Raw genomic sequence first — 115,343 nt, 5'->3', positions numbered from 1 at the left:
TGACGGAGATGACTATGTACTAAACGGCCAGAAAACTTGGATTTCACTTTGTGATGCGGCAGACAATTTTCTCGTTTTCGCCTACACGGATAAATCGAAGAAACATCACGGCATCAGCGCATTTATTGTGGAGCGTACAATGCCTGGATTTTCATCGAAGGCCATTAAAGGGAAGTATGGTATTCGTGCAGGTAACACGGGCGAGCTGTTTTTTGAAGACGTTCGCGTACCCGCTGCCAATTTACTGGGCGAAGAAGGCGAAGGGTTTAAAATTGCGATGGCAGCGTTAGATAATGGTCGTTTCACGGTGGCAGCAGGCGCAGTGGGCTTATTGTATGCCTGTCTCGAATCGAGTGTAGAATACGCCACAACGCGTGAAACGTTCGGTAAGAAAATAGGTGAACACCAGCTAGTTCAGCAAATGCTTGCAAAGATGGAAGCGGGTTATCAGATGAGCCGTCTCCTCGTTTATCGTGCGGGTGAATTGAAAAATAGTGGTGTTCGAAACACGCGTGAAACATCACTCGCGAAGTGGCAAGCTTGTGATTTTGCCAATCAAGCGGCAGATGACGCGGTGCAGATCCATGGGGCGTATGGCTATTCGGATGAGTATCCAGTTGCGCGGTATTTACGCAACTCGAAAGCGCCCGTCATTTATGAAGGCACGCGAGAAATCCATACAATTATGCAGGCGGAGTATGTGCTTGGGGAGCGTAGGGATAAGAAGTTGAATCGCATGTTGCCTAAGTGGCCGTTTGAGGAATGAAAATGATGCGGTAAGCCAATATGTATGGCTTACCGCATCATGTATTGTGTGTGAAATTTTTAGTTGTAAGGCAATAGTGCGGTCGCATTTCAACCGCCATTTATTCCAAGTTAAGAACCGACAAAGTCCCCACCATCCACGTGTATCGTCTGACCTGTCATATAGCTCGAGTCCGTTGAAGCTAAGAAAACATAAGCGGGTGCGTTCTCAGCAGGCTGTCCGCGGCGCTTCATCGGTGTATCGGCTCCATGTTCAGCGACAGTTTCCGCGTCGAACGTAGCAGGGATCAATGGTGTCCAGATCGGTCCTGGCGCTACTGCATTCACACGAATCCCTTTGTCCGATACATTTAAGGCTAATGAACGTGTAAAGCTTGTGATGGCTCCTTTCGTCGCGGAGTAATCAAGTAATCCAGGCGATCCGTTATAGGCTGTAATTGAAGAAGTGTTGATTATGCAGTCGCCTTTTTTCATATGTGTAATGGCTGCCTTTGACATAAAGAACAAGCCAAAGAAGTTCGTTTCAAACGTTTCTTTCAACTGTTCTTCAGTAATGTCTTCGATGGACTGCTGGGGAAATTGTTTTCCAGCATTGTTGACCAGTATATTTAGCTCACCAAAATCTTCAATAACTTGTCCAATCAGCTGTTTACAGTTTGTGTCACTGCTAATATCCGTTTGATATTTCTTCGCTTTACCACCATATTTCTTTATTAATTCAATCGTTTTATCCGCATCTTCATCTTCCTGATCAGCCAAATAGGCGATGGCCACATTCGCTCCTTCTTTCGCATAGGCAACCGCGACAGCACGACCGATTCCGCTATCGCCGCCTGTGATCAGTGCAGTTTTGCCTTTAAGTTTATCGGCACCCTTAAACGCTGGATCATCATAAATTGGAGTGGGATGCATCTCTGCCTCGACACCAGGCTGTGTAGATTGTGTCTGTCCCGCTATCTTCTCGTCGATTTTTTCGTATGAATCTTGACTCATGTGACATCCTCCTCAGTATGTAGTTATGAAAAGTATTCCCTGATTGCGGGCGAACAAACATCCAGATGTCCGAAAGAAAAGTAATCCAAGCGGTCTTTTCGCGTGTTATAATGAAGTCATTCCATACTATATAACAGCTAAGGAGCGTGTCTTCATGAACTTTCAACCTTCCAAAAAAATGTCCATATTCTCACCAGCGATCTTTGGCGACTTAAAAGCAGCTGCTGAATTAAAAAAAGCAACAGGTGCACAAGTCGTTGATTTAAGCCTCGGCAGCCCGGATCTTCCGCCTGACGAGCGTGTACGCCAAGCGTTGTCTGAGCAAAGTGCATTAGCATCTTCTTACGGTTACACACTCGGAGGGACGAAACGATTCCATGAAGCCGTCGCAGATTACTACAAGCGGCGGACAGGTGTCATCATCAATCCCCAGACAGAAATCTTGCAGACGATGGGTTCGCAGGAAGGCCTCGTTCATTTACCTTTCGCGTTTTGTGACGAAGGGGATTACGTATTGACAACGAATCCTGCTTACGTCGCCTATGATGCAGGAATTAAACTAGCGGGCGCTGTGCCTTATTACATGCCATTGCTTGCGGAGAACGGCTTCTTGCCCAATCTAAACGAAGTCCCGGAAGATGTGTTGAAAAAAACGAAACTACTTATTCTGAACTTGCCAGGAAATCCAGTACCCGCAATGCCGAATGAAGCCTTCTTCAAAGAAGTCGTAGCGTTTGCGAAGAAAAACGAAATTATCGTACTACATGACGCAGCCTACTCGGAATATTATTTCACAGGCAACCGTCCGGCAAGTTTCCTCACGACACCTGGCGCAATGGAAGTCGGTATGGAAATCAACTCGCTGTCGAAAAGCTTTAGCTTGGCAGGTGCACGAATCGCTTACTTTGTTGGGAATGCAGAAATGATCAAAGTGCTACGGGAACTGAAATCCAATCTCGACTATGGAACATTCGGGCCGATCCAAGAAGCCGCTATTGTGGCACTTGATAATGGTGAAGAGATCACAGATCGCCTACGCGCAGAGTTCTCCAAACGCCATCACGCGTTAATGGACGGACTCGCATCACTGGGTTGGGAAACAACGCCATCTGAAGGCGGTATGTTCGTTTGGGCAAAATATCCTTACGACCTGGACGACGTAGAATTCGTCTTCGAAGTGATCAAACAAGCGGGTGTCGTCATGGTACCTGGCAGCATCTTCGGCACCGCAGGGAAAGGGTACGTCCGCCTTGCACTCGTGCAAAAAGTGGAGTTGATTGAACAAGCGATTGAACAACTTAAAGAATTATCGATTGTGAGCGTGTAAATAACAGCGAGGAAGAGAGATTTTCTGCTCTTCTTTTTTTATGAAAGAAATGGGTCGGATTTAATTCGATACTAGATGCCTACTGCATACATTAGACTAGTACTGTACACTATCTGTAGATATGAAATGTAGAGAGGAGGGATACGATGGACAAACAAGAAAAAGACCGAGGCCGCAAGAAGGAAATCGGGATTCACCCCCGTAGAAAAAAGCAGAGCCTGGTAATCTGGGGCGTTGTCGCGACAGCCACCGTACTATTTCTATTACTCGTGCTCCCATTATTGCAAAAGTCAAACACTGAAACTGAAAAGATTGTACCAGCTGTAGGACTTTATGAAGATCTAGAAAATCTACAACTCAAGGTGTTACAAGAGAAAGCGTTGGAAGATGGAAAAATTGAATACTTAATTGAGATAAATAATGATACCAACAGAGTCATTCATCAGCCTACATTAACCTTCAGCTTCGAGGCGAAACTGGAGAAAGGTTGGACAGAGAACCCCTTCAAGTACTCGACTGATCTTGGATTGGAAATCGAACCGGGACAAAAAATGAAAGTCCCGCTGCCGGTTGATATCAGTCTATTCAATAAGGAGAAGATCGATACCGATCATGTCATGCTTGAACTCAGGGGATATCTGGACGAACTGGAGCTTGAAAATCTATTTCATATGGGACAATCAATCAGAAACATAGAAGGCGATGGAAAATGGAAAAAGCTATGACCAAGCTAAAATCACTCTATAAAAAGAGCGTTTTTAGCTTTTTTTAATAGGATGTAACGAAACCAACAGTTTGCAGTCTACTCTTATACATACTACACAAGAGGAGATGAACATGATGAATACAGGAAGATGGCTCATTGTATGGGGGATAGCTGGAACGATCGGAATCGTTGTATTGATCAGTTTCCTATTCTGGCCGAAAGTTGGTATCACATCCACGAAGTCCGTGCTCGCGGGTCAGTCGCTGAATGTCTACTTTACGGACCCGGTTAGTGAAAACTTGGATGCTTCGAAGTTCCATGTTATGAAAGGTAATAAGAAAACACCTGCCGAGCTTTCGTACGGAAATAACAACACGTCATTGCAAGTAGGAGGGCTACAGCCGGGGGATTATACATTGCATATCCCATCTACAAGTTTTGGAATATGGAAACGTGCTGAAGATAAAGTTCTTTCATTTACCGTCATCGAATCGGTACAGCCCGTTACTTCCATGAAGGAAATAGAGAACTTCTTTGAACGGGTGGAACGACAAGGGCATAGTGAAATCACGGTGGAGTCTTCCTCAGAAGATAAAGCTTCCGGTGCCAGTGTCGATCATTCCCAGACCAATCAGCAAGTGGCGGGCGTGGATGAGGCAGACACTGTCAAAACAGACGGTAATTACCTCTACGATGTGCTAAGTGGAGAAAGACTTCTGATCACGGATATTCGCAATCCAAACGATATGATTCATGCTAGTGAGGTGGACTTTTCGGATGGGTTTTATGCAAACCAACTATATGTAGATCAAGATAAAGTCGTATTAATTGGTGGCCGAAATCTGGACGCGCCGACATCCAATATGGATTCGAACAGGACGGAAGATCGCATAATGCCGATGCAACAAATGTCTGTCATTCGTGTCTATGATGTCACAGACCGCACGAATCCGAAACTCATTCGGGAAACAGGTGCTGAAGGCTATGTCATTGGAACACGCAAAATTGACCAATTCGTTTACATGATCACGAATAATCAGCCATTCCTATGGTATGATCATCCGATTTCGGTAGAAGATCAGCTAGTGCCGAAAGTGTATGATTCCGCGGCGGACCAAAAAGTGCAGCCGCTAGCACTCGGTAAAATCTCGATTTTGCCAGGCGCGATGGAACCCTCATACTCGGTCATCACGACACTCGACATCGAGTCGGGAGAAGGGGGAGAGGTCAATACAAAAGCTTATCTGGGCAGTGGTGAACAGCTCTATATGTCTCCAGATCATCTGTATCTGACGTCCACAAACTACCAAAACAATCAACAAAGTACTAGCGAAGTATTCAAATTCAGCCTTGACAAAACACAAGTGCATTTTCTACAAACAGCTCAACTGAAAGGAACAATTTTAAACCAGTTTTCGATGGATGAGCACAATGGCTACTTCCGTACAGTCACAACAGAAGGGAATCTCTGGGATGAACGTAATAAAGCGAAGAACCATTTATTCATTCTCGATGAAAATATGAAACAAGTTGGCTCAGTCGAGAATCTGGCGGTCAATGAACGCATTTATTCCGCGCGATTTATGGGGGATAAAGCGTATATGGTAACGTTTCGCGAAACGGACCCACTCTTCGTCATGGACGTGGCGGACCCAAATCACCCGAAAGTGCTTGGCGAGCTGAAGATTCCTGGCTTCAGCAACTACTTGCATCCGCTTGACGAAGGCCATTTGATCGGCTTTGGCTATGAAACAATCGCAAAGAAAAATCCGCAAGGCGGCGCCCCTATCATCCAAACAGGCGGCATGAAAATCTCAGTGTTCGACGTAACCGATTTTTCCAATCCAAAAGAAACCGCTTCTGAAGTGATTGGCGGGCAAGGCACCTATTCCTCTGTCCAGCACGATCATCACGCCTTGTTCATCCATCCAACACGCCACTTATTTGGCTTTCCAATTTCGGTGTACGAGCAATCCAAGCGTGAAAACATCCTAGATCTTCAAAGCTCTGGTGCAATGCTTTACGAAATTACAGCGCAACGCGGCATCGTCCAAACAGCCGATCTGACCAAACGCATGACGCATAAATACATGGACTGGGAAAAAGAAATTCAACGTCTAGTGTATAGCGGCAATGCCCTCTACACGATGTCCGTAAATGAAGTAAACAGCTACACATTAGACCATTTCACGCCTCTGGATACGTTGGAAAGAGCTGGGCAAACAACGAATAGTGTGCAACCTATCGAATCGATAGTAAAATAAGGCTTGAGCGCCCACTACAACTACGTGGGCGCTCTATCGCGTTCGAGATCCGCTCAATGAATTTGTTCGGGCGCTCTATCACGTTCGAATTCCGCTCAATGAACCCGTCCACGCGCTCTATCACGTTCGAGATCCGCTCAACAAACTCGTCCACGCGCTCTATCACGTTCGAATCATGCTCAACCCGTTCACGCGCTCTATCGCATTCGAGATCCGCTCAATGAACCCGTCCACGCGCTCTATCGCATTCGAGATCCGCTCAATGAACCCGTCCACGCGCTCTATCGCATTCGAGATCCGCTCAATGAACCCGTCCAAGCGCTCTATCGCGTTCGAGATCCGCTCAATAAACTCGTCCACGCGCTCAATCGCGTTCGAGATCCGCTCAATGAACTCGTCCACGCGCTCTATCGCATTCGAATTCCGCTCAATAAACCCAGCCTAGCGCTCTATCACGCGCGCGCAATCAAGCCATACACCCCCACCACCCAATCAAAAAAGGTTGTCTTTTCAACTCCCGTACAGTAAGCTGTAATCAAACGCACTGAGACCTACCACAACTGAATGAGATAGAAAAAATGGAGCCCTTTCTTTATGAAAGGAGCTCCATCTAATTTGATTGCGATAATTTAGTTGATTTCGATTTGCTCAGCGGGCATTGGCATTCCGATGAAATGACCTTGCATTGCATCGATACCCATTTCTTTTAGCAATTCAAATTGCTGTTCATTGCTGACGCCTTCTGCGACTGTATACAAGTTTAGTTTTTTTGAAAGTTGGATTAATCCTTCGACTAATTTCTGCGTTTTCGGATTGCTTAACAATGTTTCGGTAAAGACACGGTCAATTTTGACGCTAGTGATTGGCAAATGCTGCAAGTAGCGCAAAGACGCATATCCGGAGCCGAAATCATCGAGAGTGAACTGTAAACCCAGGTTTTGTAGTTCGGACATTTGCGCCAGTACGGATTGTTCTTCCTCCGCTTTAAGCGCGAACTTTTCCGTGAACTCAAGATGTACCTTATTTGCAGGGCAACCTGTTTCATTTATGATGGAGATCAATCGGTCTTTCCATTGTGGGTTCAAAGATTCACGAATAGAAGAGTTGATGGAGATCCTCATATCATTACCTGCCCGATGCCATTTCGTTACGAACGTCATTGCTTCTTCTGCGACGTAAGCACCGATTTCTTCAATCAAACCGTTTTCTTCTGCAATCGGTATCAATTCGTCAGGACTGATGACACCAAGATCTTCATCTTCCCAACGGACGAGCGCTTCGTAGCAAGTAATTTTCTCGCTCGCCACATCGAATTGCGGCAAATAGGCTACATGCAATGAATTCCGATCCAGTGCTGTTAGCATCTTGCGGTCAATTTCCAAACGGCGGTTTAGAATTTTATGAGACTGAGCAGTTAATGAAGCGATCCGTCCGCCACCTTGACTAATGACATCGGCCGCAGCAGTCAGCGCAACTTTGTATAGTTGCGTATAGGTTTGTTGATCTTCGGGGAAACGTACAATCCCGCCACTTATCGAAAGTGTTTGCGCGTTGTGGCTAAGGTAGATCGGCTGTTGTTTTAAGAATTCATAGAAGCCTTGAATATACCAATCACCGAAAGCTGTTAGCACGACGAAACTATTCGTATCGATACGCGCAATGGGACTATCTTGGAAGTAGCGCTTTAATCGGTTGGTGAATTCTTGAATCAGCTGCGTCTCAGATTCTTGAGATTGCAGCTCTTTCATAGTGTAGTAATGATCGATCGTTAAATAGACGAATGAAAAATGCGTGGCTTTTGCGATAGAGTCATTCACTACTTGTTCTAGCTTGTGACGACTCATCAGCCCGGTTTCTACGTCAATGAATGCAATTTCTCCTAAGCGTTCCTGCAAGCGAACGTCTTCTGTAATATCAAGTTCTAGAAAAAACACGGACTGTAGTTCTCCGGCATTGGATAGAGTAGGGACGGCAAGTGTATTCACGAAGAACGGTTCACCTATGCGGGTCACTTTTTCTATTTTACCCGCCCATGTTTTGCCGGACAGCAAACAATCCCAAATGGAGTTCGCTATTTCCTGACTGTGGGGTTGATCCGAAAACATTTGCCAAAACGATTTACCTAAGATGCGTTTCGGAGTCCAACCACTAACCGTTAGGTAATTTTGATTGGCATAGGTGATTAGACCTTCGCCATCAGTATGTGTCACTAATTGGTATTTATTTAGACTATCGACCAATGCTTGGTGTTCACTAATCTCGGGTAACGGAATTGTATGCATAATGGTACTCCTTTCCAATTCTACTATATGACTATTATAAATGAAGTTTCAGTGTTGTCTACATCTGACATGTGAATTTTATACTATACACGAATAAAAGCAACAATTTAGACAGGGGTGATAGATCATGTTGCGATTAAAAGGAATTGTGATGATCATTGTAGGTTCAATGTTATGGGGCGCCACTGGACCTATGATGGAGTGGATTTTAGACTATAGTGAGATGTCAGTTTCTATGATGTTAATCCTACGTTTGATCATTGCGGGCGCTGTAGTACTAGCATTATTAAAAGCAAAAGGCATACAAGTTGGTCGTCCTATGAGACAGAAGTTGTGGTTACGAAAAATGGTGATGTTTGGCATTATCGGAATGCTTGGGGTCCAGTTCGGATTTGTCCAAACCATTGCATATAGTGACGCGGTAGTTGCAACATTATTCCAGTTCGTTGCGCCAGTCTATATCATCATTCTACTTTCCATCCTACAAAAGTCCTTCCCACCAGGCAGTCAAGTAGTCGGTATGGTCGTGGCGTTATTCGGCTTGTTCTTGCTTTTGACCAATGGTTCATTCTCAAGCATTTCATTAGATACAACCGCGATTGTCTGGGGGGTAATTGTGGGATTTGCCTTCACTTTTTACACATTATATCCCGTAGTTCTAATGGCGGAGTGGGGTGTGTTACTCGTTGTCGGCTGGGGAATGTTCATTGGCGGCATTACTTTATTCATCCTTAACTTGCCGATGTTCTTCATGAATCTTGGTGTTTTGCTCGATGGTCCGTCAATGGGCATGTTGTTACTCGTCATCATAATGGGAACACTGGCATTCATCATGTTTTTGCAAAGCATGACGTATATTTCCCCCGTTGAAACGAGCGTTCTTTCCAGTTTCGAACCGCTCACCGCGATGATTATCTCTGTGTTTTGGCTCGGTCAGACGATGGGGGTCTGGCAACTAAGTGGTGCAGTCATCATGCTTGCGGGGGTTATCTGGTTATCGATCGGAGGGAATCGCAAGAAGGAAGATGCTCCATTCCCAGAATCCATCCAAGAATACGATCACAGCGAAGTATAGCTTTTCGCCTGTACACGCCATATTCCTATATGCCATAATGAAGGCAAAGACGGCACGTAAAGGGTGAATTAGATGAAGACGATTTTCCGCTATGCACTACCTTACAAGTGGCCAATGCTTATCGCCATTTTACTCATGTTACTTGAACTATCAGTCGAATTAATCCAGCCATTGCTGATCGGTAGAATTATAGATGAAGGAATTATGAAAGAGGATTTGAACACGGTGTTGATCTGGGGGAGTGTCATGATGGGACTTGCCTTCGTGGCGCTCTTTTCGGGCGTCGTCAATTCCTATTTCGCTGCACATGCTGCACAAAGTTTCGGCTATGATCTTAGGCAAGCATTATTTCAGCGTGTCCAAACGTTTTCGCTTGCGGCATTTTTGCGCTTTCCGACGTCGAGTCTTATTACACGTTTGACAAGTGACGTGACACTCGTCCAAAACGCTCTCTTCATGGGACTACGAATTATGGCACGTGCGCCGTTGATGGTGCTCGGCAGTCTGATTATGGCATTCGTCGTCAGTCCGAAGCTTGCGGTCTTTCTATTGATTGGTGCGCCGTTCTTGGCAGTATTCCTCGTGATTATGGCGCGCAAGGGAGTCCGATTATTTGGATTAGTCCAACGCCGTTTAGACGGTGTCAATCATCTCGTACAAGAAAACTTGCAAGCGGTTCGTCTGATTAAAGCCTATTTACGAGGTGTTTTTGAAACGAACCGTTTTTCCAAAGCGGCAAGTGCACTAAAAAAAGACAGTGTACATGCGATGCGTTTAATGGAATTAATTTTGCCAGTGTTATTGTTTATAATGAACGTCAGCTTCATGGCGGTACTTTGGTTCGGTGCAGATGAAGTCCGCAATTCAGATATGCCTGTCGGGGATATTGTGGCGATCGTCAACTACACGATGCGCATGACAAGTGCCTTCTCCATGTTTTCTTTTTTAATTGTCATCTTCTCTCGCGCAAAAGCGTCTTCCGATCGAATGGAAGAACTGCTAGTTGCGGATGCTGATCTCGAAAAGCTAGAGATAGTTGACAATCGCCACCAAGGAGCAGTTTCTGTTCGTTTTGAACATGTATCTTTCCGTTATCCAGGAACGACTGAAGACGTACTCAAAGATGTATCGTTTGAAGTCGCAGCGGGTGAGAAACTCGTCGTCATGGGCGCGACCGGTTCTGGTAAATCTACCATGCTACAACTACTCCCACGCATGTTCACTGCGACGGAAGGTACGGTGTGGATCAATGGCAAAAATATAACAGATTGGCCACTCGATACGTTACGGACCATGATCGGTTATGTACCGCAACACTCGATGCTCTTTACAGGTTCGATCATTGATAATCTGTTATGGGGTAAACCAAATGCTACTGCCGATGAAATGGAAGAAGCCGCTAAAAAGGCACAAATTCATTCGTCTATTATGAATTTTTCGGATGGTTATGAAACACGAGTGGGGCAGCGCGGTGTGAATTTATCGGGTGGACAAAAACAGCGCTTGTCGATTGCGCGCGCATTGATTCGTAAACCATCTTTACTGATTTTGGATGATAGCACCAGTGCGCTCGATGTTCAAACGGAGTCATCATTATGGGATTCATTGCAGGAAGAAGATACAACGATGCTGATTGTCACGCAAAAAATTCAAACTGCTAAAATTGCTGATACAATTTTATTATTATCAGAAGGCGAGATTGTAGGCTATGGTACGCATGAAGAGCTACTTCAAACGTCTAGCTTCTATCGGGAAATTGCGAAATCGCAACAGAGTGGGGGAGTGGCATGATGCGAAAACCATTTGGCTATGAACCTATTATCCAGAAAGCAGATATATCAAAAGTACAACGTAAAAAAGTTCAGAAAGCGGGTAACTGGAAGTCCGTGCTCGCACGTATTTGGCGCTTAGTGGATCGGCAACGAGGGTTACTGGCCACTGTGTTGGCACTTGTTTTAATCAGTTCAGCCCTAGCGCTAATCGGCCCTTTACTGATCGGAAACATTATTGATCACTTCATCATTCCGAAAAAAGTGGATGGGCTCAGTATGCAGATTGTTTTTTTACTGCTCGTGTATGCGGGCTTCTCGTTGTCTACGTATTTTCAAAACTACTGGATGGTCGGAATCGCACAACAAACTGTCTATCGTCTGCGCACGCAATTATTTGGCCATCTACAGAAGCTCCCTATCCGTTTCTTCGATAAACGCCAGCACGGCGAATTGATGAGCCGTGTGACGAATGATATCGAGAATGTCAGCCAGACGTTAAATTCCTCATTGATTCAAGTGTTTTCAAGCGTGCTGACACTTATCGGTATAGTATCCATCATGCTGTATCTCAGTCCGTTATTGACGTTGCTGACGATGATCATCATTCCGTTAATGTTCATTGCGATGCGCTGGATCACTCGGCGTACGGGTATTTTATTTAAAGAACAACAACGTGCAATCGGTGAATTAAACGGCATGATTGAAGAAACGATTTCAGGTCAACGAGTCGTCAAAGCATTCTCGCAGGAACAGAATGTCATGGAAGAGTTCGCACAAAAAAGCGAACGTCTACGTACAACAGGTTTCTGGGCACAGACGTATTCAGGTTTCATTCCGAAAGTGATGAACACGCTGAATAATCTATCGTTTGCGATTGTTGCGGGGGTAGGCGGACTGCTGGCGGTGACAGGGTATGGTGGCGTAACGGTTGGAACTATTGTGATCTTCAGTGAGTACGCACGGCAATTTACGCGTCCTCTAAATGACTTGGCTAATCAATTTAACACTGTACTCTCCGCCATCGCGGGTGCAGAGCGAGTGTTTGCGATTATGGACGAGCCTATTGAAAAAGACGAAGCAACGGCACAGGTTGAAACCTTACATGGTGATGTCGAGTTTCGCAATGTAACATTTGGTTATGAAGAAGAAGCGATTATTAAGAATCTTAGTTTCCACGTTCAATCAGGCGAAACAGCGGCCTTCGTTGGGGCAACAGGAGCAGGGAAGACGACGATCATGCAATTGCTGTCACGTTTTTACGAAGTAGACAGCGGCCAAATTCTACTCGACGGTATTCCAATTGATGAACTGCCACGCCAAACCGTGCGCAGCCAAATGGCTTTCGTCTTGCAAGATCCGTTCCTGTTCGAAGCGACCGTGCGCGAAAACATTCGCTACGGCCGACTTGACGCAACGGACGGGGAAGTCGAAGAAGCCGCTAAAAAAGCCAATGCCCATAGCTTTATCAACAAGTTACCGATGGGCTATGATACGGTGTTGACGGCTGGCGGCGAAGAGATATCGCAAGGGCAAAAACAACTTTTATCCATCGCCCGTGCGCTAGTGGCCGATCCGATCCTGCTATTGCTCGACGAAGCGACTAGCAGTATTGATACAGTGACAGAGCTTGCAATACAGGATGCGTTGGAGCGTCTTATGGAAGGTCGAACAAGCTTCGTCATCGCACATCGTCTGAACACGATTAAGCAAGCAGACAAAATCTTCGTACTGGCAGACGGCGAGCTACTCGAATCGGGAAGTCACGAAGAACTGATGGAACGTAAAGGTGTGTTTTATGGGATGTTGAATTATGATGGCTAAGTGAAGGGATCCGGAACGCGTCCGGCAACAGCGCGGTTCGTATGAATCATCCACTAATTAGGTTGGCATAACTTACCTAAATAGTGTAAAACAGTAAAAAGCATGTAAAAGACCGCTAATTCATAAACGAATTAGCGGTCTTTTACGTGCTTCATTTTGCACCGGTGAACAGAATGGATGACATAATCGGATAATTAGCCTGTTCCGCGTTATTACTTTTTCTCATCAATATGAAGAGACTTATTATCTGCAAACTGTACATCCAACTCGAACTCGTCATACGTATCGAGACCATACCACTGTAGAATGCGATCGATTGCTTCTTCTTTCGTAGTCCCGCTATCAATCAAAATTTCCATAAACATTTTATGCATATCGTCAATCGCCTCATTGCCTTCCAGATTTACGTCCTGGAATTCATTGACGTACTCTGCATCGTCAGGTTTTACATCTTCATAATCCGTTTCGATTTTCTTGTTGTCTTTCTTGATCGTTAAATCGAAATCCGTGAAGCCATAGCCGTCACCCGTATTTATGGTGCTACCTTCACCCTCATTTTCAATACTGACTGCGGCATCATTGTCCGGTGCTTCGTCTTTTGACGCGCAACCTCCGAGAAATAAAATAGATGAAACACCTGCAACAGATAATATTCGCATTAATGACATAAGCGCCACCCTTTCTAAAGTATATACTACTTGTATTATCACCTTAAAAGAGCGACCTTAAACCAAATATGATCTCTCAGTAGACGAGATAGCGGGAAAAAATTCTAATTACTGATACTTTCGCTCCATGATCGAACCGAGCATTTGCCGAATCGGTAAAACTTGTCCGCTTGGTAATCGAACCTTTCCATGATAATAGCCGACATATTGATTAATCGACATCTTCCGTACAATATAGTCATCAAGCGTTGGGCATTGGAAAAATGGTTTAAACGTCAACTGGATATCATTCGAAAACTTTGTTTGTATTTTCCATGCGTTTTTCGGGTCTTCTTTATCGCTTTCGAATACTACATCTTCATGAAATTTATGCATCGTACCTTCTACGAAGACAGCATTTTCCGTCAACCCCGTACCATCTGTCCAACTACCGCCGAAATTCAAGCCAATCCGTTTACCGCTTGTCCGCTGGGAAGCCATCGCCCAGTCCCAATTCGTTCGGGTATTCCACACGCCACGCCCATAATCGCAAATGGCAAAACTGTAATAGGGATTGAAATCAAAGCGTCGATCACCAAAACGAACATATCCACCGGTCGGCATAATCGAATGTTTGGAAGTGAAATGGAATGAGTCTCGACTCTTTGGAATGACGACATTTAATGATTCATCTTTCTCCGGATGAATAATATGTAAATCTGCATGCAATACTTCATTGTCAAAATCAGGAATGAGAATGGACAAATGCGTTTCGCCTTGCATATGAACGAATTGAACCGTCATATCGTCATGTACGAACTTGATACTATCGAGTGCCTCTTCAGGCATTTTAATACGTCTTCCAAAAGGAAGGGTTACATGTTTTTCGTAGAATCGCTGTGTTTCATAGTTGAGTATGTAAATTAGACAAGTCACTTTATGATCCAGGTGTACAATCGAGGCGGTTAATAAAATATCCTCCCCATAGATGCACCAATTGTTCCAGCGTTTCTTCTTCATGAACTGTCCTCTTAAATTGCTCCTCACTAAAGGGCTGCGTGCGTATCCTATTGATTCAGGATTCAGAAGCCCTTTGGAGTCACACAGAGAAACCATTTCAGATAACTCTCTTTCTTCATGCTGCATACCATTAACCACCTTTCTTGCCTATTGTCTTTTAAACGAACAATTGATATACTCTATATTGTATCAGATATGAGGGGCATTAGCTCAGCTGGGAGAGCGTTGCGCTGGCAGTGCAAAGGTCAGGGGTTCGAGCCCCCTATGCTCCATTAAAATATTGACGGCAGTTCATTAGAGAAATCTCTAAGAACTGTCGTTTTTTTATTTGAGATAATACTAGTAAACCGATCTTCTCCTTCGCCATGCGCAATAAAACTATTTACTATTGTATAATTATTCATTGTAATGTATATTGGAAGGTATAGAAAGTAATCGTTATAAGATCTTGTCCAATATATGGAGTATACAAGCAGACGTATACATATACTTGTAGACAGTTGGTAGGACGTATCTTATAATTGTATTAATTTAGAATATTTATACTAGCAAAGAGAGAAGGGGAAATGTATGAAGAAGATGTTTACAGCATTATTGCTAATCCTAGTATTGGTCGTTGCGGGATGTAGCAGTAACGATGGAGGGGCAGGCTCAACAGAGAAGTCCACGTTGAAGAATATTAAAGACAACAAAAAATTGGTGGTTGGAATTGCACCAGGTTATTTCCCTTTTGAAATGAAAAGCATTGAAGGCGGTTATGTCGGGTATGATATCGATCTAGCAAACGCAGTAGGTGAAGCGTTAAATACGGAAGTAGAGTTTAAACAATTCGTATTTGACGGCTTAGGACCGGCTTTGCAAATAGGTGAAGTAGATATGGTCATCGCAGGTATGACGATTCGTGGAGATCGTGCATTATCCATTAGCATGTCCAATCCTTACTATAAAACAGGTCAGGCGATCATGGTGCCAGCTGCAAATAAAGGGATCAAATCATGGGAAGAGCTTGACGTCAAGGGGAATAAAATCGCTGTAGGTATTGGGACTACGGGCGCATTGCTTGCGAAGTCTCAGTTCAAAAATGCGGAAGTAGTAGACTTCGAGGATTTCCCGTTAGCGGCTACGACAATGGGTTCAGGACAGGCTGATGCCGTTGTGTATGATGAACCCGCCATTGCTGTTTGGCGTTTGGAACATGAAGGAGAAGTTCATCAAGTAGAAGGTTTGATGTCTGCTGAGAATCTCGGAATTGCAGTGAAGAAAAATGATTTTGAAACGATTCAATGGTTGAATTCATTCTTGCATAGCTATGTGGACAGCCCGGAAGAACTAGCGTCAAGAAGTCGTTGGTTTGAAGAAAGCGACTGGCTAGATAAGGTTTCAGGAGAATAATATGGGCGGTTATGAATATGACTTCAGTGTAATTTCGCAAAATATGGGTATCTTTATTGAAGGGGCGCTGAAAACACTTGAAATTTCAGCGATCGCATTATTGCTGGCTATTCCGATGGGGATTATTATCGGAATGGGTAGGATTTCCCGCAATAGATTCATCCGTATACTTTCCTCAGCCTATGTAGAAGTCATGCGCGGCGTGCCGTTGCTTGTACTATTGATTTGGATTTTCTTTGTACTCGGTCAATTTTTAAAGCTCGGTTCCTATTGGGCATCAATTATTGGTTTGGCTGTTTTTACCGCAGCATTCATTGCAGAAATTGTTCGTTCAGGAATACAAGGTGTGCCTAGAGGTCAGATGGAGGCGGCTCGTTCGTCAGGTATGACCTACTGGCAGGCGATGCGCTTGATCGTTTTGCCACAAGCATTCCGAAGAGTTCTACCGCCACTTGCTTCACAATTCATCATGCTAATTAAAGACTCCTCTTTGATCTCGGTCATCGGTGCGACGGAATTGACGTTGAACGCAAAGAATCTCGTGGCTACTAGTATGCGTTCCATAGAAGTATGGACATTCATCGGTTTCGTTTACTTTGCCATGACGTTCACGTTATCCATGATCATTCGAGCGATCGAACAAAAGTTATTAGCGAGAGAAAATTCATAAAGCTTGATGTGAAGGAGTGCCAGATATGATTTCTATAAAACACGTAAATAAAACATTCGGTATGAACCAAGTACTGACAGATGTCTCGCTTGAAGTACCTAAATCACACGTTGTGGCCATTATAGGCCCAAGTGGAGCAGGGAAGTCTACACTAATTCGTACGATTAATGCGCTCGAACCTATTGATGACGGAGAAATTGTAGTAGACGGCGTTTCCATACACGATAGAAAAGTGAATATTAACAAAGCGCGTTCTGAAATCGGATTCGTGTTCCAAAGCTTTAATCTCTATCCTTTCCTTACGGCGTTGCAAAATGTCACGCTTGCGCCTATCAATGTAAAAGGGCTAAGCAAAAGCGCTGCGGAAACGCGAGGGAAGGAGTTGCTGACTTCACTCGGTCTTGGCGATAAATTTGATGCGTATCCGAACCGGTTATCTGGAGGTCAGCAACAGCGTGTCGCGATAGCGCGTGCGCTCGCAATGGATCCGCAAGTGATGCTATTCGATGAGCCGACTTCCGCACTTGATCCCGAGATGGTCACCGAAGTTCTCGATGCCATCCGTAAACTAGCTGAAAGTGGTATGACGATGGTCGTCGTGACACATGAAATGGGCTTCGCCAAAGAAATTTGTGACGAGATTATCTTCATGGCAGACGGCAAAGTCGTGGAACAGGCATCACCTGCCAAGTTCTTCACGAATCCCGATTCCGAACGCGCCCAGAATTTTTTATCGAAAGTATTACATCACTAATTGAACGTCCCTCGTTGTCATATGATATGGCAAGGAGGGATTTTTTTGTACAATCGACAAGCGGCAGTAGACTATGCAGACACTTGGTGGAATAGCAGAAATCCTGCTTTTCCCAGTTTTGAAGACGACTGTACGAATTTCATTTCACAATGTCTGTTGGCGGGTGGAGCACCGATGCATGGACAACCAAACCGTGAAAAGGGTTGGTGGATGCGAAAAGGTACATGGAGCTTCAGTTACACCGTCGCTCACTCAATGCGATGGTACTTAGCGACTTCTACAAAAGGACTGACTGCAACTCAAGTAAAAACTCCCCAAGAATTACAGCTAGGCGATATCATTTCGTATGACTTCCATGGGGACGGACGTTTCGACCATACGACGATTGTAACTGCCAAGGATGGAGATACACCACTCGTCAATGCCCATACGTATAACGCATATCACCGCACATGGGATTATAAGGACTCCTATGCATACTCGCCAAATGCGAAGTATATCTTTTTTAAAATCAATGATCATTTCTCATAATTACCCAGTACTGTATCAAAGTGTTTCTCAAATCCTCTAGCAACAGACTACTAAGTTAGGGTATAATGAGAAATAGATACTTATTGCAAAGGAGAAGGTTGAGTGTGAATGAACAAGCATTATCGGTAAGAGAGGCCATTGTTACACGGCGCTCTATTAAGAATTTTAACGGACAACCGATCGAACCAGAGATCATTCCAGAAATTATAGAAGATGCCGTTTGGGCTCCAAACCACGGAAACCGTAATCCTTGGCGATTGATCGCAGCGACAGGTGAACAGTACGAACAGCTTTTGGACGTCTTGAAGGAGTTCGGTGTAGCAAATTGGAAGCAACTTTCTGCTGAGGATCTTGAAAAACAAATGAAGAAGTTCTCGACTGCCGGTGCAGCTGTATTCGTCATCGTACCTGAAGATGTACGTCAAAAAGAACGGCTGGAAGATTACGCAGCAGCTAGTATACTCATTCAAAATATCCAATTGCTCGCTTGGGATAAAGGAATAGGAACTTGTTGGAAGACACCACCATTCATCGATCACCCGAAATTCCGCGAACGTTTAGGTGTAGAGGCAGGCGAGCGCATCATCAGTATGTTGCAGTTTGGCTATTTCGATACGTCACCGAAAGCAACACCACGTAAGTCGGTAGAAGAAATCATTACGTACTTTGGTAGTAGTGAGGACGAAGAAGAGGAATCTTGAAAGTGGTCACGTACCACTCTTCACGTAAATATACGATGAAATGCAAAACAGGCTACCCCATTTGTGGAGTAGCCTGTTTCTTGTATGTGAGAAGGGAGGAGCGCTCAATGGACTTATGTATCCGCTCTATGCAGCGTTACAAGCGCTCAATGGACTTACGTATCCGCTCTATGCTACGTCACAAGCGCTCAATAGATTCTCGTATCCGCTCTATGCCACGCCACAAGCGCTCAATGGATTCTCGCATCCGCTCTATGCAGCATCACGAGCGCTCAATGGACTTACGTATCCGCTCTATGCCACGCCACGAGCGCTCAATGGAATCGCGTATCCGCTCTATACCACGTCACGAGCGCTCAATGGATTCTCGCATCCGCTCTAGATCACAAGCACAAGCGCTCACTGGACTTACGTATCCGCTCTATCACCCCCCCCTACCCGCTCACAAATCACAAATCATAGCCCTAGTTTTTCAATCTCTCCATAATAATTACTGATGACACGCAGTCCTTTATCGAAATTCTCCAAATGGAAGTGTTCATTCGGTGCGTGGAAGTTTTCTGTATCCAGTCCGAAGCCCATCAAGACGACGGGTAAATTTAGAATTTCATCGAATGCTGCGACGATAGGTATGGAGCCGCCACCGCGTGTATAGACAGTAGGTACGCCGTATACTTGCTCGTACGCTCTGCCAGCCGCTTGGATGACTTCATGATCGTATGGAGTTAAATACGGTTTACCTTTATCGAATTCAGTAACCGTCACTTCACATCCGACAGGTTCGTGTTTCGAAATGTGCGCGCGTAGTTTTTCTATGATTTCATCGGGCTCTTGATCAGGGACTAAACGGCATGTGATTTTCGCTCCTGCTTCGGAAGGGAGGACAGTTTTGATACCTTCTCCTGAAAATCCGCCGAATACACCGTTAATTTCTAGTGTAGGACGAGCCCATGTACGTTCTGTGTATGTGTAGCCTGGCTCGCCTGTGAGTTCTTTGACACCGACTTCTTTTTTCACTGCTTCTTTATCGAAGTCGAGAGCAGCCCAACCCGCACGCTCTTCTTCCGTTAGATCGCGAACTTGATCATAGAATCCGTCGATTGCGATAGTTCCTTCGGCATCACGGAATGAAGCCAAGATTTCAACGAGTGCGTGGATTGGATTTTGAACGCCGCCACCATACAGTCCGGAGTGCAAGTCGCCTTTAGGGCCTTTTACATCAATTTGTACGCCGGCTAATCCACGCAGTCCGTAGCAAATGGCGGGCTGTCCAGGTCCGTACATGCCTGTATCTGAAATGACGATGAAGTCTGCCGCTAGCTTGTCTTGATTATTTTGGATATATTCTTCGAGGCTCGGGCTACCGATTTCTTCTTCACCTTCAATAATGAGTTTGACGTTAACAGGGAGTTTTCCTTCAACATTCATCAGCGCCTCGATTGCTTTACTGTGCATAAACACTTGCCCTTTATCATCGCTTGCTCCGCGTGCATATAATTTATTATCACGGATTGTTGCTTCAAATGGAGGTGTTTCCCATAAGTGAAGCGGATCAACAGGTTGCACATCGTAGTGGCCGTAGATCAGGATGGTTGGCTGACCTTCAGCATGTAACCAGTCCGCATAGACAACAGGTTGTCCAGCTGTTTTTTCAATTGACACGTTTTCCAAACCGATTGTTTCGAATTCATTCGACAGCCATTCCGCTGCTTTTTGCATATCTGCTTGATGTTCGGAAAGTGCACTGATGCTTGGAATAGCCAAGAAGCTTGTTAACTCTTCCAAGTGGCGGGCCCGGTTGGTTGTGAAATAGTGATCCAATGCTTGTGATGAAGTCATGGTAAACCCTCTTTTCTTTGGATATTTTCTATATCACAGTATAGCAGAAACTCGTGAGGTATTAAGGTTTAGGCACTTACGGGTAAGGGAACTGAGTGATAAAAGTATACGTCCTGCCTGTATGTTGCATTAACGATTCAGTTTATATATGTGATATACTTATAAAATAAGAAATGTTGGATTCATGGCAAAAAATATATGATGAATGATGACAAATAAATGGAGAAACGTTGGAGGAGACGCAATTGTTTATTGCACTGGGACTATGTTTATTTTTGTCCTTCTTTTTATCGGGAAGTGAAACAGCGTTGACCGCAGTCAATCGAATGAAAGTTCAATTGCGTGCGGATCAAGGAGACATTAAATCGATAAAATTACGAAAATTGATTTCCAAGCCGGACCGTATGATTACGGCCATATTAATCGGAAACAATGTTGCGAATATTTTGATGCCTACGATTGTGACGATGATTGCAATCGATAAAGGACTGAGTATTGGGTTACTGACAGGAATCTTAACGGTTATTTTGATTATATTCGGAGAGGTATTGCCGAAAACAATTGCTGCAACATTTGCGGATCGTATCGCATATTTTGTAGCACCACCCATTTCGGTACTCGTGAAGTTAATGGTTCCATTGACGTTGATTTTATCGTTGTTTACCAATTTTTTCGTTCGCTTAATTTCAAAAGGAACGGTGACGGAAGCTACTTTGACGAAAGAAGATGTGCGTTCGATGGTGGACATTGCATCTACAGAAGGTACATTCGGTCAGGATGAATCAATCCGTCTAAAAGGTATGCTAGATTTTCGCGATAAAGATGTTAGCGATGTAATGGAAACGCACCGTACGGATATTATTTCATTGTCGATGGATTCTACGTATGAAGAAGTACGTGACGTCGTATTGCAGTATTTCTACACCCGCTATCCAGTATATGAAGAGAGTATCGACAAAGTGGTCGGTATTTTTTATTCTAAAATGTTGATTGAGTGGTCCATGTTTCCCGAGCGAACGTTTGCGGAGGTAATTGATCGCCACCCTTTGTTCGTCGTGCAGACCGCAAGTGTAGAGCTTGTGTTTAAGCGTATGTTAACGCAAAAGAAACATATGGCGATTGTGCTAGATGAATATGGTGGGACACTTGGGATCGTCACACAGGAAGATATTATTGAAGAAATGATTGGACAGGATATAGAGGATGAAACGGACGTGGAGGAAGAGTCGATGGTCTTCGAAAAAGAAGAGAATCTTCTAGTCTGTCAAGGGCGTTTAGAGATTGAAGACGTGATTGAACTACTCGACATAGAGTTACCTACTGATCACGATACCATCGGTGGATTTGTTTTTCAGGAAGTAGGTCATATCCCTGAAGAAGGCGAGAAGTTTAGTTATAACTCGTTGTTGTTTGAAATTGAAGAAATGGACAGAACGCGCATTTTGCGTCTAAAGATTACTAAGCAGGAACCAAAAGAAGAGGTCGTTGAAGCGTAGAGTTTGTCAAGTAACCTTACACAATTGTAAGGTTACTGAAAGAGAAAGCGATGGCTCGTAATGTGTGTGTCGATGATAATAAGGGTACCAGTTATAAAACGGAGGCTACTTATTATGAAAAACGACTTAAACGCATTATACGAAGAATATGGGCGCTATATATATCATTTATGTCTTAAACTGACTCGCAATAAAGAAGAAGCAGAAGATCTCATGCAAGACGTATGGGTAAAAGTAGTGCGCTACAGCGGTGAAATGAGTGAAGTCAACCGCATGAAGGCTTGGTTGACGACGATTTGTATGAACACATTTCGCGACCGTTACAGAAAAAATGTACGTCAGAGTCAATACGTGATGAATCAACCTGATACATTAGACGTTCCGATCTTAGATTTGGTTCCAAGTACTGCGAAAACTCCTGCTGAATTGATGGAGCAGAATGATATTTCCGAGCTTGTGCAACAGAAAATCAGTGAGTTGGACGGTATTTACCGGAAAACGATTGAGTATTTCTACGTGAATCAATATTCGTTAGTGGAAATCGCAGGGTTGATGAGTGTGTCGATCGGAACAGTAAAGTCCCGCTTGTTCCGCGCGAAGAAGTACCTGAAAGAGTTGCTCGTACAAGACGAGGCAGCTGAAGAGTATGTTATGGCTTAAGCTCACACTTGCTGTGAGCTTTTTTTATGGGATAAGAGGGGATCAAGTTCAAGGTCCGGTACATTACATACGTAGAGAGTGAATTAGTGTGCACGAGGGGATGGAAGCTCCAGTTGGGGACGCTTTCCTGAGGGCGTGGCCCGAGCCGCTTCCCTCACTTCGTTCAGTCCAGGGTCTCGAACTCACGCTAATCCTCCAGGAGTCGCCCCAACTTCCGCTTCCATCCTACGTAGATAGTGGGTAGAAATAGATCACTCATTGCTAGTAGTGTGTGATTTCGTGTTGTTTTTGAACTTATTATAAATTCAAGTACAGTTCAAGTTCAGAACTACTTACTCGCTGAACTTCAAAGGTCTTCGGGAAGTATTACCTTCTCACTTTGCAAGGGATTGGCGCGTAGGAGGGGCGACTCCCGCGGGAATAGCAATTCCTTCTGCGATTAAAAGCGAAGCGTTATAAGCATGAGCCTTGAGATCCCGCAGGTAGCGAAAGCCGTAACGAAGAACGGCTTTTGCGAGTAAAAGCGAAGCGTTAGGAGCACATTTTTGCACTTAGCGGACGAGGAAGCTCAAGCCATGCCCGCAGGAAAGCGTCCCCTCCGTAGCGCCAATCCCCAACCCAAGCCGTTCTATATCCAAAACTTACAAAACAACCTCCATCAGCTATACACCCGATGGAGGTTGTTCGTGTTTATTTCGTCGCTTCAGCAAGCTGCTTATTTAAATCCGCGAGACGTTCTTCCATTTTAGCGAGACGCAACTCCGCATTTTCGATCATTTTCACATGACCTGTCGACTCTAACTTCTCCATATCGCCCTGCAGGCTGATGTAGTCCATCTTCAGCTCTGCTATCTGTTGTTCCAACTGATCCTTTGTCATAAGGGAAAACTCCTATCATCTGTTTTCCCTTAGTGTAACATATCCTGCCTTGTGCGTTTAGGGAACTCCAACAAATAACGGATCGCTTCAAGCACTTTTTCTTCACTATTCCCGATATCGATCTGTAACTGCTTTTTGATCGCGCGTTCCTTACGTGCATCATGTAGCAATGGTTCCATGATCGCGTTCAGTAAGTTCGACTGAGTGACTTTACGGCCGAGGCCGAGATGCGTAAAGCCGTTTCTCTCGGTTGGAAATCCGAGGTTTGATTCGAATTCGTTTTGGGCAAGTACAATACAAGGTACACCGATTACGGCTACTTCATATGGTGTATAGCCCGCATCACACAGAATCATATCGGCTTTTGAAAACAGTTCTGCACGGTTGTCTGGGGCTTGTACGACTTTGGTGTTCGGTCGGCTCAAGGCCATCATTTGGATTTCACCCACATCATGTTTATAATTCTTTCCAAGCAGTACCAGTACGGATAAAGGAATTTGCAATTGCTTTAAATGTCGCAAAGCACGGAATGTGAGATTGCCCGGATCTTCGTCACCGAATGAAATGACGAGTTGCGAAGAAGACGGGGATTTTCTTTTTAAACCGGCATGCCGAAAAGATTGTAGTGACGCGTCTGCCATGTATGTCTGCGGCCCCACGATATAGTGCTCAGCATAGAGTTCCTGAGTTTCCGGATACAACGTCTGGATCACCCAGTCTGCCAATTGTCCACCATCACCGAAATCGTCGAAATGTAAAATACTTGGTACTAGTTCATGAATTTTGGTCATTTCCTCTGTATAGCTTGGACCACTGTCACGAATCAAAAGATCAGGCTGAAGCTTACCTAGTAACTTAATTAATGAGGAAGGACCCGTTACTTTATGGCACGTGAAATGTTCGCTTGGAACTGGCGTTTCTTGGTCGTATAAAAAGATGACTTGTGCTTCGTTTTTTAGGGTATTTGCCAGTAGTAGTGCACGTCGTAAAGGATAACTTCCTTTGCCTTCTGTTATGGAAAGATAGATCGCGATTGTTTTTTTGACTTGTTTTTCGATTGGAACCACCCTTTCTGAAACTACTTGTTCCTCTAACCCTATGAAAAACGGGAATAGTTTATTACAATGAGTAGAAAGCGATTTAGAAAGGTTTCAAAGAGGGAAGGAGGCGGCCTACCTGATGTTCAATTCGTTGGTTATGGATTTAATGTTGGTCGTGTTAATTGGTGTAGCGTCACAATGGATAGCGTGGCGTACAAGGATGCCAGCGATTGTCGTGATGGCAATTGCGGGACTACTGGTTGGACCGATTTTCGGTTTGATTAATCCGCAACAATCAATGGGGGATCTATATTCACCTATCATTACATTCGCAGTGGCTATTATCTTATTTGAAGGCAGTTTGAATCTTGATTTTAAAGAAATTAAAGGATTTGGACGTCCCGTTGCAAGAATCGTAACGTTCGGTGCATTTATTGCGTGGATTGCTGGTTCACTCGCGGCCCACTATATCGCAGGATTGTCATGGGAAGTGGCATTCATTATTGGAGGACTATTTATCGTCACAGGTCCTACTGTAATCTTGCCTTTACTTAGGCAGGCGCGCTTAAAGCCCCGTGCGGCCGCGATATTAAAGTGGGAAGGAATCGTCGTTGATCCGTTCGGCGCACTTCTAGCGGTATTTGCATTTGAAGTCATCAAATTCGTCAATAGTGAAGTAACGGCCAAAGCAATGTTGCTGTTTTTTGGTGCTTCTTTGTTCTCCGTACTTCTTGGTTGGGGAACGAGCCGGATTCTAGGCACAGCATTTGAAAAGGGCTCGGTACCGGAATATTTAAAAGCGCCAATCTTATTCGGTCTCGTGTTATTTGTCTTCGTATTATCGGATGAAATCATGCATGAGACTGGCTTATTGGCTGTCACTGCGATGGGGATGACGATGGCGAATATGCATTTGACTACTTTAGAAGACATTCGCAATTTCAAAGAGAATATTTCAGTATTGCTCATATCGGGAATATTCGTCATGTTGACGGCATCATTAGATCCACATATTTTGATTGAAATATTGAATCCGAAAATTATTTTATATGTAGTCGCAATGCTATTTGTCGTCAGACCGCTATCGATATGGGTATCAACAATCGGCACGGATTTAACGAATCGTGAAAAAACACTCATCGGTTGGATTGCGCCACGGGGAATTGTGGCATTGACTGTCTCAGGCTATTTTGCGACCATATTACTTGAGAACGGCTATGAAGATGCGGAGCTCTTAACCGCGTTGACTTTCGCGCTCGTATTTGCGACTGTCATCTTACATGGCTTCTCGATTGGCTGGCTTGCGAAGAAACTGAATTTAACCACGCCGATTGAATCGGGTGTAGTACTAATCGGCAGTTCAAGATTTGTAGCGGAACTTGCGAAGAATATTAGTACCGCTGGTCACAAAGTGTTAGTTGTGGAAGACTCTTGGGGTGGCCTGTCCAACGCGCGAAAACTCAGCGTACCAACGTATAAGGGAGATATTTTATCCGAGCATACGGGCTATCATTTAGACTTAACACCATACCGTTATATTTTGGCCATGACTAAGACGGATACCTATAACTCACACGTTTGCGCCGATTTCACGCCAGATCTAGGAAGAGACTTACTGTTCCAAACAACCACACATAAACGAAGCGCAGATCAACAGTTCAACCTAGCTACAGGGCAATTCCTGTTCACACCCAACTTGACGATTCATGAACTGGATGAACGTATTAATCAAGGGCATGTATTCCGTAAGACGTTGTTGACGAAACAATATAGCTACACGCAGTACTTACGCGAGCGCGACGATCAATCGATATTGTTGTACATCATCCGTGAAAATGGAGACTTGGAGTTCTATACGGCAGAGAAAGAACTGCAAGCACAAACGGGGGATACAATCGTAGCGCTTTCGACGTTAAACAAAACGATCGAGCGGACAATTGACCGACTCGAAGAAAAGAACGGCAAAGCAAGTGTACCGAAAGAAATCGTAGAGACAAAGTTCTTGGAAGATACACCGCATGAAAAACCAGCGATTCCAGGCGAGACTCCACCGAAGATCATGAAAGATTGAGTGGATGGAAGTGAATTATGTTGCAATAGTGTTGGGGCTAGCGATTGCGCTTCGGAGGGAACGCTTTCCTAAGTCCCCATCCTACGCGTCAATCCCTCGTGATATGAGTAAGTGATGCGTATTGTTATACAGTAAAGTTAGGATTGAAATCGTTTCTATATATGAACCAAGCCCTTGAACCTAAACGAGTTCAAGGGCTTTACTAATTCAAATACTACCGACAGTAAGTGATTAGAAATTGTATTTGATCTGCACTTGAACTTAACTAAGTTCAATGCCTATAACAATTCACACACTATCTTCAGTGATGAATCTCCGTATCTCAACTATCAACGTAGGATTGAAGCGGAAGCTGGGGCGACTCCGGGAGGATCAGCGTGAGTTCGAGACCCTGGACTGAGCTGAAAGCGAGGGAAGCGGCTCGGGCCACGCCCTCCGGAAAGCGTCCCCAGCTGGAGCTTCAATCCCATGCGCTAACTAACTATTCATCAAACACCATTCGATCTTGAAATTCGGCACTTTCCACCACACACAACATTAACCGGCGTGCGGTGGTGTTTGGCCACATATGAAAAAGGGTACTCATACTACACATATTCCCATAACAAACACTAGTAAATACCGCCCGGCTCGCATATCCATCTAGTATGAAATGCGTACCTAGAGGATAAAATGGAAACACCAACCCGCGCGAATCCAATCTTTTGATGGATTGGCAGTTCACGCGCTACTGCGTAAACTAGTTATACTAGCTGTACATATCGAAAATTCCTATTCGGAGGTGGATACCATGAATGCTGTAATAGGGTTTGCAAGCGCCGCCGAACAACTACAGCGGTATGACGCAATCCGGAGAAAGAATGCCGAAAATGCTTATGAACGACAAACAGAATTTCGTGAACTAGCGCAAAAGACCAAAGATGAACTGGTCGCATTACTGCGCGGAAACCCGCAACCAATTGAAAAATCGGAAGACATGCAAAAAGACTTCCACAAGCTTGGTGCGGGACAGATGAAGAATATCTCGATTCCACTCGGTAATAACTTGGATGAAACGATTGATTTGTGGCGTAAAGTCCGCAAAGAGGCATACTCTGAATCACCACCAACAACAGCGGATTATCAGCTAGCGAGCAATGCATCTGCGAAAATCACACAAGCTGAACTCCAATTAGCGTTACATAATCGGGCCAAAACTATCCGTGATCTCATGAGTAGCGTCGACAGTACCGCAGCAACTACTAGACCGAATCGTATGCAACAACAATATAGTCATGCATTTACTCTCTATCAAGTACAAAATCAAGCCAGAATGAATCAGTACGACATGGATCAGCCACAACTACATATCAGCATTTGATCTGATTCGTTTGAAAACGAAGCCCGTTTTGCTGGAATCCAGTGAAATGGGCTTTTTCCACATTATATATTCTACTAGCTTTCTACTAAAGTAAAGAGAAGGGGAGTACTACTTATGTCAAAGAAAAAGCTGCCGAAAACCAACGCAATTCGCATCATCGAAAGCGAAAAGATTCCATACGAAATTCATAGCTATCAAACGAATGACGGTCAGAATGACGGGGTTTCCGTTGCGAATAAAACGAATGTATCGGTTTCTACCGTTTATAAAACGCTCGTTGCCATGGCAAGCAAAACAGACTTACTCGTCTTTATCATTCCCGTGTCGGATGAGCTAGACTTAAAAAAAGCAGCGAAAACGGCAGGCTTTAAAAAAGTCGAGATGCTACCTATGAAAGAATTGACGAAAGAAACGGGTTATGTCCGTGGCGGTTGTTCGCCAATCGGTATGAAACGTGAATTTCCGACATTCATTGACCAACAAGCTGAAACGCTCGATTATATGTATGTCAGTGCGGGCAAAGTCGGATTGCAAATGAAATTGTCACCGCAAGACTTGGCACGGGTTGCAAAAGCACAATTTAGTGATCTCGTGAAGTAAGTACATAGCAACTTGGTTGATTTCTGTTACAATGAATCCATGAGGACACTGATATTTAGAAGAAAGAAGAATGTATATGCGTAATTTATTAGCTTGGCGATGGATATTTTTCATCGCGGGAATGATGATCATGTCGCTTGGCATCTCGTTGATGATTAAAGGTCAGCGGCTTGGGATTGCTCCGTGGGACGTGCTCCATCTCGGGTTGTATCAAAACTTCGGATTAACGATAGGTTCATGGAGTATTATATCGGGTTTTGTTATCATTTCGGTGACATCGATTATTTTGAGAGAATGGCCGAGAATAGGTACATGGCTTAATATGTTGGTCATCGGATTATTTATCGACTTTTTCAATTGGCTTTTACCAGATGTGACTTCATTGACTGTGCAAATTATTTTTTTCATCGCTGGTGTATTCGTCTTATCTTATGGGGTAGGAATATATGTATCACCGAATCTGGGGGCTGGACCTCGGGATAGCTTGATGCTGTTGTTTGTTGAAAAGTTTGGTTGGAGTCTTCGATTGGTACGGACCGCGATTGAAGCGATTGCCACACTTATCGGTTTCTTGCTTGGTGGACCTGTAGGGATCGGTACATTGGTTGTCGTCCTTTTCTCTGGTCAAATCATTCAAATTGCCTTACCGCAATGTAAGAAAATATTATTGAAAATCACTCATCAAACGGACGAAAAAGTTTTATTACACTATTAAGGAGCATAAGCCTCCTCGTAACGGATACGGTACACGGTGCGAAAACATTAAATAACATAGTATTCAAGGACACGATTCGCAAATGAATTGGTGTCCCTTTTTTATTGCTATATTCATGTTTAAGGTGTTTTTTTCGAAGGGGTTCGCACTATAATTGGTATGTGAGTTAACAGCATCGCATAAATTTATGTGCTATTGCTAATTATCTTGTTAAAACACTCGTTAATGGTTTGGATAGAATAGTTACCGTAAAAAGAATGTATTCGAAGTAAATGAATACTTTGAAGGATAGAAAAGGTTGTTTGTTATAATAGATTATGAATAGATGGACTATTCGAAAAGCAGATCATTTAATCGAATAGTGGGGGTAGCGAAAGTTGATGAAGAGATAACAGACACTAAAATACAAACCATAATAAAGATTGCTTTAAAGGAGGTAGGATAGTTGGGCACAAGCGATTATATATCGACGGGGAAGAAGATATTGCATATCCAGGTTGGCTTGTTCCTGTTCTATACGTTTTCGATCACTTGGGCAATGTGGTCTGTAATTATTATAGGAAATATCTATTTTGATACACTTTGGTACGGTGAGCCTTTATTTTGGATTCCTATGTTACTGGGTGCTCTTGGTCCTCCCATCGCCACGTTTATCTTATGTAAGCAATTTAGAGGAGAATTTACTGATGTCCCTTTTTGGAAGTTTATTATAGGTCCAAAGCCAAGTAAAAGCGGATGGTGGATTTTCCTTTTTTATACAGCGTGGCGTTTAATCATGGTTTGGATTGCTTTTGGAGTGAATGAATCTATCGCATTTCTCTATATGCTAATTAATTTGCCACTCTTTATGATAGGTGGCGGATTGGAAGAAGTGGGGTGGCGCGGTTACTTGCAACCTCAGTTAGAAAAGATATTCACTTACATACCTTCTGTTTTCATAGTGGGGGTGATCTGGAGTCTTTGGCATATACCTTTGTGGTTTATTGAAGGAACAATACAAAGTGCCTTGTCATTCGGCACCTATACGCTATTAGCCATCATTTTAAGTTTTAGTTTGACGACTATCTATACCAAAACTAAAAATTTGTTTCTTACTATCTTTAGCCATGCTTGGTTCAACGGATGCATTGGATTAGTTGTATATATTGGAAGCGATGGGTATTTGGAGTTGGATATTCAGTGGGTGGTATTCGTTGTCTTTGCAATGGAGTTCTTTGTATCATTCCTGATGGTTTTTTTCAAAGCGCAAGGTCTCGGGAAAGTGAAACTAGAATGTCCAGAGGAACAGGTAAAACTGCGCGAAAGAAAATTAGATAATAAATAAATATTTTATCTTTTGTTCAATCATCGGGTGCAATGGCAGAGTGAATACTACGCGAATCCTATCAAGAATATATGACAAGTAAAACGCACAGACGAAATGCAGAACTGTGCTTTGTTATTTGCTTTTCCACTGTTAATTGTTGTTTAAATCATATGCTAATTGGTTAACTAATTCAGTTGCGTTTATGCGTTTTCTCCCCATTAACCGAACCCGTTAGCCTACCCGGCTGTGATTTTTTTATTTTCCTATACATATGATGAAAATGAAGAAAGAAAGGGTGATCAATATACGCGGACATATTACAGAATACATGGGGACGGCTTATACAGGACAAGGCGTGCAACATAAGTATGAAGAGTTGCTTACGGAGTCAAAAAAGACGATATTTTTGAAGTGTTTGCCTACGCATTCCTTATCGCAAGTGCTCAATGACTTGGCGGTCTATTTTGTCAACAAGGGCTATAGTGTGGATCGATTCATGAATCCTGGACATGTGGATAAAACCGATGCGCTTTTCGTTAAAGGTCTAGAACTTTTCATCTTGCAAGCATCCCATCCGATTTCCTTCGAGCCGACAGATCTTGGCAACCGCCATAAAGTCTTTTGTTTTTATGACGTCTATCATCAAGATCAGCTACTCGGACGGCATGATGAGGTGAGTGCTTTGTTGAAAGAAGAGAAAACACGTTTTGGTCAATCATTGAAAGAGTTAAAACGAGCAAAAGCGATTCATGACGAATGGGAAGCAGTGAATATCGCACGCATGGATTGGCCCCGCCACGAAGAGATTGCGGAAGAATTAAAGCGAGAATTATTTGGAACAATTGAATTAACAAAAACAGCTCATGTCTCGCATCGAATTGTCGGTTCATTATCAGCTGGCAGCGCACATGATTTCATCCCGTCTATCACGAAACGTACGAAACGTCGCTTTCTGATCAAGGGCTTACCGGGCACAGGCAAGTCGACGATGATGCGGGCGTTAGGAGACGAAGCGCAGCGACGTGGGCTCGATGTGTTATACGGTTGGTGTGGATTGGATCCCGCAAGTATCGACTTAGTACTGTTTCCTGAGATATCGGTGTGCCTGTTCGATGCGACGCAACCTCATGCCTACGACGCGGAAAGTCCTCGCGATGAATTAGTGGATATTGTGCCATTATGTGCGGAAGATGAAGAAGCTGAGAGACAAATCGATGATATACGACACCGTTATCAAACGGTAATTAAGGAAGCAGGAAGCCAGATGCAAATCGCTGTACAATCACAAAATAACGTAAGAATCCAAATGGATCGTGCATTAAACGTGGAAGTGTTTGAGAAGAAGTTGCAGGATGTTTATGCTTTTATTAAAGCTATTGAAGAGAAGTGACTTTGTATACGATACAAAAAAAACCGCAGATTTGCGGTTTTTTACGTGAAATCATGAATATAAAATGCTTCGTTATATAACCAGTCAAGTGCATCCTTATCGTTTGCAGCCCATCGTTTTTCCATGTCGGGTAGCATCCAAACCGTCTGGGAGGCATGTGCACGTAAAGCGGCAATCTTTTTATCTGCTACGTCAGGTGTATGATGCACAACATGCGGCTCACCGAGTTGGTTCAATGTATCATTATCGAAAGCTTTCGTGTACAGTACCGGTCGATTCGCTTCCGGCATACGACTCATCGCTTCAATCACAGCTACGCCCGTTGCGTTGTGGTCGGGGTGTACAGCAAGCGTTGGGTGGAAAGAGATGACCAATGAAGGATGTAATTCATCCATGAGGTCAGTCATCATTTTAACCAGTTTTTCTGGATCTTCAAATTCTATTGTTTTGTCGCGCAGTCCCATCATACGTAAATCTGTCAATCCCATCGCATCACACGCATCTAGCAACTCTTGTTTGCGGATTTGTGGTAGTGTTTCACGGTTTGCGAAAGGAGGATTTCCTAGATTTCGCCCCATTTCGCCAAGTGTCAAGCAAGCATACGTAACGGGTACGCCCATTTCAATATATTGTGCAATCGTTCCAGCGCTACCGAATGATTCATCATCAGGATGAGGGAAGACAACGAGTACGTGTCGTTCTTTTTGCAACATCAAAAAATCTCCTTTCTTAATAAGTAAATGGGGTTTCGCTAATTTCAAGCGCTACCGCTAGCTTTCCATCAGGTCCGAGTCCCGCCATCAGTAAACGATGATGTTCGTCAACTGTATAGTGCGTGATCCCTTGTGCGTAAATCCAACCACTCGGCAATTTTAAACCGATACGGTGTGGGGATTCGCCCGTCACCTTACCAAGTTCGTAACGGATAATGACATTACGAATAAATGCGCCGGCATTAAAAAATCCTTCTTGAAAATGAGAAGCATACGATCCATTTGTCGTTTCTAAATGTATGTAGACATCTTTATTGGCAAAGGAGTCCAGTAACTCCTGTAAATGTTTCACGTCAACCGTTTCCATACTCACCCTCCTAAATCTTGCAGGCATTTCGTTGCAATCTTTCTAGTTAGTATTATATAGATATTGCAGTTTGAATGCGATTAGACGGCTTATAAGTCAGGAATACATCTGACTTATAAGCATTCATCATACTTCCTGCAATCTTACTTGTGGCACGTCGAATTGATTTTTCGCGCCGTGCATAACAGGTCCTACATACTCATTGAGCTTCCAACCGTGCGCAATGGCTGCTGTGACAAACTGCTTTGCTTGAATGACTGCGTCTTTGATCGACAACCCGTTCGCCAAATTTGCTGTAATAGCAGCTGCAAATGTACAACCCGCTCCGTGATTATGATAGGTATCGGATCTTTCTGATTTCAGTAACGTAAACGTCGAACCGTCGTAAAACAAATCGACGGCTTCTTCATGATCGAGTTGTTTACCACCTTTAATCACGACATTACGAGCGCCGAGTTCATGAATTTTCTGTGCTGCCACTTTCATGTCATCTATTGTTTTCGGTGTTTTCATAGAAGCTAATTGTCCCGCTTCGAATAAATTTGGTGTGACGATTTCTGCTTTTGGTAGGAGATAGGTAATCATTGCATCCGTATTCCCAGGATTCAATACTTCATCCTCACCTTTACACACCATGACAGGGTCGATCACGACATGGTCCAAACCAGATTCATCAATTGCCTGGCCCGCTGTTTGAATAACTTCTTCCGTGCTCAGCATGCCGGTTTTGATCGCATCGATTCCAGTAGATAACGCTGTTTTCAATTGGGCTTTTACGACATCGATCGGCAATGAGTAGACATTATGTGACCAATTCTGATCGGGATCCATAGTGACAATCACTGTCACCGCGGTCATACCGTACGTACCATGCTCTTGAAATGTTTTTAAATCTGCTTGAATTCCTGCGCCACCTGATGTATCTGATCCTGCAATCGTCAACGTTTTCTTTAATGACATACTAACTCTCTCCTTCGTATACTATATTTTGTTGTTACGTATAGTATACAACGAATTGTCGAAATACAAACAATTCAGGTATGATGAAAGTCTAGAATGCTTGTAATACGTACAAATCTTGCCAATGAAACTTATTATTCGACAGAACGTATAAATAGAAACGGAGTGTTGGAACAAACGAGAGGATGTGAGCCATGAGTAAGCATGAATCGTCTAAAAGAGAGAAGAAGGAATGGACGGAAGCTAATGCCCAATCAGCTGTGACATTCGCTGGACGGAAAAAGACCCAACGTAAGCGAAGGGGAGGAATTCTCGAGCTCGCTTTTACTTTATGGACTTCGTGGAGAAAAGCATATATTTTAGTCATTCTACTAGTAGTCGCCGCACTTATTACCCTGCCAATCGCAGGCTTTTATTTAATTCAATTGGGTTCTACTTTTTCAGAACAAAAGACGGCATTTGTCGAGCGTGTCCAAGAGCTCCAGGAACTGACAACGGCAGAAGCTTACTCCAAAGTGCTTGTCAAACGCACCGACAATGAATTATTCGGTAAAAACATCGGTGTCAATTTTCCTGGGACGAAGCGGAATTTATTAGTAGTCATTCCAGGTTCCGTCAAAGCCGGGATTGATCTTAGTGAAATCACCGAGCAAGATATGCGAGTGGATGAAGACAAAAAACGTATTGAGCTGATGATACCGAAAGCTGAATTCCTCGGTGGTGCAGAACTGTACTTCGATAAAGTAGAAGTCTATTCTGTAGAAGGATTATTCCGTGGAAAAGCAGGTATTAAAGAAGGCTATGAGCTAGCGAATGAAGCCAAAACGTTAATAATGGAAGAGGCATCTGCACAAGGTGTCCTAGAATCCGCAGAGCAAAATGCAGTAAAAACGCTAAAAGACATGTTTTCATTTGCAGGCTATCAACTAGATATTGAGTTTAAGGAGTGATGCATATGGTAGCAGAATTTCGTAATGATTGGGATCACATACTAGAAGATGAATTCGACAAACCGTATTATCAGGAATTGCGTACTTTTCTTCGCGAAGAATATACAAATCACATCGTCTATCCGCAAATGTCTGATATGTGGACAGCTTTTAAATTGACGCCTTTTCGAGATGTCAAAGTCGTGATTTTAGGCCAGGATCCATATCATGGACCAAAACAGGCTCATGGTATGAGTTTTTCTGTCCAGCCTGGCGTGAAAGTGCCACCGAGTTTACGTAATATCTTCAAAGAACTATCGTCAGATGTTGGAATTGACGTCCCGACTGAAGGAACGTTGACAGGGTGGGCCGAACAAGGTGTATTATTATTGAATACTGTACTCACTGTACGCGAAGGGGCAGCCGCTTCGCACCGTGGGAAAGGTTGGGAACTCTTTACGGACGAAGTTATTCGTAAACTATCGATGCGCAGTGCACCAATCGTCTTCATTTTATGGGGAAGACATGCACAGGAAAAAACGGCATTGATCAACCGCAGACGCCATGCAATTATTGAATCGCCTCACCCAAGTCCATTTAGTGCATCTAGAGGATTCTTTGGCAGTAGGCCGTTTACTAAAACGAATGAGTATTTACGCGAGTGGGGAGAAGAGCCGATAGATTGGGCGAAAACGACCAAGTGAGGAATGAGAAAGGATGTGTAACGATGGCAGTCAATTGCTTCGACTGTATCTTCTTTTATACGACTTGGGATCCCGCAAGTCCGCGGGGCTGTAAGGCATATGGATTCAAGACGAAAATGTTACCATCGATAGTGGTAAAGCGCTCCTCTGGTATGGAGTGTATGAAATTTGAACCGAAAAAGGGGATGAAAATACGATGATCACAGCTGCACAAATGCTCGGAGAAATGGAGCGACAAGTCCGCTTGGCGAAACAAACACAGAATGAAGGAGCACGAAGAGAAGCGATCTATGCTGTGCGAACGTTATGTAATTTGATGCTCGGTGATGAAAGGCCATCTGTACCGTCCATCCCACAAGTTATACAAACGAGCGCTGTACATGCGACGCCAATTACGTCGCTGAACGAGCAACCATTGCGTGAAGAGGATGCCAATGGAGAGTCGCTGTTTGACTTCTGATAGCACCAAAAATCGTACAAACACCTGTCATTTTACATGTTTCGATATGGTAGACTGGAAACAGAATATACAACATTCGTTAGAAAGAAGGAATCAGTATGCCGTTTTTCATTATCGCAGGAGCTATTAATGCCGCGATCGCAGTTGGATTTGGAGCATTTGGTGCACATGCATTGAAAGATCGCCTTTCCGAACATTACTTAGCCGTCTGGGAAACCGCGGTACACTATCAAATGTTCCATGCGATTGCATTACTTGTAATTGGTATTTTGATGAGTAGCACATTGCTTGGACCATCGACGCAACTATCATGGGCTGGCTATTTAATTTTGGCAGGTATCGTTATTTTCTCTGGAAGCCTGTATGTACTCAGCTTATCTGGAATCGGAATACTTGGCGCCATCACACCGATTGGTGGCGTTGCATTCATCGTAGGGTGGATCATGTTGATCATTGCTGCAGTAAAATTTGGAAGGTAACATAGGAAAACCGCTCACGCATGAGCGGTTTTTTCTTATGGCGTTTGATTGAAGTAAGTTACTTCCTCTGGGAACTCGGCATAGTCGAAGTAGATCATAGGGAATAAATAACGTCGTCCTGTACCAGCTTCGCTGAGGATGACATGATCGCGTCCCGCAGCTTCTACCGTACCCGTGATCGCTTTTGTGTTCTTGCCTGCTTCTACCGCATGTTCGAATGAAAAATGAAAGACACCGGGTTTTCCTCTGTTAAGCCGTAAGATATTCTCGATGTACGACTGCTCTCTAAAAGGCGGTGTTGGTGCATTCCCCTGTACATTTGTTTGTGGTGGGACCATTTGTTGCTGGGCATAGCCGGGATTCCAATAATATTGAACCATTTCAACATCCTCTCCAGATCTGTTAGTTTTACTCGCGGGCAGTCTTGTAGGGCGAGGGAAGTGTGCGTTGCGTGTTGATGGAGTCTGTGTGAGACGGGCAAGCGCATTTATTCCCTTTTGTTTGTCGCAATGACAGCTAAAGCAAAACCCCCTTGGTTGTATCTTATGTTGGAGAGGGAGTGGGTATGAATGAAGTTTTTGGAAGGGGGGAAGTTCGAAGTTGGGGGAATGCATCGTTACGCTACGTTCCAGGCGGACGCGTTCGGAAGGGCTCGCGGTGAGCCAACCAGGTCGCTTCGCTTCCTTTTGGTTGTCTCACCAGTCGAGCTGATCCTTCCCGAGTCGCCGCCTTTAGTGCAAAGATATGCTCCTAACGCTTCGTTTTTACTCGCAAAAGCCGTCCTTCGTAACGGCTCTCACTTCGCTTCACTAATGTCTCTTTCTGGAGTTGGAGAGTGAAATTCAAGACCTTATGTTGCGCGTAAATTTAACTAAGTTAGAAGCCAACAATAATTCACTTTCTATAGACAGTGATACTTCTAATTTAAACCACTTTGCACGTAGGATTGAAGCGGAATTTGGGGGCGACTCCTGGGGAAGAGAGTGATCTTGGGACCCTGAACTGGTGCCTTAATTTCTGCAAAGTACACAGAAATACGGCAAAGCGAACCCTTCGCTGTTCGCTTGGCTCAAGGTTGCTCCCCTGGAGAGCGTCCCCAGCTGGAGCTTCAATCCCGAACCACTAGCCCTATTTCCCTCTTTCTTCGCAACAAAAAAGCCGCGAAGTGTTTCATTCGCGGCTTGGATCTAACCTATTATACTTCAAAAAATGCTTCGCGCTTGTCTGCGTCTAAAATTGTACCGACGAAGAATGAGCCGAATACGCCGTAGCGTGCGCTGACTTCGTCAAAACGCATTTCATAGATGAGTTTTTTGAACTGTAGCACGTCATCGGAGAACAGTGTGACGCCCCACTCGTAATCATCAAAGCCGACGGAGCCGGAAATGATTTGCTTCACTTTACCTGCATATCCGCGGCCGATCATGCCGTGGCTGCGCATTAAGCTTTTGCGGTGGTCCATGTCAAGCATGTACCAGTTATCTTCGCCTTCGCGCTTCTTATCCATTGGATAGAAACAAACGTATTGGCTGCGAGGTAATTCAGGGTACAGACGTCCGCGTATATATGGATTCTGGTATGGATCTTCGTCAGATTCACCTGCTAGATAGTTCGATAACTCTACTACCGATATATAGGAATACGCTGGGATTGTATAATCCGCAATGATTAACTTGTTGAATTCCGCTTCCAACTGCTGAAGTTCATCCATTGTAGGACGTAGTGTCATTAGCATAAAGTCTGCCTTTTGACCAACGACCGTATAAAATGCATGACTACCTGTTTTAGCATCATCTGCTTCTTGTATACGCTCCAAAAAAGTTAGGAATTCATTCACTGCTGCCTGACGCTCTTCTTTTGAAATCAATTTCCAAGAAGCCCAGTCCATTGTGCGAAAATCGTGAAGTACATACCAACCGTCTAATGTAATAGCTGCTTCGTTCACTTGAATTCAGTCTCCTTTTAAAATAAAGTAGTTTCTTTATCAAGTGTATCATAAACAATCTTTACTCGTTAAGGAATAAGGTTGAAATCACAACAGGCGTTACAAAAATGAATATCTCGTGAACAGCTATCTGAAAACGCCGGAATTATTAGTGTATTAATTGAGCTTTTCAGGTATGATGAATAGGAAAATATAACAAGGGTGGGATTTACACATGGCAGATCTTTTTGAAGGCATTCGTAAAACGTTGGAAGGTAAAGGAAAGACGATTGTATTACCTGAAGGGGAGGATGTCAGAATATTAGAAGCAGCTATACATCTTCAACAAGAAGGTATTATTACACCAGTTTTATTAGGTAATGAAGAAGCAGTAAAAAAAGTAGCAAAAGATGGTGGCTTCGATATTTCTGAAATTAAGTTGATTGATCCTGCAAACGTTTCCTATTTTGAAGAACTGGCGGAGAAATTCGTGGAGCGTCGCGGAGGAAAAGCTACAATCGAGCAAGCACGCGAGCAATTGAAAGATGTAAACTATTTCGGAACTATGCTAATCTATACAGGACGTGTAGACGGTTTGGTGAGTGGAGCTGCACATTCGACAGCGGATACAGTTCGTCCCGCATTGCAAATCATTAAGACGAAGCCTGGCGTTTCAAAAACGAGCGGTGCTTTCATTATGATGAAAGAAGAAGAGCGTTTAATTTTTGCGGACTGTGCCATTACTGTGAATCCTTCAGCCAAAGAATTAGCTGAAATTGCTGTGGAAAGTACGAAAACTGCAAAAGCATTCGGAATTGATCCACGCGTTGCGATGCTTTCATTCTCTACGAAAGGTTCTGCTGTGACCGAAGAGACGAAAAAAGTGGTGGAAGCGGCTAAAATAGCTAAAGAATTGGCACCTGACCTATTGATTGACGGAGAATTCCAATTTGACGCAGCGTATGTACCAAGTGTAGCAGCGAAAAAAGCTCCAGAATCTGTCATCAAAGGCGATGCAAATGTCTTTATTTTCCCGACATTGGACGCGGGAAACATCGGTTACAAAATGACAGAACGTCTAGGTGGATACGAAGCGATTGGTCCGATCCTTCAAGGCTTGAATGGACCCGTTAACGACTTGTCACGCGGCTGTTCTGCAGAAGATGTCTATAAACTATCTATCATCACAGCAGCCCAGAGCTTATAATGACAGGCTCGTAGTTTGTGAACCGTCTACATATAATCCAGATCAATTACTTTAGGAGAGCTAGACATGTCACAAGATAAACATTTACTGAATCAACCAGCTTGGCGTTTCATCGACGAATCGATTTCGGCACGCAATCGTTCTGCGCTCGAATCCTTCGCCATGGATGACACGTTATGCCAATTAGTTGGACAGCAACAAAGTGTACCGGTTGTCAGGACATGGGTACATGATAAAACGATTGTGTTAGGTATTCAAGATCATCGCATGCCGTTTATTCAACAAGCGATAGAAGGAATTGAGCAGCATGGCTATCAGTCGATCGTTCGTAATTCGGGAGGGCTTGCAGTCGTTTTAGATGAAGGGATAATAAATATTTCCTTAATCTTCTCTGAACAAAAGTCTTCGATTGATATTCCGATAGGCTACGAAGCGATGGTATCACTAGTTCAGCTATTATTTCCTGAGCTTGGCGAACGGATAGAAGCCTATGAAATTATCGGATCTTATTGTCCTGGATCATATGATTTAAGTGTCGATGGCAAGAAATTCGCAGGGGTTTCTCAGCGTCGTTTGCGTCAAGGAGTCGCTGTGCAAGTATATTTATGCGTTGAAGGCAGTGGTTCTGAACGTGCGGAGTTAATACGTGAAGTCTATGAGAAGGGCTTGCAGGGCCAACAGACGAAATTCAGTTATCCTGTAATCCAACCTGATACAATGGCATCGTTATCGGAAATTCTGGACACGCCTTTAACGGTCAATGAAGTTGTCATTCGTCTGCAGATAGTATTGCGCTCGTTGACGGAAGATGTGCGTCACAATGGGTTAACGGACGAGGAAATGGAATTGTACGGATTCTATTTGCGACGTGTCTTTGAACGCAATCAAAAGATGTTATCATAGTACGAAAAAAAGCTGCCAATCAGTTATTGATTGGCGGCTCTTTTGATGTGATTAGATTACCATTTGGCTCCATTTTAAATAATGGTGCAACGTGCTCGCTTTCTTCATTTAAAGCGATTAATCGACGTGCACGATTCATGATTTGGACGAATTGCTCATAGTCATCTTTCAACGTTTTATTCTCTTTTTTCAATTCTTCAATTTGCATTTCTAGCGATTTCATTTGTTCCGTCGCTGTTTTTGCTGTCTGTCTCCATCGAAGTGCATCCGTATCCGCACCACCGTTATGATGCATGCGAATCAAATAGGCAATGACTGTATCGAGGGATAGGGCTGATAATGGAACCTGGATTTTCTCCTGACCATCTGCGCCTGTCTCGGGGCTGTACATTTGCTGATTACGTCTTTTAAAATCTGTACCTAGCACACGTAACGTTTGTTTTCTCTCTTTCTTCGCTTCAGAGAGTTCACTCTCATAGTCTCTTCGCACGACTGCATTCCATCTGAACCCACAAGCTGCTGCTGTTCGATTCAGGGCGTCGCCTACTTCCTCAAATGCACCTAGCTGTGTACTTCCTTCTCTTACATGTCGTAGCACCGTCTCTGCCAATAATTCATCGTCTTGTTCTAACCAAGCGTCTTGTCTAACTTTCACCATCTCCATGCCTCCTGTCTTGTACTCTCTTTCTACTGCCATTATGACCACGGGATGAGTCTTTTATTCAGAGAGTTACAAAATTCTATGAAGATGGTAATAAAATGGGCGTTTTTTTAGGTGAGTGGGAGTTAAGTATGGTAGTTGGTAGAGGCTGGCGGTAGTGTTGGGGTGGGGATTTGCGCTACGGAGGGGACGCGTTCTGGAGGGCCCGCGGTGAGCCAACCAGGTCGCGGAGCTCCCTTTGGTTGTCTCACCTGATCGGGCTGATCCTCCCGGAGTCGCCCCTCCTACGCGCCAATCCCTTGCAAGGTAGGTGGGTGATACTTACAGAAGTTCATTAAAGTTAGGATTGTGATTAGCGTTGTGTAGGAACTTAAACAAGCTCAAAGACAACAAAAACTTACACACTACTTACAAAAGGTGAACCATGTTCTACCACTTACCATGTAGGATTGCTGCGGAAGCTGGGGCGACTCCGGGAGGATCAGCGAATGCCGTAGCGAAGGACGGCATTTGCGAGTAAAAGCGTAGCGTTAGGAGCATGCACTTTTATAAGTTGTATTTAAGCAAGCCACGCCCTCCGGAAAGCGTCCCCAGCTGGAGCAGCAATCCCCTTATAGATACTAAGTCGCTCTCCTAAATTTTAAGTTCCATACACAATACTTTCTAAAATCCGTCAAAGAGTACTATGTCACGTCACGTCGATTTTTGTTATACTAGAACGAATGAAGGATGAGGTGACGACATGGCGTACCAAAACGAAAAAATGCCTGAAGAGAAAGTGTTTAAAGACCCTGTACACAGCTACATACATGTCCGGGATCGCGTAATATGGGACCTAGTCAACACACGCGAATTCCAGCGCCTGCGCAGAATTCGCCAGCTTGGCACTACTTACCTAGTGTTCCACGGTGCAGAACACAGCCGCTTCCAGCACTCGCTTGGTGTCTATGAAATCGTCCGACGAATTCTCGACGACGGCTTCAGGGGGCGTGAAGAATGGAACGAAGAACAGCGACTCGTCGCCCTGTGTGCAGCATTATTGCATGATCTGGGACATGGTCCATTTTCCCACGCATTTGAAAAAGTATTCAATCTGGACCACGAACATTTCACCCAACAAATTTTATTGGAACAGACTGAAGTCCACGAAGTGCTGCGTCGTGTATCGCCAGATTTCCCACAAAAAGTGGCAGAAGTGATCGACAAAACGTATCCAGACAAATTGGTCGTCAGCTTGATCTCCAGCCAAATCGATGCAGACCGTATGGATTATCTTCAACGCGATGCATATTACACAGGCGTTTCCTACGGCCATTTCGACATGGAACGGATTTTGCGTGTCATGCGTCCTACGGAAGACCAAGTAGTCATCAAGCATAGCGGCATGCACGCAGTGGAAGACTATATCATGAGCCGCTATCAGATGTACTGGCAAGTGTATTTCCACCCAGTGTCTCGAAGTGCGGAAGTAATTCTTATTAAAATTTTACACAGAGCGAAATTTTTATTTGAAACAGGGTATGCATTTAAGCAAGAACCCACGCATTTCATTTCATTCTTCGCTCAAGAGTTCAAATTGAAAGAGTACATAGCCCTTGATGAGGGCGTATTATTAACGTATTTCCAACTATGGATGGAAGAAGATGACACGATTTTAGCAGATTTATGCGATCGCTTTGTTAACAGACGGTTGTTTCAATACGCCGAGTTTGATCCTGCAGTGCAATATATGAAATTCGGTGAACTGATTACATTGTTTAAAGAAGCAGGACTCGATCCTGAATATTATTTAGTGACGGATTCTTCATCTGACTTACCTTACGATTTTTATCGTCCAGGTGAAGAGAATGAACGAGTGCCGATTTATTTACAACTAGAAAATGGCGATTTGCGTGAACTGTCGCGGCTGTCCGATGTGGTTGAAGCGATATCTGGAAAACGCAGAACAGATCATAAAATTTATTATCCTGAAGACTTGTTAGTAGATGGAAACCCGTTGCATGAGAAGATTTTGGAATTGTTAAGAGGATAAGAGAGGGGTTGCGGGACTTGCTGCAAGAGCATGCAAAAATCGTTCAGTTTATATCGTTGGCAAATGAAGTTAATGGCCGTAAGAAAATGCAGAAAATGGTTTATATATTAAAGAAAATGAATTTCCCGTTTGCTGAGAAATATGAGCTCCATATGTATGGTCCTTATTCGGAAGAACTGACATTGCGAGTGGAAGAATTATGTGAAATGGGCTTTTTGGCTGAACGTTTTGAGGACAAGGGTTCGTATAAGCAATATTGCTATCAAGTAACGGATGAAGGATCGAAATTCCTTACGACAGCAGAAGCACCAAAAGAACAGTTGCCGAAATGTATCGAGCGATTGAATGAGAAGTCGTCACGCTTTTTGGAATTGGTCTCAACATTGCTATTTTTCGATCAGCTTGACAAAGAAGACCAAATTGCTAAAGTGCGTATCGTGAAAAACAAATTGAACTTTACTGATCAAGAAATGGATCAAGCTTTTGCCTTCATCGAAGAGATGCAAACAAGTTCAGTCAGCTAAATGGATCAAGTAAAAAGGATTCTCACGATGAGAATCCTTTTGCTGATTTTACTGATCACTCATGCGTTTCCCATTTTTAAAAAGATGATTTTTTGGCATTTCTTCAATGAAAACTGTTACGCTATCAGTAGTAGCACCAGTCGTTTCCACAACGGCTTGCGTAACTTTTTCACATAGTGCCCGTTTTTGGTCGTCAGTGCGTCCTTCAAGCATTTTTACTGTGACGTATGGCATTTAGTTTCCTCCTTTGCAGAAAATTCAGGTATAGTACATATAATAACAGAGACGGAGGTCGATTTATATGACAAGTGAGCAAAATTCAAAACCAAAGTTAGGATTTACGATAATAAAAAATGACCCAACAGATGGACATAAAGGTTTCGGCATAGGTTCGTTGTCGTTGGAAAATATTTCGCCTGTGATCATCGATGTGGAAGCGGGCACTGCACAAGTAGAAATGGGGGCTATGCATGCCCGTAGTGATACGGAACGGGGAATTAAATTTACCACAGACCGCAAAGATTCTGAAGGTGGCAAACCATACTGGCTCGTTTGGGTGACAATTGATTACCGTGAAGAAGGTCCGTATTACGCAGGAATCACAGCTTGTGAAATGATCGTCAACCGTGAGAAGAGACGTGGCTACAAGTTACTGGCAGACCACGTTAACCGTATGGACAAATCCATGAAGCGGCAAATTATCGTAGACGAAATGGATGATCGTTCGAAAAAAATTCTTAAGGACTTTTTGAAATCACATAACGCAGAACTTTGGGAACGTAGTACACCTGAATTACACGAAGGTTTGCGCACAGAGTAAGACGTCCAACGGGATACGTAAAAAGTACAATTTTCGTCAAATGCGTCAAAAATGTGACAATTTGCATTACGTCCTCTTTGAGGTTGAATGTCTGCAACAAACGAAGTAAACTAAACATACAGCTTTGCGCTGTAATCTAGGACACCCGCTATGTAGACGGTCGTTTGATGAAACCACAAACCCAAGCAGTGCAGATTCACTCGATTACTACATAACGGTCGAAAAAGCCTCGCTCTCCGCGGATACGGAGAACGAGGCTTTTTTCATGTGGATTCGTGGAATGAAATCTACTTCCGGTGCTCGTAGTTTGTGGATACTCGCTCTGTGTTGGCGTGCGGGGGCTCATAGTTTATCGCTACGCGCTCTATCGCCGCCGCTATCCGCTCAATCACGCACGTTTACCGCTCTATCTGGAGACCGATCCGCTCTATACGAACGTGCGAGCGCTCATAGTTTATCGCTACGCGCTCTATCGCCGCCGCTATCCGCTCAATCACGCACGCTTATCGCTCTATCTGGAGACCGATCCGCTCTATGCGAACGTCCAGGCGCTCATACCTTACCGCTACCCGCTCATAGACGTCCATCCGCTCAATCACACACGCTTACCGCTCTATGCAGAAGCCCAGCCGCTCAATCACTCAAAAAACGAAAACGGGAATAACTCCATTTTAGAATTTTCCTCTTCTCCCGAATGTTGTTCTCTTAACGAGCGATCCGTGCATAACTTCTTCGGTACATCTTTATCCTTCACATAGATCAATCGTTGCTTCGCGCAATCATTGACCGCAATTCCGCCAGTTTCTACATCCACAATGACGCCTTGTACGCCTGAAGGGGGGATAAATGGTTGTGGGGCTGTTCCTTCATGTGCTGCTTCCATAAAATCGATCCAAACTTTTTTTGAAACAGTTTTATCCTCCAAATTTTCTAGTTGCTTGCCACGGTCAAAGCCTGTCCAGATGCCTGCAGTTAATGTGGGCGAGAATCCAATCAAATACTGATCCGAAATTGTTGTGCCGGACTTCGCTGCATAAGGTCGTGTTTGTTTCGGTCGCATTGACAATCCTGTGGAAGTTAAATAATCATTGAAAACAGGGTCGAACATCCCAGTCATCAAATGCGTTAGCACAAATGCGTCTTGTTCTGACATGGCTTGCTTTGGTTTCTTCGATGGATGCTCATAGACCAGTTTTCCGTTCGCATCCGTAATCGAGAGAATCATTTGGGGTTCGACTTGTTTACCTTTTGACGCAATACGATTATACGCTGTCGTCATCTCGAATAATGTCACATCGGATGTTCCAAGAGCGACTGCCGGGGATTCGGTAAACGAGACATCGATGCCTAGTCGCTGCGCCATTTTTGTGTACGGTTTGTAACCGACTTGCTCAAGCGTTTTGACTGCATAAATATTATCTGAAATGGCAATCGCCTGTGCCAATGAAATCGGCTTCACCGCAAACTCCCCGTTAATATTGCTTGGCTCATATGTCGAACGACCGTCATCATACGTAAACACTGTCTTTTCGGCTGTCATGAATGTTAACGGATTCATACCTTTTTCTAGCGCTGCTGCATAGAGGATAGGCTTCATCGCAGACCCCGGTTGACGTTTCGCTTGAGTTACTCGATTGAAGGAGCTGTCGCCAAAATTCACTCCGCCTACCATCGACGTGACATACCCCGTGTCTGGAGCCATAGAAATAAAACCGACTTGCAGGTCATTTGCGGGCATGGCTTGTTTAATTGCCTGTTCCGCTGCTTGTTGGTGCTGTTGATTCAACGTCGTTCGAATTTGCCAGCCACCTTCTGCGGGTACACGTCCTTTTGAAGCGAGGATGTCTTCTGCCTCTTGCCATGCAGCATCCAAAAAGTACGGTGCCACTTGCTTCATATCTTTCCAACTCTCTGTCTTCAGTACGATCCTCTCTTCAACCGCGCGTTCCTTTTGCTCGGCTGAAATATACTCGTACTGCTCCATTTGATCGAGCACGAGTAGTTGGCGGTTGCGTGAATTCTCGGGATGATCTAGAGGTGAATAAATAGAAGGGCCTTTTGCAATCGCCGCAATCGTAGCCGCTTCTTCCAATGTCAGCTCTTTCGCCGCTTTTGAGAAATAAAATCGGCTCGCCGCTTCGACCCCGTACATTCCGTGACCGAAGTAGACGGTATTTAAATAACCTTCCAAAATCGTATCCTTGTCATAGAAAACTTCCAGTCGATAAGCAAACAATGCCTCATGCAGTTTCCGTGTCCAAGATTTTTCGTGCGTCAAATACAGATTCCGCGCATATTGCATGGTAATCGTACTCGCTCCTTGTGCCTTACTCATCGTTTTGACGTCTTTTAGAACTGCACCCGCAATCCGTTTATAATCAAATCCATTATGCGAATAAAATTGTTTATCTTCAGTTGCCACGAAAGCATCCGTAAGAAAAGGGGATATATCGGATAGCTTCATCCAATAACGTCTATGTTGCGAAAAGTGATCCCCGATCTGATGCCCGCTATGATCGAGGAACAATGAAGCCTTTGGTACGCTCAATGAAGGGGCACCAAGTACTTGAGCATATATTCGAAGGGCGATTAAGACCGTCACGATCGCGGCTATCGACGTGATCGACAAGGACAATACAATCATTTTCATTTTTTTACGATTGCTGGTTTTTATATAGTCGCTACGTTTCATTACGCATCACATCCCGTTCCATTCAGTATCTTTTGACAGTATGGGACGGTTATGGATGGATTAAACGGACTGTAGGAAAAGTTTAGACGTGTAACATTGAAACTGGTACCGGAAGAAGTGTATAATGAGTGAATCTATTTACTTAAGGCGGTGAACGAATGGAAGCGCCAAAATTGAAAGTTCAGCTCCGTTCCGTTATTCAACATCCAGACCAGCAAGCGGAAACGCATACGATGCAGGCGACTGGAGAGATCATTGAGAAAAAAGGGCAGGCCTACTTATTGTTTGAAGAACAGACGGAAGGAATGCCAGCAGTCCGAACGACCGTGAAATTACATGCCGAAGATGCCTTTATCATGCGTAAAGGCGGCGTGCAGATGCGCTTACCGTTTAGACAAGACGATGTTCGTTTTGGCACGTACGGTAATGGTCCCGCCGTTATGGACTTGGCGGTTTATACCAATCAACTGGAATGGGTACCTGGACGTTTTACGGTAGCGTACGACTTACATTCAGACGAAAGTTTATTAGGGAAATACCATTTGACAATAACCTACTCGGAGGTAACACAATGAATGCAGTAGAGCAGATCCAACATGAAATTAAAGAAGCATTGCACGAAGCGATTGAGAAAGCACAACTAGTCGAAGGTGCGGATATTCCGGAAATTAAACTGGAATCACCAAGAAGTAAAGAGAACGGCGATTATGCAGCGAATATCGCGATGCAGTTGACAAAACTAGCGAAAAAGCCACCGCGTGCAATCGCGGAAAGTATCTTGGAGCATCTTGATACGACGAACACAGCAATCGACTCCATTGAAATTGCGGGACCGGGTTTCCTCAATATTCGCTTGAAAACAGATAGTCTTGGAGATATCGTGAAATCTGTCCTTGATCAAGGGGCAGATTACGGACGTTCCGACAGCGGACAGCAACAGAAAATCCAAGTTGAATTCGTTTCAGCGAACCCAACAGGCGACTTGCACTTAGGACACGCACGCGGGGCATCACTTGGTGATTCATTATGTAACATTCTTGACAAAGCAGGCTATGATGTAGCGCGTGAATACTATATCAATGACGCGGGTAATCAAATAAATAACTTAGCGTTATCGATTGACGTTCGGTATTTCGAAGCACTTGGATTAGAAAAAGAAATGCCGGAAGACGGCTACCGTGGCGCAGATATCATCGCCATCGCAAAAGGCCTCGTTGAACAATATGGAGACAAGTATGTCCATGTTCCAGAAGAAGAGCGACTTGCATTTTTCCGTGAACACGGCTTGAATATCGAATTGGATAAACTTAAGAAAGACTTAACGGACTTCCGCGTTCATTTCGATAACTGGTTCTCGGAAACGTCCCTATATAACAACGGCAAGATCGAAATCGCACTCCAAAAACTTCGTGAAAATGGCCATGTCTATGAAGAAGATGGCGCGACTTGGTTCCGCTCTACTACGTTTGGCGACGATAAAGACCGTGTATTGATCAAGCAAGACGGTTCATTCACGTACTTAACACCGGACATTGCCTATCACCAGGACAAGCTGAGTCGTGGATTTGATAAACTGATTAATATTTGGGGAGCAGACCACCATGGATATATTCCACGTATGAAAGCAGCAATCCAGGCGCTAGGTTATGACCGCGATACGCTCGAAGTAGAAGTGGCGCAAATGGTTCAGCTTTATAAAGACGGAGAAAAATTCAAAATGAGCAAGCGCACAGGAAAAGCGGTCACATTGCGTGAACTCGTAGAAGAAGTCGGACTAGACGCTGTACGGTATTTCTTTGCGATGCGCTCAGGCGACGCACAAATGGACTTCGATTTAGATTTGGCGGTATCCAAATCCAATGAAAACCCTGTCTACTACGCACAATACGCGCACGCACGTATCTGTTCAATCCTACGTCAGGCAAAAGAACAGAACGTGGAAGCATCAACGAAGAACGTCACGCTATTGCAGGATGAGAAAGAATTGGAGCTACTGAAGAAGCTTGGAGATTTCCCGAAACTTGTCAGCGACTCAGCTCGCATGCGCGCACCGCACCGCGTGACAACGTATATTCAAGAACTCGCAGCTACATTCCATAGTTTCTACAACGCGAATAAAGTGCTCGACCCGGAAAATAAAGACCTGTCCGAGGCGCGTTTGGCTTTAATCACAGCCACTAAAACGACAATCGCGAACGCGTTGAAATTAGTTGGCGTTGAAGCACCGGAAAGAATGTAATTTATCAAAAGTGGCCAAGCAGATTAATTACTGCTTGGCTTTTTATGTCTTTGGAAGTATTGCATGTCAAAGTTTCATTTAATTAAACGAAATATCCCAATAGCGCGATCTTCAATCAGTTTGGCGCGGTTACACATCATAATAGCGCGGATCACTTAACGATAAGCGCGGTTACATAGAGTACTCGCGCGGTGTTAAACACGAAATGCGCGGTCTTATTCAGTTTTAGCGCGGTTCAACCTTCCACCACAAGAACAGGTAGGAAGTATGGATGACTTTTGAAAGATCAGCACCTCCCTGTACAACCCTCACTATTAACGCTATAATGAAGCATAATTACATATCTTCTAAAAGGTTCTCAATACTAGAGATGAAAAGTGAAATCGGTTCAAATCCGATGCGGTCCCGCCACTGTACGTGCTATGCACAAGCCAGGTCACCCTGCCTTTTTAGAAAATGAAGTTCCGCAGCAACCTACGAGGATAGGTGTACTGGAAGAAGTCGCGTCCTGATTTCATCCCACCTAATCCTTCGAATGATCGAAGGTTTTTTCATGTCTGCGACTTGCGTAATGCCACACACATATTAAAGGAGGAACACACATGAAGAAATTTTTACAACTACTGCTGACAGCTATGCTCGCGGTACTACTACTCGCAGCATGTGGAAGCGATAGTGCAAAAGAAGAAATACCAGCAGATGAAAATCAAGCTGGCAAAGAAACGAAAACAGAACAAGCATCAACGGATACAACGAGTTATCCATACACCCTGACAGATGCGATTGGCGAAGAAGTTACATTTGAAAAAGCGCCGGAAACTGTTATTTCATTACTTCCAAGCAACACGGAAATTTTATACGGAATTGGTGCAGGGGATAAAGTCATTGCAGTAACAGAAAACGATGATTATCCTGAAGAAGTAACGGAGCTTGATACAGTAGGGGACTTTACAGTCAACATAGAAAAAGTGATTTCATTGCAACCGGAAGCAGTATTCGCAAATGAAATGATGATGGGTTCGAATGAAGAAGGATTGAGTCAGATTCGTGACGCAGGCATCCCTGTGATTGTTATACAGAATGCAGGAACATTTGAAGAGACGTATGAAACAATTGAATTGATTGGTAAAGTTATGGACAAAAATGCGGAAGCGAATCAAATCGTTGAAGATATGAAAACGAAAGTCGCTGATATCGAAAAGAAAGCAGCGGACATTACGGACAAGAAGCGCGTGTTCATTGAAAACTCCGATGCACCTGAAATTTATACGCCAGGAAAAGGAACTTTCCCACAACAGTTTTTGGATATGATCAATGCTGAAAACATCGTGACAGAAGAAGGCTGGGTAATGATCAGTCCTGAAACGATTGTAGATGAAAATCCGGATGTGATTTTGGCAATCTATAGCTATATTCCAAATGTCGTGGAAAATATTAAAACGCGTGACGGGTTTGATGCAGTTACTGCGATCAAAGAAGATCAAGTCATTCAACTAGATGAAAATATTACGAGCCGTACAGGCCCACGTTTAGCTGACGGATTAGAATTGTTTGCGAAAGCAGTCTATCCTGAGGTATTCGGTGAATAAAACTGTGCTCGCCTATGTCGTGTCGATTGCCACACTCCTTGTGGCAATCTGGCTCGGCGTATCGATCGGTACAGTGAAAATACCAATAGAGACGCTATGGAATCAAGCGGACGCGACCGCAAGTAATATTTTGTGGAAGATCCGTATGCCGCGTGTGTTGCTGGCAGGAATTGTCGGTGCCTCACTGGCTATATCAGGAGCCGCGTTTCAAGGGCTTTTGAAAAACCCATTAGCTGATCCTTACACCCTCGGAGTGTCATCCGGTGCCTCTGTCGGCGCCGTGATTACACTCTTTTTTGGTATATCGCTACCGATTCTTGGCGCGTTCACCTTACCTGTATTTAGTATGATGGGTGCCGCAATCACGATGTTTTTAGTGATTGGTTTTGCTCGAATGGTAGACCGGTCAATGAAAATGGAGACGATCATTTTAACAGGAATTATTTTCGGTTCTTTTCTCGGCTCCGTGCTGTCGCTGATGATTGCATTAACGCAAGAAGAACTTCGTCAGATTGTCGGTTGGCTGCTTGGTAGTGTATCGATGCGCGGCTGGAACTATATTCTGATGGTCCTGCCATTTTTCTTCATCGGTACATGTATGCTGTGGCTTAATCGCCGTGAATTGAATGCTCTATTATTCGGTGAAGAACGTGCGCATCATCTTGGAGTCAATGTCAAACAACGTAAATTGATGATTTTGCTAGGGGGATCGGTATTAACTGGTTCCGCTGTTGCCGTGTCTGGAACCATCGGCTTTGTAGGCCTAGTTGTACCGCATATGACACGGATGTTATGGGGCTCCGATCACCGTCACGTATTGCCATTATCATTATGTAACGGTGCTTCATTATTGATCATTTGCGATCTCGTAGCACGAACGATTATTTCACCGGCGGAATTACCGGTCGGTGTCATTACCGCATTCATTGGCGCTCCGGTGTTTGCCTATATCTTTTACAAACAACGTAGAAAAGGAGCGATGTGAAGATGTTGCAAGTGGACAATTTGTCGGGAGGCTACGGGAGAGAACCGATTGTGCGAAATGTGTCGTTCCACGTGGAAAAAGGAGAAGTTCTCGGAATTTTAGGACCGAATGGTAGCGGGAAATCTACATTACTGAAAATTATATCGGGGATTTTGCCGAAACAAAGCGGGAAGGTCATGATTGCCGGAAAGCCTTCTGGTGCCTATACGCAGAAACAATTCGCACAGCAAGTAGCCGTCTTGCCGCAGCTTCATGCCCATGCCTTTTCCCATAGCGTCAAAGACACTGTCGCTCTAGGTCGTTATCCGTATCAGACCGGAATTTTTTCAAGTTGGTCGGAGTTTGACGAGCAGGCGGTACAAGAAGCGATGAATCATACAGGTGTCACGCGATACGAAAATACCGCCATTGAATTATTGTCAGGCGGCGAGCAACAACGCGTATTTGTTGCACAAGCACTTGCCCAGCAAGCACCTATTTTATTATTGGATGAACCGACAAATCACCTCGACATCGCGCATCAGCAACAATTGCTCGATACGATCCGTAATCAAGCGAGACAGAAGGGGATTACGGTTATTTCGGTATTCCATGATATCAATCTCGCTGCTCTGTATTGCGATCGTCTGTTGCTATTAAAGAATGGAGAAGTAGCATCAATCGGTGTGCCGCAAGACGTCGTACTGGAACCTGAAATTCATCACGTATACAATGCGCGCGTCAAAACACAGCCCCATCCTGAAATGCCGAAGCCTCAAATGACGCTGTTGCCGAACTTGCAAGAAAAGGTAGAGCTATTTTCTGTAAAGAAGGCAGACATAACGATTAAGGAAGATCACGTATTGTTGCAATCCAGCCAATCGCTGAAGACGATTTCTTCCGCTGTCCATAATGCGGGACTTGGCTGGTACAAGACATTCGTCAATCGAGGCGTACGTGCGGATTATATGATTGATGATGTTCAACGGGAGAACACGGACTATTTGCGTACGCTTGGCTATCATCTGACAGATACAGTCGCCATGATGACAGCGGTTAGTCCCGAGCATGTTGAAGTAGAAGAGTACGAAGGAGAGTTCGGCTCGATTGTCGTGGCGGTGACAGCAGGTGTTGGAAACGCGGTGGATGTTTCAAAGTCTTGGCAACGTGAAGATATTCCTTACATAGGCACGATCAATACATGGGTATTCGTTAATGGTGAATTAAGTGAAGAAGCTTTCGTCCAAGCGTTGATTACCGCAACAGAAGCGAAAGTGAAAGCACTACAAGACGAGCAAGTGAAAGATCCAGAATCTGGCACAGTCGCTACAGGTACTTCGACAGATAGCGTGTTGATCGCATCTACACAACAAGGAGAATACTTGCCGTACGCAGGGCCCATTACTCAACTCGGCAAGTTGATCGGTAAAGGGGTCTATGATTGTACGGTGCGAGCTATTCATTCGTATCGATTAGCAGTTGGTGAGCACGGATGATTCCTGCACATTTTATTGCGATCGCCATTGGCATGGTGCTCGACCGGCTCATTGGGGACCCGCCTAACTGGCCGCATCCAGTCAAGTGGCTAGGCACGATGATTAGTAACTTGACGAAGCTATTGAATAAAGGAAGCATGCGTACAATAAAAGGGGCGATCGTCTGGTTGTTTATATGTATGACGACGTTTCTACTCGTCATCTGGCTCGTCAGTATTGCGTATCGCCTGCATCTGTTGGCGGGGATCGCAATCGAAGCACTGCTTATTGCCGCCGGACTTGCACAAAAGAGTTTGCGAGACGCGGCGTTGCTAGTTTATGAGCCATTGAAGTCAGGAGATATGAACGAAGCCCGTGAAAAACTCAGTTGGATTGTCGGTAGGGATACGAAGGAGCTCGATGAAAGTGAGATAGCCCGCGCTACGATTGAAACGGTTTCAGAAAACACATCTGACGGAATCACGGCTCCATTATTTTGGGCATTCTTGCTCGGCGCACCTGGTCTATGGCTGTATAAAGCGATCAATACACTCGATTCCATGGTGGGGTACAACGATGAACGTTATCGTGAATTTGGAAAAGTTTCGGCCCGTATGGATGATCTCTTTAACTGGATACCTTCAAGAATGACAGGATTGCTCATTCTATTATTCACTCCAAATGAAGGCGGACATTCATTTGCAAAGCGAATTAGCGGCTGGCTGGGCGATGCCAAAAAGCATTTGAGCCCAAATAGCGGTTATCTTGAAGCAGCAACGGCTTGGCAACTCAATATTCAGTTAGGCGGACGTAGTACATATCGTGGAGTAGTGTCGGAGCGGGCGATACTGGGTCCAGCATTCATTGCGAATAAAGAACATATCCGCTCCGCTACTTACCAAATGCAAGTCGTGTCGTGGACATTCTGGTCACTAGGCACAGTAATAGGAGGAATTTTCTATGCAATTGCCTGAACACGGCGCAAACAGTAAACGACTGTACACATCAATGAATATTCCTATGCCTAATGAAGTGTTGGATTTCAGTGAGAACTGCAATCCAGCAGGTCCTCCGCCGTCTGTAATAGAAGCGTGGCCTACGTTGATATCAACACTCAACAGCTATCCTGATCCAGACGGTCAGCCATTTCGTTCGGCGGTTTCGGTTTTTCATCAAGTAGACGAACAACAAGTGCTCGTCGGCAATGGTGCGGCAGAAATACTCTCTTTACTGGCAGGGAATTACCGAGGCAAACGAGTAATATTGATTGACCCAACCTTTTCCGAATATCGCGCTACGCTTGAAGTGAACGGTGCAGAGGTCGTTTCGCTTCAAGCTAGTGAAGCAGAAGGTTTTGAATTGCCTATGCGTCAAATTTTAGAGGCATTACCTTTAGCGGATGCGATATATATATGCACGCCAAATAATCCGACAGGCTTGTTACCTTCAAAAAGCGAGCTAATAACGATTATAGAAGCGGCTAAAAGTAGTTCGACAGATGTTGTGCTAGACGAAGCATTTATTGATTTCATCGATGAATCCAAGTCCTTTATTCCACAAGTCGCCAACTATCCGAATTTGTTAATCGTGCGCTCGATGACGAAAATGTATGCGATACCTGGCATCCGTCTAGGGTATATCATTGCACATCCCAATCGAATCGAAACGCTGAAACAACGAGCTTCGCATTGGCATGTCAACGGACTTGCTGCTGAAATCGGGGTGTTCTGTTTACAGGAAGAAGCGTATCGTGAACAGGCGATTTTGCACGCGCAAACAGAACGCGTAAAGATGACGCAGTTCTTGCGCTCGCATAGTTGTGAAGTCCTCGACTCTTCCGCTAATTATCTCGTCATGAAGCCTGTGCAAGATGCGAAAAAGCTTTATAAAGATTTATTGAATCAAGGGATTGTCCTGCGGCATTCGGAAAACTTCCGCGGGATGGACGGGCGTTGGTTGCGGATTGGAATGAAATCCGAAACAATGATGGATACACTGCGGGAGGCGATGGATCAATGGTTCAAGCGACAGTAACATTCATCAGTGGCGGAGCGCGCAGCGGAAAAAGTGCGTATGCGGAACGTCTGCTTACGCATCAAACAACAGGTCGGCTTGTCTACATTGCATCTGGTGTAGCAGCCGATGAAGAGATGAAGCATCGGATTGACCAACATAAAGAAGATCGTCAACATGCAAATTGGCACACACTCGAGCAACCGAAACATCTCCATGAAGTGTTACCGTTTCTAAAACCGGATGATCTCGTCTTATGGGACTGCCTCACTACATGGCTCGCTAATGAAATGTATGAAGGATACGAAGAAGGGACACCTTGCGTCCATCGCGCGGGGTGTTTAGAACAAAAGCAGAATCAACTACTTCACACGATAAAGCAAATGACAGAAATCGTCTCACAGCTAGTCATTGTTTCAAATGAAGTCCTCGATGAGTGGCCGCAATACGAAGAAGAGACGGAAATCTACCGCCAAATCATCGGCATACTGCATCAACAAATCGTAAAGCAAGCAGACTATGCGATTGAAATGGATCACGGGTTGCCAATTGTTTGGAAAGGTGTGAATTCATGAACGGATTAATGATCGTGGGTACTGCTTCAGATGTCGGTAAAACGATGATTTGCACCGCGCTATGTCGACTGCTTTCGAATGAAGGCGTCCATGTAGCACCTTTCAAATCACAAAACATGTCGGGCTTCTCTGTAACGTTAGTGGACGGACGTGAAATCAGTCGGTCCCAATTCCAGCAGGCACAAGCAGCCCGCACACAACCGATTATTGAAATGAATCCGATTTTGATGAAGCCGCGAGACGCTATGCGGGCTGACGTTCTACTTATGGGCATACCGTTTGAGGCGATAGGCGGGCAATCTTTTCGTGAAGAGTGGTTCGAAAAAGGTCTTGAAACAATTCGAGGAGCGTTAGATTATTTGTCCGATCACTACGACATGCTGATCATCGAAGGGGCGGGCAGTACCGCAGAAGTAAATTTGATGGATCGTGAATTGACGAATATGCGCGTTGCGGAACTGGCAGATGTACCTGTCGTACTAGTTGCGGACATTTCCAAAGGCGGCGTATTTGCATCGATTGTTGGCACACTTCAACTACTTTCAGAAGAAAGACGTCAGCGTGTCAAAGGCATTATCATCAATAAATTTTACGGTAACGTGTCTAATTTCGAAGACGGCGTAAAATTTATTGAACAATACACTGGGATCCCGGTGGCGGGTGTCATTCCCGTCTTAGAAAACCATGGAATACTAGAAGAAGACATGGATCGTGCCACGCTTCCTGCAATGGAAGGTGTCGATGTCTACGAACAATGGGCTGATCACGTAAAGCAACATCTCGACTGGCCGTTGATTCAATCTATCTTGGCGTAAAGGAGCGAGAAGATGAATAGCATTTTACTAGCGCTCCAATTTTTTACGTCACTTCCTGTTCATAAAGAACTGCCGTTAGGGAAGAAAGAAGTATCCGGCATGTACATCGCGCTGCCGTTCATCGGGGGCGGTATAGGCGTACTGCTAGCAGGCGTTGCGTATGTTACAAGTGATTTCAATAGTTTCCTGACTGCGGTACTCATTTTGCTCGCGGGATTGGTTGCGACTGGCGGCTTACACGTAGACGGATTTGCGGATCTCGGTGATGCATTCTTTTCCTATCGGGATCGTGAAAAACGACTGACTATCATGGATGATCCACGGCTCGGCGCATTCGGCACATTGTCGTTACTCGTTTTACTCTGCTTGAAAATTGGCTTATTCATTGAAATATTGCAGCTCGTAAACGGTTGGACGTTGCTTGTCGCGGTGCCGATTCTCTCCCGTGCTGCATTAGTAGGGTATTACACACTAACGAAAACCGCGAAAACAAGCGGCATTGCGTACTTTTTCAAACAACAATTTCTACGCGGACGGATGCTTGTTGCATCGAGTGCGATCAGTGTAGTGACGATTGTTTTGTTAAGTATTCAATTCCGCTCCATTTTATTAATCCCCGTTATGCTACTCGTCATATGTTTGGCGATCTGGCTTTATCATCGCTGGACGATCAAACATTTCGGAGGCGTCACAGGGGATCTATGCGGAGCATTCATTGAAGGAATGGAGGTACTATTATGGCTCGTCCTTATCGTATATTTCTCGTCCGGCATTTAACGACGACTGCGAATGAACAGCGACTCTATTGTGGATGGACGGATAGCGAATTGGTGTCGCAAGAAGGCGAGGCCATTGAATTTCCAGTAGCCGTCCAACATGTAATGGGTAGTGATTTGATCAGAACCCGTCAAACTGCGGCCATTTATTTTCCACAAATAGACTTTACGGCTGATGTGCGCTGGCGGGAATGTCATTTCGGGGACTTTGAAGGGCAGTCGTATGATCAGTTGAAAAATGATCCTGACTACCGCAACTGGCTAGACGATGCCTGGAACACACCACCGCGCAATGGGGAAACATTGCAACAAGTAAAAGCACGCGTGTTGGATGCAATAGCTGAGTTGCCCAATGAAGCAGTCGTCGTGACGCATGGCGGCGTGATTCGCGTAGTGCTCGATACATTCACACAAGAGCAACGTTCATTTTGGGAATGGGATGTAACGAACGGATCCATTTGGCAACTCGAATGGGCTAGCGAGAATGAATTCAAGGAGGGGAAGCCATGCACGTCGTTATCGGAGGTGCCTATAACGGTAAAACAGACTATGTGAGACGTTGGATTGGCGATTCGGCGGCATGTTTCTGTACAATGGATACAACAGCAACCGCTAACCCCGGTGAAACACTCGTTATCTCGGGTTTGCATGAATGGCTGATGACTACAGATATAACAGAAATAGAGGCCAGCAGCGCAGTGCGCGAAATCAGCGGACCGAACACTGTCTTCATTTTAACGGAAATCGGGCGGGGCATTGTACCGCTTGATGCACAGCAACGGGAACTGCGTGATCGATGCGGCCGTTTGTATCAGCAATTATTCGCAGAAGCCACAACGGTTACAAGAATTTGGTATGGTATTGCTCAGACAATCAAAGGAGTGAAGTGAAATGAAAATCTATACGAAGACTGGCGACAAAGGTACGACAAGTTTAATTGGCGGACGCGTCGCAAAAGACGACTTGCGCGTTGAGGCATACGGCACGATTGACGAACTGAATTCATTCATCGGGAAAGCCATGACAGAACTGGACGGTAAGACGTTTGCGGATATCTTAACCGATCTCGAGACCATTCAAAATGAATTATTTGACGGTGGCGGAGACTTGGCAAACGTCATGAAAGAGCGTCATTACAAGCTTGACGAAGAACCTATCACAGTTCTTGAAAACCGAATCGATAAGCTAATGGAAGAAGCGCCTGAACTAGAACGTTTCATCCTACCAGGCGGTTCACCGGCAGCGGCGACATTGCATATCGCACGTACTGTAACACGCCGTGCAGAACGTGTAACCGTTACACTGATGAACGCAGCGGACGACGTATCACCTGTCGTGGGGCGCTATTTGAACCGTCTATCGGATTATCTATTCGTAGCAGCACGCATCGTCAACGCTCGACTCGGCATTCCAGACAATGAATACGTCCGCAGCGCAAAAGTATTCCGCACGAATGATAAAAAGGATAAGTAATCATGCGTAAACAGGGGTCTCTGGTAATGCCAGAGGTCCCTGTTTTTTTGTGTGGCGCTCAATGTATCCTTGTCTCCGCTCAATCGCGTAGCTTGAGCGCTCTATCAAGTTCCGCATCCGCTCAATCGCGATGCCAGAACGCTCTATCAATCTTTGTATCCGCTCTATCACGGGACCCGAGCGCTCTATCAAGTCCTGTATCCGCGCTATCACGGGGCCCGAGCGCTCTATCAAGTTCCGTATCCGCTCAATCGCGATGCCCAAGCGCTCTATCCATTCCCGTCTTCGCTCAACCAAGTCCCACATCCGCCCCCCCCCCATCAAATCAAACCCGAATCACATCATACAATTTCGTAAACTCTCGCTTACTTAAAATTTTCGGCACAGGATACAACGGATTTGCTTCCGCTGATGCGCGTTGTACCATTAGTGGAATATCTTCTACCATAATTCCATCTACATGTTCCGGAATATTCATCGCATGATTCAGCGCTCGAATTGCCTCGATGAACTTCTCTGCTTTTATTCGCTTCGAATCCGAACGATTTGTGATGCCAATTAAATCAGCTAACTCGGAAAGGGGATTATATACGCTTTTGCCATAATACTCGAGTACGTGCGGCAAAATAATCGCATTCGCTAATCCGTGTGGCATGTTGTAAAATCCACCGAGCGTGTGTGCAATGGCATGAACATTGCCGACGTACGCTCGAGTAAATGCTTTGCCGGCCAAATAAGAAGCCTGTTGCATATTCGTTCGGGCGGTTAGATTATCCCCATTGCGGTAGGCTTCATATAAATTTGAAAACACGAGTTGCACTACTGTACGGCTGTCTCTCCACGTATCATTCGTATTACTGTTGCCAATATACGCTTCGACTGCGTGCGTTAAGGCATCCATACCGGTAGTTGCCGTAATCGCGGGCGGCAACTCCATTGTCAACAGTGGATCGAGCACAGCGTAATGGGGAATCAGTGACGTATCATTGATCGCATACTTCTCATATGTCTCACTATTCGTCACTACCGCAGCGAGCGTTGCTTCACTTCCGGTTCCCGCGGTCGTAGGTACAGTGAACAACGTAGGGATTCGCTTGCGCACGTGGAATAAGCCTTTCAATTCGGGAATCTGTTTCTCGGGTCTTGCAATTCGTGCACCTACTGCTTTTGCGCAATCCATTGGAGAACCACCGCCGAACGCGATGAGTGCTTCGCATTCATTGGCTATGTACAATGCTCGCGCTTCTTCGATGTTGACGATCGTAGGATTTGCGACAGTTTGGTCATACACCAAGTATTTGATACCGAGTGAATTAAGACCGACTAGCATGACATCTAATAAGCCGAGCTTGGCGACGTCGCGATCCGTAATAATGAGCACGCTACGAATGCCGAGACTTTTCACTTTCCCCGCAAGGCTTTCCAAACTACCAGGTCCAACTAGCAACTCCGGCTCGCGCCAAGGTAAAAAATTCATTCCGACTTTGAGTCCTTTTTGAAATAGCCGTGCATATAATCGATACATAACAAAACTCCTTTCTAATGCTAGTAATGTATTATGAAAACGTTAGCATGAAGTAGGTGAATTTGCTATATTAAAATACGATAAGATAGAATATTCCAACTATTTTAGTGGTAATGTTATACTAGAGATGGAAAGCGCTCAATTTCTCTAATTAGGTTTAGTAATCAATTTAAGTAACGTAGCGATAAAGACTACCAGAGCGGGCTTTGAAGAAAGAATACTGGTAATAACTACATAATAACTTGACAAAAAGACCTCTCATACATAGTAAGAAAATAAAAAATAAACTTTTAAAAATAGTTGACTGAATGATCATTCATTATTACACTATACATAGAATCTAATTGAAAGCGGTTTCTCAAAGGGAATCACAAGTAGAAGAAATGGAAGGGGAATAAGGGATGAATATATTACTTATCGCGAACTGGATATTATTTGCAGCGGTCGTTATATACGGCTTTGGTTTATTCCTATACTTACTAAAAACTCGCTACGAATTCATCCGACTGGGGAGAAAAGAAGAATTCGATAATGATGTTAAAGCGCGTTTGAAGAAAATTTGGGTTTACGTATTTGGACAAAAGAAACTACTGAAAGATAAAAAGAGTGGGGCCATCCATGTGATGTTCTTTTATGGTTTCCTACTCGTTCAATTTGGGGCAATTGACCTGATCTGGAAAGGCTTGAAACCGGGATCACATCTGCCGCTTGGCCCGTTGTATCCGGCGTTTACATTCTTTCAAGAAATTGTCGTATTTGTTATCTTAGTAGCGGTCGTGTGGGCGTTCTACCGTCGTTACATGGAGAAGCTAGTTCGTCTAAAACGCGGCTGGAAGTCTGGTCTAGTTCTTATATTTATTGGACTACTTATGATTTCCACACTGGTCGCTAACGGCGCGAACATGGTTTGGCATAATGAAGGCACTACCTGGACAGAGCCCATGGCGTCGATCATCGCAACAGTATTCAGCGGTGTTCCGACAGGCGTAGCCGTCACCATATTCTTTATCGGCTGGTGGGTACACTTACTAACATTGCTGACGTTCCTAGTGTATGTTCCACAATCGAAGCACGCGCACTTGATTGCAGGTCCGGCAAACGTCTATTTCCACCGCTTAGATCACGCGGGACGTTTGAAGCCAATCGATTTTGAAGCACTTGAAGAAATCGAAGACGAGGATGAAATGCCGCCACTCGGTGTAGGTAAGATCACCGACTTCACACAAGCGCAAATGATAGACTTCTATGCATGTGTGGAATGTGGACGCTGTACGAATATGTGCCCAGCGACGGGTACTGGTAAAATGCTGTCGCCGATGGACTTGATCACGAAGCTACGTGACCACTTAACAAACACAGGTGCTGTCATGACGAAGCAACAACCGTGGGTACCTCAACTAATGTTTAAAAACACACAAGGAAATCAATTGGCATTTGCTGCTACGACGGAAGGTATGACAATCGATGAATTATATAGTCCTTCATTGATCGGAGACGTCATCACAGAAGAAGAAATTTGGGCATGTACGACGTGCCGTAACTGTGAAGACCAGTGTCCAGTAATGAATGAACACGTAGATAAAATTATCGATCTTCGCCGTTATCTGGTGATGACGGAAGGGAAGATGGATCCCGATGCTCAGCGCGCGATGACTAATATCGAACGTCAAGGCAATCCGTGGGGTCTTAACCGCAAAGAGAAAGAAAACTGGAGAGATGCACGTCCAGACTTACACATCCCGACAGTGAAGGAAGCGAAGAAAGCTGGGGAAGATTTCGAATACTTACTATGGGTTGGTTCGATGGGTGCGTTTGATAACCGCTCACAGAAAATCGCTCTATCTTTCGCACATTTATTGAATGAAGCAGGAGTAAGCTTCGCAATTCTTGGTAACAAAGAGAAGAACTCCGGAGACACACCACGTCGTCTCGGAAATGAATTCTTATTCCAAGAGCTCGCAACAGCGAATATCGCGGAATTCGAAAAAGCCAATGTTTCAAAAATTGTCACGATCGATCCGCACGCATACAATATCTTTAAAAATGAATATCCCGATTTCGGTCTGCAAGTCATCGTTAAACACCATACCGAGTTGCTTTATGAACTGGTCATGGCAGGCAAACTAGTACCGAAATATGCAATTGATGAAGTCATTACATTCCACGACTCTTGTTATCTAGGCCGCTATAACGACGTCTATGATCAGCCAAGAGAAATCCTTAAAGCGATTCCGGGCGTTCAGTTGGTCGAAATGGAACGTAACCGTGAAGAGGGCATGTGCTGTGGAGCAGGTGGCGGTATGATGTGGATGGAAGAAGATACAGGCCAGCGCGTTAACGTAGCACGTACTGAACAAGCGCTTGAAGTCAGCCCAGGAATCATTTCATCTGGCTGTCCGTATTGCTTGACAATGTTGTCTGACGGAACGAAAGCGGTTGAAGTTGAAGAACAAGTCGGCACATACGACATTGCTGAACTATTGGAGCGATCGATCTTTGGAGAATTCCAAACGGTGGCGGAGCCCGAAGAAGAAGTGGTAGAAGAAATAGTAGTTGTGGAAGAAGTAGTAGAATCGGAAGAACGGATTTCGGAGCCTGAGTTGGCTGTAACGGTTGAAACAGGGGATGAAACACCGAAAAACGACGACGGAAAACAGTATTAAAAGTATTGTGAATATCGTGTCAATACCGTACAATTAAGTTATCTAAAGCGCTAACAATTGAATGAACTATAATAAGAGGGGCTATGCACCCTCTTATTTAGTAGTCAAGTATCGAGCGAGCGTTCAGTCAGTACACAAATAGGGGGAATGGGAAGATGAGAACAGTTATTTTACAAGGTGCTAGAACACCATTTGGAAAACTAAGCGGTGCATTGCAATCACAAACAGCAAGTGATCTAGGCGGCATTGCGATCAAAGAAGCATTGGCACGTGCTGGCGTACAAGGCGATCAAGTGGATGAAGTAATCATGGGGACTGTATTACAAGCGGGGCAAGGTCAGATTCCATCACGTCAAGCAGCTGTCAAAGGTGGCATTCCATACGGCGTCAAAACGGAAACGATCAACAAAGTATGCGCTTCCGGAATGCGTAGTATCACACTTGCCGACCAGCTAATCCGACTCGGAGATGAGACAACGATCGTTGCTGGTGGTATGGAGTCGATGACCAATGCACCGTATTATGCAAATGTCCGCTCAGGTTTGAAAATGGGCGATAGCACATTAGTGGACGGCATGATATACGACGGACTAACTTGTGCATTCGCGCCGGGCAATGTTCATATGGGTACGTACGGAAATAGCACAGCAAATGACTTTTCAGTAAGCCGTGAAACACAGGACAAATGGTCATTACGTAGTCATGAACGTGCACTTGAAGCAATGGATAAAGGACTATTCGCAGAGGAGATCGTTGCGGTCAGCATTCCTCAACGTAAAGGTGATCCAGTCGTTGTGACGGAAGATGAAGGCCCACGTCGAGGCAGCTCACTTGAATCGTTGGCAAAACTACGCCCAGCGTTCGGTAAAGACGGTAGTATCACGGCTGGAAACGCACCTGGCATCAACGACGGTGCATGTGCTGTCGTGTTAATGAATGAAGATGAAGCGAAAAAACAAGGCAAGGAACCGCTTGCTGTGATTCTAGGTCACGCGGAAGTAGCGATCGAACCGGAGCGTTTCCCTGAAACACCAGGTCATGTCATCAAGGCGTTGCTTGAGAAAACAGGGAAAACTGCAGAAGACATTGATCTATACGAAATCAATGAAGCATTCGCAGTCGTTGCGCTCGCAAGCTCACAAATCGCTGGACTGGACGAAGAAAAAGTCAACGTCAATGGAGGCGCAGTCGCACTAGGACACCCAATTGGGGCAAGCGGAGCGCGTGTGGTCCTAACATTGGCGAATGAACTAAAACGTCGCGGTGGTGGAATCGGTATCGCAGCTATCTGTTCAGGTGGCGGCCAAGGAGATGCGATCATGATCGAAGTACCAAATACTAACTGACCGGGGGCATTGTAGATGACAATTGAAAAAGTATTTGTAATCGGCGCAGGACAAATGGGCGGTGGAATTGCTCAAGTCTGTGCACAGGCAGGCTATCAAGTCACTCTTCACGATCTAAAAGAAGAAGCATACGATCGAGGTTTTAAAGTCATCACGAAAAACTTAACACGCAACGTGGAAAAAGGACGTATGACGGAGGAAGAGAAAGATGCAGTCCTCGGTCGGTTCACACAATCACTAGATATGAAAAATGCGAGAGATGCCGATATCGTCATCGAAGCCGCAGTTGAAAATATGGCAATCAAAACGAAGATTTTCGCAGAGTTAGATGAAATCACACCGGAACATACCATCTTGGCAACGAACACATCTTCGTTACCTATCACGGAAATCGCTGCGGCTACAAAACGTCCAGGTAAAGTAATTGGCATGCATTTCATGAATCCGGTACCAGTCATGCAACTTGTTGAAGTCATTCGCGGACTCGCAACAGATGACGATGTCTACGAAGCGGTCGAAGATCTGACAAAAAAGCTCAACAAAACACCGGTTGAAGTGAACGACGCACCAGGATTTGTTGCGAACCGTGTATTGATGCCGATGATCAACGAAGCCATCTTCACATTGTACGAAGGTGTCGCGACAAAAGAAGCGATTGACGACGTCATGAAAATGGGGATGAATCATCCGATGGGGCCTCTGCAGCTAGCAGATTTCATTGGACTGGATACGTGCCTGTACATTATGGAAACATTGTATGAAGGATTTGGCGACTCAAAATACCGTCCATGCCCGTTGCTACGTAAATACGTCAAAGCAGGTTGGCACGGTAAAAAAACAGGGCGGGGTTTCTATTCATACGAATAAATGAATGAAATTGAAAGCAAGAGGTGAAAAGGATGGACTTTACATTAACAGAAGAACAACTAATGATGCGCCAAATGGTTCGTGATTTCGCGAAAAACGAGATCGAACCTTGGATTCCACGAATGGAAGATGGGGAATTTCCACGTGAACTACTTGAAAAAATGGGTGAACTCGGATTGATGGGAATTACAGCACCTGAACAGTATGGGGGTTCAGAGATGGACTTCTTGTCATATATCATCGCGATCCACGAACTATCAAAAGTCAGTGCTGTCATGGGAGTCGTATTGTCTGTCCATACTTCTGTTGGAATGAATCCGATCCTCTACTTTGGTACGGAAGAACAAAAGAATCGCTACTTGCCGAAAATGGCGTCCGGTAAATACCTCGGTGCATTTTGCCTGACAGAGGCATCGTCTGGATCAGATGCAGGTTCATTGAAAACAAGAGCGAAGCGAGTCGACGACCATTACATCGTTAATGGTTCCAAAATGTTCATCACAAACGGTGGGGAAGCGGACGTCTACATTGTGTTTGTTAACACTGCTCCTGAAAAAGGAACGTATGGTATCACTGCATTTATCGTCGACCGTGACACACCGGGATTATCTATAGGTAAAGATGAAAAGAAAATGGGCCTACACGGCTCGCGGACCGTCGCGCTGAGCTTCGACAATATGAAAGTGCCAGTAGAAAATAGACTAGGTGAAGAAGGTGGCGGCTTCAAAATCGCCATGGCCAACCTTGACGTCGGCCGAATCGGCATCGCCGCTCAAGCACTAGGCATAGCGGAAGCCTCACTAGAAGCTGCCGTTGCCTATGCAAAAGAACGCGAACAATTCGGGAAACCCATCGCAGTCAATCAAGGCATAGGATTCAAACTAGCCGACATGGCTACCGCAACAGAAGCGGCCCGACTACTAGTCTACCGCGCGGCTTGGTTACGCTCAGAAAACAAACCATGCGGCAAAGAAGCCTCCATAGCCAAACTATTCGCATCACAAGCAGCGGTAGATAACTCCATAGAAGCCGTCCAAGTATTCGGCGGCTACGGCTACACGAAGGATTATCCAGTCGAACGTTATTTCCGCGACGCGAAAGTATGCCAAATCTACGAAGGTACAAGCGAAATTCAAAAAGTAGTCATCGCCAAACATCTAACAAACTAAAGCTAGAAGCGCATAGGGGAGCGCATTGCGCGGTTCTGCCGTACTTTGGCGCGGTCGGACAGTAGATTGGAGCGGTTATTCCAATGAATCGCGCGGTTCTCGTAGACAATCGCGCGGTCTAGCTACAGAATGGCGCGGTTAGCAACATCTTTGGCGCGGTCAGCGCAAGCTGCAGCGCGTGATCCACAACAACTTACTAATTAATAATATCAGTTTGCTTCAACAAGTAAATAAGTAGGGATTGGAGCGGAAGAAGGGGCGACTCCTGGGGATCAGCGAGAGCCGTAGCGAAGGACGGCTTTTGCGAGTAAAAGCGAAGCGTTAGGAGCATGTGCCCTCATAGACTTCCTTTAGTAAGCCGCGCCCCCGGAAAGCGTCCCCTTCTGGAGCTCCAATCCCCTAACCGCAAACCAATTTCAAGCTATCCTTCTTCAAAACTAAAATTTCATTAACTAAACATACAAAAGGGTGGGAGAAAAATGGACTTTAAATTATCAGAAGAACATGAAATGATTAGAAAGATGGTACGCGACTTTGCACAAAATGAAGTAGCGCCAACTGCAGCACAACGGGACGAAGACGAAACATTCGACATGGACATATTCCACAAGATGGCCGAACTTGGACTCACGGGCATTCCATGGCCAGAAGAATACGGCGGCATTGGTAGCGACTACCTTGCCTACGTCATTGCTGTAGAAGAACTATCGCGTGTTTGCGCATCTACAGGCGTCGTCTTGTCTGCACACACATCTCTAGCAGGATGGCCGCTATTCAAATACGGTAACGAAGAACAGAAACAAAAATACTTACGCCCACTTGCGGAAGGTACGAAGATGGGTGCATACTGTCTAACAGAAGCGGGTTCAGGATCAGACGCGGGTGGCATGAAAACTACAGCGAAGCTTGACGGTGATGACTACGTGCTAAATGGCTCGAAAATCTTCATTACAAATGGCGGGATTGCTGACACGTACATTGTCTTTGCTGTAACCGATCCGGAATCTAAACATAAAGGAACAAGCGCATTCATTGTAGAAAGTACATTTGAAGGATTCTCTGTAGGGAAGAAAGAGAAGAAACTGGGAATTCGTTCTTCACCGACAACAGAAGTCGTATTAGATAACTGTCGCGTGCCGAAAGAAAATCTTCTTGGAGAAGAAGGTGAGGGGTTCATTATCGCAATGAAAACGCTTGATGGCGGACGTAACGGAATTGCTGCTCAAGCAGTAGGGATTGCACAAGGCGCGCTTGACGCTGCTGTCGATTACTCAAAAGAACGTACACAATTCGGCAAGCCCATCGTTGCCAACCAAGGCATTAGCTTTAAATTGGCGGATATGGCAACGGCAACAGAAGCATCTCGTCTGTTGACGTATCAAGCAGCGTGGCTCGAATCGAACGACCTACCGTACGGTAAAGCGTCTGCTATGGCGAAACTAATGGCTGGTGACACAGCGATGAAAGTCACAACAGAGGCCGTTCAAGTATTCGGCGGTTACGGTTATACAAAAGATTATCCCGTGGAGCGCTATATGCGTGACGCGAAAATTACGCAAATTTATGAAGGTACACAAGAAATTCAACGTCTCGTCATATCTCGTATGCTGACGAAATAACAGGAGGTCTAGGCAATGCCAAAACATGAAGTGAAATCTACCGTCAAAGATGAAGAACTTGTTCAGAAGCGACGTGCACAGATTAGCCGCGGCGCAGTTAAATTATTTATCGACAAAGGATTTCACCGAACGACTACACGTGAAATCGCCAAAGAGGCGGGCTTCAGTATTGGCACATTATACGAGTATATTCGGACAAAGGAAGATGTCCTGTATCTCGTCTGTGACAATATTTATGATGAAGTTAAAGTTCGTTTGTCTGAGCTCGATAACAATGACAACACGGTAGAAGGGCTACGTGTGGCGATTGCACGGTATTACGAAGTCATCGATCAAATGTCGGATGAGTTCCTCGTCATGTACCAAGAGTCAAAATCGTTACCGAGCGAAGCGCTTCGTTATGTACTCACTAAAGAACTCGAAATGGTCGAGCAATTTGAGACAATCATTCGTAAGTGCATGGAAGCTGGGAATCTACGCATCGGACCGGATGAAGTATCACTGATCGCACACCACATCCTCGTATCCGGCCAAATGTGGTCATTCAGAAGATGGGCTTTGCGCAAACCATATACGTTAGAACACTATACGAAAGTACAAACTGATCAAATTATCAAAGGTTTGGAGAAGTAAATAACTTGAGGACTCCGCCATGAAAATATTCGTGGCGGTGGTCAGCATGTACGGAAGGTGGAAGGCAAATGGTAACTGAAGAAATCTATAAACCGAAACACCATATTCGTTTCGTAACGGCATCTAGTTTATTCGACGGGCATGATGCATCGATCAATATCATGCGCAGAATATTACAAGCAACCGGAGCGGAAGTTATTCATCTCGGACATAATCGATCTGTTGAAGAAGTTGTAAACGCTGCCATTCAAGAAGATGTGCAAGGAATCGCGATGTCCTCCTACCAGGGTGGTCACGTGGAGTATTTCAAATACATGTATGACTTACTGAAGGAAAGAGGCGCTTCCCATATTAAAATATTCGGCGGTGGTGGAGGAGTCATCATCCCAAAAGAAATCAAAGAGTTGCATGAATACGGCATCGAATGGATTTTTTCACCGGAAGACGGTCGAAAACTAGGTCTACAAGGCATGATCAATAAAATCATGGAACTATCGGATTTCTCCACGACTCCCGAAAGCGAAGAGGCCAACCTTGAACAACTGACAGCAGAAACACCAGGTATTCTAGCAAATTTAATCACGTACGTAGAAGAAAATCATTTGAACAAAGACGAAGCGACGAAGCAATTACTCGATCGTGCACGGGCCATGTCCAAACAAACGCCAGTACTAGGGATTACAGGTACAGGTGGAGCAGGTAAAAGTTCATTGACGGATGAATTAATACGTCGTTTCTTGCGTGAGTTCCCTGACAAAAGAGTAGCCATCCTTTCCGTAGATCCAACGAAGCAAAAAACCGGCGGAGCGTTACTCGGTGACCGGATTCGTATGAATGCGATCTTTAATAATCGTGTCTACATGCGCAGTCTGGCAACACGCGGATCACGTTCAGAGCTAACAACGGCTATCCATGACGTGCTGGATATCACAAAAGCAGCTGGCTATGACTTGATTATTGTAGAGACGAGCGGAATTGGGCAAGGGGATGCACGTATTACGGATGTCTCTGATGTTTCGATGTACGTGATGACGAGTGAATTTGGCGCGCCGACACAGCTTGAGAAAATTGATATGATCGACTTTGCCGACTTAATTGTGATTAATAAATTTGAGCGAAAAGGTTCGGAAGATGCATTGATCCAAGTACGTAAACAATATCAACGTAGCCATTTGCTATTTGATCATGATCTTGAAACGATGCCTGTATATGGCACGATTGCAAGCCAGTTTAACGATAAAGGTACCAACACACTTTTTGCAGCGCTTGTTGAAAAACTCAACAACGCAACGGATTCTGATTGGACGACAAGTTACACAGACTTCGTGACGAATCAAAAGCAAACCGTGATTATTCCACCTGACCGTAGCCACTATTTACGAGAAATCGCGTCGACGATTCGTAATTATCATGCGAATTCGAAACAGCAAGCAGAACTGGCACGTCGCATGTTCCAACTAGAAGGTGCGATCGAAGCAGTGAAAGAAGCAGATTCTAACGAAGCATTACTAGAATCATTGAATAGCTTGAAAGAAGGCGTTGAAGAGCAATTAACAGGCGAATCGAAACGTGCTTTGAAAAACTGGGGGCCTTTGAAAGAATCTTACGAGCAGGATGAATATGTGGTGAAAATACGCGATAAAGAAATCCGTACGAAGCTCAATACTGTCAGTCTATCTGGCTTGAAAGTTCCGAAAGTAGTGTTGCCGCCATACAAAGACTATGGTGAAATCCTACGCTTTGTATATAGCGAGAACGTTCCGGGTTCATTCCCGTATACTGGAGGCGTCTTCCCATTCAAACGCGAAGGCGAGGATCCGCGCCGTCAGTTCGCTGGGGAAGGGACACCTGAACGTACGAATCGTCGCTTCCACTATGTATCAAAAGATGACGACGCAAAACGTTTATCCACAGCGTTTGACTCTGTAACATTATACGGAGAAGATCCCGATGAACGTCCTGACATCTACGGAAAAGTTGGCGAATCAGGCGTGAGTATTTGTACACTCGAAGATATGAAGAAGCTCTATGACGGCTTCGATCTCTGCTCGCCTTCGACTTCTGTGTCTATGACAATCAATGGACCGGCACCGATTATCCTAGCGATGTTCATGAATGCAGCAGTCGATCAGCAAGTACGTAAAAAAGAACAAGAACTTGGACGGACACTTTCTGTCGAAGAGTTCACTGAAGTACGGGAAATGACATTCCAAACGGTCCGTGGAACAGTACAAGCGGATATTTTGAAAGAAGACCAAGGGCAAAACACCTGTATTTTCTCTACAGAATTTGCATTACGTCTAATGGGTGATATCCAACAATACTTCATTGATAAAAAAGTTCGTAATTACTATTCCGTATCGATTTCTGGCTATCATATCGCAGAAGCGGGATCGAATCCGATTTCACAGCTTGCGTTCACACTCGCAAATGGCTTCACGTATGTGGAGTATTACTTGAGCCGGGGCATGCATATCGACGACTTTGCACCGAACTTATCGTTCTTCTTTTCCAATGGTCTTGATCCAGAGTATACGGTAATTGGTCGCGTGGCACGTCGAATTTGGGCGATTACGATGCGAGACAAATATGGAGCGAATGAACGCAGCCAAAAGTTGAAATACCATATCCAAACATCTGGCCGTAGTTTGCATGCTCAAGAAATTGATTTCAACGACATTCGCACAACTTTGCAGGCATTAATGGCGTTGCAAGATAACTGTAACTCGCTACACACAAATGCATACGACGAAGCCATTACGACACCAACAGAAGAATCTGTTCGCCGCGCGATGGCGATCCAGATGATTATCATGAAAGAACACGGCTTGTCAAAGAACGAAAATCCGCTTCAAGGGGCTTTCATTATAGAAGAAATGACAAGTCTCGTAGAAGAAGCGGTATTACAAGAATTCGACCGACTGAACGACCGTGGCGGTGTACTAGGCTCTATGGAGACGCAGTACCAACGTGGCAAGATCCAGGAAGAATCGATGTATTATGAAATGAAAAAGCACTCAGGGGAGCTACCGATCATCGGCGTCAATACCTACTTGAATCCGAATCCGCCATCTGAGGAAGATATCGATAATATGGAGTTGGCACGTGCGACACAACAAGAAAAAGAGTCCCAAATTACCAACTTGCGCGCATTCCAAGCCAAGCATGCTGACGAAGCAGGGCAAGCACTTGCTGATCTTCAGGAAGTAGCGATTACGGGAGGTAATGTATTCGCTGAGTTGATGAAGACTGTGCGAGTAGCGAGTCTCGGACAAATTACGAACGCACTGTACGAAGTAGGCGGGCAGTACCGCCGTAATATGTAACACATCCAAAGAGGGGATGTCACAGAAGCCATCACTTCTGGCGGCATCCTCTTTTTTGCATGGGGGTTAAGGTTGAAACGGAATTCCAATTCAAAATGGAGATACATGGGATTGCAACTCCAGCTGGGGACGCGTTACAAAGGAAGTCGCCCCAGTTTCCATTGCAAACCTGACACAGAAAGTGGTAAGACGTAGAATATTCACTAGCTATGGAGTGTGAATTATTGTTGTCTTTAGACATAGTTGAGGTCAAGTGCTGAATAGATTATGGAAATGACTCAAATGGGTAACAATATGTATCTTCATTAACAATGTAGAGATTGGAATGCAGAGCGGCGACTCCCGCGGGAATAGCATGAGCCTTGAGACCCCGCAAGTAGCGAAGCGGACGAGGAGGCTCAAGCCATGCCCGCAGGAAAGCGTCCGCTCGGAATGGAAATCTTCAACCCTTAACCTAATGTCAACCACTCTTTTCAAGTATCCTATAAATCCCACCTTGCATAAAATCTATTTCCCATCAAAGTGGATAATTTAGTAAGTTAGTCAGTATAATAAGAACAACAAAGAAAAGGGACGTGCTGAATGTGAGATGGTACTATCATGCAATCATAATAGCTCTCCTAATGACACTCACACTCATCCTCTACAGCAGCGGACTCGGCGTAATCCCTTTCACCTTTACGGCGGTCTACCTGGGGTATTTGACCATTACGGAGTATATAAATATAAAGAGAAGTAAAAGAATGTAGCATATTGGTAGAAATAACGTATATAATGTACACTATGCTTATATGCTACAAGATAATAAACGTCGATCGGCCAAATCAGTAACTGACTTGGTCGGTTCTGCGTGTGATTGATAGAAGAAAGGACGTGCCACACATTGAATATCCATGACATGACAAAAGAAGAACTTTTGGAAGAATCGTTAATCAACATCACTCACCAGGTGCTGACCGAACGACGTGAATCCCTCACGTTGGCGGAATTGATGGAAGAGTTCCGTAAACTTACAGGTATAACCGAGGACGAATTAAAAGCGAAACTCCTTCAATTCTATACAGACCTGAACATCGATGGCAGATTCCTAGCGATCCAGGACAACCGTTGGGGCTTACGCGAATGGTATCCAGTTGATCAGATCGAAGAAGAAACTGCACCTGTCGTGAAAGTGCGCAAGAAGAAAAAGAAGAAAAAAGATTATGACGAAGATGACATCGAAGAAGAAGATGATGACGAAGAAGAAATTTTCGATGAAGAATACGTTGAACTTGGCGAAGAAGATGACGCTGATGACGAAGACGAGGAAGAAGAGGAAGTAGTCGAAATCGATGAAGATTTAATTGATCCTGATGATGACCTAGAAGTTATTCCTGAAGTGGAACTCGATATCGATGAAGACGATGAAGAGGAAGACGATGAGGAAGAGTACGAAGAAGAGTAATAATTGTCTTGACTTTTAGTGCCCAAAAATATAAGATTTGGATGGGCTCCTGAAAAGGACACATTAATTCGTGTATACGCGCTCCTTATTGTAGTTACGCTACAAACGGGGCGCTTTTTTGATTTTATAACGACCCTAATCATTTGGAAAAAGAATAAATGGAGGCACTACACATGACAAAATATATTTTCATTACAGGCGGCGTCGTCTCTTCTTTAGGTAAAGGTATCAACGCGGCATCACTCGGACGTTTACTTAAGAACCGCGGTTTGAAAGTTACGAACCAGAAATTTGATCCATATATTAATATCGACCCACGCATGATGAGTCCGTATCAGCACGGGGAAGTTTTCGTAACGGAAGACGGAGCGGAAACGGATCTGGACATCGGTCACTACGAGCGTTTCATTGACATCGAATGTAACCATTACTCCAACGTCACGATGGGAAAAGTCTATGATCTTGTATTACGCAAAGAACGCGCTGGCGAATACAATGGGGCAACAGTTCAGGTAATCCCGCATATTACCAATGAAATTAAAGAATTGGTTAAACGTGCAGGTCAAACATTGAACGCGGATGTCGTAATTACAGAAATTGGTGGAAGTGTAGGAGATATCGAATCATTACCATATCTCGAAGCCATTCGTCAGTTGAAAACGGATCTGGCGAAAGATGACGTAATGTACATCCACAACACACTCATTCCATATTTGCATGCAGCTGGTGAAATGAAAACGAAGCCGACACAGCACAGTGTAAAAGAATTGCGTAGTCTAGGAATTCAGCCGAACATGATCGTCGTGCGAAGTGAGTATCCTGTACCACAAGAAATGAAAGACAAGATTGCTTTATTCTGTAACATCAAGCCAGAAGAAGTGATTGAAGCACTTGATGCAGAAACTCTATATGAAGTACCTCTTCGTTTACATGAACAAAACATGGATCAGCTAGTCGTCGATTACTTGGGTCTTGAAACACCTCAGCCTGAACTTTCGGAAGTGAAAGACCTAGTGGAGTTGGTTAAGTCTCTAAAAGAAAAAGTAACAATCGGTTTAGTTGGGAAGTATGTAGAATTACAAGATGCATACATTTCAGCGGTGGAAGCGATGCGTCATGCTGGATACGCGTTCGGTGCAGATATCGATATTAAGTGGATCAACTCGGCAGATGTGACTTCTGAAAACGTAGCAGAAGTTCTGAGTGACGTGGACGGTATTCTGGTACCAGGTGGCTTCGGAGATCGTGCAATTGACGGTAAAATTGAAGCAATCACGTATGCGCGTGAACAGAAGATTCCATTCTTCGGTATCAGTTTAGGTTTGCAGTTAGCAGCTACTGAAATTGCACGTAATGTCATCGGTCTGAAAACGGCTCATTCACTAGAGTTCGACACAGAGACTGAGCACCAAATTACGACTTTCCATCCGGATTGCCGTACAGCACAGGAAGCAGATAGTACGTTGCGTCTAGGTGCTTATCCGTGTAAAGTAGCTGAAAACACAAAGGCTTTCGCTGCATATGGCGAGGGGTTAGTGTACGAGCGTCATCGCCACCGTTATGAAATGAACTTGGCATATCGTGCGCAGTTGGAAGAGGCAGGGTTCATCGTTTCTGGAATTAGCCCGGACGGTCGCTTGATCGAAATTATGGAGATGCAAGATCATCCATATTTCGTTGCTTGTCAGTTCCACCCAGAATTTGCTTCCCGCCCAAATCGCCCATCTCCACTGATCCGCGACTTTATCCGCGCGGCGCTTGAGCATAAAAACTAAAAAACAATGCCCACAGAAGGTTTTTATTCTGTGGGCATTTTTGGCTATATATATGACTGGAGATAAGAAAATGGTGTGAGTGCATGGGATTTCCGCTTCAGAACGTGTCCGCCTAGAGCGTAAATTCCTATCCCGAAACTATTGCCAGCCTACCCTAAGTCACAGCACATCGTCTTCATCCGCCAGCATATCATCGATCGAAAGCTTTACTGCCTCATAGACAAACAATGCAGCAAGCGCGTGAGGTTGTACGATTCTTTCGCCCGTAGGACCTGGAATCAGGCCTTTTTTTAAACCTGTCGAAATATACGTATAGGCAAGAGAAGCGAGTTGATTGTCGTCATCTTCTTTATCTGCAGCCAACACAGCGAACGGAACGAATTGATCTGCTAGCTTCCGTGCCAACTCAAGCGCAACGGGATGATCTGCCTTTCGCGTAAGCACCCATACGCGATCCGCTGTCGTCAGCTCCAGCTCTTTTGTGTAACGAATAGCCCCATCTAACGGTTCGACACCGTCCAGTGCAGTCGCAGTAACAGCTTCTAATTCATCAAAAGCTGCTAAGATGATTCGTCCTTCGCCTACTAACGCTTGCGCCAATAAACGAGCAGTTTCTTCTATCGACTCTTCTTGTCCTTCAGCAATTCTCTCCAGAAGACCTCTAATTTGTGTCGTCAATATTTTCATATAAATCCCTCCAAAAGCTCAGTATAGGTGACAGAAGAAAGAAGTGCAAAAAAAGTTGACGAAAAAATAGAGGAATTGTTGGAATTTTCTTGAATAATATGACATAGACAAATAAATAGAGAAATAGATAGAGAAATAATTGAAGCTAGTTTATACTGATCAAAATAGTAGGATTAAATTGGCCACGTAAAGTCAAACGTGTAAAATTAGGGGATGGGAGTTGTATGGATGAATGAAGCATTTATTAATTGTAGATGACCAACCAGGAATTCGATTATTACTGGAGGAAATCTTCAAACCAACAGGAATAATGATAGCGCTTGCATCAAATGGAAAAGAAGCGTTAGAAATAGTTCAGAAACATAATCCAGACTGTATTTTACTTGATATGAAGATGCCGGGTATGAATGGCGTCGAAGTATTACGGGAAATCCGAACCCTCTCGCCTAACGCAATTGTCATGATGATGACGGCGTATAGTGAAATAGAATTACTTGAAGATGCCGATAAACTTGGTATTGATCAGCACTTTACCAAGCCGTTTGATATATTCGAAGTGCGTGATAGTATCTTAAAAAGGTTGGGATTACTAGACGTCTGATAGTAGTAATCAGCGCATGAATTTGATATGCTAGTGGATAGAAATTAATATAATGAAAACTCATAAAAATTCGTGGAAAACTCAAGGAGGAATTTTACATGCCACTGGTCTCGATGAAGGAAATGATGATTCAAGGTAAAGAGCAAGGATATGCAATCGGTCAATTTAACTTGAATAACCTGGAATATACGCAAGCGATCTTACAAGCCGCTGAAGAAGAGAAATCGCCTGTTATTTTAGGTGTTTCAGAAGGCGCTGCCCGTTATATGGGCGGATTCAAAACAGTCGTTATGATGGTCAAAGGATTAATGGAAGACTACGGTACAACTGTGCCGGTAGCGATTCATTTGGATCACGGTTCTAGCTTTGAGAAGTGTAAAGAAGCGATTGAAGCAGGATTTACGTCTGTTATGATTGATGCATCTTCTAAGCCACTTGAAGAAAACATTGAAATCACGAAGAAAGTGGTAGATTTCGCAAAGCAGCATAATGTATCAGTAGAAGCTGAACTTGGTGTAGTAGGCGGTCAGGAAGACGACGTGATTGCAGACGGCGTTATTTATGCTGATCCCGCTGAATGTAGAGAGCTTGTAGCTCAGACGGGTATCGATTGTCTAGCACCTGCACTTGGTTCTGTCCACGGTCCGTATAAAGGCGAACCGAATCTTGGATTTGAAGAAATGGAAGAAATCTCTAAGCAAGGAGATATTCCACTCGTGTTGCACGGCGGTACTGGAATCCCAACGAAGGATATTCAACGCGCTATTTCACTTGGCACATCCAAAATCAACGTCAATACAGAAAATCAGATTCAAGGTACAAAAGCTGTACGCGACATCTTAAACGAAGATTCCGAAGTCTATGATCCACGGAAGTATCTTGGACCAATGCGCGAAGCGATTAAAGCGACAGTAATCGGTAAAATGCGCGAGTTCGGTAGTTCACAGCAAGCGTAATTACAGAATTTCGATAGAACAAAGGAGGAGCGCACTATGTCTCCTTCTTTTGCTTTTTAGCTAAATGAATAAACCACAACTAGGAGGACAATACACGTGAAATTTTTTATCGATACAGCCAATTTTGAGGAAATTAAAGAAGCGCATAGCTGGGGGATCATCTCTGGTGTCACAACCAACCCATCGCTTGTTGCGAAAGAAAATATATCATTCCATGAGCGCTTGAAAGAAATTACGGCACTCGTACCCGGTTCTGTCAGTGCGGAAGTAATCGCGCTGGATGCAGAAGGTATGATTGCAGAAGGACGTAAACTTGCAGCACTTGCAGAAAACATCACGGTGAAATTACCGATGACACCTGAAGGGTTGAAAGCTTGTTCTGTATTTGCGGCAGAAGGTATCAAAACGAACGTCACGCTCATTTTCAATGCCAATCAAGCCTTGCTTGCAGCTCGCGCAGGGGCGACATACGTTTCACCATTTATCGGACGTTTAGATGATATTGGCCAAAATGGTGTCGAATTAATCGAAACAATCTCGGATATCTTTACAATTCACGACGTAGAGACACAAATCATCGCAGCCTCTATCAGACACCCGCAGCATATTACGGCTGCAGCACTTGCAGGAGCGCACATTGCAACGACTCCATTCAACGTACTGCAAAGTCTGTTTGCGCACCCATTGACAACTAAAGGAATCGACCAGTTTTTGAAGGATTGGGAAACTAGAGCGAATAAGTGATCGAACAAAAGGAGCTTGAAATGGACGTTTATAAAATCAAAGGGGGAAAACGACTGCAAGGAACGATCAGAGTGAGCGGAGCGAAGAACAGCGCAGTGGCACTTATTCCTGCTGCTATTCTAGCTGACTCACCTGTTACAATTGCAGGTCTTCCCGAAATTTCAGATGTCTATACATTGCAGGCGCTCGTCGAAGAAATCGGCGGCAAAGTGGAAATGAAAGATGGCACGATGATCATTGATCCAACTGAAATCATTTCTATGCCATTGCCTAACGGTAACGTAAAAAAACTTCGTGCATCCTACTATATGATGGGAGCGATGCTGGGTAAGTTTAAGCACGCAGTCATCGGGTTACCTGGAGGTTGTCACTTAGGTCCACGCCCGATAGATCAACATATAAAGGGCTTTGAAGCACTTGGCGCAAAAGTCGAAAATGAACATGGTGCTATTTATTTACGTGCAGATGAACTGCGTGGCGCGAAAATCTATTTAGATGTCGTCAGCGTGGGGGCTACGATTAATATCATGCTGGCCGCTGTTAAAGCAAAAGGCAAAACGATTATTGAAAACGCAGCGAAAGAACCTGAAATTATTGATGTAGCGACTTTGCTTTCCAATATGGGCGCGAATATTAAAGGTGCAGGAACGAATGTTATTCGTATCGAAGGCGTAGAAACATTGCATGGTACGAAACACACAATCATTCCGGATCGCATTGAAACAGGCACACATATGATCATGGCGGCTGCAATTGGTGATGGTGTCACAATCGATAACGTCATTCCGTTGCACGTTGAAGCTGTAACGGCAAAACTTCGTGAAATGGGCGTAAAAGTAGAAGTCGGTGAAGAACAGATCTACATTCCAAAAACCGAAACACTTCACGCTGTCGATGTGAAAACTCTCGTGTATCCAGGATTCCCAACAGACTTGCAGCAACCATTTGGTGTTTTGTCGACACAGGCAAAAGGTTCGTCCATTTTGACAGACACGATCTATCCAGCGCGCTTTAAGCAAATCGATGAGCTTCGTCGAATGAATGCGGACGGTAGAGTAGAGGGTCGATCAGCCATCATAACAGGACCAACGGAATTGCAAGCTGCAACGGTTGAAGCTACAGATTTACGAGCGGGAGCCGCACTATTGATCGCGGGATTATTAGCGAGCGGAGAAACAGTGATTCATGCAATTGAACATATTGAACGTGGCTACGGCGGTATTATTGAGAAGCTACAACATCTCGGCGCTGATATCAATAAAGTGAACGTGCTCGCTCCATCTTCAATTTCTGAGTGACGCTAATTGCCAAAACGTGTATAATGGACTCAAACGACACATCCATTACTTAGAAAGTAGCCGATGGATGCGGACGTAGGCAAATGAAAGGTAATACGCAAGTACGCGCTTACCGCAAACAGGAGGAACAAAACATTATGGAACGTAGTTTATCAATGGAATTAGTACGTGTAACAGAGGCGGCAGCCGTTGCGGCAGCTCGCTGGATGGGACGCGGTTTAAAGAACGAAGCAGATGACGCAGCGACAGAAGCGATGCGTACAGTATTCGATACAATTCCTATGGAAGGTGTAGTCGTTATCGGTGAAGGTGAAATGGACGAAGCGCCTATGCTATATATCGGTGAAGAGCTTGGAACGGGCCACGGACCTGCTGTAGATATCGCTGTTGATCCAGTTGAAGGTACAAATATTGTAGCAGCAGGTGGATGGAATGCGCTAGCTGTTCTGGCAGTGGCAGATAAAGGCAACTTGCTAAATGCACCGGATATGTACATGGACAAAATTGCAGTAGGACCTGAAGCTGTAGGTAAAATTGATATCGACGCAAGTGTTACAGATAACTTGAAGGCTGTAGCGGAAGCGAAAAATAAATCAGTATCTGACCTAGTAGCATCTGTTTTGAATCGCGAACGGCACGCAGCAATCATTGAAGAGATTCGTGAAGCGGGTGCGCGTATCAAATTGATCGAAGATGGCGACGTTGCAGCCGCTATAAACACAGCTTTCGATGATACAGGCGTGGATATTTTATTCGGTAGAGGCGGTGCTCCTGAAGGGGTAATCGCGGCGGTCGGATTGAAATGTCTAGGCGGAGAAATCCAAGGACGTCTCGTTCCTTCTAATGAAGAAGAGAGAGAACGTTGCATGAAAATGGGCATCGACGTGGACAAAGTTCTGATGATGGACGATTTGGTAAAAGGCGACGACTGTATTTTCGCAGCAACTGGCGTAACAGATGGTGAATTGATGGATGGTGTGCAGTTTAAAGGTGCATACTGCCGAACACAGTCAATCGTTATGCGCTCGAAATCAGGAACTATTCGTTTCGTAGAAGGTCGCCACAGCATGAAGAAAAAACCTCTTCTCGTAATGCAAAACTAACTCCCTCAATACCCGGTGTCGCAACCGGGTTCCTATTTCCTAAAACTATCTAGATCCATAATGTCCGGCTACTGAAGGAAAGGAAGTACATTACGTACTCTCCTTTCTATTTACTGTGCCAAATATTCTATACAATAAATGAAGAGTGGTGTACGCATAGATGACAATGATTACCCTCGCGGACCTCGAGAATATGACGCTCAAAGAGCTTTACTCTCTGGCGAAGCAGTTTAAGATTACCAACTATAGCAAACTGACAAAGAAAGAACTGGTCTTCGCTATATTAAAATCCCGCGCTGAACAAGAAGGTTTCTTCTTCATGGAAGGCGTCCTCGAAATTATTCAAACGGAAGGATACGGATTCCTACGTCCTATTAATTACTCATCCAGTTCGGAAGATATCTACATCTCCGCATCCCAAATCCGTCGCTTTGATCTACGTAACGGCGACAAGGTAACAGGTAAAGTCCGTCCACCAAAAGAAAACGAACGTTTCTATGGTTTACTACAAGTGGAAGCAGTCAACGGACAAAATCCAGAAGTCGCGCGCGAACGCGTTCATTTCCCGGCATTAACACCTTTGTATCCAGACCGTCAAATTAATTTGGAAACATCAAAGAACAATGTTTCCACACGTATCATGGACCTTGTTTCTCCAGTCGGATTTGGTCAGCGTGGATTAATCGTCGCTCCCCCGAAAGCCGGAAAAACGATGTTGTTGAAAGAAATCGCCAATTCAATCACAACAAACCATCCCGACGCGGAACTCATTGTACTACTGATCGACGAACGTCCAGAAGAAGTAACGGACATCGAACGTTCTGTTAAAGCAGACGTAGTCAGTTCTACATTCGATGAAGTGCCACAAAACCATGTTAAAGTAGCGGAACTCGTTCTCGAACGCGCAATGCGTCTTGTCGAAAGTAAACGTGATGTCATTATCTTAATGGACTCCATCACACGGCTGGCACGCGCATTCAACCTAGTCATCCCACCGAGCGGCCGAACACTGTCCGGGGGAATCGACCCAGCAGCCTTCCATCGACCAAAAAGATTCTTTGGTGCTGCACGTAACATCGAAGAAGGCGGGAGCTTAACCATCCTTGCCACAGCCCTAGTCGAAACCGGCTCGCGCATGGACGAAGTCATCTACGAGGAATTTAAAGGAACTGGTAACATGGAGCTACATCTAGACCGCAACCTAGCCGAACGTAGAATTTTCCCGGCACTCGACATCCGTCGCTCGGGCACGCGAAAAGAAGAACTACTCATTCCGAAAGCCAACTTGGAAAAATTGTGGGCCATTAGAAAAACATTTTCAGATTCCCACGATTTCACCGAACGCTTCATGAAGAAATTGAGCCAGTCCGAAACCAATGAAGAATTTTTCAATAAGCTTAACGAAGAAATGAAAGCGAAAAAAGGCAAAGGACTTATCTGATTAACTACGGTGTAGGGTGCAGATTTTCTTGTTTTGCTCATAAACAAATATAAATGTGTGATGTGCGTACTGACTAAGTGAAGATTGCAGCGAAAGCTGGGGGACGACTCCGGAAGGATCAGCCCGAGCGTTGAGACAACCAAAAGGGAGCTTCGCGACCTGGTTGGCTCAACGAGTGGCCATCCGGAAAGCATCCCCCAGCTGGGAAATCTAACCCATAACCAAGTCTAATAATCCCAATAAATATCCAAATCAAACAGTTGCACAACGTAGCGGATTTTGCTATACTAATCAAGTACAGTATTTCTGTACACCGCATATACGGCTGACAAACACGGGTCGTGTACGGCATCGATCGTTTTATTGACAACTGGTTAATAAAACATCCATAATTTCACACTCTGTTCCAGATGGTTCAGGGCGAAAGGAGAGATATCGATGAAAGCAGGAATTCATCCCAATTACAAACTTTCAACAGTAACTTGCTCATGTGGCAATACGTTTGAAACAGGTTCTGTAAAAGAAGATATTCGAGTGGAAGTTTGCTCAGAATGTCACCCATTCTATACTGGCCGTCAGAAGTTTGCTACTGCAGATGGACGAGTTGACCGTTTCAACAAAAAATACGGCATCAAGTCAGAAGGACAAGAGTAATAAAAGCCAGATACCCGTCAGGTGCAATCATGCCAGACGGGTATTTTTATTAATTTATTGTGTAAGTTGCTCTATCTGCGTGTGTATGCGCTCAATGCGCGTGTGTATCCGCTCAAAGTCGCGTGTTATGCGCTCTAATTGCGTGCGTATCCGCTCAAAGTCGTGCGTTATTCGCTCTAACTGCGTGCGTACCCGCTCATAGTTGCGCATGCGCTCAATGTGCGTGTGTACCCGCTCAAAGTCGTGCGTAATGCGCTCAATCCGCGTGCGTACCCGCTCAAAGTCACGCGTAACGCGCTCAATGCGCGCGTCCACCCGCTCATAATCACACGTTAACCGCTCTATCGCATCATCACCACATATACATAAACACAAACGCAACATCGAAAGGAGATTGACCATGTACGTTTCAATGCAAGGCGGCTGGATGGAAGTCATCTGCGGCAGTATGTTTTCGGGTAAATCGGAGGAGCTCATTCGCCGCATTCGTCGGGCAGAATTTGCCAAACAAAAGATTGCGGTATTCAAACCGGCAATTGATGATCGGTATAGCGAGGAAGCAATTGTCAGCCACGACGGTGCATCCACTATCGCCAATCCTATTTCCAAGGCGAGTGAAATACCGAACCTCGTATCAGATGATTTCGATGTGGTCGCCATTGATGAAGCTCAATTTTTTGACCAAGATATTATTGAGGTCGCGATCACACTCGCCGATCGCGGATTTCGCGTGATCATTGCGGGACTCGATCAAGACTTCAGAGGCGAACCGTTCGGACCGATGCCAGAATTAATGGCCGTGGCCGAACTGGTGACAAAACTCCAAGCGGTCTGTACCGTTTGTGGATCACCTTCGAGCCGAACGCAACGATTAATAGATGGACAACCTGCATGCCAAGACGATCCCATCATTCTTGTCGGTGCATCCGAAGCATACGAACCACGTTGCCGAAAGCACCACGAAGTGCCTGTTAATCGTGCGCAACATGTAAAATAAACATATTTCCGTCTATCCTTAAGCAACAAAGGATAGACGGTTCTGCTATATACTAGTATATATCCCATAATTTCAGAAGAGGTGAACCAACTATGTTCGATAGACTGCAGGCAGTGGAAGACCGTTATGATCGACTCAATGAATTACTTAGTGACCCGGAAATCGTCAATGATCTGGATAAATTACGAAACTATTCGAAAGAACAATCTGATTTACAAGACACGGTCGAAGTATACCGTGAATACAAAAATGTTTACACTCAATATAATGATGCGAAAGAAATGCAAAATGAGCCACTTGATGACGAAATGAAAGAATTAGTCAAAATGGAAATGGATGAACTCGAAGACCGTATCGAGTCACTTGAAGAACAACTAAAAGTATTGCTGATTCCGAAAGATCCAAATGACAATAAAAGTGTCATCATGGAAATCCGAGGCGCTGCAGGTGGAGACGAAGCAGCCTTATTTGCTAGTAGTTTATATCGTATGTATACACGCTACGCGGAAATGAATCATTGGAAAGTGGAAGTCATCGATTCTTCGCCAACTGAACTTGGCGGTTTTAAAGAAATTATTTTCATGATCGATGGCAAAGGGGCCTATTCCAAGTTGAAGTACGAAAATGGAGCGCATCGCGTGCAACGTGTACCGGAAACGGAATCAGGTGGGCGCACACATACGTCGACTGCTACCGTTGCGTGCTTGCCTGAAGCGGAAGAAGTAGAAATTGAGATTCATGATAAAGATATCCGTACCGATACATTCGCTTCATCGGGGCCGGGTGGACAATCCGTCAACACGACTATGTCTGCAGTGCGCCTTACGCATTTGCCGACGGGTACGACGGTATCGATTCAAGACGAAAAATCTCAAATTAAAAATAAAGAAAAAGCGATGAAAGTCTTGCGTGCGCGTGTCTACGATAAGTTTATGCAAGAAGTGCAAGCCGAATACGATGAAAAACGGAAATCTGCCGTTGGATCAGGGGATCGTTCAGAGCGTATTCGCACTTACAACTTCCCGCAAAACCGTGTGACTGACCATCGAATCGGTTTGACTATCCAAAAACTCGATCAGATTATTGAAGGGAAATTGGATGAAGTAATCGATGCGTTGATTATAGAAGAACAAGCACACCGCTTGGAAAGTTTGGATCGCAATGACTAAGACCGTTCTTGAGTCTGTGCAACAAGCGCAGCAATTATTGCAGGAACGCGAAATGGACACGCATGCAGCTGAAATGGCGATGCGTTTTGTCACAGGAATGAGTCAGGCTAATTATTTGGCCAGTTTTCGTGAACATATTTCGGACGAAACGTCTTCACGATTCTGGGCAATCATCACGGAATTATTAACCGGTAAGCCCATTCAATATATTCTCGGTGAAGAGTCATTTTACGGCTATTTATTTGAGGTCAATGAACACGTCCTGATTCCACGTCCTGAAACGGAAGAACTCGTACACTATGCATTGCAACGAGCGAACCAATTATTCGGAGATCGAGTCATTCAAGTGGCGGATATTGGTACGGGAAGTGGGGCGATTGCTGTCGCCTTCAAAAAAGAACGACCGACTGCAAAAGTAACTGCCACTGATTTCAGTGAAGCGGCGCTTGAAGTCGCAAAACGCAATGCCGAGCGTAATGAAGCAGATATAACGTTTATGCAAGGGGATATGGAAGAACCGTTGAAATCGCAAAAATGGGATATCATCCTATCCAATCCCCCGTACATCGCAGAACATGAAAAATCTGTTATGTCACCAACTGTTTACGATTTCGAACCGCAAACTGCGCTGTTCGCCGAAGAGGACGGTCTCTATTTTTATCGCAGACTAGCGGAAAACTTGTCGCCTCTGATGAATCATCCCTCGCTTATCGGTTTTGAAATCGGCTATCAGCAAGGAGCTATTGTGCAAGAATACTTACAAAAATCCTTTCCGAAAGCGACAGTGGAAATCGTTCAAGATATCAATAAAAAAGATCGAATGATATTTTGTGAGATTCGATGAATAAAATCTCCTCCTGCGGGTCAAGATAGAGTGCAGGAGGGGATGACATGTTACAAGATTATCCGATTAACCAACAAACGAATCAAACTTCGAAACTAGTAGCATTTATAGAATTTGTACTTATATTACTTACTATTCAAGCGGTGTTGCTTGTATTTGGACAGCAGGTAGCTACAAGTGAAGCGACGCAATTTCGTATTCTTGCAAACTCTAATACTGTAGCAGATCAACAAGTGAAACGAGATGTGCAAGAAAAAATTGCGCCATTACTTGAGCAGGCGATCAATCAATCAGCGAACGTGGAGCAAATCAATGATACACTTCAAAGGTTAGAGCCAACGCTTCTTGCAATCGCGAAAGCAGAAGTGAATGGCGCGCATGTAACGCTTGAGCACAGTGCTGCAGTGATTCCGCCAAAAAGGGTAGGGTATTTCGTTCAGCCACAAGATGTTTACGAAGCATATGTTGTGAAAATCGGAGCGGGTCGGGGCGATAATTGGTGGTGTTCATTGTTTCCGAATGTTTGCTTCCCTGAAGAAGCGACAGTGAGTGAAACAGAAGAACAAGAACCTGTTACATTCTTCGTTTGGGAGTGGATAAAATCGCTGTTCAAATGAACATATTCACATTTATTGTGGATAAGATAGATAAAATGTGTATAAAGAGGGGTTGAGCAAGTGGACACTATGCGGGAAATAGTGGATAACCTAGTGGATAATGATAGAATCTATGAACAAGCTGTGGATATCCTGAACTCCGGGGGGATTGTTGCCTTTCCGACTGAAACAGTTTACGGTTTGGGAGCCATTGCGACGGATGAGCAAGCAGTACAGCGGATCTTCGAAGCGAAAGGAAGACCTTCAGATAATCCGCTGATCGTACATATTGGGAACCAGGCAGACATTGAAAAATACGCAACCGATATCCCTGAAATTGCAGACATACTAATGAAAGCATTTTGGCCAGGACCATTGACGTTAATTATGGAGAAAAAGCCCGGAGTCATTGCAGATGTCGTCACAGCTAGACTTAGTACAGTAGCCATCCGTATGCCAGACCACCCGATAGCATTGGCGTTACTGCGCAAATTAGATCAGCCGTTAGCGGCGCCAAGTGCAAATCGTAGCGGCAAGCCAAGCCCGACGGAAGCGGATCATGTCTATCACGATTTAATCGGTAGAGTTCCGTTGATTTTGGATGGTGGAGAGACAGGGGTAGGCCTTGAATCCACCATTTTGGATATCACGGTTACACCGCCTGTCATTTTGCGACCGGGCGGTATTACGAAAGAGCAGTTGGAGGAGGTGATTGGCACAGTCCATATGGCTACGTTACCTACAGATCAAACGTCAACACCACGTGCGCCGGGGATGAAATATGTCCATTACGCACCTGAAGCGCCGTTGTTGATCATCGAGCCGAATGCGAATTCTATTGCCCAAGCGTTAAAGACCATTCATCAACAAAATAAACGTGTCGCCATCATCGGACCGGATGAGTTATACACAGAACAAGCCGATTGGTACTTTTCCACAGGCTCCATCCATAATCGTGAAGCGATGGCATCCAGTCTTTATAAAGCGATTCGTCAATGCGACAATACAGAGGCAGATATGATTCTCGCCGTTGAGACGGATCATGCTGGTATCGGTGCAGCGTTTATGAATCGTCTAGATAAAGCATCAGACGGCAAGCGTTTCACCGAATAACATTTCGCTAATGATGAATAGCCTCCTTCAGCAACCGCATAGGATGAGTAGATGCGAGACGTGCGAGGGGGCTTATTTTTTGATAGAAATCATAGCGGCTATCGTTACAACAATCGATATTCTAATCGTCTATACATTTCTCCAACTGCGGCGGGGTCGATTGATGATCTTGCTGTGGACTACTATACTGAATATGTTGCTGCCACTTATCGGTTTCTACGCAGGGGAATGGGCGATGATCTATTTCGCGGGATGGGGCCATGCGCTCTCGAGTGTACTGCTTTCACTCATCGGACTTCACATTCTTCTCTCGGACAGCGATGAACCGTCAGTGGTCAATAAAATCTCCCCGTTTTTCTTAGCGCTGATCGTCAGCGTGGATGCATTCGGGGTGAGTGTGACATTCGGTATGATGCAGCTGAATAAATGGCTGTTTATTTTCGTATCAGGCTTCTTTTCTTTTACGTTTTCGGCTATTGCTTTCTTGTCCGCAGGCCGTCTGCGTGTAATTAATGGTACATTTATTCGAAGATTGGCAGGTATCGTATTTATCTGTATGGGTGTATTGTCCTTTGTTTATTGAAAATAGTGTATCTTTTCTCTCATAAATCCGTTATTCTGTAAAGTAGGTGAAGAAAATGAATATTTATTTTATTTGTACAGGCAACACATGTAGAAGTCCTTTGGCAGAAGCGTTAGTCAATCATGCCAATGTGCCAGGTATTACCGCGAAATCAGCAGGTATTCATGCGATGGATGGCTTGCCGATTTCCGCGAACTCCGCACAGTTGCTGACGGAAGAAAAAATCCCTTTTACTCCATATTCTAATGAAGTCAAGTCTGCTGATATGGAGTGGGCAGATATTGTTTTAACGATGACAGCGAATCATCGAGATTTCCTGCACAGTCGTTATCCTGCAATGAAAGAAAAAGTGTTTACGTTAAAAGAATACGCGGGTACAATGACAGGTCTTGATGTGCATGATCCATATGGTGGTGATTTGGAAACCTACCGCACCACATTTCATGAGCTGACTACACTCATTAACTCCGTCATCCGACAACAAGCGGAGGGGAACTTATGAACGAACCGAAAAAAGTAGGACTACGGGCGAAACTCGTCTTATTTATTGTGATTCTTGCAATCATTACGTATACGACAAGTGCTGTATTCATTAACTGGGTACAGCCAACTTTCTTTCCAAATGTACGACCATTCGTATTTCAACTGCTTACATATGCGATGGGCATTATGTGGTCGGGAATTTTAGCGGCCATGTTCAGTACCATTTTGACCAAGCCATTGCAACGTTTGGAAACTGCCGCTATGAAGGTGGCGGATGGGAAAATCGGTGCGGACATTCAGTTGCCGAACTCATCGGATGAAATTCATTCCGTTTCCAAAGCATTCCAGCAAGTGGTCGTCAATTTACGTAACATAATTGAACAAATTGAATCCAACTTTCAAGCTACTGCCCAATCTGTCGATGAATTGACGAATGAGACAAGCGCTGCGTCCGGCCAATCTGATGCCATTGCGCGCACTATTGGAGAAATTTCCAATGGTGCAGAAAACACATCGGAGTCGATTCGAGAAACGGTCAATGCGATTGAAGATATTCGTCAACTGGCCGTGGAAGTCAATGATCGAGCGGGACAATCATCCGAGCAATCTAAAGTGATGTTAAAAGAATTACACGCGACAACGGAAATTTTCCAATCGGTATTAGCGGGAATTCATCAAATGAGCAATCAAAGCGAGCATTCATTGGAAACGATACAAGTACTAGATGAAAATGCGCATAAGATCAGCGAAATCGTGGAACTTGTCGGCAACATCGCGGGGCAGACAAACTTACTGGCGCTAAATGCTTCTATAGAAGCGGCGCGGGCGGGAGAGCATGGTAAAGGCTTCGCTGTCGTGGCAGAAGAAGTTCGTAACTTAGCAGATGAAAGTGCAAATGCCGTCCAGATGATTTCCGGACTTGTTCAAACGATCCAATCTGACGTCAAACAAGTCGTAGCGGAAATGAAGCAACAAGTAGAAACGGCATCCACTGAGGCTACACGTGCGACGAAAACAAATGAAAACGTTGAAACGATGACCGCCACCATCCAGACGATGGCGCATTATGTAGAAGAAATTGGCCAAATCGTCAGCAACCAAATGCAGACGATCGAGCTTACGGCCAAGCAGTCGTTAGAGGTAGCGACGATTGCAGAGCATACTTCAGCGGGAGCAGAAGAAGTTCGCGCGGCCACGGAAGAGCAGGTAGCGTCTATAGATCAAACGAAGAATAAGGCGTTAGAGCTGAAGGAGCAATCGGAAGAGTTGTATAAAGTGATCCGGAAGTTCGACCGAACGCCCGTGTAATAAATCATAACGATGCTGAGGTATTTTACACTCTGGATCGTTTTTTTTATTTGTGAAGCAGGGGTCAAGGTGCTTGCGCAGATCGGAAAGGTGGAAAATTCCGAATTAAGCGCCTGATTTTCTGCTTACAATGATGTGAATACGACTTCATAGACCTAAAACACGTACGATTATTTCACTTTATTCATAAAACATTCGTCTTTATGACAAAACTTCAACGTTTCAAAATGAAAATTTCAAAAAGAGTACAGTAAAACCGATGATTTTTTTATGGAACAATGATAGAATAAGCGATAAGTAAAAATAGAAATGAGGGTGCGCAGTGAAAGTTGCAATTTCTTCAGACCACGGAGGCAACCATCTCCGAAAAGAGATCACCAATCTATTAACCGAACTCGACATAGAATATATCGACTACGGACCGGATGCCGACACTTCCGTCGATTATCCAGACTATGCAGTACCCGTAGCGAATGACGTCGTAGCGGGGAAAGTAGACCGCGGAATCTTGATTTGTGGCACAGGAATCGGCATGTCCATTTCCGCCAATAAAATCAAAGGAATCCGTTGCGCGCTCGTTCATGATGTATTTAGCGCTAAGGCAACACGCGAACATAATGATTCCAACATGTTAGCAATGGGGGAACGCGTTATTGGACCAGGGCTGGCAAGAGAAATCGTTAGCGCTTGGCTTGAAACAGAATTTGAAGGCGGCCGTCACGAGCGCCGTATAAATAAAATGATGGAACTTGAAAAGAACTAAAGAAAGTAGGTGGAACAAGTGGATGCCATTCAATTATGGAAACTGCAGCTAGAACAAGCATTGACCGAGTTTGCCGAACAAGCACCACCTGCCGAAGGGACGATTTTCGTCATCGGCTGTTCTACTTCTGAAGTGGCAGGTGCGCGCATCGGCACGAACGGCGCACTGGAAATAGGGGAGGCTTTATTCGTACCGCTCCAAGCGTTCGCGGATAAATATCATGTACATTTAGCTTTCCAAGGCTGCGAGCATATCAACCGTGCAATCACATTGGAACGCAAGACGGCGCAGCAATTTCATTTGGAACCTGTATCCGTCGTGCCTGTTTTTAAGGCGGGTGGCTCGATGTCTACCTATGCATACAAGCAATTTAGCGATCCCGTCGTAGTAGAATCGGTGCAAGCAAATGCCGGTATCGACATCGGACAAACGTTAATTGGCATGCAAATGAAGCCGGTCGTAGTACCAATCCGCACATCGATTGATAAAATCGGTGAAGCGGTCATCACACTTGCGACCACTCGTCCGAAATTAATTGGCGGAAGTCGTGCGAAATACGAATAAACCGTGTACAATACAAGAAAATATAAAACTATCAGAAAAAAGGGGATACTATCCAATGGACTTAAGCAATGTACAACGCAATGATGAAGCAGTTTATGAAGCAATCATGGCTGAAAAGAACCGTCAAAACTCGAACATCGAATTAATCGCATCTGAAAACTTCGTAACGGAAGCAGTAATGGAAGCACAAGGATCCTACTTGACGAATAAATATGCTGAAGGATATCCGGGCAAGCGTTACTACGGCGGATGTGAGCACGTGGACGTAGTCGAAAACATCGCACGCGATCGCGTTAAAGAAATTTTTGGCGCGGCATATGCAAACGTACAACCACACTCTGGCGCACAAGCCAACATGGCTGTATACTTCACAGCGCTTGAGCCAGGCGACACAGTTCTTGGGATGAACCTTTCCCACGGTGGCCACTTAACACACGGTTCACCAGTTAACTTCTCCGGAAAGCTTTATAATTTCGTAGATTACGGTGTAACAAAAGAAGAAGAAGTAATCGACTATGAAGATGTGCGCCAAAAAGCGCTTGAGCACAAGCCGAAGATGATCGTTGCGGGTGCAAGTGCATACCCACGCGCAATCGACTTCGCAAAATTCCGTGAAATTGCGGATGAAGTCGGCGCATACTTGATGGTAGATATGGCACACATCGCGGGTCTAGTCGCAGTAGGCGAGCATCAAAATCCAGTTCCACACGCACACTTCGTGACATCCACAACGCATAAAACATTGCGCGGACCACGTGGCGGTATCATTCTATTAAATGAAGAAACAGCTGAAGAATTTGGCAAGAAAATTGACAAAACTGTATTCCCAGGCGTTCAAGGTGGTCCTTTAATGCACGTCATCGCTGCAAAAGCGGTAGCGTTCAAAGAAGTATTGGATCCTTCATTCAAAGAATATGCACAACAAGTAAAGAAAAACGCTGTAGCATTAGCTGAAAAACTACAATCAGAAGGTATCGACGTCGTTTCTGGCGGTACAGACAACCACATCGTGCTTGTGAAGCTAAAATCACTTGATCTAACAGGTAAAGTAGCAGAGCACGTATTGGACGAGATCGGTATTACAGTAAATAAAAACACGGTACCATTCGACACAGAAGGTCCATTCGTCACTTCTGGTATCCGCATCGGTACACCGGCTGTTACTACTCGTGGTTTCGTAGAAGAAGATATGGTGGAAGTGGGACGGATCATCGCAACATTATTGAAAAACCACGAAGACCCATCAGCAAAAGAAGAAGCACGCAAAGCTGTTACAGCTCTAACAGATCAGCACCCTCTATATAAGTAAGAAAACTAACGCCTTGACCTTGTGTCAGGCGTTTTTTTATATGGAGGCGGGTGTTTATGAGCGGATATTGGGGGTTATAGAGCGGGTGAGCGTGTGGATAGAGCGGTTAGACTGGTTGATTGAGCAGTTAAGCAGGAACATAGAGCGACTTGGCCGTCTTATAGAGCGTTTAAGCGGAAAGATAGAGCGGCCTGTCCAGTTTATAGAGTGCTTAAGTGGAATAGAGCGGTTTGACCGTCTTATAGAGCGTTTAAGCAGAAACATAGAGCGGCCCGGTCGTCTTATAGAGCGCTTAAGCAGGAAGATAGAGCGGTGCGACCAGCTTATAGAGCGCTCAAGCAGGAAGATAGAGCGACCAGACCAGTTTAAAGAGTGCTTAAGTGGAATAGAGCGGTTTGACCGTCTTATAGAGCGTTTAAGCAGAAACATAGAGCGGCCCGGCCGTCTTATAGAGCGCTCAAGCGGGAACATAGAGCGGTCCGACCAGCTTATAGAGCGCTCAAGCGAAAAGATAGAGCGGCCAGACCAGTTTATAGAGTGACTAAGTGGAATAGAGCGGTTTGACCGTCTTATAGAGCGTTTAAGCAGAAGCATAGAGCGACCCGGCCGTCTTATAGAGCGCCTAAGCAGAAACATAGAGCGGCCCGACGAACTTATAGAGCGCTCCCCAAAGAAATATGATTCTTCACAAAACTAAATATTCTTCTCGCATTATTTTCATTACGACAAATCACACAAGTTCACTGCGCTTGACGATCGATTTCTGTTATAATGTACAAGATATTCCGAAAAGGAGCGATACCAATGGGAAAAGTACATGTATTTGATCATCCATTAATTCAACACAAACTGACGTTTATACGAAAGGCCGATACAGGAACGAAAGAATTTCGCGAGCTTGTGAACGAATTAGCCACACTTATGGCATTTGAAATTACACGGGATCTTCCAACACAGGAAATTACGATTCAAACACCTGTTTGCGAAGCTAAATCTCGTATCTTGGCAGGGAAAAAATTGGGGATTGTTCCGATTTTACGTGCGGGCATTGGCATGGTAGACGGCATCATCGATTTAATTCCGGCAGCAAAAGTGGGACATGTTGGATTATTCCGCGACCCAGAAACGTTAAAGCCTGTTGAATACTTTGTAAAGTTACCTTCTGACGTGGCGGAGCGCGAATTCATCGTAGTGGATCCGATGCTTGCGACAGGGGGAACGGCGGTCGAAGCAATCAATTCGATGAAAAAGCGTGGCGCGGTGAACATTAAATTTATGTGTTTAGTCGCTGCTCCTGAAGGCGTCGAAGTGCTGACGGAAGCTCATCCGGACGTAGACGTGTATATTGCAGCACTTGACGAAAAGCTGGACGAACACGGCTATATCGTCCCTGGACTAGGTGACGCGGGTGACCGTTTGTTCGGCACGAAATAATGGAGGGATCATTCATTGACTAAGAAATGGAAAGTGATGACGATATTCGGTACGAGGCCGGAAGCTATCAAAATGGCGCCGCTTGTTCTTGAACTAGAAAAGCACCCCGATGAAATCGAATCCATCGTGACAGTCACTGCGCAGCATCGTCAAATGCTGGACCAAGTGCTGGAAACCTTTAACATCACGCCAGACTATGATTTGAATATTATGAAAGACCGTCAAACACTCATTGACGTGGCAACACGCGGCCTTGAAGGTTTGGATAAAGTTATGAAAGAAGCGCAACCGGATATCGTGCTTGTCCACGGCGATACATCGACGACGTTTATCGGGAGTCTCGCTGCGTTTTATAATCAAATTTCCGTTGGTCACGTTGAAGCAGGATTGCGTACGTGGAATAAGTTTTCGCCGTATCCTGAAGAAATGAATCGCCAACTGACAGGTGTTATTGCGGATCTTCATTTTTCGCCAACTGAAAAATCAGCGCAAAATTTACTAGATGAAGGTAAAAACAAAGAGCGCATCTATGTCACAGGCAACACGGCAATCGACGCGTTGAAAACGACGGTAGATCCTGAATACCATCATCCGATTTTCGATCAGCTTGGAGACGATCGTTTGGTGCTATTGACGGCACACCGACGTGAAAACCTCGGTGAACCAATGCGCAATATGTTCCGTGCAATCAATCGTTTGCTCGATAAACACGATGATATTCAAGTGATCTATCCGGTACACATGAATCCAGCTGTACGTGAAGTGGCGGATGAACTGCTAGGCGACAACGACCGCATTCATCTGATCGAGCCGCTAGAAGTGTTGGACTTCCATAACTTCGCAGCGCGTTCGCACATCATCCTTACAGATTCAGGCGGTATCCAAGAAGAAGCACCTTCACTTGGAAAACCTGTCATTGTTTTGCGGGATACAACCGAGCGCCCGGAAGGTATCGATGCGGGGACACTGCGCTTAGCGGGAACAGAAGAAGAAAACATCTTCCAACTATCCGACGCACTGTTATCCAATGATGCGGAATACGAAAAAATGTCCAAGGCCCACAACCCATATGGCGACGGCCACGCATCCGCACGAATAGTAGAATCTCTTCTCAACTATTTACATTCACTATAAGATTCAAAACAGCAGAGAACTTTCATCTGCTGTTTTTTCTTGTCTGCAAATAAAGTTGTTAAGAGAGGGAGGGGTTGTTACCTTCACCTTCCAACCACAAATCTTACTTCAATGAACTAAGAATAGTACCACCCACTTTCACTGCAAAGGATTGGCGCGAGCCCATGGGAAAGCGTCCCTCCGAAGCACCAATCCTCACCCCAACACTCTGCCGGCATCATATAGCAATAAAACAATGTCCCCCAGAACATTTCAATCTAAAAACACAAGCAAAATTCCACTCTAGAAAAAACGGTAAAACCACCATATAAAGTCAGAAAACAAATATGTCGAATGTTTGACAAAGAGAACACATTGTGAATTTATTCACCTGAATCAATTGACATAAAAAACCCTCTATTGTATGCTAACAAAGGGTAAGATTGATAAGGAACTCATACATAAATTGAGTACAGAAATCATGTTTCGTAGGTTTCAAGTCTTCACTCGGAAGCGCTAGTTCCTAACACATTGTCGACGTCGCACATAGCAACGTCACCTGGTGGACGGAAAAGGCGATTCACTTACAATTTCCAGATTTCTTCACAAGGAATCTATGTCGTTGAAAAATATCAAAACGACAAAGACTCAACACTCGACACAAGTCGGGAATTACTGAACACTTCAGACGCTGTAATCCAAAATACGAATTGGGAGAATAAACAATGCAAAGTATGCAGGAAATTTTCAAACAGCAGAAGAAGAGTTTCTTTTTTTTGCTTGCATTGTTCGTGCTCGGTTGGTTTTTCTTGGACTACCGGACAATCTTCGCTGGGCTCATCTTAGGTTCACTTTTCGGTATGTATAACTTTTGGATTCTCGTTCGACGGATGGAACGGTTTGACCGCTCTATCGATGAAGGGAAGCGAGCGAAGTCATTAGGTATGGGCTTACGTTTTGCATCAGGTGTAGGGGCTACGGCCATTGCACTCGTTATGCCGGAGGAGTTTGATCTGATCAGCACGGTAATCGGGTTAATGATACCCTATGCATTGCTGTTTACTGGTCATCTGCTGTTCCAATGGAAGCAATGACACTTTACTAGCAAGGGGAGGTGAACAAAAACGTGAATCATGAAAATCCACAGTTTATTTTATTCGGAATCGGGTTTAACCCATCGAATATACTGATGTTGTTTGTAACGTGTCTGATTGTCTTCCTGATTGCAGTTGCATCTACACGGCGGCTTCAAATGAAACCTACGGGTATGCAGAACTTCATGGAGTGGGTCATGGACTTTGTCAAAGGCATCATCAAAAATAACATGGACTGGAAAACGGGAGGCCGCTTCCACGTACTAGGTATCACTTTAATCATGTTTGTCTTTGTTGCAAATATGATTGGACTTCCATTCGCAATCGTATGGGATCACCAACTTTGGTGGAAATCACCGACAGCCGATCCAGTTATCACGTTAACCCTCGCTGCTACAGTTGTTGCGTTAACGCATTACTATGGTGTGAAACAGCTCGGAATGGGCAAGTATTTGAAATCATACTTCCAGCCAATTCCATTCTTGGCACCACTAAAGATCATTGAGGAATTCGCAAACACGTTGACACTTGGTCTTCGTCTTTACGGTAACATTTTCGCAGGTGAAATCTTGATTGGTTTACTTGCAACATTGGGTGCTTCAAGCATCTTCGGTCTTGCCGGAGCTGTTATACCAGCACTTGCATGGCTCGGTTTCTCGGTATTCATCGGGGCGATCCAAGCATTTATCTTCGTTATGTTAACGATGGTCTATATGGCTCACAAAGTCAGCACAGATCACTAAACATATATTTACCCTGTAATCAGGGAACAAAACCACAAAGAATATTAGGAGGAAATACAAAATGGCAGGTATGGGTTTATTAGCAGCAGCTATTGCAGTTGGTCTAGGTGCACTTGGTGCAGGTATCGGTAACGGTTTAATCGTTTCTAAGACAGTTGAAGGGATCGCTCGTCAACCAGAAGCACGTGGCGTTCTACAAACAACAATGTTCATTGGTGTTGCATTGGTTGAGGCACTTCCAATCATCGCAACTGTTATTGCGTTTATCGTAATGAACAAATAATATTTGTGTTATATGGCGAAGCATGCAGTCTCGGTCTTCGCCATTGCTTTATGTCAACATTTAAACAACTGATAGGTCTGAATAATAGAATGTTCCAATTAGAGTAAGAAACGAAAGAGTCATGAGCTCTTGAAGGGAGTGAAACAATCGTGTTGGATACCTTCGTCCTCTTATCAGCAAACGCTGACGCAGGATTTTTAGCAAGTTTAAACCAACGTCTAAATTTAGGCGACATTATCGTCACTGTAGTATTTTTCACGATTCTCATGGTACTTCTAAAGAAGTTTGCATGGGGTCCGTTAATGGGCGTGATGGATCAACGAGCGCAATTAATCGCTACGGAGATCGAACAAGCCGAAGCAAGTCGTCAAGAATCTGCAAAGCTTCTTGAAGAGCAACGTGTTCTATTAAAAGAAGCACGCGAAAGCGCACAATCTATCGTAGAGAATGCGAAGAAACAAGGTGACACTCAACGTGAAGAGCTGATTATGGCTGCACGCGCTGAAGCTAACCGTATGAAAGAATCTGCAACTCTTGAAATTGCTACTGAAAAAGAGAAAGCAGTTGCAGCAGTTCGCGAAGAATTCGTATCTCTTTCTATCTTGGCTGCGTCTAAGGTTCTTGGGAAGGAAATTTCTGAGGAAGATAACCGCGCATTGATCGAAGAAACGATTGTGAAGGCAGGCGAAGGGCGATGAGCCAATCGGTAATCGCAAAACGCTATGCCGTTGCATTATTTGAAGCAGCGCAGGAAAAGCAACAAACGCTTTCCGTGCAAGCTGATCTAAAAGAATTACAAAAAGTATTTGCTGATGAAAAACAATTTGACGAGTTATTAATTTCGCCAAAGTTTTCTATTGAGAAGAAGAAAGAATTGATTGGGCAACTTTTCAATGGAGCAAACCAACTTGTATTGAACACACTATATGTGCTGATCGATGCAGGCCGTATTGAAGAAATAGGCAATCTAATCGAAGACTTCCAGGAACTCGCTAACGAGGCTTCCGGAGTTGCCGAAGCGAAAGTCTACTCTACTCGTTTGCTTTCAGTTGAAGAAAGTACAGCTATCTCTACTGCCTTTGCGCACAAAGTAGGAAAACAATCATTGCATATCGAGAACATTATTGATCCAAGCTTGATCGGTGGCATTCGCCTTCAGATCGGCAACCAAATTTACGACAGTAGTGTCAGTGCAAAGCTGGCGCGTCTGGAACGTCAATTAATCAATTAATTTGAATTAAGAGGGGTGACATACATGGGCATCAAAGCTGAGGAAATTAGCGGTCTGATCAAACAACAGATCGAAAATTATCAGTCTGAAATGGAAGTAAGTGAAACAGGTACTGTAATCCGTGTAGGTGACGGTATCGCACTTGCTCATGGCCTCGACAATGTCATGGCGGGGGAACTTCTTGAGTTCTCTACCGGCGTAATGGGTCTGGCACAAAACTTGGAAGCGAACAACGTAGGTATCGTTATCCTTGGGCCATACACAGACATTAAAGAAGGCGATGAAGTTCGTCGTACAGGCCGTATTATGGAAGTACCAGTCGGAGAAGAATTGATCGGACGTGTAGTCAATTCACTTGGACAACCAGTTGATGGACTAGGTCCAATCAATACAACAAAAACGCGTCCTATCGAAAGCCCTGCACAAGGGGTTATGGCGCGTAAATCAGTTCACGAACCATTGCAAACAGGAATCAAAGCGATTGACGCTCTAGTTCCAATCGGTCGTGGACAACGTGAATTAATCATCGGTGACCGTCAAACAGGTAAAACGACTGTTGCAATTGACGCAATTCTAAACCAAGCGGACCAAGACATGATCTGTATCTATGTTGCAATTGGTCAAAAAGAATCTACTGTTCGTGGAGTTGTTGAAACTCTACGCAGAAACGGTGCACTCGATTACACAATCGTCGTTACTGCATCTGCATCAAGCCCGTCGCCAATGCTATTCTTGGCACCATATACAGGCATTTCGATGGCAGAAGAATTCATGTTCGAAGGCAAGCACGTGCTAATCGTTTATGATGATCTATCTAAACAAGCAGCAGCTTACCGTGAACTGTCCTTGCTACTTCGTCGTCCTCCAGGTCGTGAAGCATATCCAGGGGATGTCTTCTACCTACACAGCCGTCTACTTGAGCGTGCTGCAAAGTTGAATGACGAACTAGGAGCAGGATCTATTACAGCATTGCCGTTCGTTGAGACACAAGCGGGAGATATCTCTGCTTATATCCCAACAAACGTAATTTCTATTACAGACGGACAAATCTTCTTGCAGTCTGACCTATTCTTCTCAGGTGTACGTCCAGCGATCAACGCCGGTCTTTCCGTATCCCGTGTTGGTGGATCAGCGCAAATTAAAGCAATGAAGAAAGTTGCCGGTACACTTCGTTTGGACTTGGCAGCATTCCGTGAATTAGAAGCATTCTCACAATTCGGTTCGGATCTTGATCCTACTACGAGAGCGAAACTGGACCGCGGTCACCGCACAGTTGAAATCTTGAAGCAGGACTTGAACAAGCCGTTGAAAGTCGAATACCAAGTAATCAGTCTATATGCACTGACACGCGGTTACCTCGACGATATTCCAGTAAGAGACGTATTGCGTTTTGAAAGTGAAATCACTAGCTGGTTAGAATCCAACCATACGGAAGTGTATGATCATATCCGTACAACGAAAGATCTTCCAGCTGATGACGTAATGAGCGCAGCGTTCAACGAATTCAAGAAAAACTTTGTAATTTCTGAAGCTTAATTTTTCCTTGAATGGATCTTAAAATAAAGGTGGTGAATAGCCAGTGGCGTCCTTACGCGAGATAGAAAGCCGTATTGCTTCAACAAAAAAGACGAGTCAAATCACGAGAGCGATGCAAATGGTATCTGCTTCCAAGCTGAACCGTGCTGAAGTCAATGCGAAGAAATTCGTACCTTACATGGATAAAGTAGAAGAAGTGGTGGGTGCTATTGCAGCCGTAACGAAAGATTCTGGGCATCCTTTATTAACAGCACGTCCCGTAAAGAAGTCTGCGTACATCGTAGTGACTTCTGACCGTGGACTTGTTGGTGGATATAACTCGCACATTTTCCGTGCGGTTACCCGTGCAATCGAACAACGCCATAAATCGAAAGATGAAGTGGTCATTATCGCGATCGGTCGTAAAGGCTATGAATTCTTCGGCCGTCTGGGCTTCCAGATTGAAGAAAGCCTGATCGGACTTTCGGATCACCCTCGTTTTGAAGAAGTAAAAGATATCGCGAATCGGGCTGTTGGCATGTTCACAGAAGGCGTTTACGATGAAGTGTTCTTGTATTACAACCACTTCATCTCCGCCATCTCCAACGAAGCAACTGAACGTAAATTGCTTCCACTCACAGATATTTCATCTGTATCCGCTTCATCATCTTATGAGTTCGAGCCTTCAGCAGAAGCGATTCTCGAAACACTTCTCCCGCAATACACGGAGAGCCTCATTTATGGAGCGGTACTCGATGGAAAAGCGAGCGAACATGCTTCCAGTATGACAGCGATGAAGACGGCGACAGACAATGCGTCTGACCTAATCGATTCGTTAACATTACAATTTAACCGTGCTCGTCAAGCAGCGATCACTCAGGAAATCACTGAAATCGTAGCCGGCGTAGCAGCACTCGAATAATAGATTTGAAACAGTAAGACAGGAGGGAAAAGCATGAGTAATGGACATATTCTTCAAGTTATGGGTCCAGTTGTTGACGTAAAGTTTGAAAACGGACAACTTCCAGAGATCTATAACGCATTGAAGGTTAATATCGATCGTTCCAACGGAGTGGTTGAAGTATTGACTTTAGAAGTAGCACTTCACCTTGGTGATGATGCAGTTCGTACGATTGCGATGTCCTCGACAGATGGTCTGAAACGCGGTACGTCAGTTATTAATACAGGCGCACCAATTTCTGTTCCAGTCGGCGACGTTACACTCGGACGTGTATTTAACGTACTAGGTGAGGAAATTGACCTGCGTGAGCCAGTTCCTGCTGATTCACAACGTGACCCAATTCACCGTTCTGCACCAACATTCGAATTCCTTTCTACTGAGGTAGAAATTCTTGAAACGGGAATTAAAGTAGTTGACTTGCTTGCACCATACATCAAGGGTGGTAAAATCGGACTCTTCGGTGGTGCTGGAGTTGGTAAAACAGTTCTAATTCAAGAATTGATCAACAACATCGCACAAGAACACGGTGGTATTTCCGTATTCGCTGGTGTTGGTGAGCGTACACGTGAAGGAAATGACTTGTACTTTGAAATGACAGATTCAGGCGTTATCAAGAAAACGGCAATGGTATTCGGTCAAATGAACGAGCCACCAGGCGCACGTATGCGTGTAGCACTTTCTGGCTTGACTATGGCTGAATATTTCCGTGATGAACAAGGACAAGACGTTCTATTGTTCATCGATAACATCTTCCGCTTTACACAAGCAGGTTCTGAAGTTTCTGCACTTCTTGGACGTATGCCTTCTGCGGTTGGTTACCAGCCGACATTGGCAACGGAAATGGGTCAGTTACAAGAGCGAATCACTTCTACAAATAAAGGATCGGTTACTTCGATCCAAGCAATCTACGTACCAGCGGATGACTATACGGATCCAGCTCCGGCAACAACTTTCGCTCACTTAGATGCAACTACGAACTTGGAGCGTAAACTTTCAGAGATGGGTATCTACCCAGCTGTTGATCCACTAGCTTCTTCTTCACGTGCATTGAGTGCAGAAATCGTTGGACCGGAACACTACCGTGTAGCGCGTGAAGTACAAACAACTCTTCAACGATACCGTGAATTGCAAGATATCATCGCAATCTTAGGTATGGACGAGTTAGATGAAGATGACAAGCAGGTCGTTGATCGCGCACGTCGTATTCAGTTCTTCTTGTCACAAAACTTCCACGTTGCTGAGCAGTTTACAGGACAAAAAGGTTCTTACGTTCCAGTTGCTGAAACAATCAAAGGCTTTGCTGAAATTCTAGAAGGTAAGTATGATCACTTACCGGAAGATGCTTTCCGTTTAGTTGGACGTATCGAAGAAGTTATTGAAAAAGCAAAAGCAATGGGTGTAGAAGTCTAAGAAAAGGGACCAGGAGGGAAAAAAATGAGTAAAATCAAAGTGAATATCGTCACTCCCGACGGCCCTGTTGTTGAAATGGATGCGAACATGGTGATTGCAGTTACCGAAGCTGGTGAGATCGGGGTTCTACCCGGTCACATCGCGATGGTCGCGCCACTTCAAATTGGTGCACTTCGCCTAAAAACAGATGGCAAAACAGAAACAGTCGCAGTCCACGGAGGCTTCATCGAGGTCCGTCCTGAAGTTGTCACTGTATTGGCACAGAGTGCGGAACTGGCTGAGTCCATTGACATCGCACGTGCAAAGAAAGCTGCTGAAAAAGCTGAACAAGATCTTCAGAATAAAACTGACGCCCTTTCTCAAAAGTTAGCAGAGCTTGATTTAAAACGTGCAATCAACCGCATGCAAGTGTATGAACAACGTATTTAATCTATAAATGAAATGGGCGGACAGACGATCTCTGTCTGCCCTTTTTCTCTATATTCTAGAAAAGAGGAGTGGAAACGATGGACAGCATGCTAGGGAGCAATCCATTACTCGCGATCGTATCGCATATATTCTTCATCGGCATTAGTTTCGTCGCTCTACAAGCAATCTTGCCAGAAAACATCATACGGAAAAATCGCGTGTTCCAAACACAACTTTTGTTTATTTTGTTAAGTATTGCTATCGGCTCCACCGTATCAAAATTCTTTTTAGACATATCCTACTGGTCAGGAAGATGGGCAACTTGGTTTTGATTTCCTTCAGCTGAAGCTCTATCGGTACGACCGACGGATTACAGAACTCTAGCTGAAGGAAATTAAAACGGAAGTTCAAGATATGGTGTAGTTTTTTTATATGAATAGGTAAAACGTATAGAAATCACTGCTTGTCAACAACTGGGACGTACATCTCGAAACGCTATCTATTTTGCTTAAACTGTAATATACATGTAATAAAAATATCTCCCACTGCGTGTAAAATGTAGAATTAACGGGTAATAACGGTAATGTGGCTAAAAATGAATGATCAAATGCAATCACTTTGTGTCAGTTCTCCACATATACTACACCACGAAAGAAATAACACAAAACTGCGCCGGAAGTTACTTGTTTAGTAAGGTTTTACAAGGTACAATAATATATGTTTTATATGTGGAATTTGAATTTACAATTGAACTGCAACACCAATGAAAATGTTTATAGACGATTATTGATAATAGGCTGTGGGTGAAGGATAAATTGGACTCGGAGGGGCTACTGGTGGAAAAAATTATTATTAACGGCGGACGGACTTTGCAAGGGAACGTACGTGTAGAAGGTGCGAAGAACGCGGTATTACCGATCTTGGCTGCTGCTTTATTAGCATCTGAAGGAGTGAATGTCATTCGTGACGTTCCAAATCTATCAGATGTACGGACGATTAATGAAGTGCTTAAAAGTTTAAACGCAAAAATCACGCATGATCCGGAAAAAGGGGAAGTCATCGTAGATTCACGTGGAAGACTAGCAGACGAAGCACAATTTGAATTTGTACGTAAAATGCGCGCATCCATTTTAGTAATGGGACCGTTACTAGCGCGTAACGGATTCGCGCGTGTCGCATTGCCAGGAGGCTGTGCAATTGGTTCAAGACCTATTGACCAACATTTGAAAGGCTTCGAAGCGATGGGAGCAGAAATTACATTTGGACATGGTCATGTGGAAGCGAAAGTAAACGGTCGGTTAAAAGGCGCGAAAATCTACTTAGATTTCCCAAGTGTTGGCGCAACAGAAAATATTATGACGGCTGCTGCTCTTGCTGAAGGTACAACCATCATCGAGAACGCTGCCAAAGAACCTGAAATCGTCGACTTGGCGAATTTCATCAATGAAATGGGCGGTAAAGTAGTAGGTGCGGGTACGGATAATATTCGTATCGAAGGTGTAACGACAATGTATGCATCGACTCACCATATTATTCCGGATCGTATCGAAGCTGGGACATTCATGGTAGCCGCAGCCATTACAGGTGGAGACGTGACAATCGATAACGCAGTACCTGAACACTCTACGGCATTAATTTCCAAATTGACGGAAATGGGCGTAGAAATCACTCAGTTGGATGAAGGAATTCGTGTGAGAGCGAATCATCCACTTAAGGCAGTCGATTTGAAGACTATGCCGCATCCAGGTTTCCCAACGGATATGCAATCACAAATGATGGCATTGATGTTAACAGCTACCGGTATTGGTGTGTTAACGGAAACTGTATTTGAAAATCGTTTTATGCACGTTGAAGAATTCCGCCGTATGAACGCGGATGTAAAAATCGAAGGACGTTCTGTTATTGTTTCAGGCCCTTCAAAAATCCAAGGTGCGGAAGTCGCAGCCACAGACTTGCGTGCCGCTGCATCACTCATCCTAGCCGGACTCGTAGCAGAAGGCGTGACACGTGTGACTGAATTAATTCACTTGGATCGCGGTTATGTAGATTTCGATAAGAAGCTCAAAGCACTAGGCGCAGACATAACACGTGTCTCAACTGAACAAGAAGTTACGGAATCTCAATTAGTATAATGATCGAAGCCATGAACAGTTCGCTGTTCATGGTTTTTTCATTCTCCACGATGAATACACAATCTCCTGACAACATATAGTCCAGTATGTACAAAAAACTATTGCTTTTATTCATCATTCTCACATTATTTTTTATTCCCGTTCTAGTAAGACAAGCGCCAGAGTTCAAACTGGTAGACCAACGAGAGGAGAAGTACTGCGATGTGCTGATCACAGTCATAGGTGTGGACGAGCCGATTCCGCTTGAAGAGTATGTGGTCGGAGTGGTAGCAGGTGAGATGCCTGCCGACTTTCATCCCGAAGCACTGAAAGCGCAAGTCATTGCAGCCCGCACATATGCCGCCAGAAACACAGATAAAGGAATCAAGCCGATTGCTAAAGACGTCTCCGCGCAAGTTTACCGTACGGAAGCCGAACGTAAAGAGCGCTGGGGCAAGTCATTCAAGGACAATGAAAAGAAAGTTCGCCAAGCTGTGAAAGAGACGCAAGGCCAAATTATTGTGTACGGGGAAGAAATCATATCGGCCATGTTCTTCTCTACATCTAATGGCAAAACGGAAGCCGCGCAAAACTTCAGCGGCAATCCGGTCGAATATTTGCAGAGCGTTGAAAGTCCTGGCGAAGAAGAGGTAGCGCCTACCGTGGAACGCAAGCAAGAACTAACATTGACCGAATGGAATCGGAAACTAGGTTTCAACTGGGGCGCCAATCAATTTCGCGAGCTGAAGCTTGTTCGTAATCAAACCGGACGTGTCCAGAAAATCATATCGGGACAATATGAAGCGAGCGGACGGCAAATTCGAGAAAAACTACATTTGGCTTCAACCGATTTCAATATTGCGTATGACATCAACAATCAAATCGTCCATGTTACGACCGTTGGCTATGGCCATGGCGTCGGGATGAGTCAGTATGGTGCGGAAGCTTTCGCACAAAAAGGCTGGACCGCGGATCAAATTCTGTCGCACTATTATACAGGCACAAAAATACAGAAAATAAATTTACCTGAAGATCGATGTTTAAAATCCCCGTAACTTGCAAAGAATGCAAGTGAGGTGATGAATATGCGAGAAGAAAAACCAAAGGCCCCTTCTCAGGAGAACAAGAAAACGAAGAACGGCTGGTTCTGGCCTGCCATTTATACGAGCGTAGCGCTTTTATTCATCGGCATGGTATGGGGATACACCGCATTGACGACGGAAGATTCTGTCCCGTCTGAAGTGGCAAAAGTAGATCAGCCAAAAGAAAGCGATACGGTAGAAACAAACGCAACAAAAGAAACACTGAAGTATCCATTCGATGAAAGTAAAGTAGAGCAAGTCGCCATCTTACAAGAATTTTATGATGCAGAAGCAGACGAAGCAGTGCGTGAGAAAGCACTACTCGTATTCAACCAGACGTACGTCACCAGCAAAGGACTTTCCCTATCAATGGATGGCGAACCATTCGAAGCCGTAGCGGCAATGAGTGGAACAGTCGAAGAAGTCATCGTGGATTCATTCAAAGGAACAGAAGTTAGATTGAAACACGCGGATGGTAAGACGACGATTTACGGTTCATTAACAGGCGTACTCGTTAAAGAAGGCGACGTCGTCCAACAAGGACAAGTGCTTGCCACGACAACTCAGAATGAATGGAACCCTGAAGCAGGCGTTCACTTGCAATTTGAAATCCAACAAGATGGCGTATCTGTAAACCCACACGATTTCCTAGCATTTTAATACGTATCACTCAAGCCATTCCAGCCCCCGGAATGGCTTTTTTCATATGTTGATACATGTTCGCATAGACTACATTAGTCAAAGGAGTGAATAGAGAAAGGAAGAGGGCGTGCACGAGCAAATTAGAAAACGCTGCGTACGACTGGGCAAGCTACTGATCGAGACCAACTTGACAGTGCGCGCGCTAGCCACTGCGACCGGCTACTCCAAAAGCACGGTCCACAAAGACTTGACCGAACGATTGCCGAATGTAGATCCATGCTTGTCACGGAAAGTCGCGGAAATTCTGGCCTACCACAAATCCATCCGCCACCTGCGCGGAGGAGAAGCCACCCGTCAAAAATGGAAAAATGAAACCGAAGCACAAAAAGCAGATGCCTAGCCACACTGAAAATGAAGCCGTAATATACTGTACCTATACAAACAGCCTAAAATTATGAAAAGCTATCCAGAGGAATGTATCTGGATAGCTTTTGTTTGATGGATTGTGTTCTGGCGTGAGAGGGGGGCGCTCAATGTGTTGTCTTACCCGCTCAATGGTGCGCGCTATCCGCTCTATGTAGGTCCGCGAGCGCTCAATGCGTTTCCTTACCCGCTCAATCCGACGCGCTATCCGCTCTATATATTTCCGCGAGCGCTCAATGTGTTTCCTTATCCGCTCAATCGGACGCGCCATTCGCTCTATGTAGGTCCGCGCGCGCTCAATGTGCTGCCTCACCCGCTCAATCGGACGCGCCACTCGCTCTATGTAGGTCCGCGCGCGCTCAATGCGTTTCCCCACCCGCTCAATCGCCCGCGCCATCCGCTCTATGTAGGTCCGCGAGCGCTCAATGCGTTTCCTCACCCGCTCAATCGCCCGCGCCACCCGCTCTATGTAGGTCCGCGCGCGCTCAATGCGTTTTCCTCACCCGCTCAATCGCCCGCGCCATCCGCTCTATATATTTCCGCGTGCGCTCAATGCGTTTCCTTACCCGCTCAATCCGACGCGCCATCCGCTCTATGTATGTCCGCGCGCGCTCAATGCGTTTCCCCACCCGCTCAATCGCCCGCGCCACCCGCTCAATCCATGTCCACGTCCGCTCAATGCATCACCCCACCCCCAAATCACCCACCCCCCAATCCAAAAACATGTATAATAAACACCAACCAAAGCAAACGGGAGGAATGCATCATGACGAAAAAATATATTCTGGCGCTTGATCAAGGTACGACGAGCTCACGTGCAATTTTATTCGATAAAAAGGGCAACATCTTCCACACGGCGCAACAGGAATTCACGCAGTATTTTCCGCAGTCTGGCTGGGTGGAGCATAATGCGGATGAAATTTGGAGCTCGATTCTTTCCGTCATCGCGGCGGTCATTTCTGAAAAAAACATCGCGGCCACGCAAATTGAAGCGATCGGTATTACCAATCAACGCGAAACGACCGTCGTCTGGGATCGGCATACTGGCGTCCCCGTCTACCATGCGATCGTATGGCAATCCCGCCAGACAGCTGACATTTGTGAAGAACTAAAAGCAGCTGGACATCATGATGTATTCCGTGCGAAAACGGGCTTACTGATCGATTCGTATTTCTCCGGGACGAAAGTGAAGTGGATATTGGACAACGTAGAAGGGGTCCGTGAAAAAGCGAACAATGGCGACTTGCTATTTGGCACTATCGATACGTGGATCATCTGGAAACTATCCGGCGGCGAAGCGCATGTAACCGACTACTCCAACGCATCGCGTACACTTATGTACAATATTCATGACCTGCAGTGGGATGAAGAACTACTCAATATTTTAGACATACCGAAAGCGATGCTACCAACCGTCTGCGAATCGTCTGAAATCTACACGCATACTGACACCAAGCACTTTTTCGGTCACGCAGCACCGATCGCGGGCATTGCGGGTGATCAGCAGGCGGCTTTATTCGGTCAGGCGTGCTTCGAAAGCGGCATGGTGAAGAACACGTATGGTACCGGTTGCTTCATGCTAATGAATACAGGAGATAAGGCCGTGACGTCTGAAAACGGTTTACTGACGACCATCGCTTGGGGAATCGATGGGAAAGTGGAGTACGCACTGGAAGGTAGTATTTTCGTTGCGGGTTCCGCGATTCAATGGCTGCGAGACGGACTGCGTATGTTCCGTAATGCGTCGGAAACCGAAAGCTATGCGAAGCGCGTCCAATCTACTGACGGTGTCTACGTTGTACCGGCATTTGTTGGACTCGGCACACCGTACTGGGATAGCGACGTCAAAGGTGCCGTATTCGGCTTGACACGCGGTACGACGAAGGAGCATTTCATACGGGCGACACTTGAATCACTCGCGTATCAAACGAAAGACGTGCTGGGTGCAATGGAAGCGGACTCTGGGATTTCATTGAAAACGTTACGGGTTGACGGGGGAGTAGTGAATAATAATTTCCTCATGCAATTCCAGGCAGATTTACTGAATGTGCCAGTCGAGCGTTCGACGATCAATGAAACAACGGCACTTGGCGCGGCCTATCTTGCGGGGCTAGCGGTAGGGTTTTGGAAGGATTGCAAGGAAATCGCAGAATACCGGCGTCTCGACCGACCATTTGAGCCCAATATGGATGAAATTGTACGTGAAGATCTCTACAAAGGGTGGCAGAAAGCCATTCATGCAACGATTGCTTTTAAATAAATTACGAGCCGCCGCTAACTTGCTGGCGGTTTTTTGTTCTGACGACTGTCCCCGAATACTGCCAAATAAAGTAGAAATATGATATAATAAACAGCTAATGAGTGTTATCAGATAGGACGTACGAGGAAGGGGTCGAGGTCACGATGTTTTCGAAAGATATTGGGATAGACTTGGGTACCGCCAATATATTGATAGTTGTGAAAGGCGACGGTCTCGTCATCAATGAGCCGGCTGTCATTGCGATCGATAAACGTACCGATGAACCTGTGGCCTTTGGTGTAGAGGCTTATCAAATGATTGGTCGTGCACCGGAACATATTCAGATCATACGTCCAATGAAAGCTGGGAACATTGCGGAATTCGAAATGGCCCGCGTGTTGATCAGGCACTTCCTTGAAAAAGCGCTAGGAAAAAGCCGGCGTATCAGACCTAACGTTACAATTTGCTGTAAAGCGGATACGACGCGAGTGGAAAAAAGTGTGATCCGCCAAGTAGTGATGGGAGCCGGAGCCAAACAAGTCGTCATTGAGGAAGAATCGAAAGTGGCGGCGATTGGGACAGGTATGGATATATCTACGCCTTCAGGCAATATGATAGTCGATCTCGGTGCAGGCACGACAGATGCTTCCGTTCTTTCAATGGGAGAAATTGTCTCATTCAAGAAAACGAATATCGGCGGCCTTCATTTTGATCAGTGCATCATCCAACATATTCGAAAAAAACATAATGTGTATATAGGGGAAAAAACAGCAGAACAAGTGAAAAAAGACATGGGTCTTGTGTTGATGGATGGGGAGAAACCGAACGCTATGAACGTACACGGTAGCGATCTCGCGACAGGTATTCCGAAAACAATTGAAGTAACAGCGGAAGAGATTCATCAGGCATTGCGTTTACCGATTAGTAAAATCGTAGAGACGACTAGGAATGCACTGGAAGAAACACTGCCGGAGCTTGCTGCAGATATTGCACAGCGCGGCATTTTGTTAATCGGTGGCGGTGCATTGCTTCCCGGAATAGATACGTTATTATCCGAACATCTCCAAGTTCCGGTATTCATTGCGGAAAATGGGCTCACTTGTATTGCAGAAGGAACGGCCTTGCTCATGGAGTCGGATGGTAAAAGATCCACACGCATAATTTGACCTACCATCAGGCGGTAAGTAGTGTATACTAAAAACAACGATTATTCGACAGGAAGATGCAAAGGAGTGAAATGAAATGTTTCGTGGTTTTTATACAGTAGGATCAGGCATGATCGCACAGCAGCGCCGGACAGAAATGCTATCAAATAATATCGCGAACGCCAACACGCCAGGCTATAAGGCGGAGCAGTCGACGATTCGTGCATTCCCTGACATGTTGATGTCTCGCTTAGATTCGATGCGCGTGCCGACGGAAAAAGGCTTGAATTTTAGAAATCTTTCCGAGGTAGGCGAACTGTCGACAGGTGTTTATATGCAAGAAACGTTGCCATTATTTGCGCAAGGACAGTTGCGTGAAACGGAACAGAAGACTGATATCGCGTTAGTAGATGGCCCGATGGAAGTCAATGAAGAGACGGGTGTTGCAGGAACTGTATTCTTTACGCTAGAAGGCGAGGGTGGCGGTCAATTCTACACACGAAACGGCAATTTCACTGTCAATGCAGAAGGGTACCTAACCAATCCATCCGGCTTATATGTCCTTGACGATGCGGGCAATCGGATCGAACTGACAAGCGATGATATTCGCGTGACGGATTCAGGAGCGATCTTCGCAGGCGAAACGGAAGTCGCGACACTAGGTATTGCTTACTCTGACGGTCCGGACACTCTATCTAAACAAGATAACGGACTTTACACGACAATCGATGGAAATGCGTTACCAACTGGCGGTACATACACGTTACAACAAGGGTTTCTAGAAGATTCCAACGTCGATGCCGCACGCTCGATGACAGATATGCTGACAGCTTACCGTGCTTTTGAAGCCAATCAAAAAATCCTGCAAGCGTATGATCGCAGTATGGAAAAAGCAGTCAATGAAGTAGGACGAGTCAATTAATGACGGTATATAGAAGCATGCGTAAAGGAAGTGACCTTTGATGATTCGCACAATGACCACAGCGACGAATACGATGAACCAATTGCAACACCGTCTCGACTTGATTGGCAACAATTTATCGAACGTCGGTACACATGGATACAAGTCTTCGGCCGCAACATTCCAGGAACTTTTATTCCAACAAATGAATAACGATAAAGCCGATCGAGCCGAGCGTAGCTCAGATTTCGGCATTCGAATGGGCACCGGGGCGCAACTCGGTAGCTTGCAGATGAATTGGAAAGTAGGCTCTGTTCAACTAACGGACCGTCAGCTAGACTTTGCGTTAACGGAGCCGAAACAACATTTTAATTTAATACAGCCGACAGACGGCGGAGAAGAAATCATTTATTCACGTAAAGGGAATTTCTACTTATCACCGACTGCAAATGGCGACAATGCGCTAGTTAATGAAGACGGACTCGCAGTGGCAGATAGCGCAGGCCGTCCAATCGTCTTTTCAGGACAAGCGACCGATTATCAAATTCGTCCAAACGGTGTATTGCAAGTCACAACACCACAAGGAACGCAAGAATTTAATCTAGGTGTCACCGTCTTAGAAAAGCCCGATTCAATGGTTCAGCTTTCCGCAACCAACTTTGGTTTGCCAACAGATCTGGCAGCGATCGGACTGACAGCAAATGATTTATTGACGGAATTGACAGGTGCTGGACGAAGTCAGATTGGCTTACAAAATCAAGCGCTCGAAACGTCCAACGTAGAGTATGAAAAAGAAATGGCGGATTTAATTTCGACGCAACGAGCCTATCAATTCAATGCGCGTTCCGTAACCATGGCGGACCAGATGATGGGCTTAATTAACGGCATTCGCTAACGCATGCAATAGGAGTACTGACTATGACAGATAAAAATTTTAAAAAAATAACAGAACCACTTTCACCGGTGAAACCATTCGAGCCCTTGAAGACTGCAGAACCGACAGAAATGGAAGATCCGGTTGAGCTTACGGAAACAGATTCGGTCGTAACATCTGGAATGGATGAAGTGGCCGTTACGCTTGCAGAGCCTCCTACAACAGACGAAGAAGTTTCGGAAGATATTCAGCCGATAACGGAAGACGAAGCGCTAGAAACAGCTCCTGACGCTTCAGAAGAGGTAGTAGAACAACCACTTCTAGTCGAAACGGAACCTGTAGAAAAACTACCAACACCAGAACAAACGGACGCGACATTTTGGACGAAGATTACATCAAAATGGCCACGTAAAGAGCGTTCTAAAGAGGCTACAAAACCGATAAGCGAAATGCGCTGGGTTCAAGTGCGCATGATTCCCATCTGGTTGCGATTGCTACTGATACTGTTGTTGGTTGTCTTAGCGGCCATAGCAGGTACGATGGTTGGTTTTAGTGTAATCGGTGACGGCCAAGCAGGCGATGTCTTCAAAAAAGAGACATGGCAGCATATTTTTGATATCATGAACGGTAAATAAGGACAGAAACGTCTGAATTCTTCAGAACCTCTGGAATAAAGGAGACATATTTCATGCTGAACGCTCAACAAATACAAGAAATTATCCCGCATCGCTATCCATTCTTGCTCGTCGATCGCATCGAAGAACTCGAAGAAGGCAAGCGCGCAGTCGGATTAAAAAATGTTTCGATTAATGAAGACTTCTTCAACGGCCATTTCCCGGGCTACCCGGTCATGCCAGGTGTCTTAATCGTGGAAGCACTCGCTCAAGTAGGCGCAGTCGCTCTACTCAAAAAAGAAGAAAACAAAGGCCGTCTAGCGTTTTTTGCGGGCATCGACAACTGCCGTTTTAAGCGTCAAGTCATACCAGGCGACACGCTTCGTCTCGAAGTAGAAATTGTCCGCTTGCGTGGAACAATTGGTAAAGGAAAAGCCATCGCAACCGTCGAAGGCGAAGTGGCATGTGAAGCAGATATTACGTTCGCACTCGGACCCGTCCAAGAGCAATAACATCATGATGCCGTACTAAATAGTGATAGAATAATCATTGGAATGCCAGTATGGGCATACAGTGGGAGGGTATACTACAGCATGTTAAAAAAGCTTTCTCCAAATATTAAGAGCAGCATCACTCGTTCCATTTCTCAATCATTCGAACAATATATGAGTGAAATCGGCTGGTCTGCAGAAGAATATAACATCGAACAATTTTACGCGAACTGGCGGGAATACATTACGACCAAAGCACTTTGGTACGACAAGATTCCTGACGACGTCAAAGTTGATCCCGAGTTCCATAAAGAGTTAGCGGAGCGCGTAGAGGAAGTACTAATTCGCATCCTCAACGATCCACCAACGGAAGAGCAGATCGCACAAATTGAAATTTTACAACAAGATCTCGACACCTATTATGATTATGGCTGCAAAGCGGAAGCCGTATACGTTCAAAACGTATTGGAAACCGCATCAGGTCATACAAATAATTAAAACGAATAGTTCTCTCCTTTCCGCACAAGCTATCGATGAACATACCAAAACGTATGGTTCACAGCTCGTAAAAAAGGAGGGAATTTTTTTATGATCAGAAAAGCTTTGCCCGTAGTTTTTGCTTCTGCACTCGTTCTAACCGCATGTAATACGAACAACGGTGCACTACCAAGCAATAACGAAACGCCGATGCAGGAGACGGAACGTAACAATACGCCAAACGGTGACGAACGCATGGGCCCAAATCTTGACGGTCTTGACGACAACAACGACCGTGGCATCATGAACGGTGACGGTGATGGCATCATGGAGGACACGCGCGAACGTCTAGATCGAACCCGCGATGAAATCATCGATGACAACAACGATATCAATGACGCTCGTGACGACAGCAATCTAAACGGCAACATGAACGGCAACGACTCGGCTCCTGACGGCGTAATGCGCGATGAAAATCGTAAAGTACGATGATTCCCACCTTTATAGAAACGGCCCTGCATATTGAATGCTTGGGCCGTTTTTATATGGGGTTTTCTTAGTGTGTGCGCTTTCTGCGTTTGCTTAACTGCTCAAACGCTGTGAGCCGCATAAACTCCGCGAGCCGCCCAAACTCCGCGAGCCGCATAAACTTCGCGTGCCGCTCAATATATCCTCCCAAGCGCTCTATCGCTCGTGCCATCCGCTCACTGCCCTTCCGCATGCGCTCTATGCGTCCTGCTATCCGCTCAAAGCCAACGTACGAGCGCTCTATACGGTGTGTTAACCGCTCAATCTCCGCGAGCCGCTCAATATATCCTCCCAAGCGCTCTATCGCTCGCGCCATCCGCTCAATGCCCTTCGGCACGCGCTCTATGCGTCCTGCTATCCGCTCAATACCAGCGTACGAGCGCTCAATGCGGCGTGTTAACCGCTCAAACTCCGCGAGCCGCTCAATATATCATCCCAAGCGCTCTATCGCTCGCGCCATCCGCTCAAAGCCCTTCCGCCCGCGCTCAAAGCGTCCTCCTTTCCGCTCAATACCAGCGTACGAGCGCTCTACGTGGCGTGTTAACCGCTCAAACTCCGCGAGCCGCATAAACTCCGCGAGCCGCTCAATACATCATCCCAAGCGCTCTATCGCTCGCGCCATCCGCTCAATGCCCTTCCGCACGCGCTCAAAGCGTCCTCCTATCCGCTCAAAG

General features: G+C 44.8%; 115 protein-coding genes, 1 tRNA gene and 1 riboswitch (1 of these 117 running past the window's edge). Of the genes, 97 read left to right on the top strand and 19 right to left on the bottom strand.

What is annotated here, in order from left to right:
* On the top strand, window positions 1-766 hold the 3' portion of the coding sequence (locus CSV63_RS08730; protein WP_099695490.1) for an acyl-CoA dehydrogenase family protein. The gene continues 428 nt to the left of window position 1, outside the view; only the last 766 of its 1,194 coding nucleotides appear in the window; its start codon lies beyond the left edge, outside the window; it ends in the stop codon at window positions 764-766.
* 110 nt (window positions 767-876) lie between these two features.
* On the opposite strand, the gene CSV63_RS08725 is transcribed toward CSV63_RS08730, so the two are convergent.
* Window positions 877-1,758, bottom strand: coding sequence for an SDR family oxidoreductase (locus CSV63_RS08725; RefSeq protein WP_099695489.1), 882 nt, complete (start codon window positions 1,756-1,758; stop codon window positions 877-879).
* A gap of 154 nt (window positions 1,759-1,912) precedes the next feature.
* Here CSV63_RS08725 and CSV63_RS08720 point away from each other — a divergent pair, with 154 nt between their 5' ends.
* The 3 genes from CSV63_RS08720 to CSV63_RS08710 all read left to right on the top strand — a co-directional run bounded on the left by CSV63_RS08720 (window position 1,913) and on the right by CSV63_RS08710 (window position 6,055).
* Entirely contained in the window at window positions 1,913-3,085 is a 1,173-nt protein-coding gene (locus tag CSV63_RS08720; RefSeq protein WP_099695488.1) for an aminotransferase class I/II-fold pyridoxal phosphate-dependent enzyme, read from the top strand.
* Between the two features lie 146 nt (window positions 3,086-3,231).
* Entirely contained in the window at window positions 3,232-3,810 is a 579-nt protein-coding gene (locus CSV63_RS08715) for a hypothetical protein (RefSeq protein ID WP_099695487.1), read from the top strand.
* Window positions 3,811-3,925: 115 nt separating this feature from the next.
* Window positions 3,926-6,055 carry a beta-propeller domain-containing protein gene (locus CSV63_RS08710; RefSeq protein ID WP_158233937.1) on the top strand — a complete coding sequence of 710 codons (2,130 nt, stop codon included), beginning with the start codon at window positions 3,926-3,928 and terminating at the stop codon, window positions 6,053-6,055.
* Between the two features lie 162 nt (window positions 6,056-6,217).
* Here the strand turns inward: CSV63_RS08710 and CSV63_RS08705 are convergent, their stop codons facing one another.
* Window positions 6,218-6,457 carry a methyl-accepting chemotaxis domain-containing protein gene (locus CSV63_RS08705; RefSeq protein ID WP_099695485.1) on the bottom strand — a complete coding sequence of 80 codons (240 nt, stop codon included), beginning with the start codon at window positions 6,455-6,457 and terminating at the stop codon, window positions 6,218-6,220.
* Between the two features lie 227 nt (window positions 6,458-6,684).
* Window positions 6,685-8,337 carry a sensor domain-containing protein gene (locus tag CSV63_RS08700; protein WP_099695484.1) on the bottom strand — a complete coding sequence of 551 codons (1,653 nt, stop codon included), beginning with the start codon at window positions 8,335-8,337 and terminating at the stop codon, window positions 6,685-6,687.
* Between the two features lie 127 nt (window positions 8,338-8,464).
* On the opposite strand from CSV63_RS08700, the gene CSV63_RS08695 reads away from it, so the two are divergent.
* From CSV63_RS08695 to CSV63_RS08685, 3 genes are all read left to right on the top strand, one after another.
* The gene (locus CSV63_RS08695) at window positions 8,465-9,412 is read left to right on the top strand and encodes a DMT family transporter (protein ID WP_099695483.1); all 948 of its coding nucleotides are present in this window, start codon (window positions 8,465-8,467) and stop codon (window positions 9,410-9,412) included.
* A 72-nt stretch (window positions 9,413-9,484) separates the two neighbouring features.
* On the top strand, window positions 9,485-11,203 hold the full coding sequence (locus tag CSV63_RS08690; protein WP_099695482.1) for an ABC transporter ATP-binding protein: 1,719 nt from the start codon (window positions 9,485-9,487) through the stop codon (window positions 11,201-11,203).
* Window positions 11,200-13,005, top strand: coding sequence for an ABC transporter ATP-binding protein (locus CSV63_RS08685; protein ID WP_369823818.1), 1,806 nt, complete (start codon window positions 11,200-11,202; stop codon window positions 13,003-13,005). The genes CSV63_RS08690 and CSV63_RS08685 overlap by 4 nt, the downstream gene beginning before the upstream one ends.
* A gap of 212 nt (window positions 13,006-13,217) precedes the next feature.
* Here the strand turns inward: CSV63_RS08685 and CSV63_RS08680 are convergent, their stop codons facing one another.
* A complete protein-coding gene (locus tag CSV63_RS08680) occupies window positions 13,218-13,673 on the bottom strand; it encodes a YusW family protein (RefSeq protein ID WP_099695481.1) in 456 nt (151 codons plus the stop codon).
* A 108-nt stretch (window positions 13,674-13,781) separates the two neighbouring features.
* A complete protein-coding gene (locus CSV63_RS08675; protein ID WP_099695480.1) occupies window positions 13,782-14,798 on the bottom strand; it encodes a DUF2804 domain-containing protein in 1,017 nt (338 codons plus the stop codon).
* A gap of 73 nt (window positions 14,799-14,871) precedes the next feature.
* Here CSV63_RS08675 and CSV63_RS08670 point away from each other — a divergent pair.
* The 7 genes from CSV63_RS08670 (at window position 14,872) to CSV63_RS08640 (ending at window position 19,102) form a co-directional block, all read left to right on the top strand.
* Window positions 14,872-14,944 (top strand) — tRNA-Ala (locus tag CSV63_RS08670).
* 298 nt (window positions 14,945-15,242) lie between these two features.
* Window positions 15,243-16,064 (top strand): transporter substrate-binding domain-containing protein, encoded by an 822-nt coding sequence (locus CSV63_RS08665; protein ID WP_099672310.1) that lies wholly within the window; start codon window positions 15,243-15,245, stop codon window positions 16,062-16,064.
* Between the two features lies 1 nt (window position 16,065).
* Window positions 16,066-16,734 (top strand): amino acid ABC transporter permease, encoded by a 669-nt coding sequence (locus CSV63_RS08660; RefSeq protein ID WP_099695479.1) that lies wholly within the window; start codon window positions 16,066-16,068, stop codon window positions 16,732-16,734.
* 25 nt (window positions 16,735-16,759) lie between these two features.
* Entirely contained in the window at window positions 16,760-17,488 is a 729-nt protein-coding gene (locus CSV63_RS08655; protein ID WP_099632074.1) for an amino acid ABC transporter ATP-binding protein, read from the top strand.
* Between the two features lie 45 nt (window positions 17,489-17,533).
* Window positions 17,534-18,019, top strand: coding sequence for an amidase domain-containing protein (locus tag CSV63_RS08650; protein WP_233192009.1), 486 nt, complete (start codon window positions 17,534-17,536; stop codon window positions 18,017-18,019).
* Between the two features lie 104 nt (window positions 18,020-18,123).
* Window positions 18,124-18,720, top strand: a complete 597-nt coding sequence (locus tag CSV63_RS08645) for a nitroreductase family protein (RefSeq protein WP_099695478.1) — start codon at window positions 18,124-18,126, stop codon at window positions 18,718-18,720.
* 115 nt (window positions 18,721-18,835) lie between these two features.
* A complete protein-coding gene (locus tag CSV63_RS08640; protein ID WP_099695477.1) occupies window positions 18,836-19,102 on the top strand; it encodes a hypothetical protein in 267 nt (88 codons plus the stop codon).
* 74 nt (window positions 19,103-19,176) lie between these two features.
* Here the strand turns inward: CSV63_RS08640 and CSV63_RS08635 are convergent, their stop codons facing one another.
* Entirely contained in the window at window positions 19,177-20,559 is a 1,383-nt protein-coding gene (locus CSV63_RS08635; RefSeq protein WP_099695476.1) for a dipeptidase, read from the bottom strand.
* Window positions 20,560-20,804: 245 nt separating this feature from the next.
* Here CSV63_RS08635 and CSV63_RS08630 point away from each other — a divergent pair, with 245 nt between their 5' ends.
* Together CSV63_RS08630 and CSV63_RS08625 are read left to right on the top strand one after the other, a co-directional pair.
* Window positions 20,805-22,055, top strand: a complete 1,251-nt coding sequence (locus CSV63_RS08630) for a hemolysin family protein (RefSeq protein ID WP_099695475.1) — start codon at window positions 20,805-20,807, stop codon at window positions 22,053-22,055.
* A gap of 114 nt (window positions 22,056-22,169) precedes the next feature.
* Complete coding sequence (locus CSV63_RS08625) at window positions 22,170-22,715, top strand: RNA polymerase sigma factor (RefSeq protein ID WP_099695474.1); 546 nt, start codon at window positions 22,170-22,172, stop codon at window positions 22,713-22,715.
* 690 nt (window positions 22,716-23,405) lie between these two features.
* Here CSV63_RS08625 and CSV63_RS08620 read toward each other — a convergent pair.
* Together CSV63_RS08620 and CSV63_RS08615 are read right to left on the bottom strand one after the other, a co-directional pair.
* Window positions 23,406-23,594 carry an SE1832 family protein gene (locus tag CSV63_RS08620; protein WP_099695473.1) on the bottom strand — a complete coding sequence of 63 codons (189 nt, stop codon included), beginning with the start codon at window positions 23,592-23,594 and terminating at the stop codon, window positions 23,406-23,408.
* Between the two features lie 29 nt (window positions 23,595-23,623).
* The gene (locus tag CSV63_RS08615) at window positions 23,624-24,661 is read right to left on the bottom strand and encodes a glycosyltransferase family protein (RefSeq protein WP_099695472.1); all 1,038 of its coding nucleotides are present in this window, start codon (window positions 24,659-24,661) and stop codon (window positions 23,624-23,626) included.
* Window positions 24,662-24,773: 112 nt separating this feature from the next.
* Between CSV63_RS08615 and CSV63_RS08610 the strand changes: the two genes are divergently transcribed.
* The 6 genes from CSV63_RS08610 (at window position 24,774) to CSV63_RS08585 (ending at window position 32,076) form a co-directional block, all read left to right on the top strand.
* Window positions 24,774-26,705: a cation:proton antiporter gene (locus CSV63_RS08610; protein WP_233192008.1), complete on the top strand. Its 1,932-nt coding sequence runs from the start codon at window positions 24,774-24,776 to the stop codon at window positions 26,703-26,705.
* Between the two features lie 790 nt (window positions 26,706-27,495).
* Window positions 27,496-28,065, top strand: coding sequence for a hypothetical protein (locus CSV63_RS08605; protein ID WP_099695471.1), 570 nt, complete (start codon window positions 27,496-27,498; stop codon window positions 28,063-28,065).
* Window positions 28,066-28,179: 114 nt separating this feature from the next.
* Window positions 28,180-28,665, top strand: a complete 486-nt coding sequence (gene ybaK, locus CSV63_RS08600) for a Cys-tRNA(Pro) deacylase (protein ID WP_099695470.1) — start codon at window positions 28,180-28,182, stop codon at window positions 28,663-28,665.
* 76 nt (window positions 28,666-28,741) lie between these two features.
* Window positions 28,742-29,380, top strand: a complete 639-nt coding sequence (locus tag CSV63_RS08595) for a YczE/YyaS/YitT family protein (RefSeq protein WP_099695576.1) — start codon at window positions 28,742-28,744, stop codon at window positions 29,378-29,380.
* Window positions 29,381-29,825: 445 nt separating this feature from the next.
* The gene (locus CSV63_RS08590; protein WP_199203634.1) at window positions 29,826-30,704 is read left to right on the top strand and encodes a CPBP family intramembrane glutamic endopeptidase; all 879 of its coding nucleotides are present in this window, start codon (window positions 29,826-29,828) and stop codon (window positions 30,702-30,704) included.
* 277 nt (window positions 30,705-30,981) lie between these two features.
* Window positions 30,982-32,076 (top strand): hypothetical protein, encoded by a 1,095-nt coding sequence (locus CSV63_RS08585; RefSeq protein WP_099695469.1) that lies wholly within the window; start codon window positions 30,982-30,984, stop codon window positions 32,074-32,076.
* Window positions 32,077-32,117: 41 nt separating this feature from the next.
* On the opposite strand, the gene bshB2 is transcribed toward CSV63_RS08585, so the two are convergent.
* The 3 genes from bshB2 to thiD form a co-directional block, all read right to left on the bottom strand.
* Entirely contained in the window at window positions 32,118-32,792 is a 675-nt protein-coding gene (gene bshB2, locus CSV63_RS08580; RefSeq protein WP_099695468.1) for a bacillithiol biosynthesis deacetylase BshB2, read from the bottom strand.
* Window positions 32,793-32,805: 13 nt separating this feature from the next.
* Complete coding sequence (locus CSV63_RS08575; protein ID WP_099695467.1) at window positions 32,806-33,156, bottom strand: YojF family protein; 351 nt, start codon at window positions 33,154-33,156, stop codon at window positions 32,806-32,808.
* 126 nt (window positions 33,157-33,282) lie between these two features.
* Window positions 33,283-34,116, bottom strand: a complete 834-nt coding sequence (thiD, locus tag CSV63_RS08570; protein WP_099695466.1) for a bifunctional hydroxymethylpyrimidine kinase/phosphomethylpyrimidine kinase — start codon at window positions 34,114-34,116, stop codon at window positions 33,283-33,285.
* A gap of 194 nt (window positions 34,117-34,310) precedes the next feature.
* Here thiD and CSV63_RS08565 point away from each other — a divergent pair, with 194 nt between their 5' ends.
* The 5 genes from CSV63_RS08565 (at window position 34,311) to CSV63_RS08545 (ending at window position 36,688) form a co-directional block, all read left to right on the top strand.
* Window positions 34,311-35,066, top strand: a complete 756-nt coding sequence (locus tag CSV63_RS08565) for a DUF4230 domain-containing protein (RefSeq protein ID WP_099695465.1) — start codon at window positions 34,311-34,313, stop codon at window positions 35,064-35,066.
* A gap of 5 nt (window positions 35,067-35,071) precedes the next feature.
* Window positions 35,072-35,749: a uracil-DNA glycosylase gene (locus CSV63_RS08560; RefSeq protein WP_099695464.1), complete on the top strand. Its 678-nt coding sequence runs from the start codon at window positions 35,072-35,074 to the stop codon at window positions 35,747-35,749.
* Between the two features lie 23 nt (window positions 35,750-35,772).
* Entirely contained in the window at window positions 35,773-35,949 is a 177-nt protein-coding gene (locus CSV63_RS16750; protein ID WP_029053507.1) for a hypothetical protein, read from the top strand.
* Window positions 35,946-36,209 carry a YwdI family protein gene (locus CSV63_RS08550; protein WP_099695463.1) on the top strand — a complete coding sequence of 88 codons (264 nt, stop codon included), beginning with the start codon at window positions 35,946-35,948 and terminating at the stop codon, window positions 36,207-36,209. Before CSV63_RS16750 ends, CSV63_RS08550 begins: the two co-directional genes overlap by 4 nt.
* 98 nt (window positions 36,210-36,307) lie before the next feature.
* The gene (locus CSV63_RS08545; RefSeq protein ID WP_099695462.1) at window positions 36,308-36,688 is read left to right on the top strand and encodes a DUF423 domain-containing protein; all 381 of its coding nucleotides are present in this window, start codon (window positions 36,308-36,310) and stop codon (window positions 36,686-36,688) included.
* A gap of 35 nt (window positions 36,689-36,723) precedes the next feature.
* Here CSV63_RS08545 and CSV63_RS08540 read toward each other — a convergent pair whose 3' ends face one another.
* Both CSV63_RS08540 and hemQ read right to left on the bottom strand, forming a co-directional pair.
* Entirely contained in the window at window positions 36,724-37,068 is a 345-nt protein-coding gene (locus tag CSV63_RS08540; protein ID WP_099695461.1) for a spore coat protein GerQ, read from the bottom strand.
* Between the two features lie 815 nt (window positions 37,069-37,883).
* Window positions 37,884-38,633, bottom strand: coding sequence for a hydrogen peroxide-dependent heme synthase (hemQ, locus tag CSV63_RS08530; protein ID WP_099695459.1), 750 nt, complete (start codon window positions 38,631-38,633; stop codon window positions 37,884-37,886).
* 214 nt (window positions 38,634-38,847) lie between these two features.
* Between hemQ and pta the strand changes: the two genes are divergently transcribed.
* Both pta and lipL read left to right on the top strand, forming a co-directional pair.
* Window positions 38,848-39,819, top strand: a complete 972-nt coding sequence (gene pta / locus CSV63_RS08525) for a phosphate acetyltransferase (protein WP_099695458.1) — start codon at window positions 38,848-38,850, stop codon at window positions 39,817-39,819.
* Window positions 39,820-39,885: 66 nt separating this feature from the next.
* A complete protein-coding gene (gene lipL, locus CSV63_RS08520) occupies window positions 39,886-40,722 on the top strand; it encodes an octanoyl-[GcvH]:protein N-octanoyltransferase (RefSeq protein ID WP_099695457.1) in 837 nt (278 codons plus the stop codon).
* Window positions 40,723-40,741: 19 nt separating this feature from the next.
* On the opposite strand, the gene CSV63_RS08515 is transcribed toward lipL, so the two are convergent.
* On the bottom strand, window positions 40,742-41,380 hold the full coding sequence (locus CSV63_RS08515) for an RsfA family transcriptional regulator (protein WP_099695456.1): 639 nt from the start codon (window positions 41,378-41,380) through the stop codon (window positions 40,742-40,744).
* 745 nt (window positions 41,381-42,125) lie between these two features.
* On the opposite strand from CSV63_RS08515, the gene CSV63_RS08510 reads away from it, so the two are divergent.
* Both CSV63_RS08510 and CSV63_RS08505 read left to right on the top strand, forming a co-directional pair.
* Window positions 42,126-43,415 carry an HD domain-containing protein gene (locus CSV63_RS08510; protein WP_099695455.1) on the top strand — a complete coding sequence of 430 codons (1,290 nt, stop codon included), beginning with the start codon at window positions 42,126-42,128 and terminating at the stop codon, window positions 43,413-43,415.
* Between the two features lie 17 nt (window positions 43,416-43,432).
* Entirely contained in the window at window positions 43,433-43,939 is a 507-nt protein-coding gene (locus CSV63_RS08505) for a YwgA family protein (protein ID WP_099675583.1), read from the top strand.
* Between the two features lie 48 nt (window positions 43,940-43,987).
* Here CSV63_RS08505 and CSV63_RS08500 read toward each other — a convergent pair whose 3' ends face one another.
* Window positions 43,988-44,173, bottom strand: a complete 186-nt coding sequence (locus tag CSV63_RS08500; protein WP_099631212.1) for a 2-hydroxymuconate tautomerase — start codon at window positions 44,171-44,173, stop codon at window positions 43,988-43,990.
* Between the two features lie 67 nt (window positions 44,174-44,240).
* Between CSV63_RS08500 and CSV63_RS08495 the strand changes: the two genes are divergently transcribed.
* Window positions 44,241-44,759: a YwhD family protein gene (locus CSV63_RS08495; RefSeq protein ID WP_099695454.1), complete on the top strand. Its 519-nt coding sequence runs from the start codon at window positions 44,241-44,243 to the stop codon at window positions 44,757-44,759.
* Between the two features lie 637 nt (window positions 44,760-45,396).
* On the opposite strand, the gene CSV63_RS08490 is transcribed toward CSV63_RS08495, so the two are convergent.
* Window positions 45,397-47,451 carry a transglycosylase domain-containing protein gene (locus CSV63_RS08490; RefSeq protein ID WP_099695453.1) on the bottom strand — a complete coding sequence of 685 codons (2,055 nt, stop codon included), beginning with the start codon at window positions 47,449-47,451 and terminating at the stop codon, window positions 45,397-45,399.
* Between the two features lie 158 nt (window positions 47,452-47,609).
* On the opposite strand from CSV63_RS08490, the gene CSV63_RS08485 reads away from it, so the two are divergent.
* From CSV63_RS08485 to CSV63_RS08425, 13 genes are all read left to right on the top strand, one after another.
* The gene (locus CSV63_RS08485) at window positions 47,610-48,026 is read left to right on the top strand and encodes a YwiB family protein (RefSeq protein WP_099695452.1); all 417 of its coding nucleotides are present in this window, start codon (window positions 47,610-47,612) and stop codon (window positions 48,024-48,026) included.
* The gene (gene argS, locus CSV63_RS08480) at window positions 48,023-49,690 is read left to right on the top strand and encodes an arginine--tRNA ligase (protein ID WP_099695451.1); all 1,668 of its coding nucleotides are present in this window, start codon (window positions 48,023-48,025) and stop codon (window positions 49,688-49,690) included. Before CSV63_RS08485 ends, argS begins: the two co-directional genes overlap by 4 nt.
* 335 nt (window positions 49,691-50,025) lie before the next feature.
* Window positions 50,026-50,153: riboswitch (cobalamin riboswitch) on the top strand.
* Between the two features lie 139 nt (window positions 50,154-50,292).
* On the top strand, window positions 50,293-51,279 hold the full coding sequence (locus CSV63_RS08475) for an ABC transporter substrate-binding protein (RefSeq protein ID WP_099695450.1): 987 nt from the start codon (window positions 50,293-50,295) through the stop codon (window positions 51,277-51,279).
* Window positions 51,272-52,264: a FecCD family ABC transporter permease gene (locus tag CSV63_RS08470; RefSeq protein ID WP_099695449.1), complete on the top strand. Its 993-nt coding sequence runs from the start codon at window positions 51,272-51,274 to the stop codon at window positions 52,262-52,264. Before CSV63_RS08475 ends, CSV63_RS08470 begins: the two co-directional genes overlap by 8 nt.
* Before the next feature lie 2 nt (window positions 52,265-52,266).
* Complete coding sequence (locus tag CSV63_RS08465; protein WP_099695448.1) at window positions 52,267-53,739, top strand: adenosylcobinamide amidohydrolase; 1,473 nt, start codon at window positions 52,267-52,269, stop codon at window positions 53,737-53,739.
* Window positions 53,739-54,692: an adenosylcobinamide-phosphate synthase CbiB gene (cbiB, locus tag CSV63_RS08460; protein WP_099695574.1), complete on the top strand. Its 954-nt coding sequence runs from the start codon at window positions 53,739-53,741 to the stop codon at window positions 54,690-54,692. Before CSV63_RS08465 ends, cbiB begins: the two co-directional genes overlap by 1 nt.
* Entirely contained in the window at window positions 54,679-55,752 is a 1,074-nt protein-coding gene (gene cobD / locus CSV63_RS08455) for a threonine-phosphate decarboxylase CobD (protein WP_099695447.1), read from the top strand. The genes cbiB and cobD overlap by 14 nt, the downstream gene beginning before the upstream one ends.
* Complete coding sequence (locus tag CSV63_RS08450; RefSeq protein ID WP_099695446.1) at window positions 55,734-56,306, top strand: bifunctional adenosylcobinamide kinase/adenosylcobinamide-phosphate guanylyltransferase; 573 nt, start codon at window positions 55,734-55,736, stop codon at window positions 56,304-56,306. Before cobD ends, CSV63_RS08450 begins: the two co-directional genes overlap by 19 nt.
* Window positions 56,303-57,121, top strand: a complete 819-nt coding sequence (locus CSV63_RS08445; protein WP_099695445.1) for a cobyric acid synthase — start codon at window positions 56,303-56,305, stop codon at window positions 57,119-57,121. Before CSV63_RS08450 ends, CSV63_RS08445 begins: the two co-directional genes overlap by 4 nt.
* Window positions 57,122-57,133: 12 nt before the next feature.
* Complete coding sequence (cobS, locus tag CSV63_RS08440) at window positions 57,134-57,898, top strand: adenosylcobinamide-GDP ribazoletransferase (protein WP_099695444.1); 765 nt, start codon at window positions 57,134-57,136, stop codon at window positions 57,896-57,898.
* Window positions 57,859-58,452, top strand: coding sequence for a histidine phosphatase family protein (locus CSV63_RS08435; protein ID WP_099695443.1), 594 nt, complete (start codon window positions 57,859-57,861; stop codon window positions 58,450-58,452). The genes cobS and CSV63_RS08435 overlap by 40 nt, the downstream gene beginning before the upstream one ends.
* Complete coding sequence (locus tag CSV63_RS08430; protein WP_099695442.1) at window positions 58,404-58,787, top strand: bifunctional adenosylcobinamide kinase/adenosylcobinamide-phosphate guanylyltransferase; 384 nt, start codon at window positions 58,404-58,406, stop codon at window positions 58,785-58,787. Before CSV63_RS08435 ends, CSV63_RS08430 begins: the two co-directional genes overlap by 49 nt.
* Window position 58,788: 1 nt before the next feature.
* Window positions 58,789-59,370 (top strand): cob(I)yrinic acid a,c-diamide adenosyltransferase, encoded by a 582-nt coding sequence (locus CSV63_RS08425; RefSeq protein ID WP_099695441.1) that lies wholly within the window; start codon window positions 58,789-58,791, stop codon window positions 59,368-59,370.
* On the opposite strand, the gene CSV63_RS08420 is transcribed toward CSV63_RS08425, so the two are convergent.
* Both CSV63_RS08420 and CSV63_RS08415 read right to left on the bottom strand, forming a co-directional pair.
* Window positions 59,371-59,676 carry a hypothetical protein gene (locus CSV63_RS08420; protein WP_099695440.1) on the bottom strand — a complete coding sequence of 102 codons (306 nt, stop codon included), beginning with the start codon at window positions 59,674-59,676 and terminating at the stop codon, window positions 59,371-59,373.
* 19 nt (window positions 59,677-59,695) lie between these two features.
* Window positions 59,696-60,895 carry an iron-containing alcohol dehydrogenase gene (locus CSV63_RS08415; protein ID WP_099695439.1) on the bottom strand — a complete coding sequence of 400 codons (1,200 nt, stop codon included), beginning with the start codon at window positions 60,893-60,895 and terminating at the stop codon, window positions 59,696-59,698.
* Window positions 60,896-61,296: 401 nt separating this feature from the next.
* On the opposite strand from CSV63_RS08415, the gene CSV63_RS08410 reads away from it, so the two are divergent.
* The 9 genes from CSV63_RS08410 to CSV63_RS08370 all read left to right on the top strand — a co-directional run bounded on the left by CSV63_RS08410 (window position 61,297) and on the right by CSV63_RS08370 (window position 75,737).
* Window positions 61,297-63,558 carry a (Fe-S)-binding protein gene (locus tag CSV63_RS08410; RefSeq protein ID WP_099695438.1) on the top strand — a complete coding sequence of 754 codons (2,262 nt, stop codon included), beginning with the start codon at window positions 61,297-61,299 and terminating at the stop codon, window positions 63,556-63,558.
* Between the two features lie 155 nt (window positions 63,559-63,713).
* The gene (locus CSV63_RS08405) at window positions 63,714-64,904 is read left to right on the top strand and encodes an acetyl-CoA C-acetyltransferase (protein ID WP_099695437.1); all 1,191 of its coding nucleotides are present in this window, start codon (window positions 63,714-63,716) and stop codon (window positions 64,902-64,904) included.
* A gap of 15 nt (window positions 64,905-64,919) precedes the next feature.
* Window positions 64,920-65,771 (top strand): 3-hydroxybutyryl-CoA dehydrogenase, encoded by an 852-nt coding sequence (locus CSV63_RS08400; RefSeq protein WP_099695436.1) that lies wholly within the window; start codon window positions 64,920-64,922, stop codon window positions 65,769-65,771.
* Between the two features lie 32 nt (window positions 65,772-65,803).
* Window positions 65,804-66,940, top strand: a complete 1,137-nt coding sequence (locus CSV63_RS08395; protein WP_099695435.1) for an acyl-CoA dehydrogenase — start codon at window positions 65,804-65,806, stop codon at window positions 66,938-66,940.
* Window positions 66,941-67,419: 479 nt separating this feature from the next.
* Complete coding sequence (locus tag CSV63_RS08390) at window positions 67,420-68,559, top strand: acyl-CoA dehydrogenase (protein WP_099637538.1); 1,140 nt, start codon at window positions 67,420-67,422, stop codon at window positions 68,557-68,559.
* Window positions 68,560-68,574: 15 nt separating this feature from the next.
* A complete protein-coding gene (locus tag CSV63_RS08385) occupies window positions 68,575-69,192 on the top strand; it encodes a TetR/AcrR family transcriptional regulator (RefSeq protein WP_099637539.1) in 618 nt (205 codons plus the stop codon).
* 68 nt (window positions 69,193-69,260) lie between these two features.
* On the top strand, window positions 69,261-72,518 hold the full coding sequence (gene icmF / locus CSV63_RS08380; protein ID WP_099695434.1) for a fused isobutyryl-CoA mutase/GTPase IcmF: 3,258 nt from the start codon (window positions 69,261-69,263) through the stop codon (window positions 72,516-72,518).
* 883 nt (window positions 72,519-73,401) lie between these two features.
* On the top strand, window positions 73,402-73,962 hold the full coding sequence (gene rpoE / locus CSV63_RS08375) for a DNA-directed RNA polymerase subunit delta (protein WP_099695433.1): 561 nt from the start codon (window positions 73,402-73,404) through the stop codon (window positions 73,960-73,962).
* A gap of 173 nt (window positions 73,963-74,135) precedes the next feature.
* The gene (locus tag CSV63_RS08370; RefSeq protein WP_099695432.1) at window positions 74,136-75,737 is read left to right on the top strand and encodes a CTP synthase; all 1,602 of its coding nucleotides are present in this window, start codon (window positions 74,136-74,138) and stop codon (window positions 75,735-75,737) included.
* A 159-nt stretch (window positions 75,738-75,896) separates the two neighbouring features.
* On the opposite strand, the gene CSV63_RS08365 is transcribed toward CSV63_RS08370, so the two are convergent.
* Entirely contained in the window at window positions 75,897-76,424 is a 528-nt protein-coding gene (locus CSV63_RS08365) for a DUF2529 family protein (RefSeq protein WP_099695431.1), read from the bottom strand.
* 232 nt (window positions 76,425-76,656) lie between these two features.
* Here CSV63_RS08365 and CSV63_RS08360 point away from each other — a divergent pair, with 232 nt between their 5' ends.
* The 43 genes from CSV63_RS08360 to CSV63_RS08150 all read left to right on the top strand — a co-directional run bounded on the left by CSV63_RS08360 (window position 76,657) and on the right by CSV63_RS08150 (window position 114,633).
* Window positions 76,657-77,025, top strand: a complete 369-nt coding sequence (locus CSV63_RS08360; protein ID WP_099695430.1) for a response regulator — start codon at window positions 76,657-76,659, stop codon at window positions 77,023-77,025.
* Between the two features lie 98 nt (window positions 77,026-77,123).
* Window positions 77,124-77,981 (top strand): class II fructose-bisphosphate aldolase, encoded by an 858-nt coding sequence (locus CSV63_RS08355; RefSeq protein WP_099695429.1) that lies wholly within the window; start codon window positions 77,124-77,126, stop codon window positions 77,979-77,981.
* Between the two features lie 96 nt (window positions 77,982-78,077).
* Window positions 78,078-78,725, top strand: coding sequence for a fructose-6-phosphate aldolase (gene fsa, locus CSV63_RS08350; RefSeq protein WP_099695428.1), 648 nt, complete (start codon window positions 78,078-78,080; stop codon window positions 78,723-78,725).
* Window positions 78,726-78,745: 20 nt separating this feature from the next.
* Window positions 78,746-80,023 (top strand): UDP-N-acetylglucosamine 1-carboxyvinyltransferase, encoded by a 1,278-nt coding sequence (locus CSV63_RS08345; RefSeq protein ID WP_099695573.1) that lies wholly within the window; start codon window positions 78,746-78,748, stop codon window positions 80,021-80,023.
* Between the two features lie 137 nt (window positions 80,024-80,160).
* Window positions 80,161-81,126 (top strand): class II fructose-bisphosphatase, encoded by a 966-nt coding sequence (gene glpX, locus CSV63_RS08340; protein ID WP_099695427.1) that lies wholly within the window; start codon window positions 80,161-80,163, stop codon window positions 81,124-81,126.
* Between the two features lie 160 nt (window positions 81,127-81,286).
* Window positions 81,287-82,567 (top strand): transcription termination factor Rho, encoded by a 1,281-nt coding sequence (gene rho / locus CSV63_RS08335; RefSeq protein ID WP_099695426.1) that lies wholly within the window; start codon window positions 81,287-81,289, stop codon window positions 82,565-82,567.
* Window positions 82,568-83,005: 438 nt separating this feature from the next.
* Window positions 83,006-83,221 (top strand): 50S ribosomal protein L31, encoded by a 216-nt coding sequence (rpmE, locus tag CSV63_RS08330; protein WP_099631243.1) that lies wholly within the window; start codon window positions 83,006-83,008, stop codon window positions 83,219-83,221.
* Between the two features lie 400 nt (window positions 83,222-83,621).
* The gene (locus CSV63_RS08325; RefSeq protein WP_099695425.1) at window positions 83,622-84,218 is read left to right on the top strand and encodes a thymidine kinase; all 597 of its coding nucleotides are present in this window, start codon (window positions 83,622-83,624) and stop codon (window positions 84,216-84,218) included.
* Window positions 84,219-84,310: 92 nt separating this feature from the next.
* On the top strand, window positions 84,311-85,387 hold the full coding sequence (prfA, locus tag CSV63_RS08320) for a peptide chain release factor 1 (protein ID WP_099695424.1): 1,077 nt from the start codon (window positions 84,311-84,313) through the stop codon (window positions 85,385-85,387).
* The gene (prmC, locus tag CSV63_RS08315; protein WP_099695423.1) at window positions 85,380-86,231 is read left to right on the top strand and encodes a peptide chain release factor N(5)-glutamine methyltransferase; all 852 of its coding nucleotides are present in this window, start codon (window positions 85,380-85,382) and stop codon (window positions 86,229-86,231) included. Before prfA ends, prmC begins: the two co-directional genes overlap by 8 nt.
* 47 nt (window positions 86,232-86,278) lie before the next feature.
* Window positions 86,279-86,848, top strand: coding sequence for a stage II sporulation protein R (locus CSV63_RS08310; RefSeq protein WP_099695422.1), 570 nt, complete (start codon window positions 86,279-86,281; stop codon window positions 86,846-86,848).
* A 60-nt stretch (window positions 86,849-86,908) separates the two neighbouring features.
* Window positions 86,909-87,940, top strand: coding sequence for an L-threonylcarbamoyladenylate synthase (locus tag CSV63_RS08305; protein WP_199203633.1), 1,032 nt, complete (start codon window positions 86,909-86,911; stop codon window positions 87,938-87,940).
* Between the two features lie 79 nt (window positions 87,941-88,019).
* Entirely contained in the window at window positions 88,020-88,523 is a 504-nt protein-coding gene (locus tag CSV63_RS08300) for a manganese efflux pump MntP (protein WP_158233936.1), read from the top strand.
* 55 nt (window positions 88,524-88,578) lie between these two features.
* A complete protein-coding gene (locus CSV63_RS08295) occupies window positions 88,579-89,025 on the top strand; it encodes a low molecular weight protein arginine phosphatase (RefSeq protein WP_099637256.1) in 447 nt (148 codons plus the stop codon).
* Entirely contained in the window at window positions 89,022-90,314 is a 1,293-nt protein-coding gene (locus CSV63_RS08290; protein ID WP_099695420.1) for a methyl-accepting chemotaxis protein, read from the top strand. Before CSV63_RS08295 ends, CSV63_RS08290 begins: the two co-directional genes overlap by 4 nt.
* Before the next feature lie 322 nt (window positions 90,315-90,636).
* The gene (rpiB, locus tag CSV63_RS08285) at window positions 90,637-91,077 is read left to right on the top strand and encodes a ribose 5-phosphate isomerase B (protein WP_099637254.1); all 441 of its coding nucleotides are present in this window, start codon (window positions 90,637-90,639) and stop codon (window positions 91,075-91,077) included.
* Between the two features lie 18 nt (window positions 91,078-91,095).
* Window positions 91,096-91,641: a TIGR01440 family protein gene (locus tag CSV63_RS08280; RefSeq protein WP_199203632.1), complete on the top strand. Its 546-nt coding sequence runs from the start codon at window positions 91,096-91,098 to the stop codon at window positions 91,639-91,641.
* A 55-nt stretch (window positions 91,642-91,696) separates the two neighbouring features.
* Window positions 91,697-92,950, top strand: coding sequence for a serine hydroxymethyltransferase (gene glyA / locus CSV63_RS08275; RefSeq protein WP_099637252.1), 1,254 nt, complete (start codon window positions 91,697-91,699; stop codon window positions 92,948-92,950).
* A gap of 40 nt (window positions 92,951-92,990) precedes the next feature.
* Entirely contained in the window at window positions 92,991-93,491 is a 501-nt protein-coding gene (locus CSV63_RS08270) for a hypothetical protein (protein WP_099637251.1), read from the top strand.
* 263 nt (window positions 93,492-93,754) lie between these two features.
* Window positions 93,755-94,384 carry a uracil phosphoribosyltransferase gene (gene upp, locus CSV63_RS08265; protein WP_099695418.1) on the top strand — a complete coding sequence of 210 codons (630 nt, stop codon included), beginning with the start codon at window positions 93,755-93,757 and terminating at the stop codon, window positions 94,382-94,384.
* Window positions 94,385-94,399: 15 nt separating this feature from the next.
* Entirely contained in the window at window positions 94,400-95,518 is a 1,119-nt protein-coding gene (gene wecB, locus CSV63_RS08260; RefSeq protein ID WP_099695417.1) for a non-hydrolyzing UDP-N-acetylglucosamine 2-epimerase, read from the top strand.
* Window positions 95,519-96,222: 704 nt separating this feature from the next.
* Window positions 96,223-96,591: an ATP synthase subunit I gene (locus CSV63_RS08255; protein WP_099637247.1), complete on the top strand. Its 369-nt coding sequence runs from the start codon at window positions 96,223-96,225 to the stop codon at window positions 96,589-96,591.
* Window positions 96,592-96,623: 32 nt separating this feature from the next.
* Window positions 96,624-97,334, top strand: a complete 711-nt coding sequence (gene atpB, locus CSV63_RS08250; RefSeq protein ID WP_099695416.1) for a F0F1 ATP synthase subunit A — start codon at window positions 96,624-96,626, stop codon at window positions 97,332-97,334.
* Between the two features lie 70 nt (window positions 97,335-97,404).
* Window positions 97,405-97,617 (top strand): F0F1 ATP synthase subunit C, encoded by a 213-nt coding sequence (gene atpE / locus CSV63_RS08245; RefSeq protein WP_029053447.1) that lies wholly within the window; start codon window positions 97,405-97,407, stop codon window positions 97,615-97,617.
* 146 nt (window positions 97,618-97,763) lie between these two features.
* Window positions 97,764-98,315 (top strand): F0F1 ATP synthase subunit B, encoded by a 552-nt coding sequence (atpF, locus tag CSV63_RS08240; protein WP_369823639.1) that lies wholly within the window; start codon window positions 97,764-97,766, stop codon window positions 98,313-98,315.
* Window positions 98,312-98,848, top strand: a complete 537-nt coding sequence (locus tag CSV63_RS08235; RefSeq protein WP_099637245.1) for a F0F1 ATP synthase subunit delta — start codon at window positions 98,312-98,314, stop codon at window positions 98,846-98,848. Before atpF ends, CSV63_RS08235 begins: the two co-directional genes overlap by 4 nt.
* 24 nt (window positions 98,849-98,872) lie before the next feature.
* Window positions 98,873-100,384 (top strand): F0F1 ATP synthase subunit alpha, encoded by a 1,512-nt coding sequence (gene atpA / locus CSV63_RS08230; RefSeq protein WP_099695415.1) that lies wholly within the window; start codon window positions 98,873-98,875, stop codon window positions 100,382-100,384.
* Between the two features lie 43 nt (window positions 100,385-100,427).
* Window positions 100,428-101,285, top strand: a complete 858-nt coding sequence (gene atpG / locus CSV63_RS08225) for an ATP synthase F1 subunit gamma (RefSeq protein ID WP_099631259.1) — start codon at window positions 100,428-100,430, stop codon at window positions 101,283-101,285.
* A gap of 33 nt (window positions 101,286-101,318) precedes the next feature.
* Window positions 101,319-102,734, top strand: a complete 1,416-nt coding sequence (gene atpD / locus CSV63_RS08220; RefSeq protein ID WP_099637244.1) for a F0F1 ATP synthase subunit beta — start codon at window positions 101,319-101,321, stop codon at window positions 102,732-102,734.
* 24 nt (window positions 102,735-102,758) lie between these two features.
* A complete protein-coding gene (locus CSV63_RS08215; RefSeq protein ID WP_099631261.1) occupies window positions 102,759-103,163 on the top strand; it encodes a F0F1 ATP synthase subunit epsilon in 405 nt (134 codons plus the stop codon).
* 77 nt (window positions 103,164-103,240) lie between these two features.
* Window positions 103,241-103,474, top strand: coding sequence for a DUF1146 family protein (locus CSV63_RS08210; RefSeq protein WP_198166009.1), 234 nt, complete (start codon window positions 103,241-103,243; stop codon window positions 103,472-103,474).
* Window positions 103,475-103,978: 504 nt separating this feature from the next.
* Window positions 103,979-105,274 (top strand): UDP-N-acetylglucosamine 1-carboxyvinyltransferase, encoded by a 1,296-nt coding sequence (gene murA, locus CSV63_RS08205; RefSeq protein ID WP_099631262.1) that lies wholly within the window; start codon window positions 103,979-103,981, stop codon window positions 105,272-105,274.
* A gap of 203 nt (window positions 105,275-105,477) precedes the next feature.
* Window positions 105,478-106,308, top strand: coding sequence for a stage II sporulation protein D (gene spoIID / locus CSV63_RS08200; RefSeq protein ID WP_233192004.1), 831 nt, complete (start codon window positions 105,478-105,480; stop codon window positions 106,306-106,308).
* 30 nt (window positions 106,309-106,338) lie between these two features.
* Window positions 106,339-106,995 carry a M23 family metallopeptidase gene (locus CSV63_RS08195; RefSeq protein WP_199203631.1) on the top strand — a complete coding sequence of 219 codons (657 nt, stop codon included), beginning with the start codon at window positions 106,339-106,341 and terminating at the stop codon, window positions 106,993-106,995.
* Between the two features lie 109 nt (window positions 106,996-107,104).
* Window positions 107,105-107,377 (top strand): sporulation transcriptional regulator SpoIIID, encoded by a 273-nt coding sequence (locus CSV63_RS08190; RefSeq protein ID WP_029053436.1) that lies wholly within the window; start codon window positions 107,105-107,107, stop codon window positions 107,375-107,377.
* A 789-nt stretch (window positions 107,378-108,166) separates the two neighbouring features.
* Window positions 108,167-109,660: a glycerol kinase GlpK gene (gene glpK / locus CSV63_RS08185; protein WP_099695413.1), complete on the top strand. Its 1,494-nt coding sequence runs from the start codon at window positions 108,167-108,169 to the stop codon at window positions 109,658-109,660.
* A 143-nt stretch (window positions 109,661-109,803) separates the two neighbouring features.
* On the top strand, window positions 109,804-110,805 hold the full coding sequence (gene mreB / locus CSV63_RS08180; protein ID WP_099695412.1) for a rod shape-determining protein: 1,002 nt from the start codon (window positions 109,804-109,806) through the stop codon (window positions 110,803-110,805).
* A gap of 76 nt (window positions 110,806-110,881) precedes the next feature.
* On the top strand, window positions 110,882-111,706 hold the full coding sequence (locus CSV63_RS08175; protein ID WP_099695411.1) for a flagellar hook-basal body protein: 825 nt from the start codon (window positions 110,882-110,884) through the stop codon (window positions 111,704-111,706).
* 40 nt (window positions 111,707-111,746) lie between these two features.
* Window positions 111,747-112,580 (top strand): flagellar hook-basal body protein, encoded by an 834-nt coding sequence (locus CSV63_RS08170; protein WP_099695410.1) that lies wholly within the window; start codon window positions 111,747-111,749, stop codon window positions 112,578-112,580.
* Between the two features lie 23 nt (window positions 112,581-112,603).
* Window positions 112,604-113,194, top strand: coding sequence for a DNA-directed RNA polymerase subunit beta (locus CSV63_RS16745; RefSeq protein ID WP_233192002.1), 591 nt, complete (start codon window positions 112,604-112,606; stop codon window positions 113,192-113,194).
* Between the two features lie 53 nt (window positions 113,195-113,247).
* The gene (gene fabZ, locus CSV63_RS08160) at window positions 113,248-113,685 is read left to right on the top strand and encodes a 3-hydroxyacyl-ACP dehydratase FabZ (RefSeq protein ID WP_099631269.1); all 438 of its coding nucleotides are present in this window, start codon (window positions 113,248-113,250) and stop codon (window positions 113,683-113,685) included.
* Between the two features lie 81 nt (window positions 113,686-113,766).
* Window positions 113,767-114,162, top strand: coding sequence for a hypothetical protein (locus tag CSV63_RS08155; protein ID WP_233192000.1), 396 nt, complete (start codon window positions 113,767-113,769; stop codon window positions 114,160-114,162).
* Between the two features lie 90 nt (window positions 114,163-114,252).
* The gene (locus CSV63_RS08150) at window positions 114,253-114,633 is read left to right on the top strand and encodes a hypothetical protein (RefSeq protein WP_099695408.1); all 381 of its coding nucleotides are present in this window, start codon (window positions 114,253-114,255) and stop codon (window positions 114,631-114,633) included.
* The last annotated feature ends 710 nt before the right edge of the window (window positions 114,634-115,343 follow it).

The organism is Sporosarcina sp. P34, from assembly GCF_002743375.1.
Taxonomy (GTDB): domain Bacteria; phylum Bacillota; class Bacilli; order Bacillales_A; family Planococcaceae; genus Sporosarcina.
This window is presented reverse-complemented; position numbering and strand designations above follow the sequence as displayed.

What these genes read in the sequence shown, in the direction of transcription:
- CSV63_RS08495 (WP_099695454.1), top strand. Translation starts at nt 44,241, where the DNA reads ATGACAAGTGAGCAAAATTCAAAACCAAAGTTAGGATTTACGATAATA.
- CSV63_RS08390 (WP_099637538.1), top strand. Translation starts at nt 67,420, where the DNA reads ATGGACTTTAAATTATCAGAAGAACATGAAATGATTAGAAAGATGGTA.
- CSV63_RS08640 (WP_099695477.1), top strand. Translation starts at nt 18,836, where the DNA reads ATGTATCCGCTCTATGCAGCGTTACAAGCGCTCAATGGACTTACGTAT.
- ybaK (WP_099695470.1), top strand. Translation starts at nt 28,180, where the DNA reads ATGTCAAAGAAAAAGCTGCCGAAAACCAACGCAATTCGCATCATCGAA.
- CSV63_RS16750 (WP_029053507.1), top strand. Translation starts at nt 35,773, where the DNA reads ATGGCAGTCAATTGCTTCGACTGTATCTTCTTTTATACGACTTGGGAT.
- thiD (WP_099695466.1), bottom strand. Translation starts at nt 34,116, where the DNA reads ATGTCATTAAAGAAAACGTTGACGATTGCAGGATCAGATACATCAGGT.
- CSV63_RS08425 (WP_099695441.1), top strand. Translation starts at nt 58,789, where the DNA reads ATGAAAATCTATACGAAGACTGGCGACAAAGGTACGACAAGTTTAATT.
- CSV63_RS08405 (WP_099695437.1), top strand. Translation starts at nt 63,714, where the DNA reads ATGAGAACAGTTATTTTACAAGGTGCTAGAACACCATTTGGAAAACTA.
- CSV63_RS08270 (WP_099637251.1), top strand. Translation starts at nt 92,991, where the DNA reads ATGGAGGCGGGTGTTTATGAGCGGATATTGGGGGTTATAGAGCGGGTG.
- CSV63_RS08235 (WP_099637245.1), top strand. Translation starts at nt 98,312, where the DNA reads ATGAGCCAATCGGTAATCGCAAAACGCTATGCCGTTGCATTATTTGAA.
- CSV63_RS08445 (WP_099695445.1), top strand. Translation starts at nt 56,303, where the DNA reads ATGAACGGATTAATGATCGTGGGTACTGCTTCAGATGTCGGTAAAACG.
- CSV63_RS08370 (WP_099695432.1), top strand. Translation starts at nt 74,136, where the DNA reads ATGACAAAATATATTTTCATTACAGGCGGCGTCGTCTCTTCTTTAGGT.
- CSV63_RS08170 (WP_099695410.1), top strand. Translation starts at nt 111,747, where the DNA reads ATGATTCGCACAATGACCACAGCGACGAATACGATGAACCAATTGCAA.
- glpK (WP_099695413.1), top strand. Translation starts at nt 108,167, where the DNA reads ATGACGAAAAAATATATTCTGGCGCTTGATCAAGGTACGACGAGCTCA.
- CSV63_RS08720 (WP_099695488.1), top strand. Translation starts at nt 1,913, where the DNA reads ATGAACTTTCAACCTTCCAAAAAAATGTCCATATTCTCACCAGCGATC.
- CSV63_RS08155 (WP_233192000.1), top strand. Translation starts at nt 113,767, where the DNA reads ATGTTAAAAAAGCTTTCTCCAAATATTAAGAGCAGCATCACTCGTTCC.
- lipL (WP_099695457.1), top strand. Translation starts at nt 39,886, where the DNA reads ATGTCACAAGATAAACATTTACTGAATCAACCAGCTTGGCGTTTCATC.
- rpmE (WP_099631243.1), top strand. Translation starts at nt 83,006, where the DNA reads ATGAAAGCAGGAATTCATCCCAATTACAAACTTTCAACAGTAACTTGC.
- CSV63_RS08565 (WP_099695465.1), top strand. Translation starts at nt 34,311, where the DNA reads ATGAGTAAGCATGAATCGTCTAAAAGAGAGAAGAAGGAATGGACGGAA.
- CSV63_RS08450 (WP_099695446.1), top strand. Translation starts at nt 55,734, where the DNA reads ATGGTTCAAGCGACAGTAACATTCATCAGTGGCGGAGCGCGCAGCGGA.
- CSV63_RS08290 (WP_099695420.1), top strand. Translation starts at nt 89,022, where the DNA reads ATGAACGAACCGAAAAAAGTAGGACTACGGGCGAAACTCGTCTTATTT.
- glpX (WP_099695427.1), top strand. Translation starts at nt 80,161, where the DNA reads ATGGAACGTAGTTTATCAATGGAATTAGTACGTGTAACAGAGGCGGCA.
- atpE (WP_029053447.1), top strand. Translation starts at nt 97,405, where the DNA reads ATGGGTTTATTAGCAGCAGCTATTGCAGTTGGTCTAGGTGCACTTGGT.
- CSV63_RS08395 (WP_099695435.1), top strand. Translation starts at nt 65,804, where the DNA reads ATGGACTTTACATTAACAGAAGAACAACTAATGATGCGCCAAATGGTT.
- CSV63_RS08420 (WP_099695440.1), bottom strand. Translation starts at nt 59,676, where the DNA reads ATGTGGGACTTGGTTGAGCGAAGACGGGAATGGATAGAGCGCTTGGGC.
- rho (WP_099695426.1), top strand. Translation starts at nt 81,287, where the DNA reads ATGACAATGATTACCCTCGCGGACCTCGAGAATATGACGCTCAAAGAG.
- CSV63_RS08215 (WP_099631261.1), top strand. Translation starts at nt 102,759, where the DNA reads ATGAGTAAAATCAAAGTGAATATCGTCACTCCCGACGGCCCTGTTGTT.
- CSV63_RS08560 (WP_099695464.1), top strand. Translation starts at nt 35,072, where the DNA reads ATGGTAGCAGAATTTCGTAATGATTGGGATCACATACTAGAAGATGAA.
- CSV63_RS08700 (WP_099695484.1), bottom strand. Translation starts at nt 8,337, where the DNA reads ATGCATACAATTCCGTTACCCGAGATTAGTGAACACCAAGCATTGGTC.
- CSV63_RS08345 (WP_099695573.1), top strand. Translation starts at nt 78,746, where the DNA reads ATGGACGTTTATAAAATCAAAGGGGGAAAACGACTGCAAGGAACGATC.
- mreB (WP_099695412.1), top strand. Translation starts at nt 109,804, where the DNA reads ATGTTTTCGAAAGATATTGGGATAGACTTGGGTACCGCCAATATATTG.
- argS (WP_099695451.1), top strand. Translation starts at nt 48,023, where the DNA reads ATGAATGCAGTAGAGCAGATCCAACATGAAATTAAAGAAGCATTGCAC.
- CSV63_RS08430 (WP_099695442.1), top strand. Translation starts at nt 58,404, where the DNA reads ATGCACGTCGTTATCGGAGGTGCCTATAACGGTAAAACAGACTATGTG.
- CSV63_RS08150 (WP_099695408.1), top strand. Translation starts at nt 114,253, where the DNA reads ATGATCAGAAAAGCTTTGCCCGTAGTTTTTGCTTCTGCACTCGTTCTA.
- CSV63_RS08695 (WP_099695483.1), top strand. Translation starts at nt 8,465, where the DNA reads ATGTTGCGATTAAAAGGAATTGTGATGATCATTGTAGGTTCAATGTTA.
- CSV63_RS08690 (WP_099695482.1), top strand. Translation starts at nt 9,485, where the DNA reads ATGAAGACGATTTTCCGCTATGCACTACCTTACAAGTGGCCAATGCTT.
- CSV63_RS08655 (WP_099632074.1), top strand. Translation starts at nt 16,760, where the DNA reads ATGATTTCTATAAAACACGTAAATAAAACATTCGGTATGAACCAAGTA.
- CSV63_RS08325 (WP_099695425.1), top strand. Translation starts at nt 83,622, where the DNA reads ATGTACGTTTCAATGCAAGGCGGCTGGATGGAAGTCATCTGCGGCAGT.
- CSV63_RS08550 (WP_099695463.1), top strand. Translation starts at nt 35,946, where the DNA reads ATGATCACAGCTGCACAAATGCTCGGAGAAATGGAGCGACAAGTCCGC.
- icmF (WP_099695434.1), top strand. Translation starts at nt 69,261, where the DNA reads ATGGTAACTGAAGAAATCTATAAACCGAAACACCATATTCGTTTCGTA.
- upp (WP_099695418.1), top strand. Translation starts at nt 93,755, where the DNA reads ATGGGAAAAGTACATGTATTTGATCATCCATTAATTCAACACAAACTG.
- CSV63_RS08685 (WP_369823818.1), top strand. Translation starts at nt 11,200, where the DNA reads ATGATGCGAAAACCATTTGGCTATGAACCTATTATCCAGAAAGCAGAT.
- CSV63_RS08195 (WP_199203631.1), top strand. Translation starts at nt 106,339, where the DNA reads ATGCGAGAAGAAAAACCAAAGGCCCCTTCTCAGGAGAACAAGAAAACG.
- CSV63_RS08510 (WP_099695455.1), top strand. Translation starts at nt 42,126, where the DNA reads ATGGCGTACCAAAACGAAAAAATGCCTGAAGAGAAAGTGTTTAAAGAC.
- CSV63_RS08665 (WP_099672310.1), top strand. Translation starts at nt 15,243, where the DNA reads ATGAAGAAGATGTTTACAGCATTATTGCTAATCCTAGTATTGGTCGTT.
- prfA (WP_099695424.1), top strand. Translation starts at nt 84,311, where the DNA reads ATGTTCGATAGACTGCAGGCAGTGGAAGACCGTTATGATCGACTCAAT.
- CSV63_RS08515 (WP_099695456.1), bottom strand. Translation starts at nt 41,380, where the DNA reads ATGGTGAAAGTTAGACAAGACGCTTGGTTAGAACAAGACGATGAATTA.
- CSV63_RS08545 (WP_099695462.1), top strand. Translation starts at nt 36,308, where the DNA reads ATGCCGTTTTTCATTATCGCAGGAGCTATTAATGCCGCGATCGCAGTT.
- CSV63_RS08485 (WP_099695452.1), top strand. Translation starts at nt 47,610, where the DNA reads ATGGAAGCGCCAAAATTGAAAGTTCAGCTCCGTTCCGTTATTCAACAT.
- CSV63_RS08385 (WP_099637539.1), top strand. Translation starts at nt 68,575, where the DNA reads ATGCCAAAACATGAAGTGAAATCTACCGTCAAAGATGAAGAACTTGTT.
- CSV63_RS08540 (WP_099695461.1), bottom strand. Translation starts at nt 37,068, where the DNA reads ATGGTTCAATATTATTGGAATCCCGGCTATGCCCAGCAACAAATGGTC.
- CSV63_RS08435 (WP_099695443.1), top strand. Translation starts at nt 57,859, where the DNA reads ATGGCTCGTCCTTATCGTATATTTCTCGTCCGGCATTTAACGACGACT.
- CSV63_RS08360 (WP_099695430.1), top strand. Translation starts at nt 76,657, where the DNA reads ATGAAGCATTTATTAATTGTAGATGACCAACCAGGAATTCGATTATTA.
- CSV63_RS08635 (WP_099695476.1), bottom strand. Translation starts at nt 20,559, where the DNA reads ATGACTTCATCACAAGCATTGGATCACTATTTCACAACCAACCGGGCC.
- pta (WP_099695458.1), top strand. Translation starts at nt 38,848, where the DNA reads ATGGCAGATCTTTTTGAAGGCATTCGTAAAACGTTGGAAGGTAAAGGA.
- atpA (WP_099695415.1), top strand. Translation starts at nt 98,873, where the DNA reads ATGGGCATCAAAGCTGAGGAAATTAGCGGTCTGATCAAACAACAGATC.
- CSV63_RS08610 (WP_233192008.1), top strand. Translation starts at nt 24,774, where the DNA reads ATGTTCAATTCGTTGGTTATGGATTTAATGTTGGTCGTGTTAATTGGT.
- CSV63_RS08715 (WP_099695487.1), top strand. Translation starts at nt 3,232, where the DNA reads ATGGACAAACAAGAAAAAGACCGAGGCCGCAAGAAGGAAATCGGGATT.
- fabZ (WP_099631269.1), top strand. Translation starts at nt 113,248, where the DNA reads ATGCTGAACGCTCAACAAATACAAGAAATTATCCCGCATCGCTATCCA.
- CSV63_RS08625 (WP_099695474.1), top strand. Translation starts at nt 22,170, where the DNA reads ATGAAAAACGACTTAAACGCATTATACGAAGAATATGGGCGCTATATA.
- CSV63_RS08710 (WP_158233937.1), top strand. Translation starts at nt 3,926, where the DNA reads ATGAATACAGGAAGATGGCTCATTGTATGGGGGATAGCTGGAACGATC.
- CSV63_RS08620 (WP_099695473.1), bottom strand. Translation starts at nt 23,594, where the DNA reads ATGACAAAGGATCAGTTGGAACAACAGATAGCAGAGCTGAAGATGGAC.
- CSV63_RS08575 (WP_099695467.1), bottom strand. Translation starts at nt 33,156, where the DNA reads ATGGAAACGGTTGACGTGAAACATTTACAGGAGTTACTGGACTCCTTT.
- CSV63_RS08255 (WP_099637247.1), top strand. Translation starts at nt 96,223, where the DNA reads ATGCAAAGTATGCAGGAAATTTTCAAACAGCAGAAGAAGAGTTTCTTT.
- cobD (WP_099695447.1), top strand. Translation starts at nt 54,679, where the DNA reads ATGCAATTGCCTGAACACGGCGCAAACAGTAAACGACTGTACACATCA.
- CSV63_RS08725 (WP_099695489.1), bottom strand. Translation starts at nt 1,758, where the DNA reads ATGAGTCAAGATTCATACGAAAAAATCGACGAGAAGATAGCGGGACAG.
- CSV63_RS08175 (WP_099695411.1), top strand. Translation starts at nt 110,882, where the DNA reads ATGTTTCGTGGTTTTTATACAGTAGGATCAGGCATGATCGCACAGCAG.
- CSV63_RS08475 (WP_099695450.1), top strand. Translation starts at nt 50,293, where the DNA reads ATGAAGAAATTTTTACAACTACTGCTGACAGCTATGCTCGCGGTACTA.
- CSV63_RS08415 (WP_099695439.1), bottom strand. Translation starts at nt 60,895, where the DNA reads ATGTATCGATTATATGCACGGCTATTTCAAAAAGGACTCAAAGTCGGA.
- CSV63_RS08355 (WP_099695429.1), top strand. Translation starts at nt 77,124, where the DNA reads ATGCCACTGGTCTCGATGAAGGAAATGATGATTCAAGGTAAAGAGCAA.
- cobS (WP_099695444.1), top strand. Translation starts at nt 57,134, where the DNA reads ATGAATAGCATTTTACTAGCGCTCCAATTTTTTACGTCACTTCCTGTT.
- CSV63_RS08465 (WP_099695448.1), top strand. Translation starts at nt 52,267, where the DNA reads ATGTTGCAAGTGGACAATTTGTCGGGAGGCTACGGGAGAGAACCGATT.
- CSV63_RS08410 (WP_099695438.1), top strand. Translation starts at nt 61,297, where the DNA reads ATGAATATATTACTTATCGCGAACTGGATATTATTTGCAGCGGTCGTT.
- CSV63_RS08210 (WP_198166009.1), top strand. Translation starts at nt 103,241, where the DNA reads ATGGACAGCATGCTAGGGAGCAATCCATTACTCGCGATCGTATCGCAT.
- prmC (WP_099695423.1), top strand. Translation starts at nt 85,380, where the DNA reads ATGACTAAGACCGTTCTTGAGTCTGTGCAACAAGCGCAGCAATTATTG.
- CSV63_RS08295 (WP_099637256.1), top strand. Translation starts at nt 88,579, where the DNA reads ATGAATATTTATTTTATTTGTACAGGCAACACATGTAGAAGTCCTTTG.
- glyA (WP_099637252.1), top strand. Translation starts at nt 91,697, where the DNA reads ATGGACTTAAGCAATGTACAACGCAATGATGAAGCAGTTTATGAAGCA.
- CSV63_RS08660 (WP_099695479.1), top strand. Translation starts at nt 16,066, where the DNA reads ATGGGCGGTTATGAATATGACTTCAGTGTAATTTCGCAAAATATGGGT.
- CSV63_RS08605 (WP_099695471.1), top strand. Translation starts at nt 27,496, where the DNA reads ATGAATGCTGTAATAGGGTTTGCAAGCGCCGCCGAACAACTACAGCGG.
- CSV63_RS08595 (WP_099695576.1), top strand. Translation starts at nt 28,742, where the DNA reads ATGCGTAATTTATTAGCTTGGCGATGGATATTTTTCATCGCGGGAATG.
- CSV63_RS08675 (WP_099695480.1), bottom strand. Translation starts at nt 14,798, where the DNA reads ATGCAGCATGAAGAAAGAGAGTTATCTGAAATGGTTTCTCTGTGTGAC.
- CSV63_RS08365 (WP_099695431.1), bottom strand. Translation starts at nt 76,424, where the DNA reads ATGAAAATATTGACGACACAAATTAGAGGTCTTCTGGAGAGAATTGCT.
- CSV63_RS08680 (WP_099695481.1), bottom strand. Translation starts at nt 13,673, where the DNA reads ATGTCATTAATGCGAATATTATCTGTTGCAGGTGTTTCATCTATTTTA.
- CSV63_RS08500 (WP_099631212.1), bottom strand. Translation starts at nt 44,173, where the DNA reads ATGCCATACGTCACAGTAAAAATGCTTGAAGGACGCACTGACGACCAA.
- atpD (WP_099637244.1), top strand. Translation starts at nt 101,319, where the DNA reads ATGAGTAATGGACATATTCTTCAAGTTATGGGTCCAGTTGTTGACGTA.
- CSV63_RS08400 (WP_099695436.1), top strand. Translation starts at nt 64,920, where the DNA reads ATGACAATTGAAAAAGTATTTGTAATCGGCGCAGGACAAATGGGCGGT.
- CSV63_RS16745 (WP_233192002.1), top strand. Translation starts at nt 112,604, where the DNA reads ATGACAGATAAAAATTTTAAAAAAATAACAGAACCACTTTCACCGGTG.
- CSV63_RS08310 (WP_099695422.1), top strand. Translation starts at nt 86,279, where the DNA reads ATGTTACAAGATTATCCGATTAACCAACAAACGAATCAAACTTCGAAA.
- CSV63_RS08490 (WP_099695453.1), bottom strand. Translation starts at nt 47,451, where the DNA reads ATGAAACGTAGCGACTATATAAAAACCAGCAATCGTAAAAAAATGAAA.